The sequence below is a fragment of the Pseudoteredinibacter isoporae genome (assembly GCF_011602085.1).
In the GTDB taxonomy this organism is placed as follows: domain Bacteria; phylum Pseudomonadota; class Gammaproteobacteria; order Pseudomonadales; family Cellvibrionaceae; genus Pseudoteredinibacter; species Pseudoteredinibacter isoporae.
In genome coordinates this window covers 1,266,251-1,381,593 of sequence record NZ_JAAONY010000002.1, presented here as the reverse complement: position 1 = coordinate 1,381,593, position 115,343 = coordinate 1,266,251, and the positions used below count along the sequence as shown (strand labels likewise).

General features: G+C 50.0%; 93 protein-coding genes (2 of these 93 running past the window's edge). 53 read left to right on the top strand and 40 right to left on the bottom strand.

What is annotated here, in order from left to right:
* The 11 genes from G8768_RS14530 to G8768_RS14480 all read left to right on the top strand — a co-directional run.
* A protein-coding gene (locus G8768_RS14530; RefSeq protein ID WP_166845482.1) for a DUF6662 family protein crosses the window boundary here: on the top strand, positions 1 to 418 show its 3' portion. Its footprint begins 551 nt before the window's first position; 418 of the gene's 969 nt are visible here — the last part of the coding sequence; the start codon falls outside the window, past its left edge; its stop codon occupies positions 416 to 418.
* 143 nt (positions 419 to 561) lie between these two features.
* On the top strand, positions 562 to 1,101 hold the full coding sequence (locus G8768_RS14525) for an FMN-binding protein (protein ID WP_208020183.1): 540 nt from the start codon (positions 562 to 564) through the stop codon (positions 1,099 to 1,101).
* A 31-nt stretch (positions 1,102 to 1,132) separates the two neighbouring features.
* A complete protein-coding gene (locus tag G8768_RS14520; RefSeq protein WP_166845484.1) occupies positions 1,133 to 1,993 on the top strand; it encodes an FAD:protein FMN transferase in 861 nt (286 codons plus the stop codon).
* Positions 1,994 to 2,039: 46 nt separating this feature from the next.
* Entirely contained in the window at positions 2,040 to 2,543 is a 504-nt protein-coding gene (locus G8768_RS14515) for a hypothetical protein (protein WP_166845486.1), read from the top strand.
* Between the two features lie 74 nt (positions 2,544 to 2,617).
* Complete coding sequence (gene queA, locus G8768_RS14510; RefSeq protein WP_166845488.1) at positions 2,618 to 3,685, top strand: tRNA preQ1(34) S-adenosylmethionine ribosyltransferase-isomerase QueA; 1,068 nt, start codon at positions 2,618 to 2,620, stop codon at positions 3,683 to 3,685.
* Positions 3,686 to 3,747: 62 nt separating this feature from the next.
* Positions 3,748 to 4,863, top strand: a complete 1,116-nt coding sequence (gene tgt / locus G8768_RS14505; RefSeq protein ID WP_166847445.1) for a tRNA guanosine(34) transglycosylase Tgt — start codon at positions 3,748 to 3,750, stop codon at positions 4,861 to 4,863.
* A gap of 426 nt (positions 4,864 to 5,289) precedes the next feature.
* Entirely contained in the window at positions 5,290 to 7,164 is a 1,875-nt protein-coding gene (gene secD / locus G8768_RS14500) for a protein translocase subunit SecD (protein ID WP_184679383.1), read from the top strand.
* A gap of 9 nt (positions 7,165 to 7,173) precedes the next feature.
* The gene (secF, locus tag G8768_RS14495; RefSeq protein ID WP_166845490.1) at positions 7,174 to 8,103 is read left to right on the top strand and encodes a protein translocase subunit SecF; all 930 of its coding nucleotides are present in this window, start codon (positions 7,174 to 7,176) and stop codon (positions 8,101 to 8,103) included.
* Positions 8,104 to 8,272: 169 nt separating this feature from the next.
* Positions 8,273 to 9,493 (top strand): AAA family ATPase, encoded by a 1,221-nt coding sequence (locus G8768_RS14490; protein WP_208020182.1) that lies wholly within the window; start codon positions 8,273 to 8,275, stop codon positions 9,491 to 9,493.
* 356 nt (positions 9,494 to 9,849) lie between these two features.
* Positions 9,850 to 10,401, top strand: coding sequence for a hypothetical protein (locus G8768_RS14485; RefSeq protein WP_184679382.1), 552 nt, complete (start codon positions 9,850 to 9,852; stop codon positions 10,399 to 10,401).
* A 1-nt stretch (position 10,402) separates the two neighbouring features.
* Positions 10,403 to 10,903 carry an MOSC domain-containing protein gene (locus G8768_RS14480; protein ID WP_166845492.1) on the top strand — a complete coding sequence of 167 codons (501 nt, stop codon included), beginning with the start codon at positions 10,403 to 10,405 and terminating at the stop codon, positions 10,901 to 10,903.
* Between the two features lie 26 nt (positions 10,904 to 10,929).
* Here G8768_RS14480 and G8768_RS14475 read toward each other — a convergent pair whose 3' ends face one another.
* The 7 genes from G8768_RS14475 to G8768_RS14445 all read right to left on the bottom strand — a co-directional run bounded on the left by G8768_RS14475 (position 10,930) and on the right by G8768_RS14445 (position 20,533).
* Complete coding sequence (locus tag G8768_RS14475; RefSeq protein WP_166845494.1) at positions 10,930 to 11,343, bottom strand: ACT domain-containing protein; 414 nt, start codon at positions 11,341 to 11,343, stop codon at positions 10,930 to 10,932.
* 28 nt (positions 11,344 to 11,371) lie between these two features.
* Positions 11,372 to 13,264: an acyl-CoA synthetase gene (locus G8768_RS14470; protein ID WP_166845496.1), complete on the bottom strand. Its 1,893-nt coding sequence runs from the start codon at positions 13,262 to 13,264 to the stop codon at positions 11,372 to 11,374.
* A 46-nt stretch (positions 13,265 to 13,310) separates the two neighbouring features.
* Positions 13,311 to 14,081 (bottom strand): SDR family NAD(P)-dependent oxidoreductase, encoded by a 771-nt coding sequence (locus tag G8768_RS14465; RefSeq protein WP_166845498.1) that lies wholly within the window; start codon positions 14,079 to 14,081, stop codon positions 13,311 to 13,313.
* Between the two features lie 167 nt (positions 14,082 to 14,248).
* Positions 14,249 to 15,436 carry an acetyl-CoA C-acyltransferase gene (locus G8768_RS14460; protein WP_166845500.1) on the bottom strand — a complete coding sequence of 396 codons (1,188 nt, stop codon included), beginning with the start codon at positions 15,434 to 15,436 and terminating at the stop codon, positions 14,249 to 14,251.
* A 146-nt stretch (positions 15,437 to 15,582) separates the two neighbouring features.
* The gene (locus G8768_RS14455; RefSeq protein ID WP_166845503.1) at positions 15,583 to 17,709 is read right to left on the bottom strand and encodes a 3-hydroxyacyl-CoA dehydrogenase NAD-binding domain-containing protein; all 2,127 of its coding nucleotides are present in this window, start codon (positions 17,707 to 17,709) and stop codon (positions 15,583 to 15,585) included.
* A 95-nt stretch (positions 17,710 to 17,804) separates the two neighbouring features.
* Positions 17,805 to 19,613, bottom strand: coding sequence for an acyl-CoA dehydrogenase (locus G8768_RS14450; RefSeq protein WP_166845505.1), 1,809 nt, complete (start codon positions 19,611 to 19,613; stop codon positions 17,805 to 17,807).
* 137 nt (positions 19,614 to 19,750) lie between these two features.
* Positions 19,751 to 20,533, bottom strand: coding sequence for an SDR family oxidoreductase (locus tag G8768_RS14445; RefSeq protein ID WP_166845508.1), 783 nt, complete (start codon positions 20,531 to 20,533; stop codon positions 19,751 to 19,753).
* Between the two features lie 220 nt (positions 20,534 to 20,753).
* Between G8768_RS14445 and G8768_RS14440 the strand changes: the two genes are divergently transcribed.
* From G8768_RS14440 to G8768_RS14410, 7 genes are all read left to right on the top strand, one after another.
* A complete protein-coding gene (locus G8768_RS14440) occupies positions 20,754 to 22,313 on the top strand; it encodes a PAS domain-containing sensor histidine kinase (protein ID WP_166845510.1) in 1,560 nt (519 codons plus the stop codon).
* Entirely contained in the window at positions 22,310 to 22,903 is a 594-nt protein-coding gene (locus G8768_RS14435) for a response regulator transcription factor (protein ID WP_166845512.1), read from the top strand. Before G8768_RS14440 ends, G8768_RS14435 begins: the two co-directional genes overlap by 4 nt.
* Positions 22,904 to 23,043: 140 nt before the next feature.
* Positions 23,044 to 23,574, top strand: coding sequence for an EF-hand domain-containing protein (locus G8768_RS14430; RefSeq protein WP_166845514.1), 531 nt, complete (start codon positions 23,044 to 23,046; stop codon positions 23,572 to 23,574).
* 47 nt (positions 23,575 to 23,621) lie between these two features.
* On the top strand, positions 23,622 to 25,115 hold the full coding sequence (locus tag G8768_RS14425; RefSeq protein WP_166845516.1) for an ATP-binding protein: 1,494 nt from the start codon (positions 23,622 to 23,624) through the stop codon (positions 25,113 to 25,115).
* A 57-nt stretch (positions 25,116 to 25,172) separates the two neighbouring features.
* Entirely contained in the window at positions 25,173 to 25,847 is a 675-nt protein-coding gene (locus G8768_RS14420; protein ID WP_166847454.1) for a response regulator, read from the top strand.
* A gap of 152 nt (positions 25,848 to 25,999) precedes the next feature.
* Positions 26,000 to 26,452 (top strand): DUF2141 domain-containing protein, encoded by a 453-nt coding sequence (locus G8768_RS14415; RefSeq protein WP_166845518.1) that lies wholly within the window; start codon positions 26,000 to 26,002, stop codon positions 26,450 to 26,452.
* A gap of 141 nt (positions 26,453 to 26,593) precedes the next feature.
* A complete protein-coding gene (locus G8768_RS14410) occupies positions 26,594 to 27,436 on the top strand; it encodes a sterol desaturase family protein (protein ID WP_167202777.1) in 843 nt (280 codons plus the stop codon).
* A gap of 63 nt (positions 27,437 to 27,499) precedes the next feature.
* Here G8768_RS14410 and G8768_RS14405 read toward each other — a convergent pair whose 3' ends face one another.
* Entirely contained in the window at positions 27,500 to 29,971 is a 2,472-nt protein-coding gene (locus G8768_RS14405; protein ID WP_166845522.1) for a zinc-dependent metalloprotease, read from the bottom strand.
* A gap of 237 nt (positions 29,972 to 30,208) precedes the next feature.
* On the opposite strand from G8768_RS14405, the gene G8768_RS14400 reads away from it, so the two are divergent.
* Positions 30,209 to 31,507 (top strand): valine--pyruvate transaminase, encoded by a 1,299-nt coding sequence (locus G8768_RS14400; RefSeq protein WP_166845524.1) that lies wholly within the window; start codon positions 30,209 to 30,211, stop codon positions 31,505 to 31,507.
* A gap of 192 nt (positions 31,508 to 31,699) precedes the next feature.
* Positions 31,700 to 32,629 (top strand): DHH family phosphoesterase, encoded by a 930-nt coding sequence (locus G8768_RS14395; protein WP_166845526.1) that lies wholly within the window; start codon positions 31,700 to 31,702, stop codon positions 32,627 to 32,629.
* A gap of 23 nt (positions 32,630 to 32,652) precedes the next feature.
* Here the strand turns inward: G8768_RS14395 and G8768_RS14390 are convergent, their stop codons facing one another.
* Together G8768_RS14390 and G8768_RS14385 are read right to left on the bottom strand one after the other, a co-directional pair.
* The gene (locus G8768_RS14390) at positions 32,653 to 33,186 is read right to left on the bottom strand and encodes a lytic transglycosylase domain-containing protein (protein WP_166847457.1); all 534 of its coding nucleotides are present in this window, start codon (positions 33,184 to 33,186) and stop codon (positions 32,653 to 32,655) included.
* 149 nt (positions 33,187 to 33,335) lie between these two features.
* Positions 33,336 to 35,072 (bottom strand): proline--tRNA ligase, encoded by a 1,737-nt coding sequence (locus tag G8768_RS14385; RefSeq protein ID WP_166845528.1) that lies wholly within the window; start codon positions 35,070 to 35,072, stop codon positions 33,336 to 33,338.
* Positions 35,073 to 35,311: 239 nt separating this feature from the next.
* Between G8768_RS14385 and G8768_RS14380 the strand changes: the two genes are divergently transcribed.
* Complete coding sequence (locus G8768_RS14380; RefSeq protein ID WP_243749502.1) at positions 35,312 to 35,764, top strand: HIT domain-containing protein; 453 nt, start codon at positions 35,312 to 35,314, stop codon at positions 35,762 to 35,764.
* A 74-nt stretch (positions 35,765 to 35,838) separates the two neighbouring features.
* Here the strand turns inward: G8768_RS14380 and G8768_RS14375 are convergent, their stop codons facing one another.
* On the bottom strand, positions 35,839 to 38,448 hold the full coding sequence (locus G8768_RS14375; protein WP_166845530.1) for a TonB-dependent receptor: 2,610 nt from the start codon (positions 38,446 to 38,448) through the stop codon (positions 35,839 to 35,841).
* Positions 38,449 to 38,789: 341 nt separating this feature from the next.
* Between G8768_RS14375 and G8768_RS14370 the strand changes: the two genes are divergently transcribed.
* From G8768_RS14370 to G8768_RS14355, 4 genes are all read left to right on the top strand, one after another.
* Positions 38,790 to 39,833: an AraC family transcriptional regulator gene (locus tag G8768_RS14370; protein WP_166845532.1), complete on the top strand. Its 1,044-nt coding sequence runs from the start codon at positions 38,790 to 38,792 to the stop codon at positions 39,831 to 39,833.
* A 173-nt stretch (positions 39,834 to 40,006) separates the two neighbouring features.
* Positions 40,007 to 40,645 carry a bifunctional 4-hydroxy-2-oxoglutarate aldolase/2-dehydro-3-deoxy-phosphogluconate aldolase gene (locus G8768_RS14365; protein WP_166845534.1) on the top strand — a complete coding sequence of 213 codons (639 nt, stop codon included), beginning with the start codon at positions 40,007 to 40,009 and terminating at the stop codon, positions 40,643 to 40,645.
* 225 nt (positions 40,646 to 40,870) lie between these two features.
* Positions 40,871 to 43,168, top strand: coding sequence for a TonB-dependent receptor (locus G8768_RS14360; protein WP_166845536.1), 2,298 nt, complete (start codon positions 40,871 to 40,873; stop codon positions 43,166 to 43,168).
* Positions 43,169 to 43,280: 112 nt separating this feature from the next.
* The gene (locus G8768_RS14355) at positions 43,281 to 44,063 is read left to right on the top strand and encodes an SDR family NAD(P)-dependent oxidoreductase (protein WP_166845538.1); all 783 of its coding nucleotides are present in this window, start codon (positions 43,281 to 43,283) and stop codon (positions 44,061 to 44,063) included.
* Positions 44,064 to 44,082: 19 nt separating this feature from the next.
* Here G8768_RS14355 and G8768_RS14350 read toward each other — a convergent pair whose 3' ends face one another.
* Positions 44,083 to 44,814, bottom strand: coding sequence for a FadR/GntR family transcriptional regulator (locus tag G8768_RS14350; RefSeq protein WP_166845541.1), 732 nt, complete (start codon positions 44,812 to 44,814; stop codon positions 44,083 to 44,085).
* Between the two features lie 342 nt (positions 44,815 to 45,156).
* Between G8768_RS14350 and G8768_RS14345 the strand changes: the two genes are divergently transcribed.
* From G8768_RS14345 to G8768_RS14295, 11 genes are all read left to right on the top strand, one after another.
* The gene (locus G8768_RS14345; RefSeq protein WP_166845543.1) at positions 45,157 to 46,740 is read left to right on the top strand and encodes a phytoene desaturase family protein; all 1,584 of its coding nucleotides are present in this window, start codon (positions 45,157 to 45,159) and stop codon (positions 46,738 to 46,740) included.
* Positions 46,741 to 46,754: 14 nt separating this feature from the next.
* Positions 46,755 to 47,909 (top strand): nitrilase-related carbon-nitrogen hydrolase, encoded by a 1,155-nt coding sequence (locus G8768_RS14340; RefSeq protein WP_166845545.1) that lies wholly within the window; start codon positions 46,755 to 46,757, stop codon positions 47,907 to 47,909.
* Positions 47,910 to 47,918: 9 nt separating this feature from the next.
* Positions 47,919 to 48,188 carry a hypothetical protein gene (locus G8768_RS14335; RefSeq protein ID WP_166845546.1) on the top strand — a complete coding sequence of 90 codons (270 nt, stop codon included), beginning with the start codon at positions 47,919 to 47,921 and terminating at the stop codon, positions 48,186 to 48,188.
* A gap of 31 nt (positions 48,189 to 48,219) precedes the next feature.
* Positions 48,220 to 49,857, top strand: coding sequence for a thiamine pyrophosphate-dependent enzyme (locus G8768_RS14330; RefSeq protein WP_166845548.1), 1,638 nt, complete (start codon positions 48,220 to 48,222; stop codon positions 49,855 to 49,857).
* Positions 49,858 to 49,875: 18 nt separating this feature from the next.
* A complete protein-coding gene (gene hisC / locus G8768_RS14325) occupies positions 49,876 to 50,961 on the top strand; it encodes a histidinol-phosphate transaminase (protein WP_166845550.1) in 1,086 nt (361 codons plus the stop codon).
* A complete protein-coding gene (locus G8768_RS14320) occupies positions 50,962 to 52,446 on the top strand; it encodes an aldehyde dehydrogenase family protein (RefSeq protein ID WP_166845552.1) in 1,485 nt (494 codons plus the stop codon). It begins immediately after the preceding gene.
* A gap of 24 nt (positions 52,447 to 52,470) precedes the next feature.
* Complete coding sequence (uxuA, locus tag G8768_RS14315; RefSeq protein ID WP_166845554.1) at positions 52,471 to 53,655, top strand: mannonate dehydratase; 1,185 nt, start codon at positions 52,471 to 52,473, stop codon at positions 53,653 to 53,655.
* Between the two features lie 10 nt (positions 53,656 to 53,665).
* Entirely contained in the window at positions 53,666 to 54,658 is a 993-nt protein-coding gene (locus tag G8768_RS14310) for a sugar kinase (protein WP_166845556.1), read from the top strand.
* Positions 54,642 to 54,974, top strand: a complete 333-nt coding sequence (locus G8768_RS14305; protein WP_166845558.1) for a hypothetical protein — start codon at positions 54,642 to 54,644, stop codon at positions 54,972 to 54,974. The genes G8768_RS14310 and G8768_RS14305 overlap by 17 nt, the downstream gene beginning before the upstream one ends.
* Positions 54,971 to 56,101 (top strand): DUF819 family protein, encoded by a 1,131-nt coding sequence (locus tag G8768_RS14300; RefSeq protein ID WP_166845560.1) that lies wholly within the window; start codon positions 54,971 to 54,973, stop codon positions 56,099 to 56,101. The genes G8768_RS14305 and G8768_RS14300 overlap by 4 nt, the downstream gene beginning before the upstream one ends.
* A 91-nt stretch (positions 56,102 to 56,192) precedes the next feature.
* A complete protein-coding gene (locus G8768_RS14295) occupies positions 56,193 to 57,626 on the top strand; it encodes a sulfatase family protein (protein ID WP_166845562.1) in 1,434 nt (477 codons plus the stop codon).
* Between the two features lie 75 nt (positions 57,627 to 57,701).
* Here G8768_RS14295 and G8768_RS14290 read toward each other — a convergent pair whose 3' ends face one another.
* The 4 genes from G8768_RS14290 to G8768_RS14275 form a co-directional block, all read right to left on the bottom strand.
* The gene (locus tag G8768_RS14290; RefSeq protein ID WP_166845564.1) at positions 57,702 to 58,151 is read right to left on the bottom strand and encodes a tellurite resistance TerB family protein; all 450 of its coding nucleotides are present in this window, start codon (positions 58,149 to 58,151) and stop codon (positions 57,702 to 57,704) included.
* Between the two features lie 22 nt (positions 58,152 to 58,173).
* On the bottom strand, positions 58,174 to 59,106 hold the full coding sequence (gene tal / locus G8768_RS14285) for a transaldolase (RefSeq protein ID WP_166845566.1): 933 nt from the start codon (positions 59,104 to 59,106) through the stop codon (positions 58,174 to 58,176).
* 101 nt (positions 59,107 to 59,207) lie between these two features.
* Positions 59,208 to 61,058 (bottom strand): DUF3604 domain-containing protein, encoded by a 1,851-nt coding sequence (locus tag G8768_RS14280; protein WP_243749501.1) that lies wholly within the window; start codon positions 61,056 to 61,058, stop codon positions 59,208 to 59,210.
* 212 nt (positions 61,059 to 61,270) lie between these two features.
* On the bottom strand, positions 61,271 to 62,104 hold the full coding sequence (locus G8768_RS14275) for a metal-dependent hydrolase (protein ID WP_166845570.1): 834 nt from the start codon (positions 62,102 to 62,104) through the stop codon (positions 61,271 to 61,273).
* A gap of 208 nt (positions 62,105 to 62,312) precedes the next feature.
* On the opposite strand from G8768_RS14275, the gene G8768_RS14270 reads away from it, so the two are divergent.
* The gene (locus G8768_RS14270; protein WP_166845573.1) at positions 62,313 to 63,308 is read left to right on the top strand and encodes an AraC family transcriptional regulator; all 996 of its coding nucleotides are present in this window, start codon (positions 62,313 to 62,315) and stop codon (positions 63,306 to 63,308) included.
* Between the two features lie 30 nt (positions 63,309 to 63,338).
* Here the strand turns inward: G8768_RS14270 and G8768_RS14265 are convergent, their stop codons facing one another.
* Both G8768_RS14265 and G8768_RS14260 read right to left on the bottom strand, forming a co-directional pair.
* Positions 63,339 to 64,442 carry a DUF2817 domain-containing protein gene (locus G8768_RS14265; RefSeq protein WP_166845575.1) on the bottom strand — a complete coding sequence of 368 codons (1,104 nt, stop codon included), beginning with the start codon at positions 64,440 to 64,442 and terminating at the stop codon, positions 63,339 to 63,341.
* A gap of 56 nt (positions 64,443 to 64,498) precedes the next feature.
* Positions 64,499 to 64,966: a MarR family winged helix-turn-helix transcriptional regulator gene (locus tag G8768_RS14260; RefSeq protein WP_166845577.1), complete on the bottom strand. Its 468-nt coding sequence runs from the start codon at positions 64,964 to 64,966 to the stop codon at positions 64,499 to 64,501.
* Between the two features lie 195 nt (positions 64,967 to 65,161).
* On the opposite strand from G8768_RS14260, the gene G8768_RS14255 reads away from it, so the two are divergent.
* Both G8768_RS14255 and G8768_RS14250 read left to right on the top strand, forming a co-directional pair.
* Positions 65,162 to 67,360: a TonB-dependent receptor gene (locus tag G8768_RS14255; protein WP_166845579.1), complete on the top strand. Its 2,199-nt coding sequence runs from the start codon at positions 65,162 to 65,164 to the stop codon at positions 67,358 to 67,360.
* Positions 67,361 to 67,447: 87 nt separating this feature from the next.
* Entirely contained in the window at positions 67,448 to 68,290 is an 843-nt protein-coding gene (locus G8768_RS14250) for an alpha/beta fold hydrolase (protein WP_166845581.1), read from the top strand.
* Between the two features lie 44 nt (positions 68,291 to 68,334).
* On the opposite strand, the gene dusA is transcribed toward G8768_RS14250, so the two are convergent.
* Complete coding sequence (gene dusA / locus G8768_RS14245) at positions 68,335 to 69,318, bottom strand: tRNA dihydrouridine(20/20a) synthase DusA (RefSeq protein ID WP_341801023.1); 984 nt, start codon at positions 69,316 to 69,318, stop codon at positions 68,335 to 68,337.
* A gap of 668 nt (positions 69,319 to 69,986) precedes the next feature.
* Complete coding sequence (gene iolB, locus G8768_RS14240; protein ID WP_166845585.1) at positions 69,987 to 70,784, bottom strand: 5-deoxy-glucuronate isomerase; 798 nt, start codon at positions 70,782 to 70,784, stop codon at positions 69,987 to 69,989.
* Between the two features lie 299 nt (positions 70,785 to 71,083).
* Between iolB and G8768_RS14235 the strand changes: the two genes are divergently transcribed.
* The 6 genes from G8768_RS14235 (at position 71,084) to pyk (ending at position 80,048) form a co-directional block, all read left to right on the top strand.
* Positions 71,084 to 72,997 (top strand): bifunctional 5-dehydro-2-deoxygluconokinase/5-dehydro-2-deoxyphosphogluconate aldolase, encoded by a 1,914-nt coding sequence (locus G8768_RS14235; protein WP_166845587.1) that lies wholly within the window; start codon positions 71,084 to 71,086, stop codon positions 72,995 to 72,997.
* A 24-nt stretch (positions 72,998 to 73,021) separates the two neighbouring features.
* On the top strand, positions 73,022 to 74,881 hold the full coding sequence (gene iolD / locus G8768_RS14230) for a 3D-(3,5/4)-trihydroxycyclohexane-1,2-dione acylhydrolase (decyclizing) (protein ID WP_166845589.1): 1,860 nt from the start codon (positions 73,022 to 73,024) through the stop codon (positions 74,879 to 74,881).
* Between the two features lie 15 nt (positions 74,882 to 74,896).
* A complete protein-coding gene (gene iolE / locus G8768_RS14225; RefSeq protein WP_166845591.1) occupies positions 74,897 to 75,796 on the top strand; it encodes a myo-inosose-2 dehydratase in 900 nt (299 codons plus the stop codon).
* Between the two features lie 69 nt (positions 75,797 to 75,865).
* Positions 75,866 to 77,368 carry a CoA-acylating methylmalonate-semialdehyde dehydrogenase gene (locus G8768_RS14220; protein WP_166845593.1) on the top strand — a complete coding sequence of 501 codons (1,503 nt, stop codon included), beginning with the start codon at positions 75,866 to 75,868 and terminating at the stop codon, positions 77,366 to 77,368.
* 209 nt (positions 77,369 to 77,577) lie between these two features.
* The gene (gap, locus tag G8768_RS14215; protein ID WP_166845595.1) at positions 77,578 to 78,585 is read left to right on the top strand and encodes a type I glyceraldehyde-3-phosphate dehydrogenase; all 1,008 of its coding nucleotides are present in this window, start codon (positions 77,578 to 77,580) and stop codon (positions 78,583 to 78,585) included.
* A gap of 14 nt (positions 78,586 to 78,599) precedes the next feature.
* Positions 78,600 to 80,048 carry a pyruvate kinase gene (pyk, locus tag G8768_RS14210; RefSeq protein ID WP_166845597.1) on the top strand — a complete coding sequence of 483 codons (1,449 nt, stop codon included), beginning with the start codon at positions 78,600 to 78,602 and terminating at the stop codon, positions 80,046 to 80,048.
* A 140-nt stretch (positions 80,049 to 80,188) separates the two neighbouring features.
* Here the strand turns inward: pyk and G8768_RS14205 are convergent, their stop codons facing one another.
* Genes G8768_RS14205 through G8768_RS14165 form a run of 9 tightly spaced genes read right to left on the bottom strand, consistent with a single transcriptional unit; the run spans position 80,189 to position 89,263 of the window.
* Entirely contained in the window at positions 80,189 to 80,929 is a 741-nt protein-coding gene (locus G8768_RS14205; protein WP_166845599.1) for an SDR family oxidoreductase, read from the bottom strand.
* A gap of 1 nt (position 80,930) precedes the next feature.
* Positions 80,931 to 81,788, bottom strand: coding sequence for a fumarylacetoacetate hydrolase family protein (locus G8768_RS14200; protein ID WP_166845601.1), 858 nt, complete (start codon positions 81,786 to 81,788; stop codon positions 80,931 to 80,933).
* 16 nt (positions 81,789 to 81,804) lie between these two features.
* Positions 81,805 to 83,004 (bottom strand): UxaA family hydrolase, encoded by a 1,200-nt coding sequence (locus G8768_RS14195; protein ID WP_166845603.1) that lies wholly within the window; start codon positions 83,002 to 83,004, stop codon positions 81,805 to 81,807.
* Positions 83,005 to 83,343: a UxaA family hydrolase gene (locus G8768_RS14190; protein WP_166845605.1), complete on the bottom strand. Its 339-nt coding sequence runs from the start codon at positions 83,341 to 83,343 to the stop codon at positions 83,005 to 83,007. It lies immediately after the preceding gene.
* A gap of 3 nt (positions 83,344 to 83,346) precedes the next feature.
* A complete protein-coding gene (locus G8768_RS14185) occupies positions 83,347 to 84,180 on the bottom strand; it encodes an amidohydrolase family protein (protein WP_166845608.1) in 834 nt (277 codons plus the stop codon).
* A gap of 28 nt (positions 84,181 to 84,208) precedes the next feature.
* The gene (locus G8768_RS14180; protein WP_166845610.1) at positions 84,209 to 85,234 is read right to left on the bottom strand and encodes an aldo/keto reductase; all 1,026 of its coding nucleotides are present in this window, start codon (positions 85,232 to 85,234) and stop codon (positions 84,209 to 84,211) included.
* A 13-nt stretch (positions 85,235 to 85,247) separates the two neighbouring features.
* On the bottom strand, positions 85,248 to 86,507 hold the full coding sequence (locus G8768_RS14175; protein ID WP_208020181.1) for a fumarylacetoacetate hydrolase family protein: 1,260 nt from the start codon (positions 86,505 to 86,507) through the stop codon (positions 85,248 to 85,250).
* Positions 86,508 to 86,519: 12 nt separating this feature from the next.
* Positions 86,520 to 88,103, bottom strand: coding sequence for an aldehyde dehydrogenase (NADP(+)) (locus tag G8768_RS14170; RefSeq protein WP_166845612.1), 1,584 nt, complete (start codon positions 88,101 to 88,103; stop codon positions 86,520 to 86,522).
* Between the two features lie 8 nt (positions 88,104 to 88,111).
* Positions 88,112 to 89,263, bottom strand: a complete 1,152-nt coding sequence (locus G8768_RS14165) for an alpha-hydroxy acid oxidase (protein ID WP_166845614.1) — start codon at positions 89,261 to 89,263, stop codon at positions 88,112 to 88,114.
* A gap of 228 nt (positions 89,264 to 89,491) precedes the next feature.
* Here G8768_RS14165 and G8768_RS14160 point away from each other — a divergent pair, with 228 nt between their 5' ends.
* Complete coding sequence (locus G8768_RS14160; protein WP_166845616.1) at positions 89,492 to 90,280, top strand: IclR family transcriptional regulator; 789 nt, start codon at positions 89,492 to 89,494, stop codon at positions 90,278 to 90,280.
* 127 nt (positions 90,281 to 90,407) lie between these two features.
* On the opposite strand, the gene G8768_RS14155 is transcribed toward G8768_RS14160, so the two are convergent.
* Genes G8768_RS14155 through G8768_RS14135 form a run of 5 tightly spaced genes read right to left on the bottom strand, consistent with a single transcriptional unit; the run spans position 90,408 to position 96,201 of the window.
* A complete protein-coding gene (locus G8768_RS14155) occupies positions 90,408 to 91,304 on the bottom strand; it encodes an SMP-30/gluconolactonase/LRE family protein (protein ID WP_166845618.1) in 897 nt (298 codons plus the stop codon).
* A gap of 2 nt (positions 91,305 to 91,306) precedes the next feature.
* The gene (locus G8768_RS14150; protein ID WP_166845620.1) at positions 91,307 to 92,869 is read right to left on the bottom strand and encodes a sodium/sugar symporter; all 1,563 of its coding nucleotides are present in this window, start codon (positions 92,867 to 92,869) and stop codon (positions 91,307 to 91,309) included.
* Between the two features lie 18 nt (positions 92,870 to 92,887).
* Positions 92,888 to 93,499, bottom strand: a complete 612-nt coding sequence (locus G8768_RS14145) for a 2-dehydro-3-deoxy-6-phosphogalactonate aldolase (RefSeq protein WP_166845622.1) — start codon at positions 93,497 to 93,499, stop codon at positions 92,888 to 92,890.
* A gap of 6 nt (positions 93,500 to 93,505) precedes the next feature.
* Positions 93,506 to 94,447 carry a 2-dehydro-3-deoxygalactonokinase gene (locus G8768_RS14140; protein WP_166845624.1) on the bottom strand — a complete coding sequence of 314 codons (942 nt, stop codon included), beginning with the start codon at positions 94,445 to 94,447 and terminating at the stop codon, positions 93,506 to 93,508.
* A complete protein-coding gene (locus G8768_RS14135; RefSeq protein ID WP_243749500.1) occupies positions 94,447 to 96,201 on the bottom strand; it encodes an IlvD/Edd family dehydratase in 1,755 nt (584 codons plus the stop codon). Before G8768_RS14135 ends, G8768_RS14140 begins: the two co-directional genes overlap by 1 nt.
* 360 nt (positions 96,202 to 96,561) lie before the next feature.
* Between G8768_RS14135 and G8768_RS14130 the strand changes: the two genes are divergently transcribed.
* The 7 genes from G8768_RS14130 to G8768_RS14100 all read left to right on the top strand — a co-directional run bounded on the left by G8768_RS14130 (position 96,562) and on the right by G8768_RS14100 (position 105,331).
* Positions 96,562 to 97,254, top strand: a complete 693-nt coding sequence (locus G8768_RS14130) for a FadR/GntR family transcriptional regulator (RefSeq protein WP_166845626.1) — start codon at positions 96,562 to 96,564, stop codon at positions 97,252 to 97,254.
* 157 nt (positions 97,255 to 97,411) lie between these two features.
* On the top strand, positions 97,412 to 98,236 hold the full coding sequence (locus tag G8768_RS14125; RefSeq protein ID WP_166845628.1) for an SDR family NAD(P)-dependent oxidoreductase: 825 nt from the start codon (positions 97,412 to 97,414) through the stop codon (positions 98,234 to 98,236).
* Between the two features lie 141 nt (positions 98,237 to 98,377).
* Positions 98,378 to 99,445 carry an aldose epimerase family protein gene (locus G8768_RS14120; protein ID WP_208020180.1) on the top strand — a complete coding sequence of 356 codons (1,068 nt, stop codon included), beginning with the start codon at positions 98,378 to 98,380 and terminating at the stop codon, positions 99,443 to 99,445.
* Positions 99,446 to 99,493: 48 nt separating this feature from the next.
* Complete coding sequence (locus G8768_RS14115) at positions 99,494 to 100,495, top strand: glycoside hydrolase family 43 protein (RefSeq protein ID WP_166845632.1); 1,002 nt, start codon at positions 99,494 to 99,496, stop codon at positions 100,493 to 100,495.
* A 249-nt stretch (positions 100,496 to 100,744) separates the two neighbouring features.
* Complete coding sequence (locus G8768_RS14110) at positions 100,745 to 101,323, top strand: RNA polymerase sigma factor (protein ID WP_166845634.1); 579 nt, start codon at positions 100,745 to 100,747, stop codon at positions 101,321 to 101,323.
* Positions 101,320 to 102,357, top strand: coding sequence for a FecR family protein (locus G8768_RS14105; protein ID WP_166845636.1), 1,038 nt, complete (start codon positions 101,320 to 101,322; stop codon positions 102,355 to 102,357). Before G8768_RS14110 ends, G8768_RS14105 begins: the two co-directional genes overlap by 4 nt.
* A gap of 199 nt (positions 102,358 to 102,556) precedes the next feature.
* Positions 102,557 to 105,331: a TonB-dependent receptor gene (locus G8768_RS14100; protein ID WP_166845638.1), complete on the top strand. Its 2,775-nt coding sequence runs from the start codon at positions 102,557 to 102,559 to the stop codon at positions 105,329 to 105,331.
* Positions 105,332 to 105,630: 299 nt separating this feature from the next.
* Here the strand turns inward: G8768_RS14100 and G8768_RS14095 are convergent, their stop codons facing one another.
* The 6 genes from G8768_RS14095 to G8768_RS14070 form a co-directional block, all read right to left on the bottom strand.
* Positions 105,631 to 107,322, bottom strand: coding sequence for a CehA/McbA family metallohydrolase domain-containing protein (locus tag G8768_RS14095; RefSeq protein WP_166845640.1), 1,692 nt, complete (start codon positions 107,320 to 107,322; stop codon positions 105,631 to 105,633).
* A 138-nt stretch (positions 107,323 to 107,460) separates the two neighbouring features.
* Positions 107,461 to 109,887 (bottom strand): TonB-dependent receptor, encoded by a 2,427-nt coding sequence (locus G8768_RS14090; RefSeq protein ID WP_166845642.1) that lies wholly within the window; start codon positions 109,885 to 109,887, stop codon positions 107,461 to 107,463.
* A 492-nt stretch (positions 109,888 to 110,379) separates the two neighbouring features.
* Entirely contained in the window at positions 110,380 to 111,972 is a 1,593-nt protein-coding gene (locus G8768_RS14085; protein WP_166845644.1) for a sodium:solute symporter family transporter, read from the bottom strand.
* A gap of 103 nt (positions 111,973 to 112,075) precedes the next feature.
* On the bottom strand, positions 112,076 to 113,395 hold the full coding sequence (gene fucP / locus G8768_RS14080; RefSeq protein WP_166845646.1) for an L-fucose:H+ symporter permease: 1,320 nt from the start codon (positions 113,393 to 113,395) through the stop codon (positions 112,076 to 112,078).
* A 124-nt stretch (positions 113,396 to 113,519) separates the two neighbouring features.
* Positions 113,520 to 114,857: a PTS sugar transporter subunit IIC gene (locus G8768_RS14075; RefSeq protein WP_166845650.1), complete on the bottom strand. Its 1,338-nt coding sequence runs from the start codon at positions 114,855 to 114,857 to the stop codon at positions 113,520 to 113,522.
* Between the two features lie 163 nt (positions 114,858 to 115,020).
* Positions 115,021 to 115,343, bottom strand: the 3' portion of a protein-coding gene (locus G8768_RS14070) for an alpha-amylase family protein (RefSeq protein WP_166845653.1). Its footprint extends 1,669 nt past the window's final position; the window shows 323 of its 1,992 coding nt (coding positions 1,670-1,992); its start codon lies off the right edge, out of view; its stop codon occupies positions 115,021 to 115,023.

Below are 115,343 nucleotides of genomic sequence, written 5' to 3'. Positions count from 1 at the left end.
TTTTGCCTTGAATACCAAAGCGGAATTCGAGCGTCGTAAATCACCGGGTGTGTTGGAAGAAGAAATTGCGTTTGATGTGTCTGCGGGTGTTTCCTACCGCGTTGCGCCTAACTGGTTTGTTGGTTTGGAATTCCGTCATCAATCTGATTACCTGAATCCTGAAGAAGACGGTGAGTTTGATCCAACGTTGAAGCGTTCCAGTTTCGACCTGAGCGATTTCCGCCTTGGTACCCAACACCAGAACGGTAACTATCTGGGCCCAACCATTCACTACGCCCAAAAGCGCTGGTGGGTAACGGCGGGTGCCCTGTGGCAGATTGCCGGTGGTGGTTCCTGGCACTCCTTCAGCAACAATAATCGTAACTGGGATGAGCACGAACGCGTGCACATCGGCTTTATTTACGGTTACGAATTCTAAGCGACTGTCTGAGTTAAAGGCACAAGCTGTGAATCACGCTCACTGTTAACGGTGAGCGAATCCCCGGGGCCTGTTGGCCCCACTGCTGTTTTAGTGCGGAGTTTAAAAAGCTCGCGCTAAGCTAACGTTCGAAAGAGGTCCCTATGGATAGACGTTCATTTACCAAAATGGTGTCTTTGCTGGCGGCGGGCGCGTATTTACCTGCGGTTCAAGTCCATGCCAAAACTTATCTGACGATTGATCAAGCTCGCAAATTGTTGTGGGGCAATGAGCCCATGGAACAAGTGCCAGTGACATTGAGTAAAGATCAGGTTAAGGCAATTAAAAAGGCATCCAAAGTCCGTGTTCGCAACGACAAATTGCAAGTGTGGAAAACCGAAAGTGGTGGTTGGTTTATCGTTGATCAGGTTATCGGTAAACATGAGAATATCGACCTGGCATTTGCCTACGATAAAGAAGGCAAGGTTATGGGATTTGAAATTCTGACCTACCGTGAAACCTACGGCTATGAAGTTGCCAACCCGAAGTGGAAAGCCCAATTTAATGGCCGTGATCATTCCGAGCACCTAAAGCTGGATAAGCAAATTAAAAATATTTCGGGTGCCACTCTCTCTTGCCGCCATATTACCGATGGCATTAACCGCCTGAGTCATACTTGGGAACAGGTTCTGCGTCACCTATAATGCACGGCTGATGTGGTAGCCGAGTGATAAAATGAGAAGAAACCGAATTAATCGGTGCAAGCCTTTATTGGGTACGTACGTTGATGTATCCATTGAGGCCGATCTTGATGATGAACAATTATTGGATATCAGCATTGACGCATTCGAGGCGATTTCTCGTGTGCACGATAAGCTGGGCTTTCATAGCCCTGAAAGTGAATTGTCCGAGGTGAATCGCTGGTCTCAGTCTGGTACGAAAGAGCCCATTCCAATCTCCGAAGATTTGCGTACGGTTATGGAGTTGGCGTTGCAATTGAGTGCGGCCAGTGAGGGGCTGTTTGATGTGACCATTGCCCCTCGTCTGGTTCAGCAGGGTTCTTTGCCCCATCTGCACCATGACGCCATTTTATCTGGAACGGGCAATTGGCAGGATGTGCACCTCACGGAAGACGGTTTGGCGTTTAGCGCGCCAGTATTGATTGACCTGGGCGGCATCGCCAAGGGCTACGCTGTCGATCAGGCCATTGAGCGGATTGCCGCCAACAAAATGCATGTTGATATTAAATTGAACGTGAATGCCGGTGGCGATTTGTATCTCAGTAACTGGCAGGAAGAAAGCGTGGGGGTGCGTTACCCTGACGAGCCCAACAAACACTATGAGATGCCCATGTTGGCTCCGGCCCTGGCAACCAGTGCCTGCTATTTTTCCGAGCAAGACAGTGTGATGATTCACCCGGGCAGCGGTGAAGCATTAGTGAGAGGTTACAGTGTTTCCGTATTTGCCGAGCAGTGTATGTTGGCGGATGCCTTAACCAAATTGGCGTTTTTGAATCCGCGCGACAGTCGCGTGATTCGTCAGTTCAAAGGCCGTGCTTTTTTATTGGACAGCCAGAATGGTTTGCTTGAGTTGTAAAAAGAAAAACGTTTGAGGGCGCTGTAAGGCGTTCAGGTAATATTTGATGGCTTATATTGATGTAAGAATTCCACAAACTTATCGTCGCTTGATGTATGCGGCATTGGCTGTGAGCTGGGTGACGGGCGTTGTATTCTTTATTCTTAGCCGCTTTATCACTGTGGAAGGGGAGTTTGGTCCGGAAAAACACCCCTGGCAGTTTCCGACTTTGATGATACACGGTGCCGCCGCTTTTTTGGTGATGATGGCTTACGGTGCTGTGCTGATGAACCATGTTTCAGTCACCTGGCGATTAAAACGATTGCGGGGCTTTGGCATCACTCTGGTAGCGGTGCTGCTGTTCCAGATTATCAGTGCCTATCTTCTTTATTATCTCTCCAGTGATGAGATTCGAGGCCTGTTCGCTAATTTGCATGCCTTGGTTGGCTTGAGTTTTCCTTTGATTCTGAGCATTCATATTATTACAGGGCGCCGGGAGCGGGCCGAGATGCAGGCCCAGCTGGAGGCCAGGCGGGTCGCCCGTAAGCAAGAGCAGGCCCAGGCGGCCTGATCGACCGCTATTCGTAGCCAAGCGCACGCTTTTGCTATAATCTGCGCTGCTTTTTGAGATTGCAGCGGTACCCCATGCGTCGCCAAGACTTTTATTACGATTTACCTGAAGAGCTGATTGCCAAACAGCCTGCGGCTGAGCGCCGTGGCAGCCGTTTGTTGTGCCTGGATGGCCCCAGCGGGAACATCGACCACCGACAGTTTCCGGATTTGCTGGAACAGCTAAATCCCGGTGACCTTATGGTGTTCAATAACACTCGGGTGATCCCGGCGCGTGTCTTTGGTCATAAGGCAACTGGTGGCAAGGTTGAGATCCTGATCGAAAGAATTCTCTCCCCCCATCAGGTCTTGGCCCATACACGGGCGAACAAAAGCCCGAAGCCCGGTGGCGTTATTGTGCTGCAAGACGGCACGGAAATTACCGTAACAGGCCGCCAGGGGACATTATTTGAATTGGATTTTGGCGAGCAGGAAGTGCTGCCTGTGCTGGAATCGATCGGGCATATGCCCTTACCCCCTTATATCGATCGAGATGATGCCGACAGTGATCGCGAGCGTTATCAGACCGTTTACAGCGACGAGGAAAAGGCGGGCGCAGTGGCCGCGCCAACGGCCGGATTGCATTTTGACGATGACTTGCTGGACGCCATAAAAACCAAAGGCGTTGAGCTGGCTTTTGTGACGCTGCACGTTGGTGCTGGAACTTTTCAGCCAGTAAAAGTCGACGATGTTTATGAGCACCAGATGCACAGTGAAGTGATGGAAGTCAGTTCCGAAGTGTGTGAAAAAGTGTTGGATACCAAGGCTCGGGGTGGTCGTGTGATCGCTGTGGGGACCACCTCGGTGCGCTGCCTGGAAACCGCCGCCCAGGCCAGCAGTACAGAGCTTATTGAACCCTTGCAGGGGGAAACCGATATCTTTATCTACCCTGGATTTCAGTACAAGGTCGTGGACGCTCTGGTGACCAACTTTCATTTGCCGGAATCCACATTAATGATGCTGGTCTCGGCTTTTGCCGGTTATGGCCATACTATGGCGGCCTATGCCGAGGCGGTGAAAGCTCAGTATCGCTTCTTCAGTTATGGTGATGCCATGTTTATCCGTCATAACCCCGCTGCGGTAACGGAAGTCCCAGGCCGCTGATTTATATTGATGATCAACCAAAACATATTAAGAAAGGTGTACCCGTGAGTCGCGAATGTATGATGAGCTTTGAATTGGATAATAGCGACGGTAAAGCTCGCCGTGGCCGCCTGAAATTCCCCCGTGGTGTGGTGGAAACTCCGGCCTTTATGCCGGTGGGTACCTATGGCACGGTGAAAGGCATGCTGCCCCGTGATATCGAAGCCATCGGTGCGCAGATTATCCTGGGCAACACTTTTCACTTGATGTTGCGTCCGGGAACTGAGGTGGTGAAGGCCCACGGTGATCTGCACGACTTTATTCAGTGGCAGGGGCCGATTCTAACGGATTCCGGTGGTTTTCAGGTATTCAGCCTGGGTGATATGCGCAAGATCACCGAAGAAGGTGTGGTGTTCAAATCCCCTATTGATGGCTCGAAGGTTGAGCTGAATCCTGAGATCGCCATGCAGGTGCAGCGCGACCTGGGTTCTGACATTGTCATGATCTTCGATGAGTGCACCCCATACCCAGCCACAGAAAAAGAAGCCCGGGATTCCATGGAGCTGTCATTGCGCTGGGCCAAGCGCAGTAAAGAGGCTCATGGTGATAATCCTTCGGCCCTGTTCGGCATTGTGCAGGGTGGTATGTATGAAGGACTGCGTACCGAGTCTCTCGAGGGTCTGGAAGAGATTGGTTTCGATGGCTATGCCATCGGTGGCTTGTCGGTCGGTGAACCGAAAGAGGATATGGTGCGCGTACTGGATCATCTGGCCCATACCATGCCTGAGAATAAACCCCGTTACCTGATGGGGGTGGGTAAGCCTGAGGATATTGTGGAAGCCGTGCGTCGTGGTGTGGACATGTTCGATTGCGTTATGCCGACACGTAATGCCCGCAACGGTCATTTGTTCACCACTGAAGGCGTGGTGAAGATTCGCAATGCCAAGCATCGACACGACACCAGCCCGCTGGATGCCGAGTGCGATTGTTACACCTGTCAAAATTTCAGTCGCGCTTATCTGCATCATCTGGACAAGTGTGGTGAAATTTTAGGCGCTGAACTTAATACCATTCACAACCTGCGACACTATCAACGCATTATGGCCGAGTTACGTGAAGCTATTGCGGAGCAGCGACTGGAAGAGTATGTCAGTCTTTTCTATGAGCGACAGGGTAAGGAAGTACCGCCTTTAGCGTGATATAACCTGGTAGAAGTAGTGAAATAACCACTTCTAGTGATGGGCCTGCATCGCGAAATGCAGATAATGAACGAGCCCACAGCGCGCGGCATAAGGACATGTGCGATGGGCTTGGATTTCTTTCGGGCGCTGTGGGCTTCTTCCGTTGGTGTTTCCTTTACACTCGTACATTCTACCTGCGCCTTCTTGTTGCCTGCGGTTCTTCGGCATTTTTCAGCCAATGGTCTATCCGTCTGGACGTTAAATTGGGCCCTTTGGCCTGAGTCGCGCTTGTATTTTGTGTGGGAGCCCCCACTTCTTGTCACAAGCCCTAATCACAATAGCTTGGCATCAACCAAAGCGATATAATTCGGGCCTTTTGCAACGGGCACTCGCCCATATTTGCCAATCGATAGGTTGGCATCACAGTCGTACACGGAAAACACTATGTTGAACCGCTATCCGTTCTGGAAGTACCTAATAATTCTTGGGGTTACCACCCTGGGCCTGATCTATGCGGCCCCCAATCTCTATACGCCCGATCCGGCTATTCAAATCTCGGGTCAGTCGGCAGCGATGGAAATCAATGATCAGCTGTTGAATCAGGCTAATAAAGCGCTGAAAGAAAACGGTATTGAGTATTTTGGTGAGCAGGCCAATGGCAAAAACGCCTTGATTCGTCTGCGCAGCGCTGATGATCAGCTCACCGCCAAGCAGGTACTGACGGAAACTCTTGGTTATAACTATGTTGTTGCCTTGAGTCAGGCGCCAACTACGCCCGAATGGTTGCGAGCCTGGGGCGCCGAGCCTATGAAGAAAGGTCTGGACCTGGCCGGTGGTGTGCACTTCCTGTTGGAGGTTGATACGCCCAAGGCGATTGCCAAGCGTATGGAAACCAATGTTGCTGAAATCAAAAGTCAGCTGCGTAAAGCCAAGATCCGTTATCAGTCTGTGAAGCTGGGTCGTGACAATGTCATTATTGCCCGTTTCCGAACTGAAGAAGCTCGCAACGACGCAACAGCAGTGGTGCGCAATAACTTCCAGAACATGCAGCGTTTTGTTGATCAGGATGAAAGTGGCACCTGGGTGCTGCGCGTCGAAATGACCGAAGCGGGTATCAAAGAAATCGAAGATTATGCGGTCAACCAGAACTTAACGACCCTGCGTAATCGTGTTAACGAATTGGGTGTGTCCGAGCCTATCGTTCAAAAGCAGGGCCGTTCCCGTATTGTGGTTGAATTGCCGGGTGTTCAAGACACCGCGGAAGCCAAGCGTATTATTGGTAAGACGGCCAACCTGGAATTCCGTTTGGAAGCGCGCCCAGAAGCTTCGGTAGCAACAAAGGAATCCTTTGGTTATCGCAGCGAGCGCGATCAACAAATCTGGGGCAACGCGTTCCTGGAGAAAAAAATCGTAATCACGGGTGATCATGTTTCTGGCGCGCAAGCCAGTTTCGATACCCAGACCAGCCAGCCCCAGGTAAATATCAACCTGGACAGCAAAGGCGGTCAAAAGATGCACCGCAATACTCGCAATAATGTGGGTCGTCGTTTGGGCGTTCTGTTTATCGAACAGAAAACCCAGGTGAAATACGTAACCAATGAGCAGGGCGAGAAAGAGCCGGAATACACTCAGGTTGAAGAAAGAAAAATCATCAGCCTGGCGACCATCCAATCAGGTCTGGGTGTGCAATTCCGGATCACCGGCCTTGATAGCCCGGCGGAAGCTTCTGAATTGGCTTTGCTGTTGCGTTCAGGTGCGTTGGCGGCACCAATGTACTTCGCAGAAGAGCGTACCATCGGCCCATCTCTGGGTGCTGAAAACATTAAACTGGGTGTGACGTCGGTACAAATTGGTCTGGCTCTGGTCGTGATCTTTATGCTGGTCTACTACCGCGCCTTTGGTATTTTTGCCAACATCGCCTTGTCACTGAACCTCGTGTTGCTGGTGGCGGCCATGTCGATTCTCGGTGCCACACTGACGTTGCCGGGTATCGCCGGTATCGTATTGACCGTTGGTATGGCGGTGGATGCCAACGTACTGGTCTTCTCGCGGATTAAGGAGGAACTGGCCAATGGTCTGCCTCCGCAAACGGCCATCAATGCCGGTTATGACCGAGCCTTTACTACCATTCTGGATGCCAACATCACTACCTTGATTGTGGCAGTGATCCTTTATGCGATTGGTTCCGGGCCGGTACAAGGCTTCGCAGTGACCCTATCCATCGGTATTGTAACTTCCATGTTTACCGCCATCATGGGCACGCGTGCCCTGGTTAACCTGGCCATTGGTGGCCGCAAAATCCAGAAGCTGTGGATCTAGGAGCAGGTCATGAGTAAAGCAAAGAAAGAATTAAAAGTGATTCGCTTTATGTCCCAACGCAAGTTGGCGGCAGTCTTTTCCGTTCTTCTATTGATCGGTTCTATTTTCAGTTTGGCAACGAACGGTTTGAAGTTCGGTCTGGATTTCACCGGCGGTTCACAAATTGAAGTGGGCTATACCCAGCCCGCGAATGTTAATGAGATTCGCCAGCAGCTGGAAGGCGCTGGTTTCCCGGATCCGATTGTTGTGCACTTTGGTGCGGAAACGGATGTTCTGATTCGTATGCAGGAAGATTCCGATGCTGAACTCGGCGACAAGGTGATCAGCACTTTGCGCGCCGATGGTTCGGAAGTGGAGCTACGCCGTGTGGAATATGTAGGCCCGCAAGTGGGTGAAGAGCTGCGTGACGATGGTGGTATCGGCATGCTGTTCGCCCTGGCTGTGGTAATGATCTACGTTGCCATGCGCTTCCAGTTTAAATTCTCGGTGGGTGCGGTTGCGGCATTGGCCCACGATGTGATTATTGTGTTGGGTGTGTTCTCGGTACTGCAAATCGATTTCGATTTGACCGTACTGGCGGCGGTGCTGGCTGTTATCGGCTACTCCCTGAACGATACCATCGTAGTCTCGGATCGAATTCGTGAAAACTTCCGCAAGATTCGCAAAGCCGACTCTGTCGAGGTGATTGATATTTCCCTTACTCAAACACTGGGACGTACCTTGGTGACCTCTTTAACCACCTTGCTGGTATTGATGGCTCTGTTTTACTTTGGCGGTGAATTGATCCACGGCTTCTCCATCGCCTTATTGGTGGGTGTGGCTATCGGTACCTACTCTTCCATCTACGTTGCAGCGAACGTATTGCTGATGATGAACATCTCCAAAGAAGATCTGATGCAGATCGAAAAGGAAGGTGAAGAGCTGGATGAAATGCCTTAAGCCTTTACCCGGTTTACAGCAAAACAAAAAAAGCCCTTCGGGGCTTTTTTTGTTTGTGTATTTGAAATAACCAGGTTACGGAGATGGCCTTACCTGAGATGTGTGTCGCTTGATGGGAATTGTTTAAATGGTGCTGGCCGGTTAAAGTTTATGAATGGCATGTCGCCGTTTGTTTTCAAACTTCTATTTTAAAGTCTCCATGGATACCGGAGTTGTTTCGATGATCAACACTATAGCCATCGCAAACTATCGTTCGCTACTTCGTTTGGTGATTCCACTTGGAAGACTGAACGTTATTCGGGGGGCAAATGCCAGCGGCAAATCGAATTTATACAAGTCGCTCCGTTTGCTGGCGGAAACGGCCCAGGGTGGTGTCGTCAATGCCTTGGCAAAAGAAGGTGGTTTGGACACGACCTTCTGGGCTGGTCCGGAACAAATATCCCGTGGTATGAAGGCCGGTGATATACCGGTGCAAGGTGGACCTCGCCAACAGAGTGCTCGTCTGAGATTAGGATTTGCAGGTAATGATTTTGCTTATGCCATTTCTCTGGGGCTGCCGATTCCCTCTGAATCGGCTTTCTCGCTGGACCCTGAGATCAAGCGAGAAACTATATGGGCAGGAAATACCTATCGCCCAGCCAGTACATTGGTTGATAGAGATGGCGCTGTTATAAAAATGCGCTCCGGACGTAGCTGGGAGATTCTTTCTCAACACGCCAATAATTATGAGAGTCTTTTTAATCAAATTGCTGATCCGGTGAGAACACCCGAGGTCGTTTCTTTAAGGGACGATATCCGTAACTGGCGTTTCTATGATCATTTCAGAACGGATGCTGAGGCTCCTGCCAGACAACCTCAGTTAGGAACCCGAACGCCGGTTTTGCATCATGATGGCAGAGACCTGGCGGCAGCACTTCAGACTATTTCAGAAGTTGGCGATCCAGAGGCTCTACAGGAAGCCATCAGCGATGCATTTCCGGGTTCAGAGTTGAGGGTATCGATAAACGACAGTGGTCGATTTTCGATTAAATTTAGTCAATACGGTCTGCTCAGGCCCTTATCAGGTTTTGAATTATCAGATGGAACCCTCCGGTATTTACTTTGGGTGGCTGCGTTACTCACACCCAGGCCGCCACCCTTAATGGTGCTCAACGAACCTGAAACCAGTCTGCATCCTGATTTGCTACCTGCTTTGGCTCGCCTTATTGTAAAGGCTTCTGAGTCTACTCAGGTTTGGGTGGTGTCACACTCAAGTCGATTGATAGCAGCGCTTGAAGCCGCCGAAGAATGCAATTCCATCGCATTGGAAAAGGAGCTTGGACAAACCTTGGTGGTCGACCAGGGGATGTTGGATGAACCCAGTTGGTTGTGGCCTGATGGGGGTAGGTGAAACCTGAACAGCGGGACGATTAAATGGGGAAAATTTCCGCCATATTAATTGCCAGGTTTCAACAACGTTTAAGCACATGGCTGGCTAACTTGCTCAATGACTAGGGATGGGCTTTAAAGCGAAATTCAGTACGCACCATTAAGTTGTCTTCGGCCGCTTCCATATATAGGACCAGAGCCAGTGATGTTGCCGATGCATCAGGCTCAACAGGGTAACTAGCGCTTTCACTTACTACCTCCCTGTGTTTTCATAGTGTGCTTGCTCGGTTTATTCTTACCGTTACCTTATCAGTAAGTTCAGATCGTGATAAAGAATCACCACTGAGGTGCCTGATGATAATAAAAGGAGATGCGACAATGATCACTCGACTACTGACTACATATTCTCTGTTACTCATGTTGTTTCTGGGGTTTTCTGCGCAGGCCAGTGCTGGAGATACACTGGATGAAAAGCTGGAGCCTTTTCGTGGATTCGTGGGTACCTGGCAAGCCTCCATGACTATGGGGAAAGACAAGCCGCCGGTATTGGATGTGTCCCACTGGCAAATTGCTTTGAATGGCAAGGCATTAAAAATTGTTCACTCGGTCAATGATGGCGACTACGGCGGTGAAAGCTTTATCTTTTGGGATAAGAAAAGCAGCAGTTACAAGTCATTTTATTTCACCACGGCGGATTTTTATACCGAGGCGACCATTACTCTGGAAGCGGATAACAAATTCTCGGTTATTGAAAAGGTCGCCAGTTCTGGAGAAGGTTTATCCAGCGGTATCACTAAAGTGAAGTCTACCAGTGAAATGAAAGATGGAAGGATTCTTGTGTCGACTTCTTATTATAAAAACGGTGAGTGGACCAAGCCCGAAAGCCGGGTATACATCAAAAGTCAGCTGACGCCAAAATTTAAGCACTGATATGAACACCCAAGGGCGTTTGCTGGGACGCTATTTGTCGACGGTGTCTCCGGGCGAGTTACGCTGGATTGGTCTTCGTCCCGCCCGAAAAAAAGCCATGATCAGCGTGGAGCGAGTGATGGCGCTTGCCGAATTGGGATTGGAGGGCGATCACCGCAGCACTAAAACTCCGGGTTCTGCGAGGCAGGTGACTTTAATCAGTGAAGAACATATTGCTTGTATCAAAAGTCTCTGTCAGCTGGATGAGTTACCACCTGAATTCCTGCGTCGAAATCTGCTAATCAGCGGCATTAACCTAAATGCCTTGAGGCATCAGCGTTTTAAAATCGGTGATGCACTCTTTGAAGCAACGGCGCAATGCCACCCTTGTTCACGAATGGTTGAGCCATTGGGGCCTTCTGGCCCTGCCAATATGCTGGGCTATGGCGGCCTATGTGCAAAGATTCTGGAAGGTGGCGAGATTACTGTGGGTGATCAGATTATTCCGGTATTGGAATCGTAGCGACATCGTTAAAGACGTTAATTCTTCTATGCTTTGCTCAGGTTATTCAAGCAGGCCAGTGCGTCATCGGCTTTATTGATGGGCACGTAGATATGATCATGAAAATACGCAGCGACCACATTGGCACTGATGCCGTCTTTGGCAAGAGCGGTGCTGATGGCTGCCGTGAGCCCCACGGCTTCCAGGCTGGAATGGATACTGAGGCTTATGGCGGCAAAGGCTTCGCTGCATTCTATATTTAGACTATTGGCCTGTTCTTCACTCAGAATCAAACTGCAACCCTCGGCCTCGCGATATAAACCCTGAATGTCACTGGCTGGAATTTTTTCCAAAACACCAGCCAGCTCTTCTTGGGCAATGGTGGCGAAAACCCAGCGTCCGGATTGGAGTTTGGGTTCCATGCTGGATAGCAGTACTGAAAGTTGGGTCTCGCCGCTCATGTTTTAACTCATGGTTTTGGAAAATGGATCAGGCTTTTTGCACGTCAGTGGCAAAAGTATATTCGCCAATCTGTTCTCGTACCAGCTCTTCCAATGCACCAACATCCGAGCAATAAAAGTGCACAAGCTGGCCGTGTTTCTTTGAGGTTTCCACATTGAAGCTGGCTTTTAAGGTCTTGAGCTGATCGGCAAGGTGGTGATTGACGACCTTGGCCACAATGTCATTGCGCAGATCCGGTTTGAAAATTTTACCTACGGCCGTGACCGGCATTTGATCCACAAAATAAATTTCTTTGGGCACCGCAGCGCGTTCAGCAATATTGGCCATGGCAAATTCCAAAAACTCACCTTCGTTTTCTTCCAGCCCAGGCTTTAATTGCAGATAGACGACGGGCACTTCGCCAACGCGTTTGTCGGGTTTGCCGATGGCCACTGCCTCGGCAACTTCCGGGTGCTTATAGAACACCTCTTCGATCATTTGAGGATCGATATTATGGCCACCTCGAATGATCAGGTCTTTACTGCGGCCTGTAAGCCAAAGATACCCTTGCTCGTCCAGGCGACCAAGATCACCAGTGTTAAACCAGCCATCTTCAACCCATTGGCCTTCGTTTTGCGCAGCTTGCTTATAGCCGTTAAAAACATTGGGACCTTTAATGGCGATGCAGCCAGCTTCATTGGTGTCACAATCTCGAACCCAGTGGCCATCTTCATCCACTTCCACAATGCGCAGTTCCATATAGGGCAGGCGCAGGCCAACGGCACCGACTTTACGCTCACCATGGCGAGGGTTGGCGGTAGAGGCGCAGGTGCCCTCGGTTTGTCCGTAGCCTTCTAGGATTGACAGGCCGGTTTTGCTTTCAAAATTACGGATTAATTCGGTGGCCAGTGGTGCGGCACCACAGAGGCAAAAGTCCAGGCTGGACACATCGGCATTGTCCATCGGTACTTCAATGAGCGCACTCAGAATCGTCGGGACACAGCTGAAGTAACTGACTTTATAGCGCTCTACAATGCGCCAGAAATCCTTGATCACCGTTGGATTGCGGTAGCCTTGGGGACTGGCTAACACGGCTTCGGCACCCTGACTCCAGGTGGCAAGCCCGGTTACAAAAACCGCATTCACATGGAACAGCGGCAGGCCCGTGAGGGATACGGCACCCGGGCCAATATCCAGACCGGCACTCATTTGCCATACCGTGGTCAGCTCATTGAAATGCGTATGTGGGGCCAGCTTCGGCGTACCGGTGGTACCACCGGTGTGGAAATAGGAGGCAATGTCCTCGCGAGTGATTTCACGTCCGCTGTCCAGACGTTCTGAATTATGCCCGGCAATGGTATCGTCAAAATCCAGAACCGCTTCGCTTAAGTATTCCTGGCGTTCGGCGGTCATTGCGCTGGCCAATTCAGCGGGCAAAAACTTGGCCATGTCCACGGCCAGAATGTGGGTCAGGCTGGGTACTTGCTCTTTCACGGCAATGGCTTTATCCCACAACTCAGTACCGGGGAAGGGCGCAAGGGTGACAAGAACCTTGCTCTGGGCTTCATTTAAAATCGCCGCAATGTGATCAATTTCCAAAAGCGGATTGATTGGATTAAAGATGCCCGCAGCCTCACTGCCCCAGATCGTAAAATGGGTATGCGGTAAGTTGGGCAACAACATGGAAACGGTATCATCGGGGCCAACGCCCAGGTGATGAAGCGCGTTGGCGGTTTGGGTAATTTTGCCAAAAAGATCTTTATAGCTGTAGCGGATTGGCTCTTCGTCCGCGCTGCCTTGCAGCAAAAAACTCAGGGCTGTTCTGTCCGCATATTGTGATGCCTTATCGCGCAGCAGATCATAGGTGCTGCTGTGTTCAATGCGTTCTTCAAAAGGAACCTTTTCCAGGGTTTGCAGATCTTCAAGGGTGGATATTGTCATCGTGCTGTTCGCTTCCAGATGTTGTTATTGTGATGTTTTCCGATGTTTATATGCCGGCGCAGTGGATAGCTCCGTCGACAGGTAAAACGGTTCCGGTAATAAATGAGCCTGCATCGCTGGCCAAGAGTATCACCGGGCCAACCAGTTCTTCCAGTTTTCCTAAACGGCGAGCGGGCATACGGGTGACATATTCCTGCCCGGCCGGGCTGTCAAAGTAACTGGCATTGATTTCGGTTTTAAACCATCCCGGGGCAATCGCATTCACGCGAATATTGTTTCCCATCAAATCCAGTGCCATGGAGCGGCTGAGTTGAACCACAGCGCCCTTGGACGCGCAGTACGCACTTTGGCCATACTTGGCTGTGATACCCAGCACCGAGGCGATATTAATAATGCTGCCAGGCTTACTGGCGGTGACCATGCGGCGCGCACCTTCCTGAGCAACATGCCAGACACCTTTAAAGTTGGTGTCCATAATAAAATCGAGAGACTCGTCTTCGATTTTCAGAAAGTTTTTCGCATCGGCTACACCGGCGTTATTGACAATAACATCGACGGTGCCAAAACGCTCTTCTGCCGAATCGTAGGCGCGTTCAATGCTGCCTTTATCGGTAACGTCCATAGCGACGGCCAGAGCCTGACCGCCTTCGTTGGCAATGTCTTCAACCAGCTGTTGCAAGCGATCTTCACGTCTGGCAGCAACAATAATATTGGCCCCGGCTTTTGCCAGCCCCAAGGCAATGCAGCGGCCGATACCGGAGGATGCGCCGGTGACTAAGGCAGTGCGTCCAGCTAGGGAAAATTGATCTAGGCTCATGGTGGTCTCCAGAAACTATGTCGAATTATCAGTAATCACAAGCGAGCTGGCATTAACAAAAGTTACGATGGAAGCGAAAAGTTTGTGTCGTGCGTCGCTTGCGTGGGGAGTGATACAGAATGGAATCAAGTGGGCAGCCCGGCCATGGGCCGCCCGAATGGAAAGGCTTAAACGATTTCAAATAAACCGGCAGCGCCCATGCCGCCGCCAACACACATGGACACAACTGCCCACTTCGCGCCACGACGCTTACCTTCCAGCAGAATGTGGCCGGTTGTGCGTGCGCCAGTCATGCCGTAAGGGTGACCAATGGAAATAGAACCACCGTTCACATTGTATTTGGCAGGATCGATGCCCAAGTGATCACGACAGTACAGGCACTGCACGGCGAAGGCTTCGTTCAGTTCCCACAGGTCAATATCGTCTACACTCAGGCCGTGTTGCTTCAGTAGTTTGGGGATGGCGTAGATAGGACCAATGCCCATTTCTTCCGGCTCGTTACCAACTGTCATCATGCCACGGTAAATGCCCAGTGGTTCGATGTTGCGTTGCTCGGCCAATTTGCCATCCATTACGACACAGGCCGAAGCACCATCGGACAGTTGACTGGCATTACCCGCCGTAATGCAACCGCCTTCGATGACAGGATTTAAACTTTGCAGATTGTCCAGAGTGGTGGAAGGGCGGTTGCCTTCGTCCTTGCTCAGGGTCACTTCTTCATAAGAGACTTCTTTGGTTTCTTTGTCGACAATTGCTTTGGTTGCTGTGATGGGCACAATTTCATTATCGAACAGGCCGGCTTCCTGAGCGGCTGCGGTACGCTGTTGAGATTCCAGAGAGTACTGGTCTTGAGCGTCACGACTCACGCCATATTTCTTTGCAACAAACTCTGCAGTTTGCAGCATTGGCATATAGGCGTGTTCCTGCATTTTGATGACGTTTTCATCAAACGTTTCGGCCGCCCATTTGTGGTAAGGCATTTGAACCGCGGAAATATTATCTTGACCACCGGCGACGATGCAGCTGTAGCCATCCACCATAATTTGCTTTGCGGCTGTCGCAATGGCCATCAGGCCGGAAGAGCACTGACGATCGATAACTTGTGCGCCTGCGGTCACAGGAACGCCCGCTGCAATGGAGGCGGTACGTGCGATATTGTTCGAAGCGGTACCGGCGTTCAGTACAGAGCCGATAATCACATCTTCGATTTCAGCGCCTTCAATGCCGGCACGTTCAACCGCGTGCTTAATGGCATGACCGGTCATGGTGGGGGATTTGATGTTATTCAGGGCGCCACGAAAGGCTTTGCCAATCGGCGTACGGGCTGTTGATACAATTACCGCTTCTTTAGTCATGGTGTTGATCCTCGTTAAAAATTCTGTTGCTTATCTTTTTAGCTAAGCTGATTTCTATTTCTTTAAATTGGTTTTTTATGGCTTGGCGCCAGTCTAGCGTTTGGCCAAGGGGCACACAGTGCCGCCAGGGCCGAATTTACGGTGAATTACGACGCTTGCTCCGCATCGTATTGCTTAAAGCTCTTGCCTTCCGAAGCCAATCGCTTCAGCAGGGGGGAGACCTGGAACCAGGTTTTGCCGTACTCGCCAAGGCTATTCTGGTAGGTCTCCAGGGCTTGTACTACGGTATCCAGACCGATTTCATCAGCATACTGCATTGGGCCACCGCGATAAACGGGGAAGCCGTAGCCATTGCAATAGATGACGTCAATATCACTGGCACGGTAGGCAATACCTTCATCCAGGATTTGAGCCCCTTCGTTGATCAAGGGGAACAGGCAGCGCTCCAGAATTTCCTGATCACTGATCTCTCGTTGGCTAACTTTGTGTTCCGCGGCGAGTGCCTGGGCGATGCTCGCCACCTCGGGATTGCTTTGTTTGTTACGGCCCTCGTAGATGTAAAAGCCGGTACCGGTTTTCTGCCCGTAGTGGCCCTGTTCGTAGAGCTTGTCACAGACGGCGGTGTAGCTTGGGTCACGACCGTAAAACATATCGCGATTGCCCTGGCGGGTCAGGTAACCGACATCAATACCGGCGAGGTCAATCATGGAAGGCAGGCCCATGGCTAACCCCCAATCGTATAGGACCTTGTCAATTTGCTCCGGGCTGGCACCTTCGAGCACCAGGCGCGAGGCCTCACGGCCATAAGGCTCCAGGCCTCGGTTACCGATAAAGCCCCAGCAAACGCCGGCGACCACGGGCATTTTGCGAATGCTCTGGGCCATTTTAATTGTGGTCATCAGAACATCGTTGGCCGTTTTGGCACCGCGTACGATTTCCAACAGGCGCATCACATTTGCCGGGCTGAAGAAGTGCAGGCCAATCACATCGTTCGGGCGAGACGTGGCGGCGGCAATCTCATCCACATCAAGGGTTGATGTGTTAGTCGCCAGAATGGCACCGGGCTTACAGGTTTTATCCAGTTGCGAAAACACCTGCTTTTTGATGTCCATGTTTTCGAAGACCGCTTCAATCACAATATCGACGTCTGCGAGGTCGGCATAGTCAAGGCTGCCTTGAATCAAGCCCATACGTTCATCAACTTGTGCTTCAGTCAAACGACCCTTGCGGGCGCTAATCTCATAGTTGTTTCGGATCACACCCAGACCGCGTTCGAGTGCATCTTCTTTCACTTCCAGTAGCGTTACCGGAATGCCCACGTTGGCAAAGTTCATGGCAATACCACCACCCATGGTGCCCGCGCCAATGATGCCGACGTTTTTTATCGGGCGTAAGGGTGTTTTCGGATCGACACCGGGGATTTTTGTGGCAGCGCGTTCCGCAAAAAAGATATGTTGCTGGGCGCGAGCGTGGGGCGTTTGCATACATTCCTGAAACAGTTCGGTTTCTTTTTCCAAGCCTTCCGCCAGAGGCAATTCACAGGCGGCTTCAATACACTGGATGTTTTTTTCCGGCGCAAAAAAGCCACGGGTTTTGCGGGCGATGGATTTACGGAACTCGGCAAAAAATTCTGCACCCGGGTTCTCAACATTGAGGTCGGCGCAGGTTTTACAGGGGGCATTTTGAGCAATAAGTTCTTTGGCGTAATCAATGGCCGCGTTCACAAAGTCTTCGGAGGCACCATCAAACACGCGATCAATCGCGCCAGCTTCTAACAGTTTTGTCGCGGCAACCGGCGCACCACTGGTGACCATTTGGGTGGCCATCTCGGCGCCGATTAAACGCGGTAAGCGTTGAGTGCCACCAGCGCCGGGCAGTATGCCGATATTTACTTCGGGCAGGCCGCATTTGGCGCCCGGCAACGCGATACGATAATCACAGGCCAGGGCTAATTCAAAACCGCCACCCAGCGCCATACCATTGACGGCAGCGACAATGGGCTTGGGGCTGTTTTCCAATTCGGTAAGTAAACCCGGCAACATGGGCTCGCTGTGAAATCCGCCTGCAGCGAATTCGGCAATATCGGCACCCCCGCAAAATAATTTTCCGGAAGAGGCGATCACAATCGCTTCAACCTCTGCATTACTTTTTGCGGTTTCAAATGCCGCTTTGATGGCACTGCGTAATGCTTGCCCCAATCCATTTACGGGCGGCGAGTTTAAGGTGATGACCGCAATATTGTCTTCTTGGCTATAGAGTGCTGGAGAGCTCATGGTGCGTCCTTTAACGTATTTGTTTTTGTGTTTTCGTTCTGTGACATACATAAAGGGCAGCTGATGCAGCTGCCCTTTTGTGGTTTGTTGGGGGATCAGAACCAGGCGTCTTGCATGGCCAGGCAGGTATCGTCGAGGCTTTGCAGGAGCTTGGCCTGAGCGTCGATTTCAGGTAATTCCCACTGAATGTAGTACTGTGCGGCCTGTAGCTTGCCACGGTAAAAATTCTCTTCGTCCTGATGCAGATCTCCGGCCAGAGCCCTGGCGGCGACAATGGCTTGTTTCAACCAAATCCAGCTGACCAGTACGCGACCAAACATATCGAGATATACGGTCGCATTGGCCATGCCCAGATCGATCTCGCCTTTACCCAGTGTGCCGAGCAAACTCATGGTGGTTTGATCCAGGCTCGCAACACCCGCTTCCAGCGCCAAGGCCCAGTCTGCGGTTTCACCGTGAGTTTTTGCGCTTTCAGCCGTGGCCATCATTTCGTTTTTCAGCGCCTGATAGCCCGCCATGCCTCCCAGAGGCACCTTGCGGCCCAGCAGGTCCAAACCATGAATACCTTCGGCGCCTTCGTGAATCGGATTGAGTCGGTTATCGCGATAATACTGTTCAACCGGGTATTCACGAATGTAGCCTGAGCCCCCCAGAATCTGGATGGCATGTTCATTGGCGCGAAGGCCGTATTTGGACGGGAAGGACTTCACCATGGGGGTAATTAAATCCAGCAAGGTAAACGCCTGCTGGCGTTCTTCTTCTGTTGTGGCGGTATGGGAATCTTCGAACAGATGACTGGCATAGAAGCACAGTGCCATGGAGCCTTCCACGTACGCTTTCTGGGCCAGCAACATGCGGCGCACATCGGCGTGCTCGACAATATTCACTTGTTTGGACGTTGGATCTTTCTGGGAGGGCAAGCGGCCTTGGGGGCGATTGCGCGCATAGTCCAGAGAGTAGTTATAGCCCTGATAACCCAAAACGGCGGCACCGAGGCCGACACCGATGCGAGCTTCATTCATCATTTGGAACATATAGGAGAGGCCCTTGTGAGGCTCGCCCACCAGATAGCCGATGGCGCCATCTTTTTCGCCGAAGCTCAGCACCGTTGATGTGGTGTTGCGGTAGCCCATCTTGTGCAGCAGGCCCGCCAGCGCAACGTCGTTACGCTCGCCCACACTGCCATCGTCATTGACCAGAAACTTCGGGCAGATAAACAGGGAGATGCCTTTGGTGCCCGCGGGTGCGCCTTCAATTTTTGCCAGCACCATGTGCACGATGTTATCGGTTAGGGAATGATCGCCTGCGGAGATAAACATCTTCTGGCCGAAAATTCGATAGCTGCCATCCTCATGGGGTTTGGCGGTGGTTTTAATGTCGGCTAATGCGGAACCTTGTCCCGGTTCAGTGAGGGCCATCGTACCGGAGAAGCGGCCGTCCATCATCGGTGGCAGGTACTTGGCTTTTTGGGCTTCGTCACCAAAGCTGCGAATCAGGTTGGCCGAACCCAGCGTCAGGAAAGGGTAGCCCGTGGAAGAAATATTCGCAGCGGACACATAGGACATAGCCGCACGCAGAATGATCTCCGGCATCTGCATGCCACCTTCTTCAAAATCATAGTGAGCCGCAAGGAAACCTGCCTCGGCAAAGGCGTTCCAGGCGTCCTGGGTTTCGGGAATCAGATGAACTTTTTCTCCATCGAAAGTCGGCTCATTGGCATCGCCCTTGGCATTGTGATTGGCAAAGTATTTTTCGGCGATGGTCTTGGCGGTCGCCATGGTGGCATCAAACACCTCTCTGGAATGCTCCTGGTAGCGCGGTCGCTCCAGTAGCGCCTCACTGTTCAGGAATTCATAGAGCAGGAACTCAATATCGCGGTCGTTCAGCAGGGGTGTTTGTGACATGGTGGCTTTCTCAAATACGTGATCAATTTTTATAGGGGTATACCCTTATTTTTCCTCAAATTTCCAAGTCAATCAAGCGATAGGTCTAATTTGAGTCAAACCGGGCCAGAAAGGGTTCTCTGGCCTGGGTGCGTGGTCTAGGCGATCAGGGTGGTGCCGCCGTCAACCGGGATGATTTGACCGGTAATAAATCCGCCGGCCTTGCTCGCCAGCATAATCGCCACACCCGCGATATCACTGGCTTCACCCCAGCGATGCATGGGGATACTGGCACATTCGGCCTCAAAGGCTTCCTGATTGCTGCTCAGGAATTCAGTCAGCTTGGAATAGAAGCGGCCAGGTGCAATGGCGTTCACGCGAATATGGCTTTCGGCCAGTTCCTTGCCAAGCACACGGGTGAGTTGATGGACGGCGGATTTACTCACGGCGTAGCTGAAGTTATCCAGGCCATTGCCCACGATGCCCGCAATCGAACCAATGTTGATTACACTGGCGTAATCGTCGGCCTTCGCATTGGCTTTAAGCAGTGGCAGCAGCGCCTGGGTCAAAAAGAAAGGGCTCTTGGCATTGATGTCCATGACCTTGTCCCAGCCTTTTTCCGGGAACTGGCCGAATTCACCGGCCCAGCCGGTGCCAGCGTTGTTCACCAACACATCGATATGGGATTCGCGCTCATTGAGTGTCTGGGTCAAAGACAGGATGCCTTCATTACTGGCGGCATCGCCGGGCAGGGCGATACACTCGCCATACTGGCTGAGTTCGGCGGCAGCGGCCTCGCAAGCTTCGGCTTTGCGAGCGGTGATATAGACGCGTGCGGCGCCGGCCTCCAGAAACCCCTGGGCAATGTAATAACCCAATCCGCGTGAACCGCCGGTAATCACACACACCTTACCCTGCATTCCAAATAATTCATTCAGCATGATCGCTCTCCTCTTTGACATTGGTCTCAAGTCCGAATAAGCAGAGACTAACAAAGCCGAACTGGTGGGGCTTATTTATTCTTGTGATGGCGAAACATTCACAATCGCTTTTCAAGAGCGGTCCTTATTGAGCTGGGAGAAGGGCCAGAATGCTTTTTACACTAGGGGGAATCACCTATACTGCGTATTCAAGGCAGTAAATGAAGAAGGGCATTGACTGATGGATAGCCTGGAACCGGCATCCAATCTGCTCGAATACAATGAAGCGCGCTACCGTATTTTAGCCGAGCAGTCTGGAGTGATGATTACCCTGCACCGTCCTGGTGACTGGGCGTATACGGCTGTGAATCCGGCGGTCGAGCAGCTGACCGGCTACCGCGCCGATGAGCTGTTGGGGTTACCTGCCTATGAGTTGTTTCACCCCGAAGATGCCTGGGCCATGCAACACAAGCTCATTCCCGCCATTAAAAAACACGGTACCCGTACCTTTCGTTATCGTTCCCGCAATCGGCAAGGCCTGTACCGCTGGGTAGAGAGTACCCATCGCTCCATTCGTGATGAGCAATCCGGTGAGTTGAAGGAGATCATTGCGGTTACTCGTGAAGTGCAGCAAGAAGTGGAAGCTGAGCAGGCCTTGCAAAGACTGGCGGCCGTCGTGGAAGCCAGTGCCGATTTGGTGTTGCTGTGCGACGAGCAGTTGCAGGTGCTGGATTTAAACCGAGCCGCGCGACAAGCGCTGGAGCGACCTGAAACCGATTCCGAATCCGGCGAACGGTTTTCCCTGAGAGATTATTTGTCGACAGAAAGCGTTCAGAAAATTCGCACCATCGCCTTGCAGGTGGCGCGTCAAAAAGGACGTTGGCAAGGTGCGATCCGTTTAAACCTGCCCGAGGGCAAAGACGGTGTCTGGCAGTTGGAACAGTTGATTGCCACCAATACCGAACCGGTTTACGGGCTTTATTCCCTGATCATACGAGACCGTAGTGAAGAACATGCGGTACAACAGGCCTTGCAAGATAAACAGCAGCAGTTAGCCCACAGTGAGCGCTTGATGAGCTTGGGCGAAATGGCCAGTGGTCTGGCCCATGAAATCAACCAGCCCCTTGCCAGCTTATTAAATTATGCCCGCGGTGGTCTGCGAAAGTTAAAGCAGAAAGAAGACCTGGCACCACAGCAGCTGAGCCAGTTGCTAACGGCAATGGAAAAGCAAGCGGAACGCGCGGCCGCAATTGTTCAGCAACTGCGTTCCATGGTGAAGAAAACGCCACACCGGCCCGAGATCATCGAACTTGGCCAGTCCTTGCGTGAAGCGGTGAATTTCGTTGAGCAGGAACTGGAACAGCAGATGGTCGATATTCGCTGGCAGGAACCCAACGGCAAAGCGCTGGTCATGGCGGACAAGGTTCAACTGCAACAGGTTTGGGTCAATTTACTGATTAATGCATTGGAAGCGATGGCCCAGGCGAGCGAGCGCCGTGGGAGTGCGAAATCCGGGCGGGAAATTAAAATTTCAATTCGCGAATCACTCATACCCGAAACACAATCCAGCGACTGGCAGGTTGAAATCTGTGATCAGGGGGCGGGCATTTCGGTTGATCGAATGACGCAAATCTTTGAACCGTACTACAGTTCAAAATCCTCTGGTCTGGGGCTGGGCTTATCGATTTCCCGCTCGATCATCGAGAGCCTGGGCGGAGGTATTGATGTTGACAGCGATGGTAAAAGTTACAGTTGTGTTAAGGTTCGCCTGGCGGCCTGTAGGGAGGTTCAAGAGCGATGAATCCAATATTGATTGTTGATGATGATGCCGATTTTCGTGAATCCCTGTCCTGGTTACTGGAAAGTGCGGGTTACGACAGTCGAGGTTTCGACAGTGCTGAAGCCTTTTTAAGGGAATACCAGGGTGAACCGGCTTGCTTGTTATTGGATGTTCGAATGACGGGTATGAGTGGCCTGGAGCTGCAACGGCAGCTGCTCGACAAGGCCTACCAGATTCCGGTTATTCTGATTACGGGTCATGGCGATGTTCCAATGGCTGTGGCTGCCATGAAAAACCAGGCCTTTGATTTTATCAGCAAGCCCTTTGATGACGAGAGCCTGTTAACGATTATCGCCAAGGCGGTGGCGGATATTCCCCGACGTTTTGAATTGCAGGAGCAGTTGTCGGAAGCTCGGAGCTACTGGCAGGAACTCAGCCGCCGTGAACAGGAAGTGGCGCATTTGGTGGCTGGGGGTGCCAGCAACAAAGGCTTGGCAGAAACCCTTGGCATCAGCGTGAAAACCGTTGAAATCCATCGATCAAGGGTGATGAAAAAGATGCAGGCAGACAACCTTGCCGCACTGATCCAGAAGATCAATTTACTTGGCTAATGCAAACCGGGGCAAGTCTTAACAGTACGCAAACGCATTATCCACAATTCCTCCATATTTGCTGCATGCTCGATATCTAATATGAGCAACAAGTCACAGCGATGTGGCCTTAACCATTAAAGAGAATCGAGGAATTGGATATGAAGAAGATTGTAACGATGATGATTGCCCTGGCGGCAACTTCCCAGGCTTATGCCTTCCCAGGTGCTGATGAGCGCAAAGAAAAATTGGATTTGGACGGTGACGGTATTATTACCCGCACAGAAATCCAGGCTGCCAAATCCGCACGCTTTGCCGATATGGATACTGACAAGAACGGCCAGCTTAGCCAGGCCGAACTCAGTGCGTACGGTGAAGCTAAAAAAGCTGAGATGCAGGCCAAGATGTTTGCTCGTCTGGATGGCGACAGTAATGGTACCGTGAGCCTGGAAGAATTTATTGATCGTCGCCCCGGTGAGCGTGAGCAGGTGGCCAGAAATGTTTTCGTCCTGGCCGATGTGAACCAGGATGGACAGTTAACCCAGGAGGAGCTGGTGAACGCCAAATCTGATCGTGCGGCTATGCGCTTTGCTCGTATGGATCTGGATGGAAATGGTGAAATCAGCGAAGAAGAATTCTCTGAAAGCCGTAAGCATTCCAAGAAAAAGATGCGCAAGATGTTTCGTCGTTAAAGGCATTTGAACAAAGGCTGAGATAACAAATTGAGTTGAAGAGTGTTATGAAAATCAAGCTGCAAGGCAAATTGTTTCTCGCCTTTTCCCTCGCCACAGCCAGTGTCATACTGTTTGTGGCGTGGTTTGCATACTGGAACTTTGATCGTGGTTTTCGTGAGTATCTTAATCAAGCCGCTATTGAACGCACTGAACCCATTCGCAATGCTCTTGTTGAGCACTATCGCGAAAAGGGAAGTTGGCAGGATTTAAAAGACAATCCCCGTTTGATGCGTCGAATCATTTATCAAACTTTCAATGTTGAACGCCAAAGGCGTTTTCAGGAAAAGACGGGACGGCCTTTGCCTCCCGGCTTGAATAAAAGCGAAGATAAGCATCGCCGCAAGATTTTTGAACGTCATTTTCGTGAAGCACGCTTTCTGCGAATATATGATGAGCAGGGCGAGTTGCTGATATCGTCGCCCAAATGGCCAGTTGTCAGTGATGACCCAAAGAAAGCTAGCCAAAATCGCGATGGATTGCACGATGAACTAAGAGTGTCCCTTAAGCTGGATGGTGAGACAATTGGCAGTTTTGCAATTCGCAAAGCCAAGTTGCAAAAAAATCGTCCAGACTATGAGTTTCGCCGCAAACAGCTGCATAAAATTTGGGTTGCCGTTGGCTTTGCCCTGATAGTGTCCGGGTTGTTAGCCTGGTTGCTGGCGCGCCATCTGATTTCCCCCATCAGGGATTTGGCTGAAGGTTCCAAATCTCTGGGGGAGGGTGACTACAGTCGCCGGGTGGAGGTTCGTGGTAATGATGAGTTGGCCAGCCTTGGTCGGGACTTTAACCAGCTCGCGCTGACGCTGGAAAAAAATGAACAATCCCGCCAGCAATGGATTGCTGATATCTCCCATGAGTTGCGCACGCCCCTGGCAGTATTACGAGGTGAAATCGAGGCGGTGCTGGACGGTGTGAGAAAGTTTAATGCCGATAACGTTCAATCTCTGCATGCCGAAGTTCTGGCGTTGAGTCGCCTGGTCGACGATTTGTATCAGTTGGCGTTGTCTGACGCGGGTGCATTGGACTATCGCTTTGCTCGGGAAAATGCGCGAGAGCTTTTGGAACTTTCGCTGGATGCCTTCGAATTGCGCTTCAAAAAGGCCAATCTGAATCTGCACGCCGATGGTCTGGAAAATCTGAACAGTTATATTCGCGCCGATCGCAAACGCTTTGCCCAGCTGATGCATAATCTTTTGGAAAACAGTTTGCGTTATACCGATGCGGGTGGTGAGGCGATGTTGACTGCAGAGGCCGTGGCAAACGAATTGAAAATTACCCTGCAAGATTCGTCACCGTCGGTTTCGGCTGCGGACATGCCCAAGATCTTTGAACGCCTGTATCGTGTGGATCAATCCCGCAGCAGGGAGCATGGCGGCTCGGGTTTAGGATTATCCTTATGCCAGAATATTGTCGAGGCCCATGGTGGTCGTATTGATGCAGCGCCTTCGGATTTAGGTGGCCTGAAAATCACTTTGTATATGCCAAACTATGAAAACTGAATGTTTACTTTTATGGCATAAGCTTGCAGTGAAAAATACAGTGCTGAGATGGATATGATGAAAGAGAAAATACTCATTGTTGAAGATGAGCCAAAGTTGGCCCAATTACTGAATGACTATCTGGAACAGGAACTCTATGAGTGCCACACCATTGCAGATGGACTGGACGTTGTAGACTGGGTAAAAGCCGAGCAACCCAATTTGATTTTGCTCGACCTCATGTTACCGGGAAAAGACGGCATGAGTATTTGCCGTGAGATACGCCAGTTCTCCAGCCTGCCCATTATTATGACTACCGCCAAAGTGGAGGAAATCGATCGTTTGTTGGGACTGGAATTGGGTGCCGACGATTATATCTGTAAGCCCTACAGCCCAAGAGAGGTGGTGGCACGTGTCAAAGCGGTGATGCGGCGTTATAAGTCTTCACCGGAAGATGAAGCGCAGCAAGGCGATGTTCTGATCGACGAAAGCAGTTATCAGGTGAGTGTCTTCGGACAGACCCTTGAACTTACCCCGGTGGAGTTTCGGTTGTTTCATTATCTGTATCGTCATGCAGGGCAAGTGTTTTCCCGCGATCAGTTGATGGACAAACTCTACAACGATGGTCGTGTGGTGACAGACCGTACCGTCGATAGCCACATTAAAAATCTGCGACGCAAACTGGCGGCTGTAACGGAACAAGAGTTGATTCACTCGGTGTATGGCGTGGGTTATCGTTTCGAGAATATCTAGGGCCTGTTTCTTCCCCAATACCGTTCCCCCCCCCAAAAAAAAACAACAACTGTGAGCCGCCGCTAAACGGAAAATAGCGGACTATTAATGCCGTCTTAATATCGCAGTTGTATGATTTCTGCCAATGTGATTCTTCCATGATAAGGACTGTTATGAGGCAGAAATTAAAGAGTTTGTTGTGCACGGCAATTCCATTACTGTTTTCTACGTTAAGTTTCAGTGCAGATCTTGATATTGAAATATCCGGTGTAAAGAGTAATGCCGGTGCTATCCTGCTTGTGTTGATAGATAATCAGAAATCTTACCAAAATTTGCTAAATGGGGAGATGAATGAGGAGGTGTATGCCTACTACCTGTTATCCCCCTATGGGGACCGTATAGAGCTAAGCATAAAAAACTATCCAGAAGGTGAATATGTGATGGTTGTCATGCATGATGAAAATTCTAATGGTGAACTTGATACCTCAAAGTTCGGAATTCCAACCGAAGGGTTTGGCATTTCCAATTATGCTGGGGGAGACTTGCCTGGCTATGAAGAGGCGAAAGTTCGTGTGGATGGCAAAGCCAAGGGGTCAACAAAGATGCTGATTCATTATCCGAGATGAAATCGATCTTTATCTAACGCGATCTAGGGAAAAATTCATCTGTGTTAAGCAAAGGATATAAATCAAGATCGCTTTAAGGCCGTTGGAATACCTTGTGTTGGTGTTTTTCATAAATCTGTCAGACTGAGGTAACTCAAGACTATGGATTATCTTATACTCATTCTGGTGGTTGTTACGACGTTCACCGGTTTGGAATATTTATTTGGTCCGAGGCGTCAACCCCTGTTGTTCTCCAGGCCTGATGCTAAGGTCGATTTAGCCTTTTTAGTCTTCAATGAGCTGATAACCAAGTGGTTCGAATACCTGATTCTGTTTGGGTTTGTCGCCGTCTTGGTTTATTTCTTTGGGGATGATTCCGAAAAGGCCTTGTCTGTTACCCGGCAGGATTTTAATCGAGGTCAACTTTCTATTGCTCCAAGTTACTTCATGGAGGCCATATCTGCTTGGCCCTTTTATTGGAAATTGTTATTAGGTCTATTGGTGGCCGATTTTTTCGGATACTGGACTCATCGGATTTTCCACTGGGGTAAGCTTTGGAAGTATCACGCTGTGCATCACAGCCCGGAACAGCTGGATTGGTTCTCTACGGGGCGAGTTCACCCCGTGGATGCCCTCTGTTTGGGGGTTGTTCAGTCAATGCCTATCCTGTTGTTGGGTTTTGATGCGTCTGTATTTATTGCCGCAGCTCCAACGATTACTGTGCTTACGATCTTGTCTCATGCCAATGTAAATTGGGATTTTGGGCCACTGCGTTACTTTATTATCTCCCCGAAATTTCACAGGTGGCATCATACCAGTGAAAAAGAGGGTATCGACAAGAACTTTGCAGGCCTGTTTCCATTTTACGATATCATTTTTGGCACCTGGTACATGCCAGCGTCAATGCCGGAAAAGTTTGGGGCGGGGAATACCAAGGTTCCCAAAGGGTTCTGGGGGCAGCTGAAGTTTCCGTTTGCTCGATCTTTAAAATCGGAGAACGAATAAAATCTTAGTGTGAGTTCGCAAAGGACGGGGCGGCGTTTTACCGCCCCAATTTTTAAAAGGTGTTTAGATGGGATCGCCCGGTGGCAGATCAATGCTCTTTAAGTGGCTCTCTTGTTTCTTCAGCCAACTTTCAATATTTCTGGCGACTTGCTGTTCGTGAGCATCGGCTTTGCGCTTGCTCTTTAGGCGTTTGGCCAGACCGGCGAGTTTATGGTTCAGTTCGGCGCGTACACTGTGGCTGCTGTTCTTGTTTGCTGCCGCATCGGCCATTTTCTGCACCACGACTTGTTGAACCACTTTCTGAATCTGGCGATCCTGTGGGTCTTTCGCCGGCTTGATGTCCCAGCTCGCTTTGAGCAGACGATTCAAGACCTGATCAACACTCGGATAATCTCCACGAACCGAAAAGTTTTCCAGACGCTGCAAACGCTCGGGTCGGAGAATTTGCTCGACGCTTAATGCTGCTGATGCTTCGATGGCGGCGTCGGTATCGAAGATCAAGTTAGCGCGTCCGGCCAATGTCTCGCCTTGGTTAAAGCGTCCCTCCGCCGGGGTGATCAGTTCCAGTGCAGCTGTCGGCAGGCGCAGGAATTCCGGGCTCAGGCTTTGCAGAATCAAATCCAGAGCACGCAGTTGTTCTTTGGCGGGAACAATGTGAATGGTTTGTTGACCATCACCACGGCTGGCGTAGCGATAGTCTGCGCCCCCCAAGGTCTGTGCAGCAGCATTGAGCTGGAAGCGATGGTGCATATAGCTCGGCAGAAGAATGTAACGCAGGTTGCTGTAGGGCTCATCCGGGCGCAGCAGATGCTCTCCGAAATTGTCCAGAATGATGCGACGAACCTTGTATTCGTGCTCAAGCTGATCAACCAGATTGCTGCCATTGTCCCAAACCGACGTTTTAGGGTGGGCCGCGCGGGTGAATTTGTTGTTGATGTGGTTAACGTAAATCAGATCACGATCAATGCTCTCTTTGATAATCGCAGCCAGCTCGGCTTGCTCTTTGTCTTTATCAAATTCTCCGTACAACCAACGCACACTCAATTTATCGTATTCACCGATGCGTTGCAGATAAGCGTTGCTCACATCGAGTTTGCCATCTTTGATGTCGATCAGTGGTGCAGGGTAGTCCATCACACTTTCGCGGCCATAGCTGGAGGCCATAAAGTTGTGGGGCAGGCCGATGGTGTGGCCGACCTCGTGAGCTGACAACTGACGTACACGAGCCAGTGCCATTTCAACGGCGGCTTTATCACTGCCACTGGCCATCTTGGCGAGATAATCAAAGCTGGGTGAATCTGCCAGCTGGCACATGCTGTGCTCATCCATCGAGTACCCTTCCAGAGCCTTGCGGGCATGAAGATAATCCTGACGCAGGCGGAGGCTGCCAAGGTTGACGTTACCTTTGATGATCTCACCGGTACGTGGGTCCATGATAAAGCTGCCGTAGGAATAGCCGCGGGTACGACGGTGTGTCCAGTGGATCATGTTGTAGCGGGAATCCTGAGGGTCAGCATCTTCCGGGAGCACTTCCACTTTAAAGGCATTGATAAAACCGGCCGCTTCAAAGGCATCCTCCCACCACATGGCACCTTCAATCAATGCGCTGCGGATCGGTTCTGGCGTACCGCCGTCCACGTAGTAAACAATTGGTTCTTTTACTTCTGAACGCTCACGTTCGGGGAATTTTTTCTCCAGACGATGGCGGCCAGCAAGGCGAACAAACAAATCCTGTTCAATGGCGCTGCCATAATCCTGATAGGTCAAACCCAGGCTGCCAATACGCGGGTCGGCATAGCGCGGCGTGTAACCTTCGGGGGCTGCAATGAAGGTATGGTGTTGGCGCAGGCTTACGGAATTTGCATTGGCGGCGACATGGCGAACCAGTTTGCCGGGCTTCTTACTGGCGTAAGTCAGATTCACTTCCACTTCGGTATTGTTCGGGAACGCTTTGGTGCGCTCCAGGTGAAAGCTGCTGCGTTTTTTGTCGAGGGTAAACTTACCCTGCTTGGCGTTAGCCAGACGAGCGATTACCTGATGGGTATCGCGCAGGAAATAATCATTGGCTTTCAACAGATACTTGTCGCCACTTCTGGCAACAATCGGGAAGGCCCACTGTACAGATTGTGCAAAGGCTTCCTGCACGGCTTTGCGTTCGGCCGGGTTATCTGTGTCGGCGCGGAAGCGGTAGTTCTTTTCCCAGAAATAGATTTTCGGGCCCACCTTGCGGGCTTCTAGTACAAAGGTGTGTCCGAGCTGACCGCGATCGAGGCCGACGGGGTTGCTGCCCAGTCCTGAGGCGAGAGAAACCTGATAGATAAATTCTTTATCCAGTTCGGCGATGGCCATATAAAGATCGCCTTTTTCTTCATCCCAATAGAGATCCACAAAGCCGGGCATGGCGTGCATGCCTTTGGTCTTACTGGCGATGGAAGGCAATGCCGCCAGACTGCTGTTGGCGCTAAGCCATAAAATACAAAAACTCAGCAACAGTTGGAGAGGGCGCCTGGCCCATAAATGCAGCGTGGGAAACATGTTTATTATCCTGGTTGATTGATGATTAGGCTCTCTTGATCAAGCGCAGCTCTATCGGGTGCAGACGGAAGCCTTGTCTGCTCCGATTACAAGACGAATAAATCGCCAGGGAACGCATTGAATCGTCTTATGGTCGGTGAGGTGCCCTGGCAATGGTCGATTTTGGCCGGTAAACAGGGTAGTCTGGCCCTATTGGGCCGACGCACAGTCGGCAATTGAAGTTGATGGTGTGGAACGATGGCTAAGGATTCAAAAACACCGCCAAATGCCAACAATGGGCTCTCACGGCTCGGGCAAAAAATGGCCGGTGATTCGGGTATTGTTAATCTGATGGACGACCTGGGGCAGGCCCTGGCGCTCAGACCCGATATGATTTTTATGGGTGGTGGCAACCCCAGCCGCATTACCGAGTTGGAAGATATTTTTGCGGAAAAACTACAAGCGGTTTTGGCCGACGAGCGCGAGCGCCACAAACTGTTCGGTATTTATCAATCGCCCCAGGGCGAGTTGGAGTTTCTGGAAGCGGTAGCAAAGCTGCTTAATGAGGAATTGTCCTGGCCGGTGTCGGCAAAGAATATTGCCGTCAGCAACGGTTCGCAGTCCGCATTTTTTAACCTGTTCAATATGTTTGCCGGTCGGCAGAACGATGGCAGCTATAAAAAGATTCAGTTGCCCTTGGCGCCTGAGTATCTTGGCTACGCGGATGTTGGCGTTGAAGACGATTTATTTGTTGCGGCCAAACCGAGAATTGAAGAGCTGGACGATCACCTGTTCAAGTATCGAGTGGATTTCGAAGAGTTGAATATCGGTGAAGATATCGGGGCCATTTGCGTTTCCCGTCCAACGAACCCAACCGGCAATGTGCTGACCGATGGCGAAATTGCCAAGCTGGATCAGCTGGCGCGCAGCAAGGGCATTCCCCTGATCATTGATGGCGCCTATGGCATTCCCTTCCCGAATATGATTTTCAGCGAAGCCCGGCCCCATTGGAATGACAACACGATTGTGGTGTTCAGCTTTTCCAAGCTGGGCTTGCCAGGGGCTCGCACCGGCATTGTGGTGGCCAGCGAGGAGGTTATTCAGGCTTTCACCAATACCAACACCATTGTCAGCCTGGCCTCGGGTACGCTCGGTCCCAGTATTGGCAAGCAATTGTTTGCCGATGGCAGTATTTTGCGCATCAGTAATGACATTATTCGTCCCTACTATCAGCAGGCTGCTGAGTCTGCCTGTGAAGCGGTGAAGCAGTCCTTTGGTGAGTTGCCTTATCGGCTGCATAAGCCCGAGGGTGCCATGTTCTTCTGGCTGTGGTTTAAGGGGCTGCCTATCAGCAGTGAAGAGCTGTACCAACGCCTGAAGCAGCGCGGTGTGCTGGTGGTGGCAGGGCATCACTTCTTTGTTGGCCTTGACGAGGATTGGGCCCATAAGGACGAGTGTCTGCGGGTCACGTACAGCCAAAGCCCCGAGGTGGTGGCAAAGGGTATCGACATCATTGCCCAGGAAGTGCGTAAAGCCTATCAGGAGGCCGGGCAATAGCCCTGGCCGCCGCTTCCGCCATCCGACAAGATTTCCTATCGTTATCAAGGGATTAGCGGCCATTGGTCGCCTAATCCGCCGATTTTCCTTTCTCCCTTAAGCAAATCCACAGCAGGCCGCTATAGCTTGGACTATGGTTAAGAAAAGGCCTCGAAACGGGCCTTGTTCGGCTGTTTTGCAAAAGGTGAGAGAATGACAACAAAGCAATATCGATTGGTAACCCGCAGTGATTTTGACGGGTTGGTGTGTGCAGTTCTGTTAAAGCATTTGGATATCGTATCGGACATCAAGTTTGTGCATCCCAAAGATATGCAGGATGGCAAGGTTGATATTGACGACAACGATATCACCACCAATCTGCCTTATGTACCCGCCGTTCACCTGGCCTTTGATCATCACCATTCTGAAGCGGTGCGCAATGACGCCGCTCCGAATTATATTATCGATCCGGAAGCGCCTTCAGCGGCGAGAGTGGTTTTTGATCATTACGGTGGATTTGACGTGTTCCCGCGTCTCTGGGAAGAGATGATGGAAGCGGTAGACAAAGCCGACTCCGCGCAATATGAGCGTGAAGATATTGTGAACCCGAAAAACTGGGAACTGCTGAACTTTATTATGGATGCCCGTACCGGTTTGGGTCGCTTTCGGGAATTCAGAATTTCCAACTATGAGCTTATGATGCAGCTCATTGATTACTGTGCCAATCACAACATCGATGAAATTCTTGAATTGCCCGATGTTAAAGAGCGGGTGGATATGTATCGTGAGCATCACCTGTTGTTTATGGATCAGATCAAGCAGAACAGCACCGTGCACGGCAATCTGGTGGTGTTGGATTTACAGGCTCAAGACCCAATCTGGGCGGGCAATCGCTTTATGATTTATGCCTTGTATCCTGAAGTAAATATATCTATCCATCGCATGTGGGGACTGAAACAACAGAACACCGTGTTTGCGGTGGGCAAATCCATTCTGGATCGAAGTTCCCAAACCAATGTCGGTGAATTGATGCTGAAATATGGTGGCGGTGGTCACCTGGCGGCGGGCACCTGCCAGATTGAAAACGATAAAGCCGATGAAGTGCTGGAAGAATTAATTGCCAGTATTAATGCTGACGGCTAAGCGCTGACCTGAACGATTTGATTTTAGCGCCACTGATCCCAGGCGTTTAAGACTTTTCTGCTGTAGCGGTAGCTGCCATAGCTGCCGTTGTAGCGCGCCAGGGCTTCTGGCCAACGCCCTTTTTCCCGATCCAAATAGTGTCGCAAAATCGTGCAGCCATAGCGCAGATTGGTATCCATTTTGGTGAGGTTATCTTGGGGGCGACCAATTTCTTTTTTCCAAAACGGCATCACTTGCATCATGCCCTGGGCACCCACTTTTGAAATCGCAAAGCGATCAAAATGGCTTTCGATCTGAATCACAGCAAGAACCATTTCTGGCGGCAGCTTTTGTCGACTGGCTTCACGATGAACTGCTTTTAAGATGCGCAAACGCTTTTCAGGATCTTTCACATAGCGCTTTAGCACTTGGGATTTGGCGACCAACCATACCTCAGCGTCGAAGCGATCGACAAAGCTATCTGCCGTTGCAATGCTGGATTTCAGTCTCTTGCGTAGCTCGGGGTCAACTTCCTGGGCTTGTGCAAAGGTAAGAGAAGGGAGCCAGCACAGCAGCATCAAGAGCCCAATATGGGCGAGAGGTGTTCTTGGCTTGTGCTGGTATCTGGACATAAGGTTTTGAATAACTTCCGGGCCGATGGCCACGAAAGCGCCTCAGAATGGCGTTTTCGTGGTAAGTCTCAGTCGGCTGTTCCTCAAGGTGTTGCTCAGGAAATAGCAGCACCCAGTTTTTCGCTCAGGAAACTGGCCAGGTCATCACGGGCAACATCCTGGCTTTGCTCATCACGACGGCCTTTGTATTCGATGCTGTCTTTGGCCAGACCTTTGTCACCGATTACGAGGCGATGTGGAATGCCCATCAGATCCGTATTGGCCAGCATAACCCCCAGGCGTGCCTTAGCTTCGTCCATCAGAATAACATCAACGCCGGCGGCGCTCAGTTTTTCGTACAGGACTTCGCACTCTGCGGCTACGGCTTCGGACTTGTGCATATTGATGGGCACGATGGCCAACTGGAACGGTGCAATCGCGTCGGGCCAGATAATGCCATTGTCGTCGTGATTCTGCTCGATAGAGGAGGCGACCACACGAGTCACACCGATACCATAGCAACCCATGCTCATCACAACATCTTTGCCGTTTTCATCCAGCACAGAAGCGTTCATGGCCTGGGAATATTTTGTGCCCAGCTGGAAGATGTGACCCACTTCGATACCGCGTTTGATTTCCAGTTTACCTTCACCACAAGGGCTTGGGTCACCGGCAACCACATTGCGAATATCTTCAACCCGGGCCAAAGCGGCATCACGCTCCCAGTTCACACCGGTGTAGTGATAGTCGTCCTCATTGGCGCCACAAATAAAATCAGCCAGATGGGCAGCACTGCGATCAACAATGGTGGCAATGTCCAAACCCGCCGGACCGATAGAGCCTACGCCAACACCCAGCTCTGCTTTGATGCGCTCTTCCGGCGCAAAGCATAATGGATTGGCAATGCCGTCGAGTTTTTCCGCTTTGATGTCATTCAGCTCGTGATCGCCACGCAAAACCAGAGCGACCAATGGGGCCGTTTCCCCTTCTTCCGCTTCGCCCAGAACGATCAATGTTTTCACACTGTGCTTTGGATCAGCGTTTAAAAATTCGCTGACAGCCGCAATGGTTTTCTGATCCGGGGTGTGAACTTTGTTCATTTCTGCGCTGGCCGCCGGGCGTTCGCCGGCAGGGGCCAAAGCTTCGGCTTTTTCAACATTGGCGGCGTAATCGCTGCTGTCGCTGAAGACGATATCATCTTCACCGCTTTGTGCGAGTACGTGAAACTCGTGTGAGTGTGCACCACCGATGGAGCCGGTATCGGCCAGCACGGGGCGATAATCCAAACCGATGCGGTTAAAGATGCTGCAGTAGGTGCTGTGCATCACATCGTAGGTTTCCTGCAACGACTCGGCATTGCTGTGGAACGAGTAGGCGTCTTTCATCACAAATTCGCGCGAGCGCATTACGCCGAAACGTGGGCGAATCTCGTCACGGAATTTGGTTTGAATCTGATAGAAGTTCGCAGGCAGCTGTTTGTAGGAGCTGATCTCGTTGCGAATCATGTCGGTAATCACTTCCTCATGGGTTGGCCCCAGGCAGAAGTCACGTTGATGGCGGTCCTGCAGACGAGCAAGTTCGGGGCCATATTCCTGCCAGCGTCCTGATTCCTGCCACAGTTCGGAAGGCTGAACGACCGGCATCATCACTTCCTGTGCGCCGGATTTGTTCATCTCTTCACGCACAATGGTTTCCACTTTGCGCAGTACGCGTAAGCCCATCGGTAACCAGGTATACAGGCCAGAAGCCAGCTTGCGGATCATACCGGCTCTCAGCATCAGCTGGTGGCTGATAACCTCGGCGTCGGCAGGGGTTTCTTTTAAAGTAGCGATCAAAAATCGACTGGCACGCATAGTGGTCTGTATCTCATATCAAGCGGTTTGCGGTTGTGCCCGGTCTTGCTATGCTGGAAGTACGCGGCATGGGTGATCCGGGCCCGCTGCCCACATTTCGATCAGGCAGCAAATGAACCCGCTATTCTAAGGCGCCAGACTCTGGTGGTCTACGCTGTTTTGTTCGTCTTAGCCCGGTAAAGCCATTTCCGAGCCCGTTTCGGGGTCGGAGTGGTTAAATTTTGACCGAGGATTTTTCTATGGATGAAACCATGGATACCCAGCCCTTTGAGCTGGACCCACAATTAGCCGAATCTACCGTAGTAGTTGGGCATTTCCCGCTGTCATTGGTGCTCTTGAGTAAAGACGCCAACTTTCCCTGGTGCTTATTGGTGCCGAAGCGGGCGAACCACACTGAAATGCATCATCTCAGTGAAACCGATCGCCAACAGTTTGCCCATGAATCGGGTTACTTATCTGAAGCCATGGTGGCTTTGTTCGCGCCCGATAAAATGAACATGGCCGCTCTCGGCAATCATGTTTCGCAGTTGCACATCCATCATGTGGCGCGCTTCAAAGATGATCCAGCCTGGCCCAACCCAATTTGGGGGGCGGTGCCGGCCAAAGCTTATGATGAGGACGAACTGGCTTCCCGCTTGTCACGTTTGCGAAGTGCGCTGGCCTGTGATTTTTTCATTCCTGACGAAGGATGATGACGTCGTTGTTTTTCCAAAGCGAATAAAAAAGCCCGGCAAATGCCGGGCTTTTTTGTTGCATTACATTGATTTTATAAATGCCAGCGACCACGAATGGTAAACGAGCGCGGTTGTTCCAGGGCAGCCTGGTGAGTGCCATTAAACAACGGTGTGTCGTTGACATAACTCAGGGTATCTTCGTCCGTCAGATTGTTGCCAATCAAGCTGACATCCCAGCGGCCATCAGCCGATGCCAGGGTAATGTTGGCATCCACTTTCCAATAGCTTTCCTGCAGAGATACCGGGTCCAGGTCGGCCTGGCGGAAGACATCATCCGTCCAGCTGACATTGAGGTTACTGAGCAATTCAAAATTGTCGCCCAGACTCTGTGTGTGACTCAAACCCATGCTGAATTGCAGCTCGGGAGTGTTTTCCGACGTTTTACCCTGCAAATCGTTCAAGCCGGCGGCTGCGCAGCTGCCGTTGGTGTAGGTGAGCGCTGCTGCTGCCGCACCCAGTGTGCTGCCGGCATTCAGTGCAGCCTCATACGCCGCTTGGCGAGCACTGCTGAATTGCGCTGCGGTACAGGCCTGATTGGGAAAATTCTCATATTCAAAGTCGATATAGGCAAAGGCGGCTTGCATATTGAGCTGGTCTGTCAGCGCCCAGCGTCCGTCAATTTCCAGGCCCTGGGTGACCGCTTTTGCGGCGTTCTGCACAACAAAGGTGGTGCCGCCGGTAAAAATCGACGCCTGCAAATCATCAAACTCGGTGCGGAACAGGGCGAGGTTTAATTCGGCTGCGCCGTCGAGCAAGGTCATTTTACTGCCGACTTCAAAGCTGATGACTTCTTCCTCTTCAAACGAGGCATCCTGAGAATTATCCGGTTGTCCTAATGCCATATAAAACGAGTTAAAACCGCCGGCTTTAAAACCCGTAGAGGCACTGGCGTAAACCATGGTGTCGTTGTTTACATCCCACTGAAAATTGGCGGACCAGGTCAGGCTTTCTTCGTCGCGGCTCATGCCAGGGTCGCTGGGCGTAAAGCTGTGGGTGGAGAATTCACCGACGGTCTCAATCGCGCCTATAAGAAGTGGATTCGTAAGCGCTGTCGTTCCGCCTTCTTCAAAGGCCGCTGCACGGACGCTTTGGGATGCAGATTTTTCTTCTTCGGTGTAACGCAGTCCTAAAGTTAAACGAGTGCTGTCACTGATTTCATAAGTGCCCTGGAAAAAAACCGCCCAACTTTCAGTGCTTTGATCCAGAAGGGCGTAACGGTTGCCACCATTAATGCCAGCGTTGACGAGGGGTTCGAAGGCAGCGGCCTGGCCACAGGCGCTGGCAAGTGCCGCGCCGGCACCACCAGCTGCACCGACGGCACCGGCAACATTGCTGGCGGTTGTGAGGGCATCACCGGACACAAACAAGGCTGGGTAGGCCGCGCCGACTGCACCGGCACAGCCACCGTTTAATAAAGGCTGCAGGGTTCCGAAATTAAAATAACTCAGGCCATCCACGGTGAGGTCTTGTTCCTGATAGAACATACCCGTGATGTAATTAAATTGACCGTCGGTATCCGAAGCGAAACGCAACTCGAAACTTTTCTGATCGAAGTCTTCACTATCGTCAAAACGAACGGAAGGCGTTGGACCAAAATCCGCATCCAGCAAACGCTGAAATTCGTATGCTGAGTGGCCGAGAATTGCGGTAATGGTTCCCTGGTCGGTAACATGTTCCAGGGTGATGGCCGTTTCATTACTGTCGCCATCCAAATGTCCGGCGGCTCCAAAGTCCAGGACGCCGTTTGGATCATTCTGGAATTCACCGTTTGCTCCGAAATGCGTAAACGGGGCGCGGGGAAGATTACCCATACTGATTCGGTAATCTGCTGCACTGCTGATGCCGAATGCTGATAGGCCGCCGGCAACTAAAATATCCCAGGGTTGACCGACTGTGGTGAAGTCCGCTGCTTCGGTTTTCAGTCGTAAGGTTGTGTTCTCACCCAAATCAATTTCCAGGCTTAAACGTCCGGCTTTTTCATCGCTTACGGGAACGTCGGCATTGTAAAAACTGTTGTGAACCCAGCCTTTGTCCATTTCCCGATTCATTAAAAAGAGTCGGCCCCGTACGGAATCACTAAGCGGCCCTGAAATAAAACCCTGCAAATCCGTAGTTTCAAATTCTATGTTGTAGCTCGCACTTAATTGGCCGGCGAGTTCATCGGTAGGTTTGGCGGAGCGAATGTTCAGCGCGCCAGCAATGGTATTTTTTCCAAACAGGGTGCCTTGCGGGCCTCGCAAAATCTCAACGGCTTCCACATCGAGAAACGAGTATCGGGATTGGGTTCCGCGTCCGCGATAGATGCCATCTACAAAAGTACCGACGGATTGTTCAAAACCGGCCTGATTACCTGACTGAATGCCACGAATATTAATTTTATCCCCGATCGGATCTTTGGTGACCGAAAAGCTGGGTACATAGTGATTCATGTCGGTAAAGCTCTGGATGCCCGCATCGGACATCTTTTCTCCACTCATGGCTGAAACCGAAATGGGCACGTCTTGCAGTGATTCTGCGCGCTTCTGTGCGGTGACGATGACTTCTTCCAATGTTTGGGCGTGCCCGCCTGCGGTAAAACACAGGCTGCTAATTGCTATTGTCAGAAGGCGTGTTTTGGGGATTGAAGAGTGTAGTTGTGGCATAGATGTATCCCTGTTTTTTATTATTACGTTTATTGTGATGTGCGTTTATTTTTATGGGCATAGGCATAAAAAGCATAAGCTCGGCCCGTGTTCGAGACTATGCACAGGGCGACATTTGGTTGTCTCGTGAAACCATGTCACTGATTTTGATGTTTTTTGTTTCTATTTTTGTCGTTCAATTTTTTGTGCGTCAGTGCTTGTCTCTGAGTGTTATCTATTAGATGTAAGTGATTGCTGTAGCAAGAAAGTGGGGAGAATGAAGCGAGTGTGGACACATTGGAATAGATAGGCTTCTGTTTATTCTGTTTTTTGATTTTTAAATCACGTATGCTGCGGTTGTGATGTCGTATACTGCGGCCATTAATCCTGACAATATAAAAACAATGGAAAGCTATACCTCCTTAAGTAGTTGGATAACCGCTTTGGAAGCGATTCTTCGGGAGCGAGGTGTATCCTATTCTGATGTCTTGGCCGATGCCGATATCGATGCTGAGTTATTGCGTAATCCCTACGGTCGAGTCGATGTGAGAGTGATTGATCGGGCGTGGAAGATTGCCATAGAGCGTGTAGGTGATGACAATCTGGGAATTCTTTCGGCCCATCTTTGCCAGCCTGTGCACTGGCATGCTCTCGGCCTTGCCATGCTGTGCAGCGCCTCTGTGGCAGAAGCACTGGGAAGGGTTGTTCAATATCAGGAAATTCTGACCAATGTTGTGACCCAGAAAATTGTGCACGACGATCGTCATTTCTGCCTGTATCTGAAAACTAAAATCCCGATTGAACTGGTTGGCCTGGAGGTTGTTGATTTTGGCTTTGCTGGACTGCTGGCTGTGTGCCGCTCGATTTTCCCGGGTGAAATCAAACCCAGCCGAGTGTGTTTACAAAGGCCCGAGCCGACGTCTACAGAGGCTTTTGAGCAGTTTTACGGTTGCACTGTGCAGTTTGGCTGCGAACAACATGAACTGGAATTTCCAGCATCGGTGGCTGACCGAGTATTGGATTATTCGGATCCCCAACTGGCGGCGAGGCAGGACGACCTCGCCCAGGATTATATCCAGCGAATTGTGCAGAACAGTTTCACCCTGAAAACCCAGGATGCGATCAAAGAGCTTCTGCCCAAGGGTGAACCGTCACAGCAGTCCATTGCTGAACGTTTGTGCCTGAGCCCCCGACAATTGCAGCGCCAGTTGCAAAAGGAGGGCAGCAGCTTTACCGCATTGTTGCGCGATGTGCGCATGGAGTTGGCCCAGCAATATTTGCAGCAGCAGTACCGACCCATTACCGAAATAGCCTTATTGCTGGGATTTGCTGATCACAGCAACTTCACACGAGCTTTCAAAAGCTGGTTTGATTGCACGCCTACCGAGTTTCGTGAGCGCTTGTAAAGCCTGCCCACTTGCTGTTTTCCGTCTTATGTCAGTCAGTGCTTAAAGATCTGAATTCTGGGTTGTGCTTGAGTCATGACGCTGGAAAAGCGCTGTACAGCGCAGGAATCTGGACAATATCATGGGATTAATTTAAATTAATCCCATGATTAACTTGTTCGGACGTGTAAGCAGTGTCAAATACCAAAGATATCCTATCCCTTTCCCCTATCGTACCTGTCATCGTGATAAACCGGGTTGAAGACGCCGTTCCACTGGCAAATGCCATGGTGGATGCGGGCTTTAAAACCCTTGAAATCACCTTGCGTACTCCAGAAGCTTTGGGGGCTATTAGTAGGATTAAAGAAAATGTGGAAAATGTGGTGGTCGGGGCAGGCACCGTATTGAATGTGCGAGATGTTGCTAATGCTGTGAGCGCAGGTGCCGAATTCCTGGTAAGCCCGGGTTGTACCACCTCATTGTTGTCCGCCGCACTTTCGACACGTTTGCCATTTTTACCTGGCGTGAGTACCGCCTCCGAGGTAATGACTGTTCTGGAACGAGGCCTTAACTGTATGAAGTTATTTCCAGCTGAAGCCAGCGGTGGCACAGCGTTGCTGAAAGCCCTGCAGGGGCCGTTTCCACAGGTGAGTTTTTGTCCTACAGGTGGCGTCTCGCCAGCCAATCTGGATGCCTATCTGGCGTTGAATAATGTGATTTGCGTGGGCGGTAGCTGGATGATCGACAAGTCGGCCATGGAAAGAGGGGACTGGGATGAGGTGGGTCGACAGGCTCAGTTTGCTATGGAAGCATGCCGGAAAACGAATTATTAGTAGGATGATTGAATATCTATTTTGTAAAAATTTTAATATAAAGCCTTGTTTTTTGAGGTTTTGTTTATAAATTAAGCAAAAAATATCCATTTAATGGGTTTAAATGTGTTGACCGATGCTAATTAATGGGATTATATTACTCGTAAAGCAATGTGGTGAATGTTGATGCTTCACCGGTGGTCATTGCGAATGTGCATACATAATAAAGAAGAGGCGATAGATACGATGTTTAGCAAGCACACTGTAAATAGTTTGACCGCAGCTATTCTGGCGGCTGGTTCTGGCGTGAGTGTTGCGCAGGAAGGTGGTGATTCCCAGGCTCTGACGTTGGAGGAGGTAGTGGTTACTGCCCAGCGTCGTTCTGAGTCTTTACAGGATGTGCCTATCAGCGTGTCAGCGTTTACGGCGGAGTCCCTTGAAAAGTCCAATATTACCGAGGCGGCCGACTACCTTGCGATGACGCCCAACGTTGGTTTCTCCGAAGATGGCGAGGGCGGTAGCCGCAGTATTAACATCAGTATCCGTGGTGTAAGTAATGTGACGCTGGATGGTGTGTCAACGGCGAACTCTATTGGTTACTACATTGATGAGCTGTCGGTAGGCAGTGTTGCCCAGGGTACGATTAATCCACAGCTGCAAGATGTCGAACGCATTGAAGTGTTGCGTGGCCCCCAGGGCACTTACTTTGGTCGAAACGCCGTCGGTGGGGCGCTGAACATCACAACCAAAAAGCCCGACGAGAATTTTTACTTCGAAGGTTCTGTCAGTGCCGGTAACTTCGGTACTCGTGGTGCGGAAGCGATCATCAATCTGCCAATCAATGATCGACTGATGGCTCGTGCGGTCATGGCCTATGATGAATCCGATACCCCGATTACCAATGTTAATCCCCTGGGTAACGACCCTTTCTATGAGTATGGCACGGGCAGATTGTCGATCCGAGCGTTGCCGAGTGACGACGTGACTCTCGATTTAAGTATCACCCACACCAAAGAAGATGAGGGTGGGGATATCAGTATTCCAACCGGCGTTGTCGATTTGGATACACAGTCCATCTTCGGCATTGGTGCTCATGATGCGATTGATTCCGGTCAGGGTTTCTACCCAAACAACAAACGTCGCATCGATCGTGATTCCCGAGAGCTGAACGAAAAGTCTTTCACTATTGTGAACGGTCGCGTGAACTGGGATCTGGATGGCATGGTGTTCACTTCGGTAAGCGGTTGGTTAGACAGCTCCTTCGATCGTGTTGCTGATCTGGATGGTATTCCATTTACTTTTGGTCCGCTGCCTCTTCGTCGTGTAAACGATTACACTGGTGAGTCAATCAGTCAGGAATTCCGTTTGCGTTCCGATGGTGACAATGAAATCGATTGGACGGTGGGTGTCTTTTACGTTGAGGACGAGCTGCGTCGTGCCAATCAGATTCAAATTATGCCGGATTCCGATCCAAACGCCGCCAATCCATTAGGCTTTATTAACAACAACCAGCAGTACGCCAAATATGAAAGTTCGGCATTGTTTGGTGAGATGGTTTGGCATATTGACGAAACTTTGGATCTGACCCTGGGGGGGCGTTATTCCCGTGACAAGGTCACCGTTTCTGAAATTGATTTTAATCGAGGTCCAGACCCGATTCGCGATAATGTCAGCTTTAACGATTTCTCTCCACGCGTGGTTCTGCGCTATATGCCTAATGAGGACTGGACCTGGTACGGCAGTGTTGCCCAGGGTTATAAAGCGGGTGGCTCTGATGTGTCTGGCGGTTCGCGTACTGCGGGTGCGCGTTTCAAGCCGGAAGAGCTGATCAGTTATGAATTGGGTTTCAAAAGCAGTTTGATGGATGGTCGAGTGAACTTGTCTGGTGCAATCTTTGCCCTGGATTGGCAAGACTTCCAGGTGCAAACCAACCGTTTGGAAGATCCAACTGATATCAGCTCCGCCATTTCAACCACGCAGAATGCGGAAGAAGCCAGTGCCAAAGGTGTTGAGCTGGAGTTGACGGCGCTACTGACCGAAGGGTTAATTTGGTCGGCGGGCCTAGGTTATACCGATGCGAAATTTGATGACTACAAAGATGCTGTGTTGAAAGGCGAAACCAACGGCCAGCCAAACGTGATTGATGTGTCCGGTCAGCCTTTGCCAAGAACGCCCGAGTGGAGTGTAAATACAGCATTGGAATATCGCTTTTCAGTTAGCAGTTGGGATTCCTATGTTCGCGCCGAGTGGGCGTTCACGGATGACACCGTAAGTGATATCGAAGCGGTAGGTTCTTTGGTTGGCCGCACAGTGAATGGCGATGTGTTCTCGCTGCCAACTTATCCATACCAGATTGACAGCTATCAGGTGGTTAACCTGAGTGCAGGCATGGAAAGTGAAAACATTCGTGTATCTGCTTTCGTTAAGAACGCTTTGGATGAAGATTACTACACCGGCACTTCAGATAATTTTGGTGCGGCAGGTATTCGTATTCGACCTCACTATCGTGAGTTTGGCGTGAAGTTTACGTATATGATCCAGTAACGGTTGGCATACTCTCCTCGGGGCTAGTGAGTGCAAATGGCCCTTAAGTAAGGCATGTGTCCTGTTGGCGGGTGGCTGTGATGGTCGCCCGCTTTTTTTATGGAGGCCGTCAATGACAAAATTAATAGTGGTGAGTGGCGCGGCCGGAGCCTTGGGAAGTGAATTGCTCAAGCGGGCTCTTGAACAAAACTATTCCGTGTTGGCTCTGTTTCGAAATCACGAAAGTGAAGAAAAACTGCTGAAGCGCATTGCTCACCCTCAGTTGCATTATGCCGCTGTTGATTTTGCCCTGCCGGATTGTGCCGAAAAGTTGTGCGCTGCAATCAATAAGACATGCACGCATATTTTGAAGGGATCGCAAAGCTGCACGGTGTCCATGATTTTTAATGCGGCTTGCTATCCTTCATCCGGCGTTGCCGGTGCGCCCGCGCGCGAGCTGCAAGCCTGGCGGCATGTCATGATGGTGAATGCCCTGTCTGTTCAGCTGTGTCTGGCGCAGTTGACGCCTTTGGCAAAGCGGGGAGTGTTGGTGTCGGTGCTGGCAGTCAGTTCTTTGTCGGCTTATGTTGGATTGCCTGGCGATGCCTGTTACGCCGCAAGTAAGTCTGCACTTGAGCGGATAGTGGAATCCTATGCTTTAGAGTGGCGTGACTACTCGGTTTCTATGGGGTTATTGATCCCGTCTTCTTTTGCTTCGAATCTGCAAAAAGAAGCATCTTCAGGTGCGCAAGCGGCTGTCGGAGCTGGGCGGGTTGCCATTAGGGCGATGGATGCTTTGGCTGACGGTCTGCGGGATTTTCGTTATCCGGCAGACCCTGTTGCTGAAAAAGTTCTGGAGGAGCTGTCATCCGCTAAAAGAGAAAAGTTTTTGAGCCTGTTGAAAAGCTATTGTTGATGACGTTGGGCTCAAAAGCTCAGGCCTCTGTGGCCGGTTCGTCTTCAAAGTGGCTGCGGTTCTGGTTGAGCATTTCCACTGTCAGGCTGTGCGCGGTTTTTGCTTTGCCAGATGCGATGGACCAGGCGATTTGATGGTGTCGCTCCAAATCTTCCTTGGTGGTTTTCTCATCCTGGATTTTGCCCTGGGGAATGTGCGCTCTCAGGTAGGTAGAAATGGCGTGTTTAAAATGTGAGAGCACGGTGTTGTGGGATGCTTTCAGAATAGCGGTATGGAACGCGATGTCGGTTTCCATTTTTTTCTGCTGGTCCGAGCCGGCTGCAGCCATTTCTTCGTAAGCGGCAAGAATGGTAGCAATGTCTTCTTTGGTCGCGCGTTTGGCGGCGAGTTCGGCTGCTTTCGGTTCGATAATTCGGCGCAGTTCGATCAAGTCGAGCATGAATTCGCGGGTCGCGGTTTCCGGATCGGCATGCCAGGCCAGCACGTCCGGGTCGAGCATGTTCCATTCATCACGGGGGCGAACCTTGGTGCCGCTGCGGGGAGCCGTAGAGATCAGCCCTTTACCGGAAAGTACCTTTACCGCCTCTCGCAATGCATTGCGACCAACGCCGAGATTGGCTGCCAGCTCCTGTTCGATAGCCAGGGTGCTGCCTTGGGGGTAGGTGCCATTGGCTATGCGCCGTCCCAGTGTGTCGACCGCGGCATTAACCTGACCGCGGCTGTTTTTGCGAGGTGTTTCTGCTTTGCTCATTACGGATCCCTGGATGATTCTGTTCCGGCAGGTGCGACGCCACATGCCTGATGGCCGCCGTTTATTCTATCTAAATTAATTTATTGGATCTATTTAATTCTTATAAGATGGGATTATATATCTCTGGTTTTCTGTATCTCTGCTAAGCGACTTGCTTGTTTTGCTGATATTTTGGCGTCATTTCCAGTGTTTAATGCTGTTTTGTCGAAATTGGCAATTTCTCAATCATGGGATTATTGACAATTAATGGGATTATTATTAAATTGCTCTTATTGAGTCGGCCTGGGCTTGGGCCGCCTGTTTTTGAATTGAATGGCCTGTGTGCCGTGCTTGGGAGGTTTTATGGCGGATTGCGATGTAATCATTGTGGGAGGTGGGCATAACGGACTGATTTGTGCCGCCAAGCTGGTGAAAAGCGGCTTGAAGGTTATGGTGCTGGAGCGCAATGAGTGGGTTGGCGGTGGCGCTTTGACGCGCGAACTGACTCTGCCGGGTTTTAAGCATGATCCCTTTGGTTCTTCCCATGTGTGGATTCATTTGAATCCGGATTTCCAAGAACTCAAACCTGAGCTGGAAAAACACGGTCTCAAATATATCTGGTCTGATGATCAGATTACCGGCCACCCCAACAAATACGAAGGCGATGGCATTGTTGTTTACAAAGATGTCGATAAAACCTGTGACACCATCGCGGCCTATTCCAAAAAAGATGCTCAGCGTTATCGCGAAATCTATGAAGAGTTTGGTGAGATTCAGGAAGGTGTGGTTAAGGGCATGTTCTCGCCACCGGCACCGCCGAGTTATATGTATCAGGGCCTGGAAAATAACCCGGAAGGTCTAAAGCGCCTGCGGGACTATCAGTTGAGTTCGCGTCAGTTCACGCTGGAAAATTTTGAAAACGATCATGTTCGTGCCTTTATTCTGGGTTGGGCGATGGCGCCACAGACTTTACCAGACCAGTTGGGTACGGCTGCCGGTTTTTACGTGATGATCCCGAGTATTCACTACTACGGTCAGTCGATTCCCGAAGGTGGCAGTGGCATGTTGTCGGAATCCATGCGCCGTTACATTGAAGCTAATGGCAGTACGGTATTAACCGGCGCCAGCCTGGATAAATTTATTATCGAAGGTGATGAGTGTCGCGGTGTGCGTTTGGAAGATGGCCGTGAAGTGTTTGCTCGCAGCGGTGTCGTCAGTTCTCTGGATCCATTCCAGACCTACCTGAAAGGTTTTGAAGAAGATCAGCTTCCCGCTGGCTTTACCAATATGGTGAAGAACTTCAGCTTTGGCGATATCACGATTGCGCGTGTGCATTACGCGATGCATGAGGCACCGGAGTTCCATGGCGGTGCAGATATGAATGCGACGGCCTTCCAACGTATGTTCGGTACGGTTGCTGATATCGACAAGCAGTATCAGGAAATAGCGTCTGGAAAAATGCCTTCCGATCCATTCCTGTGGACGGCGGCCTGGACTCAGATGGATCCTACTCGTGCACCAGATGGCAAGCACACTTTGATCATGGATACCTTTGTTCCTGTGGATCTGGCCAGCGGTGAGAACTGGGAAAATCTGGGCGCAAAATACTGTCGTGACACCTTATTGAATCAGCTGCGTAATTACACCACCAATATGTCGGATGACAACATCATGGCGGAATATGTGGAAACTGGCCCCAGCCTGGCGCGCGCAAATTTGTGCTTCCATCGCGGTGTGACCACGGGTGGTGAACGAACCCTGGCGCAAATGGGGGCGTTCCGTCCATTCCCGAACTACGCCAACTATCGCGGGCCTGTGAAGAAATTTTATATGACCGGACCTTCTTGCCACCCCGGTGGTGGTATTTGTGGAATGGGCACCATTGCGGCAAACGAGATTCTTACGGATCTTGGTTTGAAGCAAGAAGACGATGACTTTGATTTTTAAGAAAGGGTAGAGACGTGGCTCAGAAAAGAATTGATCCGTATACCGCATTAATCATTCAACCTGAAGTGAATGTGGTAGATGACAGAGAAGGTATTCAGCTGAATTTGGAACGTGTGAAAAACATGATCCACTTCGGTGTGGGTTATCACTGGGAAGTGCCTGTAAAGCTGGTGGTGTTGCCAGAGTATTTTCTTCAGGGTGTGGGTACGCCCGGTAAAGGCGAAAGCAAAATTGAAGATCAACTGAAAAAAGCCGTGACCATTCCCGGTCCGGAAATTGATCAGTTGGGTGAAATTGCCAAAGAGTATGGTTTGTACATCTGCGGTGGTGGTGTAGTGGAATCTGTGCCGGAATTTCCCGATCGCTGGTTTAACACCAACTTTATTGTTGGGCCAAGCGGTGACGTCGTGTTGAAGTATCACAAATGGCACATCAATGCCTCACTGGGTTTGGGGACCAGTCCCCACGATATCTTTGATGAATATTGCGAACATTTCGGCGGCGGCATCAAGGACTTGTTCCCGGTGATCGATACCGAAATTGGTAAGCTCGGCACAATGACCTGTCATGATGGTTGTACTCCTGAAGTGTCGCGTGCTTTGGGTTACAACGGTGCTGAAGTGATTTGCCACCCGGGTGCAATTCAGGAGTTTGAAGGCGTTTCCGAACCATGGGATTTCTGGCGATTCACTCGCCGAACCCGTGCCCACGACAATATGTGTTATGTGTTGGGCGCCAACTGGGGCAGCGTAAACTATGACTTCTATCCGAAGGCGTTTTGCCCAGGACATTCTTTTGCCATTGATTACACCGGCATGATGCTGCGCGAAGCGCCGTACCCGAATGAGCAGGTGCTGGCGGTAACAGTAGATATCGAAGCGCTTCGTCAATATCGCACCAAGACCAACCACAATTGCTGGATTGATGTGCGTACGGAAGGCTTCCGTGAAATGTACACCAATCCAATTTATCCGCCGAATCGTTTCCCTTCCGGCAAACCACCAAAGGCATTGGTGGAAAAAATTACCATCTGTAAGGAAGTATTCGACGATTTGTATGAGCGTGGTCAATTTACTCCGCCGGCGGGAATGGGCCCCAAAGATGTGAGTGAACAGCTGCAAAAACGAATTGATTATGCCCAGCAGACAGGGCGTTTGAAAAAGTCCTAGGGTGCGGATATGAAAGTTAAAAGCAAACTGGCGGATATTGATTTTGAGTTTGGTCATTTTGAGTACAAAAAAGACCATCTGATTATTCACAGTCATCCCGATCAGAGTATGCAGAGCAAGGTCTATGTCAGCCCTGATGATGTGGTTTCCGCCTTGGGTAAAGCGCTCAAGGTTCCCATGGTGTGGTTATACATTCTGGCCTTTCCGGTTTTTTTGATTCGTTATCGCCGACGCAAGAATCAAAAATTGAAAGCCGGACAAAAACAGCAGCCAAAATAGCAATAGTGCAAAGATTTCAAGAGGTTTTATCATGAGTAAAATGACGGGCGGAGAAGCGATCATTAAATCGCTGCGTAAAAATGGTGTGGATACGGTATTTGCATTGCCGGGTGGTCAGTTGGATTTCCTGTTCGATGCCATGTACAAGGAAGGCGAGGGCATTCGCCTGATTCACACCCGCCATGAACAGGCGACAGCGTATATGGCCTATGGTTACGCGAAGTCTACTGGCAAGGTGGGTACCTGTGCAGTTGTGCCGGGTCCTGGTTTGTTGAATGCGGCTGGTGCCTTGTGCACGGCCTGGTCAAACTACGCGCCTGTATTGTGCATTTCCGGCCAGATTCCATCGACAGCCATTGGTAAAGGCTACGGCGATCTGCACGAAATTAATGATCAGCTGGGTATGATCAGCCATATCACCAAATGGTCTTCTTCCATCGATCATCCAGCAGAAGCTCCAGTCAAAGTGGCTGAAGCCTTTAAGCAGATGGCAACAGGTTATCCGCGTCCGGTTGAAATCGAAATGCCAATGGACATTATGGCATTGGAAGCCGAAGTGACGTTGCTGGAAGGTAATAACAATCATCCGAAGTTGCCTGTCGATGCCGATCAAATCAATGAAGCGTTGGGAATGCTGCAAAAGGCGAAAAAGCCAATGATTGTTGTAGGTTCGGGCGCTCTGGATGCGTATCAGCAAGTTCGCCAATTCGCCGAAGCGCTACAGATTCCAGTGATGGCCTGTCGCAGTGGCAAGGGCATTATGCCAAGCGACAACTACCTGAGTGCAAACTTCCCAATGGGCCACCGTCTGTGGGGTGATTGCGATGTGGTTCTGGCTATTGGTACACGACTCAACTGGCCGCTGACCATGTGGGGCAAAGACGATGACTTGAAAGTGATTCGTGTTGACGTCGACCCGACTCAGCTCAGCCGAATCTGCGAGCCCGAGTTGGGCATTGTTGCTGATGCGGGCGATGTGTTGGATGCCCTGTTGGCCGCGAACGGTTCATACCAGGCCGAGAGCCGCGAAGCCGAGCTGAGCGAATTGAAACAAGCCGTTGACGCTGACGTTCGTGAAAAAGTGGGCCCGCAAATGCAATATCTCGATGTCATTCGCGAAGAGCTGCCACGAGACGGTATTTTTGTCGATGAGGTAACTCAGGTCGGTTTTGTATCCTGGTACGGTTTCCCGGTTTATGAGCCTCGTCAGCACATCAGTGCGGGTTACCAAGGTACGTTGGGTTACGGTTATGCCACGGCGCTCGGTGTGATGGCCGGTAATATGGACAAGAAAGTTATTCAGGTCAGTGGCGACGGTGGCTTTATGTTTACCATGCAGGAATTGTCCACAGCCGTTCAGTATCAGTTGCCTCTGGTGACCGTTATTTTCAACGACCGTCGCTTTACCAATGTACAGCGTCAGCAGAAAGAGTGGTTTGATGGTCGAGTAATCTGTTCGGATTTACACAATCCGGATTTCGTCAAAATGGCCGAGAGCTTCGGTGCCAACGGGTTTAAGGCGTCTTGCCCCGAAACCATGCGCGAAGCGATTCGCAAGGCCTTTGATACCGCTGGTCCTTCGATTATCGAGGTGGAGATTAATGAATTCTTCCCGGCTCCGTGGCCGTTCCTGATGATGCCTCAAAATCGTCAGTCAGTGTGTTCTTAAAGTTGCCGAGAGTAAATTATGAGTAAGCTAAGTCCAGCACCTGGTGTGGCAAAGTTGGCGCCTTATAAGCAGGGCCAGAGTCAAATTGATGGCGTGGAAAACCCGATCAAGTTGTCTTCAAATGAGTCTTCCCATGGGCCATCTCCAGCGGCCTTGAAAGCTTATGAAGAAGTTGCACAAACCTTGAATCGCTACCCGGATGGCAGCCAGTACGAGTTGCGTAAAGCCATTGGAGACACTTATGGATTGGACCCGAACCGTATCGTTTGTGGCAACGGCTCGGATGAACTGATCCAATTAATGGTGCGTGCGTATGTTCGTCCTGGCGATGAAGCCCTGCTCAGTGAAAATGGTTTTATCATGAGCAATATCCACTGTGTCGCCCAAGGTGCTGAATTAGTGATTGCACCTGAAAAAGACTATAAAGTGGATGTGGATGCTCTGTTGGCTCGCGTTACGGACAAGACCCGCTTCTGTACCATCGCCAACCCGAACAACCCGACCGGTACCTTTATCGATTCTTCTGAACTGCGACGTTTGCATGCGGGCCTGCCCAAGGATTGTCTATTGTTGATCGATGATGCTTATGCTGAATATGTTTGGGGCGAAAGTTATGAAGACGGTTCGGCGCTGGTCGATGAGTTCGACAATGTCGTTATGACCCGAACCTTCTCAAAGATTTATGGATTGCCCGCATTGAGAATTGGCTGGGCTTACTGCCCGGAATCCATTGTCGATGCCAGTGGACGTATTCGTACGCCATTTAACACTAATGCTTCGGCGCTTGCAGCGGCTGCAGCCGCAGTACGTGATACAGAGTTTGTGGCCAAGGTAAAGGCTCACAATAAACAATCTCTTGAGCGCATTCAGTCAGTGGTACGTGACCTGGGCATTGAAGTTATTCCCAGTCAAACCAACTTCTATTTGCTGAAATTCCCGGAAGGGAACGGCAAAAGCGGTGCAGCAGCAGCGCAACATTTGATGTCTCGAGGCATTATTCCCCGCCCGGCTGGAGGGGATGATCAATACCTGAGGATCAGTGTTGGCCTCGACAGTGAAAATGATGCTGTACTGGCTGCACTGACAGAATACATGGAGCAATAAATGTCTACAGCGCTACACACTTTGTCGGAGCAAACAGAAGAGCGTTTAACGCAACCGCAGTCTTCCTGGATTGCCGGGCGTTTTATCGGTGGTTCCGACGTTCACGCGATTGTGAATCCGAGTACGGCTGAGGCAATCGCTGAATACTGCGCTGCTCAGCAAGCGGATGTGGAAGCGGCGGTCAGCGCTGCGCGAGAGTCTTTCGATCAGGAACGTTGGACAGGCCTGAGTCCAAGTGACCGCGGCAGGGCGTTATGGCGATTGGCTGATCTTATGGAAGAGCAGGCCGAGTTGTTGGCCGAAATGGAAATGCTGAATGCTGGCAAATCCTTAGCGGCTGCTCGCAATGGTGAAATTCCATTTGCCGCTGATTGTTTTCGTTACTTTGCCGGCTGGTGCTCCAAGCTCGATGGCGCGAGTAAAAAACTGGCGGGCATGCCCAGCGGCGAATTTATGGCGTACACCCATCGCGAGCCCGTCGGGGTCGCGGCGCTGATTGTTCCCTGGAACGGTCCATTGGTGCAGGCTTGTTGGAAGTTGGCACCTGCTTTGGCTGCCGGTTGCAGCTGTGTACTGAAACCGGCTGAAGAAACTCCCCTGACCGTTCTGTTGCTGGCCGAATTGGCCAAGCGAGCGGGCATCCCTGATGGGGTATTGAATGTTGTTCTGGGCGGTGCGGACATCGGTGCGCAATTGGTCGAGCATCCCCAGGTTGATAAGGTGTCGTTTACCGGATCAACCACTGTGGGTAAACGCATCGTGTCGGCCGCACAGGGCAACCTCAAAAAAGTGAGCCTGGAACTCGGTGGCAAATCCCCAATGATTGTTTTCCCTGATGCCGATGTGGATGCGGCGGCAGCGGGTGTGATCGATGGTATTTTTTCCAACGCCGGTCAGGTCTGTGTGGCCTCATCTCGTCTCTATGTTCACAGAGACATTTACTCGACGCTGCTGGAAAAATTAAAAGCTCTGGCTATAGCCATTGAGCCGGGGGACGCCCGAGATCCGAATGCGGGGATGGGACCGTTGATTTCCCAGCGTCACCGAGAAAGCGTGATGACGCATATTGAGCGAGCCCAGAGCCAGGGGGCTTCGCTGCTCTGTGGCGGTAAGCGCCTGAACCGGGAAGGCTATTTTATCGAGCCAACAATTTTTACCGATCTCAATAACGATATGGATTTGATCAAAGACGAGGTGTTCGGTCCGGTACTGGCCGTTCAGGTCTTTGATGATGAAGATGATATCGTCGCAATGGCCAATGACAGTGACTACGGTCTGGCGGCGAGTATTTGGACACAAGACATTTCACGCGCCCACAAAACCGCTGCAAAAATCAAAGCCGGTTTGCTCTGGATAAACTGCCATGGCTTACCGGATATGGCCGTGCCCTTTGGTGGTTATAAACAATCCGGTTGGGGGCGTGAGAATGGTGAAGAAGCAATTGCGCAGTACACTGAGACGAAATCCGTCATTGTTCGTTTGTAGTGTCGCAATAAGTTAGAGGTAGATATGCAGGAATCATGGCGTTGGTTCGGGCCTGATGACCCGGTCAGTTTGGAGAACATTGTTCAGGCAGGTGCCAGTCATGTGGTCAGTGCCTTGCACCACATTGCTGTTGGTGACGTTTGGCCGCTTGAAGATATTCAGGAGCGCAAACAACTTATTGAATCGGCGGGCTTGAAATGGAATGTGGTTGAAAGTGTCCCGCTTCATGATGACATCAAATTAGCGCGCCCTGGCGCAAAAGCTTATATGGAAGCCTATTGTCAGACTTTGGATAACCTCTCGCGTTGCGGCATCCATACGGTTTGCTATAACTTCATGCCCGTCGTGGATTGGACGCGAACCAGTCTGCGTTACAAGCTGGACAATGAAAGCTACGCTTTGCATTTTTCCATGGATGCTTTTGTTGCTTATGATGTGTATGTACTTTGTCGAAAAAATGCCAAAGACAGCTACTCGGATGCGCAACTCGTGTCGGCTAAACAGTACTTGGACCAGATGTCCCAGGAAGAAATAGATCAGCTCGAAAGCAATATCATTGCCGGATTGCCCGGCGGCTCGGATGCCTATGATCGCCAGAGTATTTCGGCATTGATCGAAGAATTTCTGGAAGTGGATGAAAAGCAGTATCAACAGAATCTGTTTGATTTTCTGAAAATGGTTGTCCCGGAAGCAGAACGTCTTGGGGTTAATTTGTGTATTCACCCGGATGATCCGCCGTTCTCTTTATTCGGTTTGCCACGAGTGGTGTCAACGGCAGACGATGTGCGTGCACTGTTCGAAGCTTCCCCCAGTGAAACCAATGGCCTGACCTTATGCGCAGGTTCGTTCGGTTCTCGTGCTGACAATGATTTACCCGCAATGGCGAAAGAATTTGGCTCTCGTATTCACTTTGTTCATCTGCGCAATGTGCAGCGCGATGAAGATGGTTCTTTCTATGAGTCGGAACACCTCAAGGGCGACAACGATATGTATGCCCTGACGAAGGTTTTGTTGGAAGAAGAGCAAAGCCGTCGTGCAGCCGGTAGACAAGATTGTGAAATCGCCATGCGACCGGATCATGGCCATTTACTGGGTGATGATGTTCACAAGAAAACCAATCCGGGGTATTCCATGTTAGGGCGCATGAAAGGCCTGGCGGAATTGCGCGGTTTGATTTACGGCTTGAAACGCAGCATGGGCGAGCAGTAAGGGCATCACTATGGCAACGGATTCCCTCTGGCAAGAAGCTCTCAATCCCCAGGCTCGCGTCGCGGTAATTGGCGAGTGCATGCTGGAATTGTCGATGAACGATTCCCTGTCACAGCCGCATTCCCTGTCAGCCAATATTTCCTATGGGGGCGATACATTAAACTCGGCCATCTATATGTCCCGCCTTGGGCTCAATGTGGATTATGTCACTGCCTTGGGCGATGATTCCTACAGTGATTGGATGATTCGCCAGTGGCAGGCTGAGGGCATCGGTTGTGGGCTGGTGTATCGCTATCGGTCCAGTTTGCCAGGTCTGTATGCCATTGAGAATGACGATTCCGGCGAACGTTATTTTCACTACTGGCGTAGCCAGGCGCCCGTAAAGCAATTGCTGGCGACGGAAGAACGTCGCGAAACCCTGTTCGCCGAATTGCAGGCTTATGATTTCATTTACTTCAGCGGCATAACTTTGTCTCTGTTTCGTGACAATGAGCTGGAATCGTTGTTTGATTTTCTCCAGACGTTTTGTGAGCAGGGCGGTGTGATTGCCTTTGACAGCAACTTTCGCCCCAAGCAATGGCCGGAGTATGAACGAGCCCGATATTGGTTCTCCAAGGCGTATCAGCTATCACGTATCGCTTTACCGACGCTGGACGATGAATTGGCGCTGTACCCCAAACAGGTGGATCAAGAGGCTATTGAACGCTTGAAGCGGGGTGAGCGCAAAGAACTGATTGTGAAAAAAGGTGCGGAGGGTTGCCTGGCTTTCTGGTTGGATCAGCAGCGAGACTGTCGAATAGAAGAGAAGGTATCCCTGGTTGATACCACAGCAGCGGGTGATTCCTTTAATGCCGCTTATATTGCTGCGCGCTGTCAGGGTGCTGACCCGGTTCAGGCCTGTCGAGATGCCCAACGTCTGGCGGCACAAGTGGTTCAGCACCGAGGGGCGATTTTGCCCCTGGAAAAAATGCCTTCGGGGGCCGCTTATGAAAGAGAGTTTTGAGTTTGTTCGCAAGCTGAACCAACAGGCGGTATTGGAACGGGGTGGAAATGAAATAGCCCCAAAAGAGCGTTCAACGGCGGTGAGTTTATTCTGTCGGGATCATCAGCTGGCCCGGATTATGGCGATGAGTGAACTGCTGAATTGGTCGCCCGCAGAACTGACAGAACATTTGCTGGATTGTATGTTGGCCGATGCGCACAACGGTTTTCTGGCTTCCTATGACAATAGCGATGTCCAGGAAAAAGATGATGAACTCCTGAAGTCCAGGGTGCGCTACTGGCGCGAAACATTGAATAATAACAAGAGGCAATCATGAGTCTTATCCCTGCTGATAATGTCATGGCGTTATACGCCGTATTACTTGGGTTGGCCTGTCTGGGGTTCTGGATCGATACACTGGAAATTGGTCGAAAGATTTCCGGTGTGGTTTGGGTGCTCCTGGCCGCCATGCTGCTGTCGAATTTCCACATTATTCCTTTTCAATCGTCGAGCTACGATTTTGTTGGCTCAAGCCTGGTGCCTCTGGCGATTCCTTTGTTGTTGTTTAAAAGCAATCTGCGGCGCATATTTAAAGACAGTGGCCGGGTTATGCTGGCGTTCCTTGTGGCGGCAGGTGCAACCACATTGGCAGCTATAGTAGGTTTTATGCTCTTTAATCTTGGCGATATCGGTGCCAAGGTTGCCGGGGTATACAGCGGCGGTTTTATTGGAGGAGCGGTAAACTTCCTGGCGGTCTCGAAAGTGGTCGGCATGAGCGAATCGGAATTCAGTACCGCCATCAGTGCCAGCAGCATTGTCAGTATGCTCGCTTTGATGCTCTTGTTGGCTATCCCTTCGGTTAAATGGATACTGCGATTTTTTAAAGGTAAATCGGCCGAGGAAAATCAAAACGAGGCTGAGTTTTCCAGCGATGGCAAGGTTGCTGCCCTTAAATTGTCCCATTTGTCCGGGGCACTCGCCCTGAGTTTTGCTATCTGTGCACTGTCGAATTTTCTAGCTCAGTTATATTCGGCCGAGCAATACAGTTTCTTAATTATCACCGTATTCAGTCTGGCCATTGCCAATATTTTTCCCAAAACCATGGCGGCGTTGGAAGGAGAGTTCGAGGCTGGTTTGCTATTGATGTATTTGTTCTTTGCAGTCGCAGGTGCCGGTACTGATATGTCTTCCTTCCTGGGTGTGGCTATCACCTTGTTCTTCTACGGCATGTTTATCATTCTGGGGCACTTGCTGATCACCCTGATTGTGTGTCGTCTCTTGGGCTTTAATCTCCAGGAAACTCTGGTCGCTTCTGCCGCCGCTCTGGTGGGGCCAGCTGTGACCGCGGCTATCGCTATTTCCAAAGGCTGGCGTGATCTGATAACGCCCGGGATTATGTGTGGCATATTTGGATACGCCATCGCGACCTTCATCGGTGTGGCGATCAGTAACTTTCTGGCGTAGTCATCGCCATTCAGATTTTTTGTCGTATCGCAGAAGTATAGGTAGAAAATGCGAATAGCCATTAACGTTTTTTTGCTCATTCGGTAACACCATGTCTTTATGCTTTCTCCAATATGGGCGCATGCGTTTTGTCGCGAGTCTGTTGTTAGTACTGGGCCTACAGGGCTGGGGTTTGCAGAGCCTTGCGCAGGGGGATGCTGACAAGCCCAATATAGTGTTGATTCTGGTGGACGATCTGGGGTTTGGCGATATTTCAGTAAATGGTGCTGAGAAAATACAAACACCGAACATCGATAGCATCGCAGCCGACGGCGCTAATTTCAGTCAGTTCTATGCCAGCGCCAATATCTGTACGCCTTCCCGGGCTGGTTTGTTGACGGGAATGTATCCCGTACGCACTGGCTTGGCCCATGGCGTGGTAACCGCTAATGATAAACGGGGTTTGCCAAAATCACTGGATACTCTGGCGACGATGCTGAAGCGCGCAGATTATCGTAGCAAAATGGTGGGTAAATGGCATTTGGGTAACTTTCCTGAATACAATCCGCTGGACTATGGATTCGATCAGTTTTTTGGTGCGCCGTTCAGCAACGACATGAAAGGCTTTGCTTTATACGATGGTCGAGAAAAAGTTCAAGGCCCGCTTGATCAAAGTTTGCTGACGTCCAATTACAGCAAAGAAGCCATCGATTTTATTCAGGATATGGCACAAGAGAAAGCTAAAAGCGATGTGGGGGCGGGCAGCGATGCAGGTAAAGACGAAAACCAACCTTTCTTTCTTTTCGTTTCTCACAATATGCCCCATATTCCTTTGTACGCATCGAAAGCATTTCAAGGGCGTTCCAAAGCCGGTGTGTACGGGGATGTGGTTGAAGAGCTGGATTGGAGCGTGGGTGAGATTATCAAAACCCTGAAAGCTCATGGTTTTTATGACAATACCATTATTGCTTTTACCAGTGACAACGGCCCGTTTTTTGAGGGCAGTGTCGCCGGCTTAAAAGGCGGAAAGGGTTCCACTTACGAAGGGGCCTATCGGGTTCCTCTGGTTTTGAGTTGGCCCGCTCGCTTGAAAGGTGGCAAAGAAATCGATGCCATTAGTATGAATATTGATTTGTTTCCCACCTTCGCTGAAGCTGCCGGGCTGACTATCCCGGAAGGTGATGTTGATGGCAAAAGCCTGTTAGCCGTTGTTGAGAGCAATCAGGCTCAGCATCAATTTCTGTATTTGTTTAATAATGAAAATGTGGTTTCCGTTCGCAGCCAAAACTGGAAATACCTGACGCGAAGTTATTACCGTCGCTCAATCGGGGATTTCTCAAACTTTGATGTATTGCCAGGCTTTAACCGGGCTTACGATCTGCTGTTCAAAATGAATGATGCGGATGGCGAGCAATACAGCCTGGCGGAGCGCCACCCGGAGGTGTTGCGGAAACACAAAGCGGAGTTGCAACGGGCGAGGAAGATATTTAATGCCTATCGGACTCGCCCAGAGGAAAAGGTTTTTCCGGAGCGCCCGGCTGAATAAACATTGGGTCAGGTACCGTTAAGTACCTGGCCCACCGCCATAGTGCTCTTTTGAGCGTTTTGACATGGGTCAGAGCTACAGTTCTTGCTTGGCTCTGGTTTTGGCCAGAATAAAATCGCTGTGGCTCAAATGAACCAGGTCGGCGATTTTTCGAACCATATACTCTTCGTATTTATCCAGATTGCCATCGGCATAGGCTATTTGCCACATATATTGAACCAGATCGCGTTTCTGTACCGGGCTGTAATGCTGGTTCAACAGAGTGGTGAACTGGTGAATCGACGTAGCGTCACCTTGCTCGGCTTTGGCCTGTTCGATAATGCTGTCCAGCTTGGGTTGGGATATGCCCATCTTACCGTTCAGAATTTTTTCCAGCGCTTTTAACTCGTCTTCACAAAAATGCTCGTCGGAAACGGCAATTTCGATGAGCAGCGCGGCGGCCGCCAAGTGCAAATTATCTTCTGCATTGACTTCCTCCGCACCTTCGCAGGAACCTTCAAACAGTTCTTTAAAAAAATCAAACATAGTAGCTGCTTTCTATAAGGGGTTATTTTTGTGCTAGCAGAGCCTCCAGCTTCTCCTGATCAAGGATAAAGTTGCGAATGCCCTCGGCGAGTTTCTCGGTCGCCATGGCATCCTGATTACTCTCAAAGCGGAATTGGGCTTCGCTGAGAGCCGACTCTTTGTCCAGCTTCTTGTTTCCGTCATTGCTTAGACGGCGTTCCAGCGCAGAATGATCCTGACTGAGCGATTCCAGCAGCGCCGGGCTGATGGTTAATCGGTCACAGCCGGCGAGTTCTTCAATTTCCTGGGTGTTGCGGAAACTCGCGCCCATCACAATCGTACCGTAGCCATGCTGTTTGTAGTAATTGTAAATGCGGCTAACGGACTGAACGCCGGGGTCATTGGCGCCAGTAAGGTCCTGATCAGGATTCTGCTGCTTGTACCAATCCAAGATGCGGCCAACAAAGGGAGAAATCAAGGTCACGCCGGCATCGGCACAGGCGCGGGCCTGGGCAAAGCTGAACAGCAGTGTGAGGTTACACTGAATCCCTTCGGCTTCCAGTTGTTTGGCGGCTTGAATGCCTTCCCAGGTTGAGGCGATTTTGATCAGAACCCGGTCGGGGTCAACATCGAATTTGGCGTACTGTTCAATCAGCTGCCTGGCTTTGGCCACAGTCGCGTCGCGGTCAAAAGACAGGCGGGCGTCGACCTCGGTGGAAATACGACCGGGGATGATTTTCAAAATTTCTTTACCCAGGCTCACCGCGAGGTAGTCCGCGGCGGCTTGGGGAGAGTTACCGGCAGCAACGGCTTCTTTGATCAGTTCCTGATACTGCGCCAGCTGTGCGGCTTTATAGACCAGCGAAGGATTGGTTGTGGCGTCCAGTGGCTGGTATTTGGCGATGGCTTCAATGTCCCCGGTGTCTGCCACCACATCGGTCATGCTTTTCAGTTGTTCGAGTTTGCTTGTGCTCATGGAATACAGGTTCCTTGCTATGGTGTTGCTGTATCGGGCAATTGAATAACAATTGCCCGATTCTCTCCTGATACTACCATAGCTTTTAGGGCAGAAACCTGTCAGTTGTTTTGCGCGGGCCCCGGGTTATACCAAACGGCAGAGCTGTAGGCGCGTTCCTGTATCAGTTCCGGGAAGCCCTTGGCCTCTGTTTGAAGGGATTGGGCATCCATCGCAGAGTGGCGCATGCTGGGTGTTTGGAAAACGCGTAGATAGTAAAAGGCCTTTTGATTGGCGTTGAAGTCCGGGTCCTGCCAGTAGGCCAGCAGCTCTCTGGCGCCTTCAACATTACTTTCAATATCCCCGTTTTTCAGCAGGCTTGCTTCGGCGGCAGCGAGCTGTCCGCGTTCGGGAAGTTCGCGATTATCGGAAGCGGCCACGGTATAGATGCGCTCATGATTATTGCCGTCGGTGTCGAGCCAGCCTTTAATCACTTCGATTCGTTCCAGAGGTTTTGATTTCGGGTCCATGGCTGCGCGAATAATAAAGCGCGGCGCTTTACCGGGTTCAGCCTGATATAAGTCGCCTCCCATGGGAACACCGCCTTGATAACCCCGTTCCGGGAAGTTCTCAGCGTGAACATCGGCTTCATTAAAACCCCAGCCGGCAAAAAAGCGTACGCTCATGCGAGGGCCGGTGCTGGCATAAACCTCTTTGCGACGCATGGCCTGGAAAATACTTTGACGATCATTGCCATCTGCCCAAACGGCGGCTAAACCCTGAGCGGCCATGTCCCAGCCTTTAGGGCCACCGTCGCTGGAAAACGCGCCGCCGGCTTTGTTGCCGGGAATGGAATCGTAGGCCATCTTGCCCCAAAAATTTTCTTCCTCTGCGGACGCTAATCCCGTGTGGGCATCGGTTGAGCCGATGACACCAAATTTATAAGGGTTCACACCGGTTTTGTTTTCCAGCGCCAGGCCCCGGCCTAATGCCGTGCGCACATAATCGCCGGGGCGTGCCTTGTAGGCTTCCTCGCCGGTTTGCAGGTAGTAATCGAAGGGTTCGAAACCGGCGAATTGGTCATCCGGAGATAAGCTGGGGTGTGCTTCGGAGTCGCCTTTTATTTGGGTGATTTCAACAATGGGTTCCCACTCCATACGGGTGCGTGCGTAGTCCGCTGTAATGTCTTCCCGCCGCAGAGTTTTTTCGTCGAACATATAGCCCTTGGAGATATTGGAATTGTGCGGAATCGCAATAAATTCGCTGCCGGTTTCTTTTTGAGTTTTGTCCAACCAGGCCCAGAGATCTTCCGGGTAGGGGCTGTCAATAAAGCTGAAAGGTTTGTATTGCTTTGCCTGTTCGCCACTGCTGGGGCTCAATACAATTCGGTGAATATTGGCACCAGCAGGAATGGAGCTCCATTCCCAACCCATAAACGTGGTGAACTTTCCGGGTTGATTATGACGTTCTGCGGAATCCACAATCGCGTGCCAGGTTTGCACTTCAACCTCACGAGTATCGCCCAGAATATCGTTTGGTACCGGGTTGCCCGGGTCCAGAACCGGGTCTTTTCCCGGGTAGTGTAATTTCTTGGGCAGGGCATCCAGGAACACCTCGGCTCCGGTGCCGTCTTCAATAGCACTGCGAATGACTTTGATGGAGAGCCAGCGTTTTAAATTGCCCCACCAGCCCATATCGCCCAAACCACCTTCGTTTTCATTGATATGTTTCAGTACCCCCATCACTTCCGCATGATCGGAAACCACCAGAAAATCCAGAGGCGTGTTAATGCGTATGCGCGCTTTTGTGTATGGGTGAGTGACCCATTGGCCTTTGGCCCAGCGATAAGCTGTATCAGGATCGGCGGATTTATTTTGATTCAAATACGCATCAAAGGAATAGGAAGTGTGCAGATGAGTATCGCCCCAGAGAAGCTCTCGCTCCGCATTGGCGTGAGAAGGGGCGGCCGTCATTAGGCTGCTCGCTAATACTGCAAATGAAAGAAAGTTATAGCAGTTTGCAGGTGAAGTTATAACCTGTGAAAGCGTCTTCATGGTGGCACCATTTATTTTTGTTATGTCAGACTGCCAATATGCCCGTATTGCAACAACATGTTAAGGGCTGAATTGACAGCTCGCGCCTTGAACGGCGCGATGCCATGAAAACGAAAAAGACAGAGAGAAAATTAAGAGCTGGCTTGCGCCGCTTCCCAGCGATGCAATTGTTCCTGGGTATCGCGATCCCAGGGATGGAAACCGTCCTGGTAGTACTCTTTCCACATCGGGTAAATCAAACGCAGGATACCTTGTTTGCCGAACAAAAAGCCCATGCCCTGCCACCAGATTTTCAGATTCCACAACTGGCCATTGCGTTTCAGCATGTGCACCAAATGCACAAAAATATCCAGAAGCAGGAAGAAGGTGGAGCGCTTCAGTGCTTTCTTACGCATTTTTTCGTCACCGCCCACCGCTCGGAAAACATCGAAGGCAACCGCCTTATGCTCCATTTCTTCAACGGCGTGCCAGTCCCAAAGCTCGCGCATAAGCGGATCGGCTTCCTGGGCCATGCTACTTTCCGGGTCCAGCGCCCACTCCGCCATAATGGCCGTGATGTGTTCCAGTGCCGCTGTCATGGAAAGACGTTCCAGTGGTGTGTACATTTTGTCGGTCAGGGCGAGTTTTTTCTTCAGGCGATTTTCCATATATTCCAGGTCGTAACCGCGCTGACTACAAAGGCTCTCGTTGTAGCGCTCATGTTCCCGGCGATGCACATTTTCCTGACCACAGAAGCCGCGGATTTCCTGCTTCAACTTGGGATCGTCAATGTTATTGGCAAAGTGGCGAACACTATCAATAAAAAATTTCTCGCCCAGTGGAAAAGTGATCGACATGGCGTTGAACCAGGCCGTCTTGAAAGGGTGGTCTCCGTACCAATCACGGCTTAAGCGGTCTGCAATTTCATGTTCGCGATTGCGAGGTTGAATGTCCACATGCTCGGGGGTGTGTGATTGTTGGCTCATAGGAATCTCGGCTGTTTTCGGTTTTGGCGCTCGCTTATCGCCGTTCGTGCTTAATTCTAAAAAGCCTGGGGCGACGTTTAGAACAAAGTATAGACAGCTACTTGGCAATGAGTGGGGTTCTATTCGATCATGTGTGGGGTTCTTTTCGGTCAACTTGAGCCAAGAGTTAGGGTATAGTGGCGTTTCAGTCTCATGAATTAGGCTCGTTATGTTTGATGATGTGCAGGAAACCTTTGCGGTAGTCATGGCGGAATTCGGCATCAATATCCCGGCTCTGGCCCGTGAGCGGGGTCTGGTGCTTGGGCCAATTATCGACAATGAGCTGCGTGAACAGCTGATGGGGATTGCGATTGAAGCCGCACCAATGCCCAGTCTGGGTCTGGAGGTGGGACACCGAATTGGCCTGGATCGCCTGGGGGTGTTCGGTTATGCGCTGATGAACAGCCCTACCGCCGAGGCCGCGCTGAATTTACTTTTGCAGTATCAGCGCGCCTTGCTGCCCCATGTATCCATATCCCTGCTGCCCAGCGGCGATAACTTCGCGTTGGTTTGTCATGCCAAGCATCTGAGCAGTCGCCACGAGCGATTTACGGTGGAGTCATTGTTTGTGACGGTGCGCAATTGTACCGAAAGCCTCTTTCCCGGTGCAGCCAGCGCTCAATCCTATTGCTTTGATTACCCAGCGCCGAGCTATGAAGCCCGCTATCGAGAATTATTAGGCGACCATGTCGAATTTTCGGCTTCGAACAATGCCATCATCATCAGCCCGGAATTGTTATCTCGCGAGATTGAACAGGCCGACCCGGTCAACGAAGCCTTGTATCGCCAACAATGTGATGAGCTTTCCAGTCAGCTGGGCGATAAATCCTTAACCTCCGCCCGGGTTCAACAGATATTGCTGCGTAACCGGGGCGAGTATCTAAGTGCGCCTGAAGTGGCCGTGCAATTGAATATGAGTGAAAGCAGCCTGCGTCGAAAACTGCGCGCTGAAGGCAGCAGCTTTCAACAGTTATTGGACAATCTTCGTTTACATCTGGCCCAGCAATACTTAAGCAAAACCCGTTTAAGCGTGGCAGAAGTTGGGCGCTTGATAGGCTTCGATGACGTGGCCAACTTCCGAAAGGCCTTTATTCGCTGGAGCGGGCAGGCGCCTTCGGTTTGGCGCGAAAAAGCCATGAGTCTGGGGGAATCTTTGAATTCTTAAGCTCCTGTCGTTTTGATTTATGATCGCCAATCACCGATTTTTGTTCAGGCTGTGAAGTGCATCCATAAAATAGGTTTCACTCATATCCCAAACCTGATCCAGCCAATTCGCTTCGGGAATAAAAAACGCCTTCAGTGTGTTGTGTTGAATACGCAAGCGTTCTTCTGCGCAGCAATTCGGATTGTTGTGCAGCCAATTTGCTTCAATCAATGTTCCGAGCATATCCTCAATAGGGATGGTGCCGAATTCCAATGCGACACAAAGCGCATCAGGATTGACACTTAGCAGACCACAACACAGTGGTCCGCTGATACTGGGTGTAGAACTGCCTTCCGCCCCGGGTGCGATCAAACGACCGCTGACAAAAGTATTTTTAGCTCGCTGAAAATGGGTCGGGCTGCCCGTGTAGATTAACTCGCAGGCGCCGCGTGGCCCAAGTCCGGTGTGGAAATCCAGATGAACCAGATTCACCTCTGGAGCGCAGTGTTTACGGCAAATATCCGCCCACACTTGATTGGACCAACTCTCTGCTAGCCCTCCAAAATAAGGGTCCTGGGGCCAGACATATTGCCCTTGGGTCATCAGTGTTTGAAATTTTTCAGGGCCGTGCGCCGAAATGTAATGTCCAATGTGCTTTAGCACCTGTTTCAAATCCGAGCCAGACCAATCGCTTGGGTAGGTTTCTTCTCTGAATTGGCTCAGCTCAGGAGCTGCTGTTGCTACCCCTGAAAAATCAACAAAGTTTCGATTTAAATCGATGTTGTTTTCATTATTGCGAGTGTAGTGTGAGCAACCATAGGGGTTCAGAATGTGCACGAAAATAATCTGTAAATCCTCAAAGTCGATACGAGGTATCAAATTTTGCATGATGAGGATTTGCATTGCAGAGCCGCAATAGGCTTCAACGCCGTGTACGCCGGAAGACAGCAGTATTTTTCGGCTGGCTGAATCCGGGCCCAGTCGGGCGACATCGCAAAACAGAGCTTCCCCATTGATGCCAGAGACAGCTTCGTTTTGATAGTGATCGATATCACAAGCAATGCTTTGTGCGGTTTTCAAAAAGAGTGCGCGTGCTTCCATATAGTTTGATCTGCAAGCTTGGCCGAGTGGGCCGGGAATCTGACTGAAAGTCATTCGGTTTCCTTTCTTGTAAAGCGCTTGCACTCTTTTTTGTTGTTCAGCGTGCGGCGCTAGGGTTCAAATTGTTCGTTTGCGTTTAAGAGCTTGTCGATAATTTCAAACAGCTTTTCCTTTTCACCTTTGTCGAGTGCCTTATCCAGGTGCTGCCCATAGTGTTCCAATACCGAAAACTCCACCTGGGCATATTGACGGCCCTTTTCGGTCAGGACGGCAATCTTGCTGCGTTGGTTGCTTTCCTGACGCTCATTCGTCAGCAGACCTTTTTTAGCCAGGCTGGATAGGGCGCGAGTCACCATGGCCCGATCAAAACCGTAAGCTTCCGCCACCGCTGAGGGCTGCATTGGGCCTTTCGAGGCGAGTAAAACCAGAATGCGGAACTCTGTCTGGGAGAGCTCGGCAATTGCGCGTGCACCTTCGGCACTTTCCGGGCGCAAGGATGCGTGCATCTTGGTTTGCGCCACGACCAATCTAAATGGAATGTATTCGTGGATATCGAATGCTTTATCAGGGTTACTCATTGTATTCAGGGTCTCTTGATGACTGTTGCTGGGCTGGCCCATGGCCATTTGCCATAGCAGCTGCTTCTTGCGGCCTGAACAAATTGTCCACGTTAGATTGACAAAGTCAATTATTTGATTAATGATTGACTTTGTCAACTGTTGTAAGGGCAGTTCAACTACAATCACTGAGAACGAGAAGAGGCGTTGACAAAAATGCTAATAAATAAAAATGCTTTGCAACCATATGCTTTATCAATGGCGATTGCCGGTTTGAGCTGGCCAATATCGGCCTCGGCGCAAACTGAGTCGGATTCCCAGGCCAGTACCGATCTGGAAGAGGTGGTGGTCACTGCCCGTAAGCGTCAGGAATCTTTGCAAGATGTCCCGCTGTCTATTCAAGCGTATAGCGGTGACGATCTGGCCTTGGGTGGTGTCGATAACGTGGAAAACCTCGTCGGTAAAACGCCGAACTTGTCTCTCAGTTCAAATTTGTTGTCGCCCGGCAATGATTTCCTGAATATCGTGATTCGCGGTGTGGGTTCTCAAAGTGCCGGTGCGCCAGCGGTGGGAACCTTTGTGGACGGTGCATTTGTGCCTTCCTTGGCTTTTGATATTGGCTTTCTCGATGTGGAGCGAGTCGAAGTATTACGAGGGCCACAGGGCACGCTTTTTGGCCGAAACACCCAAGGGGGCGCGTTGAATATCGTGGTGCGCCGCCCCGATGAGGAATTCAGAGGCAAGGTCGCCTTGACCTACGACGAGTTTGATACTGTACGTGCTCAAACGGCTTTTTCGGGGCAGTTGGCGGAAAACTTTTTTGCCAGCATTGCAGCCGACGTTTCCCGTACCGATGGTTTTCTGGAGAATCCGGTCGTCGCTCAGGCAGCCGGTGGTAATCAGCGTGGTCGCAGCGTTCCTGCCGACGATGAAAGTAAATATTCCTGGCGCGCTGCGTTTCGCTACACGCCGAGTGATGAATTGGAAGTAAACCTGAGTATCGATAAATCCTATCGTCGTGGTCTTGATGGCTTACCGGGAGTACCGCGAGGAACCCAAGACTACATCGTTCGAAGTGATTTCCAGATTGATGCGGAATACGATAACTACGGTGCGGCTTTGAATATCGACTATCTGATGGGCGAGATAGAACTGACCTCCATTACCGCCTATCGCAAAGTGGATTCTTCTTTGCCCTTTGATTTTGATGGCTCTCCGGAACGCGGACCGAATTTCCAGGACATTCGAAGTGCTCAGGAACTTTTATCCCAAGAACTGCGTTTTGCGGGGGATTGGGGCGATAACATTAACTGGCTGGCGGGTGTGTATGCCTTTAGGGAGGAGCAGTTATCCGATCGTTATATTCAGTTTGGTGATCTTGATCTTTTAGGTGGCAGTCAGCTATTGGTGGACGCTCAAATTCAAAATCTGGATCGCAGCGGTTATGCAGTGTTTGCCGATGTGATCTGGAATCCAAACGATTGGCTGGAGCTGGGCTTTGGTGCGCGCTTTGCCAAAGAGACGGTGAAATCCCAGGCGGAACTGGATTTTGTGCTGCGTCAAAACGGTGTTGATCTGGCTACCGTGGTCAGTTCGCCTTCCGGAAAACTCGATGATGACAATATATCGCCAACCGTTTCCGCCCGAATTAAATTGAATGAAGATATCAGTATTTACAGTCGCTATGCACGAGGTTTTCGTGCGGGTGGTTTCCCTTTGGCGCCCGCCAGCCCGATTTCAAATTCCGGTTTTAACTCTGAAATTTCGGACAACTATGAATTGGGTATTAAGGGTAATTTGTTTGACGGTCAGCTGGATTTTGATCTGGCTCTGTTCCGAATCGATGTCAGCGATCAGCAATTGACGACGATTGTCTTTTTTAATGGCGATCCTAATTTGCCGGTGGCGGCTGTAGGCAACGCTGGTGAAAGTCGCTCGGAAGGTGCGGAGTTAAACATTAACTGGCAACTCAGCGATTCTTTTGAGCTGACAGCCAGTGCCGGCTATACCGATGCGGCTTACACCAACTATATCGATACCATCGGTGAAGATCGCTCTGGTGAGCGTTTTCCTTATGTGCCGAAGGTGAATGCCCTAATCGGTGCAAACTGGTCCTTTGATATTGCCAATGAGGCCGAACTGGAACTCAGCGCTCAGTATCGCTATGTCGGGGATATTCTCTCAGGCAGTGGTGTTGATATCGATCTGCAATTCCCGGTCGATTCCTACAATGTTCTCGACTTGCGCGCATCCTTGTATAAAGATGATTGGCGGGTGGATTTCTTTGTCGACAACGCGGCTGACAAGTTTGTTGAAACTCGCGTATTTAACAGCTTCTTCTTTAACGAACCGCGTCCGTTTTCCATTGTATTGCCACCACGCAGAGCCGGTGTACGATTTACCTATAATTTCTAGATCGGCCTGCTAAGTGTTCACCGATTTATGGCGGCGAAACCTCAGTATCGCCGCCGATATTCATTGTTTGTTTCAGAGTGTTTTTTTATGGCTCTTACGCTAATCGATCAATTCAGTCTGGCCTCGTCCGAACTGTTACTGCCAGAAGGGACATTGCGATACTACAGGTCTTTTCATGCGGGTTTGCATGAGCCATATTTAATGTTGATTCCAGGCTGGGCTGGCCCAGCAGAAATGTGGCAACGTCAGTTAAATACCTTATGCGGTCGCTTCAATATTATCATCATGGATTACCCCGGTTTCGGCCGTTCCCAGTTTTCCACGACGAAAGAAAAGCATGTTCTGAAAAACTGTCGCATTGAAGATCAGGCCGATATGGTGAACGCTATTCTTGCTCAAGAAGGCGTCAGGAATTGCATTGCTGTTGGCCATTCTATTGGTGGGGCACTGGCGCTGACGGCGGCCAATCAAGCGGATTCCTGTATTCAAGCGGTTGTCGGCGCCGATTCTTTTACGTACATGAACCTCTATCCAAAAGCTGAGGCTGCAGCCGCGAAAGCGATTAAGCACAATGTGCTCAATCATTTTGATGCAACTCTGGAAGGTTTAATGGATGAGTACTTCCCGAGAGGAAGTGATCCAGAATTACGCGCATGGGTAACGGCGGCGATGGCGAAAGCTGACCCTTTGGTCGGGGCAAGCATTCTGGAAAACTTTATGCTTTGGAGCCTCAGCGATCATCTCGATAAATTTCAGGGAGAAGTTGTCGCAATCGCGGCAAAAGACACCTTTGTAGAAAGCGCCTTTATGCCCGTCTATGGAAACCGAATTCAGGTACATTGCATTGAAAAAGCCGGGCATTTCCTGATGCTGGATCAGGCTGAGTCTTTCAATCACAAATTATTGCAGCTATTAAACCGCTTTCACTGAACCGTTCCGGGAATGGAAAAAGAGTGAACTAGAAACACAGCGAATTAGCGAATAAACCCGGCAGCGTCTTCCAGCACGTTCATTCCTGCGCCCGTTTTGTGAATATTCTCGCTGATATGTCGACGAAATTGACGCGCACCGGGCTGCCCTTGAAACAGGCCAAGAACGTGGCGGCTCATAAAATGCAGCTTTTGTCCCTGACTGTGTTGTGCCCGGCAGTATTCCAAATAGTGTTGGTAAACGGACATGCGATCGGGGATTGCATGGTCGTCACCGTAGATACGTTGATCAACCTCGGCCAATAAATATGGATTACTGTAAGCTTCCCGGCCAACCATAACGCCGTCCACCTCTTGCAGTTGCTGCTCGCAATCATCCAGGTTTTTTAAACCACCGTTAATGATGATTTCCAGTTCCGGGTATTCCTGCTTAAGTTGGTGAACCAATGGATAACGCAAGGGCGGAACCTCGCGGTTTTCCTTGGGGCTTAAGCCTTGCAGCCAGGCTTTGCGAGCGTGAACGATAAAGGTCTTGCAGCCGGTCGCCGCAACCGCTTCCACAAAGCGACACATATCCGCATAGTCTTCCATATCGTCGATACCGATGCGGTGCTTGATCGTGACATCAATCGAACAGGCATCCTGCATGGCCTTAATGCAATCCGCCACCAAAGCCGGCTCGGCCATTAGTATCGCGCCAATCTTGCCTTCCTGCACCCGATCACTCGGGCAACCACAATTCAGATTGACCTCATCATAGTCCCAATCCTCAGCAAGCTTTGCACAGTGAGCCAAATCCTCCGGCGACGAACCGCCCAGCTGCAAGGCGATAGGGTGCTCAACGTCGTTATAGCCCAAATGCCGCTCATGCTGGCTACCGTGCAGTAACGCCGCTGTCGTCACCATCTCGCTGTAGACCACAGAGTGTTTGGTGATCAAACGCCAGAGATAACGGCAATGGCGGTCGGACCAGTCCATCATAGGTGCTAAAGTAAACCTTCGATTCACTGGAGCCCTTGCTACATCTATGTTTCCGGTTGATTTGTAAGGATTTTTCAACAACTGATTTTGACCTGTTTTTTCAATATTTAATGCTACCAAAACCCTGGTAACACTGTAGCGGTAAACTATGGCGGCAATTACCGAGCGTAAATGCTAAAGAATGCAGTACTCTGCTTAAGTTCCTATAAAGCGCAATGGTAAAGCAGTTCATGTGGAAACCAAAACATTCGATAAGAAATCTTTGGCGAAAAATGGGACGCTCATTGAAAATTGAAGTGGGAGCGTCAGGCGCTTAGAGTTGAGTACCGTATGAAAATATAACGGCAAGCCAGGTGCTCGTGTAGCATCGCGATAGTTTTGATGGTGAATTCAAATTTGGCAGGTCGAAACATGAGTCATATTGAGCTTATGATTAAGCGTCATACGCTATCAAAGCTGGATGCTATTAAGTGCTTCGGGAGTCTAGTGATTCATTAAAAGATGAAGCAGTCAAAACAGTACAGCTTTTCACAATGCAGTTGTATTAGCAGTAACCAACAAACTTTACTCTCACACATGCAAACAAATCGTTTGGAAAAAGCTGAATGACTTCCTGCTGTCCGTTGCTGCAGAGATATCCACTATCAGGACCGAATTTCATCAGGAAGTGATTGTAAAGGTATCGTAAGCACTGCTTTTTGTTAGGAGGGAGCTCTTTACTGTTCTAATATCCATTCATGATCAGGGTCGTTGTGGAATATCCATTCCCGCTTTGGGCCGGCCATAACATTCAGGTAGTAGGATTCGTAGCCGTGGGGAACGCCTACTGGGTGGTAACCTTCCGGCACCATCACTACACACTTGTCTTCAACACTCATCGTCTCATCGATGCTGCGGTCATCGGTATAGACTCGCTGAAACACGAAACCCTGGCTTGGGTTGAGGCGATGGTAATAGGTTTCCTCAAGATGGGTTTCGCTGGGAATATTGTCGGTATCGTGTTTATGAGGCGGGTAGCTGGACCAGTTACCACTGGGGGTAATCACTTCTACGACGAGCAAGCTTTCGGCGGGTAGGTTGCCGAATAGAATATTGCAAACATAGCGGGTGTTGGTGCCACTGCCGCGTTTTTCAAATTGGCAGTCGTCCGGCGTGATCAGGCGAGCAGGGTATTGGCCTGTTCCCGGGGCGATACAAACGGCCAGTTCAAGGTCCGTTTGAGCGACAATGGAGGCTTTGTCCGCCGGTGGCAGATATACCGCGTACGGTGCTTTTTGCTCAAATGGCGACATTCTTTCTCCGATGTTCAGCCATTCTTCCTGCTGGCTGCGGATATCAGCTTTGCCTGCGACCAGCACCAGGCACATTTCCTTGTCCTGGCTGCTCAGCTCAAGATTTTCGCCTGCTTTCAGTTCATAGGATTGGAAGCCGACGTATTCCCAGTTGGCACTTGCCGGGCTTATGTCCTGGGTACAGGCCTGATGGTGTTGCGGCCGGGATAATAGATGGCTCATGAAAACCCTTATCTGCTACTTGGTTTCTGGTACTTATTCCTCTCCGGGAAAATCTGTACGCTATTCGGAGAGTGGTTTATTCGAGCAATATAGCATAAATATTCCATTTTAATAATTTTATATTTTTGTTTTCCAATAATTTCGAATCTTAAAGTTCCAAAAGTTGTTAAAATAGAAAAAATATTCTATTATGTATTCACTGAATAATTAGGAATATTGACCATGCTGAAGACATGGCGGTCAATCGTCCTAATGAAAGTCTTATTAGCACGTAAGCTGCTTTGGGAGCACAAGCATATATGAGTACAGAAAAAGTACTGGATGTTATTTGTCTGGGACGTGCGGCGGTCGATCTCTATGGCCAACAAATTGGCAGTCGGCTCGAAGACATGAGTAGCCTGGCCAAATACCTGGGGGGGTCTTCTTGCAACATCGCTTGTGGTACCTCTCGCCTGGGTTTGAAGTCGGCGATGTTGACTCGGGTAGGTGATGAGCATATGGGACGTTTTGTGAGAGAGGAATTGTCTCGCAATGGCGTAGATGTCAGTCACGTTCATACCGACACTGAGCGTTTAACCGGTTTGGTTATTCTGGGGATTAAGGACAGTGAAACATTTCCGTTAATCTTTTATCGCAATGACTGTGCGGATATGGCGCTCAGCACTGAGGATTTCAATCGGGATTTTATCGCGTCGGCGAAAAGTGTTTTGGTTACAGGAACACACTTGTCGACGGAAGGAACCTATGCCGCTAGCAAGCAAGCCATGGAATACGCTCGCGCGGCCAAGAGTAAGGTAATTCTGGATATCGATTATCGGCCGGTATTGTGGGGGTTAACCGGCTTGGGCGAAGGTGAAAACCGATTTGTTTCCAATGAGAGTGTTACCGGGCATTTACAATCCATACTGCCATTGTGTGATCTGATTGTTGGCACGGAAGAAGAAGTCCATATTGCCGGCGGCAGTACAGATACCATTACAGCTTTGAAAAATATTCGAGCAATCAGTGATGCCACCATTACATTGAAGCTCGGTCCATTGGGTTGCACTGTCTTGGATGGTGCCATTCCTGACAGCGAAGAAAGTTTTGATGTCTTTACTGGAGTGCGAGTTGACGTTCTCAACGTTCTCGGCGCTGGTGATGCCTTTATGTCGGGCTTTTTGCGTGGTTGGTTGCGTGGTGAGTCTTATCAGAACTGTTGTGCCTACGCCAATGCCTGTGGTGCGTTAGTGGTCTCTCGCCATGGTTGTGCGCCTGCCATTCCAAGCGAGGAAGAACTCTTCGACTATCTGAGCCGCGCGGCGGAAGTGCCTCGCCCTGATCTTGATACGCGCTTGAATTATTTGCATCGTGTTACCAACCGTTCGCTGCGCGAGCGAAATGAATTGTGCATTCTGGCTTTTGATCATCGTAAGCAATTTTACGATATGGCGGTTAATGCGGGTGCGGACCCCAAACGAATCGACGAATTAAAAACTCTGTTAGTCGAGGCAACTGCCAAGGGTGCTGAGATTGCACAGTTGGAAGAAAATGTCGGTGTATTGATTGATGATACCTACGGCCAGGATGCACTGAATTCGGTGACCGGACGTGATTGGTGGATTGGGCGCCCCGTAGAACTGCCATCTTCCCGTCCCCTAGAGCTGGAAGGCGGACGTGATGTGAGCGCACGATTGGCAACCTGGCCCATTGAGCACATCGTGAAGTGTCTGGTGTTTTATCACCCGGAAGATTCGGTTGATATGCGCCTGCAACAAGAGCGGCAGGTGAAAGAACTTTATAACGCCTGTATGCGTACTGGCCATGAGTTACTGTTGGAAGTCATTCCTCCCGCCGATTCTGAAAAAGCGGATGACACCATCGTTTCCGTAATGACCCGAATGTACAACCTGGGTATTTTCCCGGACTGGTGGAAGTTACCTTCTCCCAGTCGAAATGCCTGGCAGTCGATTGATGCTTTGATTAAGCAGCGAGCACCTCATTGCCGTGGTGTTTTGTTATTGGGGCTGGATGCGCCAATGGATGAGTTGCAAGAGGGCTTGAATAACAGTGCGGGTTTTGAGGTGTGCAAAGGTTTTGCCGTAGGGCGAACCATCACTGGCGCCCCTTCGCGTTTATGGTTCGCTGAAGAAATTGATAACGATGAACTGGTACGTCAAGTGGTTCAAAACTATCTGCAGTTAATTGAAGCCTGGCGTTCTCGCTCTGCTTAATGTTACCGAAAGGTATTAAATACTATGAAAAAAATTCGTTTAACCATGGCGCAGGCTATTGTCAGATTCCTGGCGGCTCAGAAAGTGGAAGTCGACGGTAAGGTCGAGCCTATTTTCGGTGGTGTTTTTGCCATATTTGGCCATGGTAATGTGGCTGGTATGGGGGAAGCTCTGTATCAGGCTCAGGATCAACTGCCTACTTTCAGGGCGCATAATGAGCAGACGATGGCACATGCAGCGATCGCCTATGCGAAGCAGCACGATCGCCAGCGAATGATGGCTTGCACCTCGTCTATTGGCCCTGGTGCGGCCAATATGGTGACCGCTGCGGCATTGGCCCATGTGAACCGTTTGCCGGTGTTGTTGTTACCAGGAGATGTCTTTGCCAGCCGGATTCCTGATCCGGTTTTACAGCAGGTGGAAAATTACAGCGATGCTACGACCAGCAGCAGTGATTGTTTTCGCCCGGTGAGCCGTTTCTTCGATCGTATTACTCGCCCCGAACAAATTCTGGTGAGTTTGCCGATGGCGATGAAAACCCTGACGGACCCGGAAGACTGTGGCCCGGTGACACTTTCTCTTTGCCAGGATGTTCAAGCAGAAGCCTATGACTACCCAGAGTATTTCTTTGCAGAAAAAATTCATCGCATGCGTCGACAGCACGCCGATATTCATGAATTGGATCAGGCACTCAAATTACTGAAGAGCGCTAAAAGGCCATTACTGATTGCGGGTGGGGGTGTGCATTACTCCAAGGCCTGTGATCAATTGCAAGCGTTTGCACAAAAACACGGTGTGCCCGTTGCAGAAACTCAGGCCGGAAAAGGCGCCTTGGCCTGGGATCACCCTAATTATGTGGGCGCTGTTGGGGTAACCGGTACAGAAATTGCCAATAAGTTGGCGATGGAAGCCGATGTGGTACTGGCTGTTGGAAGTCGATTGCAGGATTTTACGACGGGTTCCCGAACGCTGATCGATTCAGAAAAAACCGCGCTGATCCAGCTGAATGTTTCTGGTTTTGATGCGATTAAACACAATGCCTTCAGTCTGGTGAGCGATGCGAGTTTGGGCTTATCGGATCTGAGTGCTGGTCTGGGGGAATGGCAGGCCGATGCTGCTTGGCAAGCCATGGCAGCTGACGGCATTCAACATTGGAACGCTTACTACGATGAAGTAACGGGCCCTTGTGAACAACCACAAACCAAAACTGGTTTGCCGAGCGATGCTCAGGTTTTGGGCGCGATCAAACGTGCGAGTGATGCCAGTGATGTCGTGATTTGTGCCGCAGGAGGTTTACCCAGTGAACTGCACAAATTCTGGCGCACCGATATGCCAAAGAGTTACCACATGGAATACGGTTACTCCTGTATGGGTTACGAGATCGCAGCCGGTCTTGGCGTAAAACTGGCGCACCCGGAACGGGAAGCCATTGTGGTTGTGGGTGATGGGTCTTACATGATGGCCAATTCTGAATTGGCCACTTCAGTCATGCTTGGCAAAAAAATGATTGTGGTCGTGCTGGACAATAGAGGCTTCGGTTGTATCAATCGTTTGCAGGAAGCAACAGGTGGGGCGCCTTTTAACAATTTATTGGAAAATTGCCGAACCATTGAAGCTGGCGCGCCTAAATTGGATTTCGCTGCTCACGCTGCTGCAATGGGGGCATTGTCTGAAAAAGTTGCAAACCTTGCGGAATTGGAAGAAGCCATGGACAGGGCCAAGTCTGCTGAGCAATCTTATGTGATTACCCTGGATACCGATCCTTTTGCTACCTCTGATGGTGGTTGTTGGTGGGATGTTGCGGTACCGGAAGTGTCTGAGCGTGATCAAGTTAAAGAGAGTCGTGCTGACTATCTCAATGAAAAGAAAAACCAGCCCTACTAAGGATTAATAAAACAGATGACAGTAAGAATTGGTATTAATCCACTCACATGGACGAACGATGATCTTCCCGCTCTAGGCGCTGAAACACCGCTGGAGGTGTGTTTGGCTGAGGGGAAACAGGCTGGGTTTTCAGGTTTTGAACTGGGAAATAAATTTCCACGGGAACCTGGAGCGCTGGCAAAAGTATTGGACGCCCATCAATTGAGTTTGGTTTCAGGATGGTTCAGTGGCCAGTTATTGAGCCGGAGCCTGGAAGAGGAAATTGAGGCAATTACACCACACTTGAACTTGCTGAAAAGCCAGGGCGCCAATGTCATGGTGTATTGCGAGGTTTACAACTGCATTCATGGCCAACAACAAACGCCCCTGAATCGCCGGCCAACATTGGCAGATGATCAATGGGAAAGTTGGGGTGAACAGTTGAGTTTGCTGGCGAAACATTGCCTGAGAGAGGGTGTGCGGTTGGCTTACCATCACCATATGGGGACGGTTGTTGAAACCGAGCAGGACATTGATCGACTGATGACCTGCACCACTGCTGACTTGGGCTTGTTGCTGGATACTGGCCACCTGACGTATGCAGGTGGTGATGTGATGGCTGTACAACAACGTTACCAGAGTCGCATTTGTCATGTGCACTGCAAAGACGTGCGCGCGGATGTTCTTGCGGATGCCAGAAATCGTAATTTGAGCTTTTTGGATGCGGTCCTGAATGGTGTGTTTACCGTTCCCGGTGATGGCTCTGTGGATTACCCGCGTTTGTTTGACGCCTTAAAAGCCAGTGATTACCAAGGTTGGCTGGTGGTGGAAGCCGAGCAAGATCCCGCCATTGCACACCCGCTGACCTACGCCACGCTCGGCGCTGATAATTTAAAAGCGCTATGCCAACAAAGTGGCCTGGTGATACAAGCGTAAACCACCACGGCCAGGCACCACTTAGGTGCCAACTGTATTTCCCCAATGACTTTAACAAAGGTAAGCACTATGCGTACTTTGCAGAATTATATTGGCGGCCGTTTGGTTGCCAGCAAAAGTGGCCGAAGCGGCCCGGTATTCAATCCAGCCACAGGTGAACAGAGTTTGTCGGTTGGTTTGTCCAGCGCCGATGAGACACGCGAGGCGATACAGGCAGCTGAACAGGCCTTTGCATCCTGGAAGGCGGTGACACCTTTGAATCGCAGTCGCATTTTATTCAAGTTTAAAGATTTACTGGAGCAGCATCGCGATGAGTTGGCTGCGTTGATCACTCATGAGCACGGCAAGGTGTTTTCCGATGCTCAGGGTGAATTAACCCGTGGCCTGGAGGTTGTTGAGTTTGCTTGTGGTATTCCTCATTTGCAAAAAGGCGAGCATTCCTCCAATGTTGGGCGCGGCGTGGACAGCTTTTCCTTGATGCAGCCACTGGGTGTTTGCGCAGGTATCAGCCCGTTTAATTTCCCGGCTATGGTGCCCATGTGGATGTTCCCAATTGCACTTGCTTGCGGAAACACCTTTGTAATGAAGCCTTCTGAAAAAGTACCTTCAGCTACCTTACGCTTGGCGGAATTGTTGAGTGAAGCCGGATTGCCAGATGGGGTGTTTAATATCGTCAATGGCGATAAGGAATCAGTCGATGTTTTACTAACGGATGAGCGAGTACAAGCCGTCAGTTTTGTCGGTTCCACGCCGATTGCGGAATACATTTATGCAACCGCCAGCGCCAATGGCAAACGAGTACAGGCCTTGGGTGGTGCAAAAAATCATATGGTTGTCATGCCTGATGCGGATCCCAATCAAGTAGTCAATTCTTTGATGGGTGCCGCCTACGGTTCCGCGGGTGAGCGCTGCATGGCAATCTCGGTTGCGGTTTGTGTCGGTGATGATGTCGCTGACACCCTGATCGAAAAGCTCGCGGCTGAAATTGATGGTATGCGCGTTGGTCCTGGCGTCGGCTTGGAAGAGGAAGCTCACATGGGGCCTTTGGTCAGCAAGGAGCATGCCGCAAAGGTGAAAGCTTATATTGATTCCGGGGTTGAGCAAGGTGCAACTCTATTGGTTGATGGCCGTAAATTTATCTGCCCTGATCATGAGAACGGTTATTTTGTTGGTCCGACCTTGTTTGACAATGTGAAGCCTGGGATGCGCATTTATGACGAAGAAATTTTTGGCCCGGTGCTCAGTGTCGTGCGGGTTAATAGCTATGCCGAGGCCGTAGAGTTAATCAATAGACATGAGTACGGCAACGGTACGAGCATCTTTACCCGCGATGGTGATAGCGCACGCCAGTTTTACGAAGAAATTCAAGTGGGCATGGTGGGCGTCAATGTCCCCATTCCTGTGCCAATGGCGTTCCATTCTTTTGGTGGCTGGAAGCGCTCTCTTTTTGGCCCCTTACACATGCATGGCCCGGACGGTGTGCGCTTCAATACACGAATGAAAACGGTAACCACGCGTTGGCCGACTGGTCTAACGGCGGGCACTGAGTTTTCAATGCCAACCATGAAGTAAGAAAGTTTCTATTTTTCATCGGCAGTTAGTCCTGCTTTCTTGGGGGAAGCTTTTGCTTCCCTTTTTTTATGTCCTTTGATTCATCCGTTGCGCTATCCAGCGATGTTCTTCTCAACATAAAAACCTCTGTTTGGATATTATTATTTCATATTTGTAAATTTATGGAATATAATTTCTAAATAGTATTAATCATTTAAATTGGAGCGAAGATGAAAGAAATTCGAGTAGCGATTAATGGTTTTGGTCGTATCGGTAGGAATGTGCTCCGAGCCTATTTTGAATCCGAGCATCAAGCCGTGATCAAAATTGTTGCGATCAACGATCTGGGGGATGCCGCGATGAACGCCCACCTGATTCGCTACGATACTGTTCATGGCCGCTTTCACCTGCCGGTTGAAGCTCGTGAAAATGCGATTGAGATCAATGGGGACACGGTTCAGATTTACTCGGAGCGAGATCCTCGGAATCTCCCCTGGGGTGATCTAAACGTCGATGTAGTGCTCGAATGCACCGGTTTCTTTACTGATCGTGATGCGGCTTCTGCCCACATTGAGGCGGGGGCAAAAAAAGTCATCATCTCGGCGCCTGCGACCGATGTCGATGCGACTGTTGTGTATGGGGTTAATCAGCAGAACCTGAACGCTGATTGCCAGATTATTTCTAATGCCTCCTGCACAACAAATTGTCTGGCCCCGATTGCCAAAGTGTTAAACGATGCGATTGGAATTGAGCAGGGCTCCATGACCACTATTCATGCGTACACCAATGATCAAAAGTTGAGTGATGTCTATCACAGTGATCCTTACCGCGCGCGATCGGCCACCCAGTCGATGATTCCAACCAAAACGGGAGCGGCCAAAGCGGTTAGCCTTGTCTTGCCTGAATTGGAGGGCAAATTGTTTGGGATGGCGGTTCGCGTGCCGACCATTAATGTCTCGCTGGTAGATTTCAATTTTTTGGCTAGTCGGAAAACCAGTGTGCAGGAAGTCAACAACCTCTTAAAAGAGGCCAGTCTTGGAAAGATGGCTGGCATTTTGGCCTTCAACGAGGAACCTCTGGTCTCGGTTGATTTCAATCACAGTCAATATTCTTCGTGCTTTGATGCCACTCAAACACTGGTGCAAGACAATTGGGTAAAAGTGATGGCGTGGTACGATAATGAATGGGGTTTTTCGAACCGAATGCTGGATAACACTGTCGCTCTCATGAATGCTTAAGGTCGGTCAGAACTATGCAGCGAAGAACGAAAATAGTTTGCACACTTGGCCCGGCCACTGATTCGGATGACGTTCTCGAACGCTTGATTGTTGCCGGAGCGAATGTCGTGCGTTTGAACTTTTCCCATGGCAACAGCTTTGATCATATTCGTCGAGCCTATCAAGTACGGTCTATCGCTCAACGCTTGGGTAAGTACGTTGCGATACTCGCTGATTTACAAGGCCCTAAAATCCGCATCTCCAGATTTTCACAAGGCCAGATCACTCTGAGAGCGGGTGATTCTTTCGTGCTGGACGCAGAACACGACAGTCAATCGGGGACCAAGGATCGCGTTGGTATTGACTACAAAGAGCTTCCCGAGGACGTTGAGGCAGGTGATACGCTTCTGCTGGATGATGGTCGAATTGTCTTCAAGGTAGAGGCGGTTGAAGGCTCAGAAATTCGTTGCACTACGGTTGTAGGCGGAGTGTTATCAAACAATAAGGGCTTGAATCGACAGGGCGGTGGACTTTCCGCCCCCGCATTAACAGATAAGGATCTTGAGGATATCAAGGTGGCTGCCGAAATGGCGGTAGATTACCTGGCCGTGTCTTTCCCTCGTTCCGCAGAAGATATGCATCAGGCACGACAAGCACTGGCCGAGGCCGGCACTGAGGCCGATCTGGTAGCCAAGATTGAACGCGCAGAAGCGGTTGCGGACGATGAGGTTCTGGAAGGCATTATTCTGGCATCGGATGCGGTTATGGTTGCCCGCGGGGATTTGGGTGTGGAAATCGGTGATGCGCAGCTTATTGGAACCCAGAAAAAAATTATCAGCAAAGCGCGGAGTCTGGATCGCGGTGTGATTGTCGCCACTCAAATGATGGAATCCATGATCAGCAGCTGTTTGCCAACTCGTGCTGAAGTATTCGATGTGGCTAACGCAGTACTTGATGGAACTGATGCGGTGATGTTGTCAGCCGAGACGGCTACGGGTGAATTTCCCGTAGAAACGGTTGAAGCAATGGGGCGAGTGATTGTCGGGGCCGAACTGCATCCGCAATCTCAGCTTTCCAATCATCGTCTGAACCAGGACTTTCAACATATTGATGAGTCTATTGCGATGGGCACCATGTATTGCGCCAATCATCTGGCCGGAGTGAAAGCCATAGTGTGCATGACTGAGAGTGGTCGCACGCCCAAAATTATGTCGCGCATCAATTCGCATCTGCCCATTTATGCCTTTTCTTCAAACGAAAAAAGCTTGACGCGTTTGGCCTTGTATCGAGGTATTCAGGCCGTGGCTTTTTCTCCCGAAAATACCTTTGGAGATGAAGCCAATCAACTGGCCATAGATCTGTTAGGTGAACGAAACGATATTCGAGAAGGGGACTTGGTTATTCTTACCAAAGGCAATTCGATAGGCGATTATGGTGGAACCAATACGATGAAAATCGTGGAGGTAGATCGCGCGACAAAGTAAACGATTTTTTACGGTGAAGTCCTGCTTAGCCCTCGATAGAGGGCATTTTTTTGGCTGAATTTTGAGAGCTGTCTGGATATCTTAATTTCTGTATTAATCAGGAATTAAGATATCAAGATATTAGAGTGGGCGAGGTGCAATTAGATATTGCTCCAGCCGCCATCGATCACGTGAGCAACGCCCGTAGTGTAAGAGGATTCATCCGAAGCGAGGTACAGTGCCAGTGATGCAATTTCTCCAGGTTTGGCGAGACGACCAATAGGCTGGCGGTTTTCGAAATCCTTGCGCGCCTGCTGAGGATTCTCGAAGGCGTTCAAGCGATCCTGCAGCGACGGAGTGTCGACAGTGCCTGGGCAGATGGCATTGCAGCGAATTCCCTGGGTAACATAATCGGCGGCAATAGATTTTGTCAGGCCCACTACCGCTGCTTTACTGGCGCTGTAGATCAAACGATTGGCCACCGCAGTGCTGACGCCAGCCACAGAGGCCATATTAATAATATTGCCAGAACCACGTTCAATCATTCCTGGAAGCAAGGCTTTGCAAAGGCGATACATGGATTTAACGTTCAGCTCGAATGAAAAATCCCAGTCTTTTTCGCAACTGTTGAGCAGGTCGCCGTTGGCGACAAAACCGGCGCAATTAAACAGCACATCAATATTTCCGGTATTGGCAACAAAGTCGTTAATGGCGTTTTGATCGGTCACATCCAGGCGTACGGTTTTTACCCTCGGAAAATCGGCTTTTAACTGATCCAGATTTTGCTGGTTGATGTCGGCCGCCCAAACTTCCGCGCCTTCTGCCAGAAAGAGTGCAACGGTCGAACGGCCAATACCGGCAGCAGCGGCGGTGATTAAGGCGGTTTTATTCTGCAAACGCATATCAGGCCTCCGCTTCCGAATACTCAACGACGGTTTGTTGCTGACGGCCAAGGCCTTGAATGCTTAACTCGATTTGATCACCCGCGTTAAGGTAAACCGGTGGTGTTTGTCCAAGACCTACGCCGGGGGGAGTGCCAGTCGTGATAATATCTCCAGCTTCCAAGCTCATAAACTGGCTGAGATAGCTGACAATATAGTTTGGGCTGAAGATCATGGTTTCGCTATTGCCATCTTGATAACGTTTACCGTTCACCTCCAAATACATAGACAAATTCAAAACATTGTCTATTTCATCGCGAGTTACCAACCACGGGCCAATCGGGCCAAAGGTGTCGCAGCCTTTGCCTTTATCCCATTGGCAACCCCGTTCCAGCTGAAAATTGCGCTCAGATACATCGTTAACAACGCAGTAGCCGGCGATATGAGTTTCAGCCTCGCTCTCGTCAATGTAGCGGCCTGACTTACCGATTACGATACCAAGTTCAACTTCCCAATCCAGCTTACTGCTGTTTTTGGGCTTAATAATATTGTCATTCGGGCCGCAAATCGCGCTGGTCCACTTATTAAAAACTTCCGGCTCCGAAGGAATTTCAGCTCCAGTTTCGGCCGCATGATCAGCATAATTCAAACCCACACAGACAAATTTCCCTACATTGGCTACGCAGGCACCAATGCGAAGGCTTTTGTCAAGCTGGGGGAACTCGCTGAGATTCAGCTGGCGCAGCTTTTCCAGATTTTCGGGGCTAATAGCATCTGCATTGATGTCGTCAACGACGGTGCTTAAATCACGAATGATTCCTTGCTCATCAAGCAGGGCTGGTTTTTCCTGGCCCTTTGGGCCAACGCGTAAAAGTTTCATGCTAGTGCTTCCAAATCTATCGATGGGTTGCCGTGGGCAGGCAAGCAGGGCCTACAGGCTCAAAGTATTTATAGGTGAGAATAAATTCCTGATGACCAAGTTCTTCTGACTTGGATAGCTTGCCAGCGGCGACGTCCATAATTAGCTGGTAAATCTCGTCGCCAATATCCTGTGGAGTGGCACTGCCTTCCAGAACTTTACCGGCATTAACGTCCATATCTTCGCTGAGGTTTTTATACGTTTCAGGGTTGGCGCAGATTTTAATAACCGGCGATATAGCTGAACCAACAACCGAGCCTCGGCCGGTGGTGAACAAGGTAATGTGGCAACCACAGGCAATCAGTTCAACAATTTCGGCATTGTCTGAAATATTGGGAAAACCAAAACGGACTTCGCCGTCGGGCACCACATCCAGTAAATAAAGACCACCGGTGGGTGGAATATCACCGGGCTTGAGCAGGCCCACAATTTGAGAGTCCCCGGATTTGCAGTAGGCTCCCATGGATTTTTCTTCCTGGGTAGTCAGCCCGCCCTCAGCATTGCCAGGGGCAAAACTCCCATAGCCCAGTACCTCGTAATAGTGTGCAGCCTTTAACAGGCAGTCATCAATTTCACGGGCAAGTTCAGGCGTGGCCGCCCGCTCGATCATGACTTGTTCGCAACCGATCAGCTCACCGGTTTCCTCAAAGATACAGGCGGCGTTCTCTTCTACGAGACGATCGAAGCAGTAGCCAACACCGGGATTGCCTGAGATACCGCTGGTGCCATCCGAGCCACCACAAATGGTTCCGATGATAAGTTCGTCGATAGCCATATCAACTTTTTCGGCATGGCTGATTTTCGTTTTAATATCAGCCACCGCTTGCAGACCTTTTTCAATGGTGGAGCGGGTTCCGCCGTTTTGTTGGATAACCAGAGTTTCGACCGGACGGCCGCTGTCAGCAATGGTTTCGCTGAGCTGCTCACGGTTAAAGCCTTCACAACCCAAAGACAGTAACACCGCTCCGCCTACATTGGGGTGGGTGCATATCGCCTTCATAATTTTAAGCGCGTAATCATTGGGGTAGCACCCCGGAAAGCCAATTAATTGCACATCGGGACTGTCGGCTTTATTTACGATGGTTTTTGCCACATGGTGCGCGCATTCAACCAGATAGCCCACGACCACCACATTGCGAATACCTTTGCGGCCATCTTTTCTCAACCAGGCTTTCATTTATTTCTCCTCGGCCTTTGTCTGCACCAAATTGTCATCAACCACACCACTGCGCTGGTAGCTGGGCATGTAATCACTTTTAATATTGTGCAGATGAACGTGCTCAGCACGCTGAATGGAAGCTTTGGCGGAGCCTATTGAGGCACCGTACTTAATGATTTTTTCTTTCAGGGCAATGTCACACCGAGCGAGCTTGTGACCCACATGGATATCACTGTGTATGACCAGGCTTTCCCCTTCCAAAACAACGGATTCACCGGCAGAAATGGTTTGACAGCACACAAAAATATTATCGTTAGGATGTAGCAGCACCAGCCGCTTATCAGTATCGGTCTTCATGAATTAATCATCTTGCAATTGGTAAAATTGTGCGGCGTTTTCGCCCATAATTTGTCGTTGTTGCTGTTCGCTTAACGGCGCGATAAAGTTTTCCACCATATCGAGCCACGCAATATAATCAGAGGCCAAATTCAAAACCGGCCAATCACTCCCCCACAGCAGCCGTTCTGCACCAAAACTCTTCAGCAGTTGTTGCATATACGGCGCAAGTTGCTCTGTGCTAGTGCTTTCGCCAGCTTCGGTAAGCAGTCCGGATAATTTGCAGAAGACTTGGGGATGCTGTGCCAGTGCGTCTATGTCTCTGGCCCACTGCGTAATTTCACCTTTGTGGATTTCGGGCTTAGCACCATGATCAATCACCACGGGGAGTGTTGGGTGACGTTCGATAAATTCCTTTAGTGGAGATAAATGTTGCGGTAGTACCAGAGCGTCAAAGCACAGTTTGTGTTCGAGCAGAGCCTCTACCGCTGGCGTCAAGCAGTCTTTGAGTATCCACTGTGGATCGTCAATATCCTGAATCATCGGTCGTATGGATTTCAGGTAAGGGTTCTGTGCCAGTTCGGCAATTGTTTCAGCGGCATTGGGGGCCGCCATATCAACCCAGCCGACAACCGCTGCGATGAAGTCATACTTCTGGGCCAGTTCTAAAAGAAAACGGGTTTCTTCCAGGGTGGGCGCTGCCTGGACCAATACCGTTTTATCGATATTGGCTGTTTGTAGATACGAGGCTAGATCGCGTGGTAAAAAATCTCGATAAATGACATCGAGCTCCGGGGTCAGCCAGCCATAATCACCACGGCTCAGTTGCCAAAAGTGTTGGTGGGCATCAATACGCATATGAAATCCTTTAAAACTCTTTTGGCCGTTAGCTGTCGCAGGGCAGCGGCGTGGCTTCTTCCACTAATTGTCGTTGTCGCAGGGTTTGCCAAAATTCATTTGGAATGTCATGGCTGAACAAATCCAGGGTCTGCTGAATTCGACGTTCATTGCTCATACCCGGGATAACTGAAACCACCGCAGGGTGTGCCAGAGGAAATTGCAGTGCCGCGGCTGCGAGTGGAAGCTCGAATTCTTCACAGAGTTGTTCGAGTTTGCGTACTTTTTCAATGACCGTTTCTGGAGCAGGGCCATAGTCGTAATACAAGGTGCCTTTGGTTTTTGTACCCGTCGCCAAAATGCCAGAGTTATAGGCACCACCAACGATAATGGAACAATTACGCTGTTCGCATTTCGGTAGAAAACTGTGCAGAGATTCTTGTTCCAGCAAGGTGTAACGACCGGCCAGCAAAAAGCAGTCCCAATCTCCGTGTTCCAGAGCCGCTTCACAGACCTGGTATTCGTTAACGCCCAGACCGATTGCAGAAACCAAGCCCTGGCTTCGCAGCTCGTCCATGGCTTTGTATCCACCGGACATGGCTTCTTTAAAATACGCTTCGTTAGCGTCGCCATGCGTTACTTCCCCAATATCGTGCATATAGAGAATATCAATACGGTCCAGCCCTAAACGCTGAATGCTGTCCTCGAACGAACGCATAATGCCGTCGTAACTGTAGTCGTAATGAATATCGAATGGCATTGGTGAGTGATAGCAGTGCCGCTCTTTTGCGTATCCGGCGGGTTTGAGCAGGCGTCCCACTTTGGTCGATAGGAGGTAGTCTTGCCCCAAATGAGGACGCAGTACATCACCAAGGCGTCGCTCACTTAAACCCTGCCCATAGTGAGGGGCGGTATCAAAATAGCGAAAGCCCGCGTTCCAGGCCTGGCTTAATACGGCTTCCGCATCCCGATTTTCGACCTGCTGATACAGATTACCCAGGGGTGCACAGCCAAAGCCGAGGCTGTCCATTTGGATATGGGTGTTACCCAGAGAACGTTGTTGAAACTGGCTCATAATTTTCCGTCTCTTATCTTGATTGGGCTTGTTGTGAATTCTGTGCCATTAAAAATTGCAGAAAATCACTGATGCCATAGTTCCATTCCGGAATTTCGTGGCAGTAGTTGACCCAGTTAACGAGCTTGCCCAGTTGAGGCGAGGATATTTCCACTCGGTCGCCGACCTTATGAGTAAAGCCCATTCCGGCTTCGCCTCGATCTTCGGTGGGCGCGAACATGGTGCCTAACATAATGGCAATGCCGTCAGGGTACTGGTGAGAGCGGTTACAGACCTGTTTGATTATGCTGTCTACACTGCGGCTGATCTCAGACATGATATTAGCACCTGAACTGTGAAAGCCGTCTTCTCCGGTGATGCTGAGCTTCACCTTGGTACGCGCGGCATCTTCCAGCTGGTAGCTGTCATCAAACAAGCGAAACATGGGGCCGATGGGGCAGGTGCCGTTTTGATCTTTCGCCTTGCCGAGCAGCAGTGAACTGCGACCCTCGTAATCGCGAAGGTTCACATCGTTCGCGAGTGCAGCACCCAAAAAGTCACCCTGGGGAGAAACCAAAAACGCAACTTCAGGCTCAGGGTTGTTCCAATGGCTGGTTGCCAGCACGCCCAGCTGGGCTCCGCAGGGAATGGCCGACATGGCTTGAGACTTGGTGAACACTTCAACATCCGGCCCGATGCCAACTTCCAGGTAGGGCGACCAGATATCTTGCTCAATCAGTTTTTCTTTCAGTCGTTGGGATTTTTCACTGCCGGGTTCAATATCTTTCAGGCTGTCGCCAATCACATCGTGAACCGCTGCGCGAATGGCTTCCGCCTTTGCAGGATCGCCCAGTGCTTTTTCTTCGATAACCCGCTCCATTAAACTGGCCGCGAAGGTGACGCCGCAAGCTTTAATGGCTTGAATATCGTTGGGTGCCAACAAACAAGGGTATTGTGCATTGCGGATATCAGCAGGCACTTTATAAAACACACTGTTATCCAATAATTCATGCAAGCTGCAAATGATTTTGCCCTTGGCCTGTTGCACGGCCTCGGCGGGTTTGGGATGCTTTGCAACATCCGCCATGCTGAGAAAATGCTGTGATAACTCAACAATTTCAGCATCGCGCACAGTAATGATGTGTGGTCCGGCAATGCCACTGGGCGAAAAACTTTCCGGTAGCCAGGCTCTGCCTATCCAGGTGCCTTCACGGCATTCATTCGGTAGGCAATCACGTAGCGAATACCCGGTGACGGTTGAGTAGTCTGCCAGAGGATAATGTAATGCGTTCATATCATGCTCCGTTTATTGTGTGATTGCGGCTTGGCTTGGCTGGCCGTTTAGCTGACGCCAGATATTGAGAGGGTTGGCGTTCTGCAAAGCAGCTGGTAACAACGAGTCGGGGCAATTCTGAAAGGCATGACGACTGGTGAATCGAAAAATAGCCGCTGCACCAACACTGGTGGTGGCAGGTGCCGAAGATGCCGGGTAGGGGCCACCGTGCTGCATGGAAGGGCATACCTCCACACCTGTGGGGTAGCCATTAAACAACACTCTGCCGGCGACTTTGCTGAGCTGTTCCAGTAAGGGCTTTAGTTCGGGCTGATCATAGGCCTGGGTGTGAATGGTCGCGGTGAGATTGCCTTCCATTGCTTCGGCGACGTCTTGCATTTCCTTGATGTTCTGACATTCAACAAGCAGCGATACCGGCCCAAAAATCTCTTCCAGAAGTTCAGGCTTGGCAATAAAATTTTTGGCAGATACTTTCATCAGGGAGTTCTCGGGTTGCAGAGGGTTTTCTGCACCAGCACCGCCTGTTAACAATTCAATGTCCTGGTCTTCACAGCGCGTAGCAACGGATTGTTTAAACGCATTGGCAATGCCGGGGTTGAGCATATGCCCTCGCGCTTGTTGAGCGAGATGCTTTGAGGTTTGTTCAGCGAAGTCACCCGCCAAGGTTACAATCAGGCCGGGTGAGGTACAAAACTGACCTGCGCCCATTGCAATAGAGGCTGCGAGGCCCGCCGCTACCGAATCACTATTGTTCTGTAAAACATCGGGCATAATAAATACCGGATTGATGCTGCCCATCTCGGCATACACTGGAATCGGTTCGGGGCGTTTGGCAGCGATGTCCATCAGGGCTCGCCCTCCGGCGACTGAGCCGGTGAAACCTACGGCCTTAACGCTCGGGTGAGCAACAAGATCGCCACCCAACTGGTGGCCATCCCCTTGAAGTAAAGCAAACGTTCCGCTCGGGAAATCGCAGCTGCGAATCGCTTTATCCATGGCTTGCGCAAACAGTGTTGAGGTCGCGGGGTGACTCGGGTGGCCTTTCACAATGATGGGGTTGCCCGCTGCCAAAGCAGCGGCGCTGTCGCCACCGAGGCTGCCAAACGCAAACGGAAAGTTTGAGGCCCCAAACACGGCGACAGGACCAAGCGCCGTCAGTTGACTGCGAATGTCGGGTTTGGGCAGTGGTTGACGATCTGCAATGGCGGTATCAATACTTGCCTGAACCCAGGAGCCATCCTGAACCAGTTCGGCAAAGGCTCTGATCTGCCCGCACGTGCGTCCGCGTTCACCTTGCAAACGGGCTTCAGGTAATCCGCTTTCGGCCATGCCCGTGGCGATCAGTTGTTCGCCCAGATTTTCAATTTCTGTGGCGAGTGTCTGTAAAAATTCAGCGATCTGCTGGCCACTTTTTTTCGCCAGTACGGGGGCGGCTGATTGGGCGGCATGGGCGGCTTTTTGCAGTTCTTCTGTGCCGCAACTACCGCAACTAGCCAGTGCTAGATTATTTACCGGGTCCCAGGCATGAAATGAATTGCCGGCGCCTGCCAAAAAGTTGCCAGCAATGTAAGAAGACGTGTCGGAGGATATTGTCATAATGATCTCTATTCGTTAACCAAATGCTTGGGTAATTCCGATGGCTTGGGGCAACCGAGCTGTTTAAGAACCTGCTCCAGTTGAAGCTCCAGGCTATTAATTGTGTGATAGGCACCTTTCGGCCCTAGGGCCCCAACGCCGTATACAAAAGGACGACCGAGGAACGTAAAATCCGCACCACAAGCCAGGGCGGAAGCAATATTGCTGCCTGAACGCAGCCCGCTGTCCATCAGTATTTTTATCTTGTGGCCGTATTGGCGGGCGGCATCTTGCAGGGGTTTAACCGGCGATTCTCCCGGGTCGAGCTGGCGTGCGCCGTGATTGGACATCACAACGCCATCTGCGCCGAGTTCGACAGCGGCAGCGACATCATCCAGATTGATGAGGCCCTTGATCACCAAGGGGCCTTGCCAGGAATCGCGAATGGGCTTTAAACCCTCCAGATCAACACGTCCCATCACTGTTTTGTTCATAAATGCCGCCAGTTCGTCACTGGGCATATCAGCGGGCATGTAAGGTTTAAGGGTTTGCATCTGTGGTTGGCCTGCCAAAGCGGTATGGAATAACCAATTGGGGCGCGAGAGCATTTGTGCGATGTTACGCAAGGTCATTTTAGGCGGCATAGCCAAACCGTTACGGATATCTCGAGGGCGATAACCGAAGGTGGGGACATCAACTGTCACGACCAGCACCGGATACTGAGCCGCCTTAATTCGTTGCAGCAAATCCTGGCGAATTTCCGCATCGGTAGGGTTGTATAGCTGAAACCAGGCTCGACCTTCGGAAATCTCGGCTATGCGCTCAAGGCTTGCGGAAGATACTGTGCTGAGAACATAAGGAATGTTTTTATCGGCAGCGGCCTTAGCGAGGATCTCAGGGGCCTGGGGCCACATCAATCCCTGTAGACCAATCGGGGCGATACCGAAAGGAGCGCTGTAGCGCTGGCCAAACAACTCAGTTTGAAGTTCTGAACCGGCAAAGGGTTTCAGCAGTTGGCTACGCAGCTGCACGGCCTGAATATCGCTGCGATTACGGCGCAGGCCTATCTCTTCATTGCAGCCACCTTCCAAATAATCGAAGGCGAAAGCCGGAATTCGTTTTCTGGCTTTGGCTTTTAGGCTGGCGGTATCCGGGTAGCGGTGGTCGTAAAAATCTAGCATCTCAAATCAGGGCTTGGAAATATCATTATGGGTCAAGCTTATTGGACTATGAGTCATAAATCAAATATAAAAATAAAATTCAAATATGAAATATGAGGGTGAATGTCCCGTTTATATAGGAAAAATCAGGGTATAATGAGTGCCCGGAGTAAAATGATTGCTAAAGTCGACACCCTTGGATAAGGTTTGGGGTGATATGACTCAACACGGAGTGAGAGAGGGAAAAGATTGGCTGAGACAAAAACTAACCGTAAAACGCAGTATTCGGCACCGGCTCTTGAAAAGGGTTTGGATATTCTCGAACTGTTGTCACTTGAGTCTGATGGCTTGAATGTGAGTGAAATTGCCCAGCGCTTGCAGCGTTCTGTTGGCGAATTGTTCCGTATGTTGGTGGTGCTTGAGCAGCGCGGCTATGTCAGCAATTTACCCAGTTCAGACAAGTACATTCTGAGCTTGAAAATGTTCAATCTCTCGCATCGTTTCCCTCCGGTGAAGCGCCTGACTTCAGCGGCTTCGGCTGTGATGAAACGGCTGTCGATGAAAATTGAGCAGTCCTGTCATCTGGTGATCTACTACGAGGGCAAAGGGCATGTGGTGGTGCAACAGGATTCGCCGTCCGAGCGGATGTTCAGTGTGAGACTGGGTGCGGAAGCGCCGCTGATCAATACCTGTTCCGGTCATTTGCTGTTGGCTTACGCCGATCTTGATGAGCGCAATGCCATGCTGGAAAAAATTCCCAGCCATCATAAAAAATCCACCAAGAAAGCCTTAAAGGAAATGATCGCGACCGTATTGGACCAAGGCTATGAGAGTATTTCCAGTGGCCAGGCTCAAGGTGTTCAGGATATTGGATACCCGGTGTTTGATTACACTGGCCGTATCGCAGCCGCGTTGGTGATGCCTTACTTAACTCATATCGATGGCTCCAACAATACCAGTTTTGAACAGGCACAAAAATCGGTAGCTGCAGCAGCAGAAGATATCTCTGTCGCTCTGGGATACGAGATTGCTGGCTAAGCAAAGTGGGTACTATTGAATGCGCAATTTCTTTGAAGGGTGCATTTTCTTGTAAGAAAAAAAGCCATACACATCAGAGTATGGCGAAGAGAGTCTCACAGGGGACCGTAATGAGACTCATAGCGAGTCATTGAGAGCGTAGGGCTTTCAGTCTGAAGCGGTGGCTGAGCTGGCCTTGGCTGCTGCTTTTAAATACAAACAGATCTCCGGCTCCCTGTTCCTGATTTAACTGCTGATTGTTGAGCCCATCGTGTGCCGATGTGGCAAAAATAAGATCCATATTTGGCCCACCAAAACACAAGCAAGTCATCTGGCTGACCGGGCACTGGCGTTCCAGTAATATTTTTCCGTCCCGGTTGTAGGCCAGCAGCTTGCCAGTCCCCCATTGAGCGTTCCAGAGAATGCCGTCCTTATCGGTAACGGAACCGTCCGGGCTGGCGCCTTCTTCGGTGCTGACAATCTGCCGGGGATTTGTCAGTTGCCCCTTATCCAGATCAAAACGATGAATACTGCGTTTTACGGAGTCGGCGAAATAGAACTCTGTGTTATCCGGGCTCGTGCAGATGCCGTTAGAAATATCAATTCTTGAAAAATGCTGAATTAATTCGCCGTTGCTTTCCAGGCTGTACAAACTGGCGCCTTCAGTGAAGTTTTTATGATTAGCTTCAATCATTGCACCACACCAGAAGCGGCCATCGCCATCCATTCGGCCATCGTTGAGGCGGATACCACTGCCTTTGTCGAATAAGCGATGCAACCAGTCCACTTCTCCGGTTTGCCAGTTGTACGATGCAAAACCGGTTTCAAATGCCGCGATAAAAACGGCCTCTTCCTCGGTGAATGCAAAGGCACATAGACGCTCGGGAGTTTCAAAACACTGCAATTTTTTGCCTGGCCAGCTAAGCCGATACAGTGTACTTTCCTGAATATCAGTCCACCACAAGCATTGCTGTTGTTCGCACCAGAGCACACATTCACCGAGTGTGTTGGCAACAACGATTTGGTCGATTGCGGAAATATTCATACTTACCACCATGTGGAATACAAGGCCGCCAGAACGAGTATCACGGCGATGGCGGCAATATTAAAGCTGCGTTCTGTACGGAAGTTAATATCGCTCAGCACGACAGCTTTTGCTGATGCTGCCTGGGATGACATCAGGGAGATAACAACGGCAATTCCTGTGCACGCAATGAAGACCAGACCAACACGATCCATAAAGGGCAGTTCCGGCCAGAACAGGCGAGCTGCCAATGAGAGCACAAAAGAAGCAATCGCCGCTGCGAGTGCTGCTTTGGCAGTGGTTTTGCGCCAGAACATACCCAATAAAAACAATACCACAATGCCGGGTGTGAAAAAGCCGGTGAATTCCTGGATAAACTGAAAGGCCTGGCCGAAGTTTCCGAGCAGGGGTTTGGCAATAATCATCGCGATTGTAATGGAACTCAGGGCAACCATTCGACCAATGTTCACCAGCTTGGTGTTTGAAGTTTGTGGCCGAAAATGGCGATAGATATCCATTGTGAAAATCGTGGATATGGAATTCATCATTGAACCCAGAGACGAAAGGATAGCCGCAATCAGAGCGGCGAACACCAAGCCTTTGAGGCCAGCAGGAACCAGTTTGATCATCTCTGGATAGGCCTGATCAGGTGAGGACAGACCTGGGCTGAGAACCACCGCAGCGATACCGGGTACCACTACAATCAAGGGCATAAGAAGTTTCAAAAATGCTGCGAGAATAATGCCTTTTTGCGCTTCTTGTGTATTCTCCGCAGCCAATGCTCGTTGAATGATGTACTGATTAAAACCCCAATAAGAGAGGTTCATAATCCACATGCCTCCAATGAGTACGGAGATTCCAGGCAGGTCTTTGTAAAAGGGATTCTCCGGGGAGAGAATCATGTCAAACTTCTCAGGCAGTTGCTGGCTGAGGTTTACAAAACCTGCCCAGGCACCGGCGCCATCGGCAACTTTATCCAAGGCCAGATAACTGATCATCAAGCCACCGAACACCAATAGAACAACCTGTACGATATCGGTAAGCGCGATCGCTTTTAAGCCTCCGTAAAGAGAGTAAAGGGTTGCAAGAATGCCCAAAATTAACAAGCCATACACCAAATCCAGACCGGTCACCGTGTTAATGGCGAGAGAGCCCAGCCAGAGAATGGCGGTCAGATTTACGACGACGTACAGGGCCAGCCAAAATACCGCCATGACCATTCTCACCGAGTGATCGTAACGTTGTTCCAGAAACTGCGGCATGGTGTATATGCCACGCTCCAGAAAAATAGGTAGGAAGTATTTGCCAACAATGATCAGTGTCAGGGCAGACATCCATTCGTAAGATGCAATGGCCAGGCCCAGGGCATAACCAGAGCCCGACATTCCAATAATTTGCTCGGCGGAAATGTTCGCTGCAATGAGTGATGCGCCGACAGCCCACCAGGGTAAGGATTTGCTGGCGAGAAAATAATCGTCAGCGTTTTTTTCATGGCCGTCCTTTTCTCGCGAGACCCATTGAGCGAGACCGACGATGAACAGGGCGTATAGGCCGATTATGGCAAGATCAATAGCGGCTAGGTTCATGCTAAAACATTCCTGTTGTTATTTTTTAAGTTGTTGGAATCGTTTCGCCTTGGCGATGAGTTTATCAAGTGCGATGCCGGGTTTGTAGAGATCACTGCCAATACCCAATCCATCCGCACCCGCACTAAACCAATCTCCAGCATTGTCGGGAGTGGCACCCCCTACGGCTAACAGTTTTGCGTCATTAGGCAAAATAGAACGTAGAGCTTTTACGTGGCCCAGTCCGTAGCTGGCTGCGGGAAACAGTTTCAGGTAGCGGGCGCCGGCGTAGTAAGCCTCATAGGCTTCACTGGCTGTGGCGAAACCCGGCATGGACACCATATTCAATTCCAATGATTTTTTAATCACCTCTGTGTTGACATTCGGAGACACAATTAAACGACCACCGACGGCATAAACTTCCTCTACTTGTTCAACATGAGTGACAGTTCCTGCACCACATAAACATTTATCCCCGAGCGCATCACACAGTCGACGAATACTTTCGATCGGCTCGGGGGAATTCAGAGGTACTTCGATAATTCGAAAGCCCTGCTCATATAGGGCGCTTGCCAACTCGACAATTTCGTCGGGGGTCACGCCGCGTAAAATGGCAACTTGTGGAAGTGGATCTTGATGAATGCTGTACATTTGAAATTACGACTCCGGAAGTAGTGAATACATAAGCTGTAACCCAGATAGCACTGCGGCTTCTCCGGAGTGGTGTTGGCAATCCAACTGATAGATCTCGACGGCTTTTTTGTAGCGCAGACTGAGATGATCGTCACCAATAATATGAAGGGTTTTTGGTGTGTGCTGATGGCCCAGAGCGCCTTGAACATCGGCTCCAATGATCAAACCCGACAGATAACTGCTGGCATCGTCGGGGCTAAATTCACCACTGAGCTGGCGGCTGCGAGTTTCAAATAACTGCTGTAATAAACCGTGTTGGTGATGCTTTTTCGCTTGCATTAACCCTTGTTCAAAGGCTCTCGCATCGTGCCCTTGCTCATGCTTGCTCTCGCGACAGAGGATGCTGTGATTGCTCAATACATCATAAAGCTCACCCGCCAGGGCGGTATTGAAGTGATGAACTTTTCCATGTCTGATGGTTGCCCATTTATTATGGGTGCCGGGTAGACAAAACAGTTGCTCTGATTGACTGAGTCGAGAGTGTAATGCCAGCAGGCCAAATATTTGGATCTCCTCTCCGCGCATCACATCCGGGGCATTCTGCGCGTTAATACAACTTAGGCCTGGAAGGATATGAATACGATGTTGATTCCACTCAAAGATCTTGCACAAATTCAACAGATCGTCCGGGCCGACAGGGCACACGACATAGGGTACTTCATGCCAGCCAATGCTGGAGCCAATCATGCCCGCGAGAATAATTGGAATGGGCCCATACTGTTCCCGCCAGCTGGCGGTCAATTGGCTCAAACATTGTTCGGCTTCACCCGGTTTAAGCTCGGCAATGCCTGGGCCGTTTCTTTTATCGAGATAAGCTTGTTCAGCGTCGTCGTTTTGCAAATCGACCAGAAACAGGCGCAGATTGCTGGTCCCCCAGTCGCCGGCAATGAAATAACGGGCAGACATTAATGGGACTCCCGCTCAACAATGGAACCGCTGCTGCCAACCAGAAAATCCAGATCGGCTCCTTGATCGGCTTGCTGCACGTGGTCGATGTATAATTTGTAGTAGCCGCGAGTGTATTTGCCGGCTTCCTGAGGTGCGAAAGATTCCGCGCGTTTGGCCAGTTCCTCGTCGCTGACCATCAAATTAAGGCTGCGTTGATCGCCTTTGAACTCGATGATGTCTCCGTTTTTAACCAGCGCAAGAGGACCGCCCGCTTCAGATTCCGGAGACACATGCAAAATCACCGTGCCAAAAGCGGTTCCGCTCATACGAGCATCTGAGATGCGCACCATATCCTCTACGCCCTGTTCCAGCAGTTTTGCCGGTAAGGGCATATTGCCGACTTCAGGCATGCCTGGATAACCTTTGGGGCCGCAACCTTTTAACACCAGGATGGAGTTTTTATCGACATCCAAATCAGGATCGTCAATGCGTGCTTTAAAATCTTCGATGTTTTCAAATACAACTGCTTTGCCCGTGTGATTGAGCAGTTCAGGGCTGGCCGCATTAGGTTTGATAACGGCGCCACCCGGACAGAGATTGCCACTGAGTTTCCAGGTTCCGGAAACGGGTTTTACAGGATTATCACGCGTGCGAATTACTTCGCGGTTAAAGCACTCGTTTTTTTCCAGATCGGTACCTAAGGGTTCGCCAGTTATGGTGTTGGCATCCAGGTGCAATATATCTTGCAGGTCATTGATCAGGGCGGGCACACCGCCGGCATAATTAAAGTCTTCCATCAGGTATTGGCCTGAGGGTTGAATATCCACAAGCAGAGGAACGTCGCGACTCAGTTCGTCGAAGTCTTGAAGATTCAGCTCAACCCCCAAACGTCCAGCCAATGCTTGCAGGTGGATCACGGAGTTTGTTGAGCCGCCAATCGCGGCGTGAATACGAATCGCGTTTTCAAAACTTTTGCGATCCAAAATTGTGGATAGGCGGCGATCTTTTTTGACCATATCAACAATGACGCGGCCGGAATGGTGAGACATGGATCTCCTGGCAGCAGCAACACCGGGAAAAGTGGCGTTGCCAGGCAAGGACATGCCCATAGCCTCCATTAAGCAAGCAAATGTAGAGGCGCTGCCCATGGTCATGCAGGTTCCCGGGCTACGCGACATGCCATTCTCGGCAGCAATAAATTGATCCATGCTCATGCGGCCTGCGCGTACCGCCTCGCTGAATTTCCAGACATCGGTTCCCGAACCGATATCTTCACCACGAAATTTTCCGTTGAGCATTGGCCCGGAAGAAATGACCAGAGTTGGTAGATCAACACTGGCTGCGCCCATGAGTTGACCGGGGGTTGTTTTGTCGCAACCACCCAGTAAGACAACACCGTCGATAGGGTTCCCGCGAATGGATTCTTCGACTTCCATCGCCAGCAAGTTGCGAAACAACATTGCGGTTGGTCGCATTTGGGTTTCACCGAGACTCATGGCCGGGAATTCCAACGGCAATCCACCGGCCTCCCAAACACCGCGTTTTACATATTCTGCAATGTCGCGGAGGTGTGAATTGCAGGGCGTGATTTCCGACCAGGTATTACAAATCCCAATGACCGGGCGGCCGTCGAAGGCGTCATCCGGATAGCCCTGTGATTTCATCCAGCTGCGGTGAATAAATCCATCTTTATCGAGTTTTCCATAGCTGTGGTGGCTACGTAGTGCTTTGTCTTTATGATCGCCCATTGCTTTGCGAGTTACCTTATACATAGAGGAGTCGATAATTATGAATAATATTATAAATCATTCAATAAATAATTTGTATGATAAATGAGATATTGACTTTTGAGCTGAACGTAACGGCGGCTTAAATGATGATTTGGGGGCTTAGGTGGGCATTTGGGAAGAGAGTAATTCAGTGGCCCGCAAGAGCTTCGACAGAATTCATGCCGGGAAATGCGTGGTAAAAACAGGTGGAGGTGTCTCGCCAGAGGCACGATAGGCTCATATTCCACAACGGGGTTGGCTTATAGTGCCGGTGCAGCTCCGAAGGGCGCTTGTATCGATACTTCAAGCAATTATAATATAAATCTTTAATGTCAAAGATCGATATTGGGACGCCGCTGTAATATGGACAAGAACCGCAATTTAACCCAGCAAATGGTTTACGATTTAGGGAAGTCTATTGTCAGTGGTCAATACGGTGTTGGTGATGGTTTGCCTTCCGAAGCGGAGCTGTGTGAAAACTTTGGCGTGAGTCGCAGCGCCACGCGTGAGGCGGTTAAAATGCTGACTGCGAAAGGGCTGTTATCCTCCCGACCTCGGCAGGGCATTCGGGTTATGCCGGAAGCTCAGTGGAATATGTTCGATCGTGATGTACTTGATTGGATTCTCAGCAGCAAGCCCTCATTGCAACTATTGCGCGAGTTTACCCAGATGCGCTTGGCCATCGAACCTGAGGCGGCAGCGCTGGTCGCGGATCTCGGGCAGGAAGCGCCCCTGATTTCAGCTGCTCTGGAGCGTATGGAAGATGCAGAAGCCGGTTTGGATGACGCTCTGGAATCGGATATCGATTTTCACATCAGTGTATTGCTGTCGAGCCGAAATCGCTTTTTAATGCAGTTTAAGCCTTTTGTTGAAACCGCATTGCGGGTGAGCATACGTTATACCAATCAAATCAAGGGGGTTAGCATTGCTGATATCTCCGCCCACCGAAAAATCTATCAGGCCATCAAATCCGGCGATGCTAATCTGGCCCGACGCCGCACGCGCGCCATTATCAATGAAGTGCTCGAGCTTATTGATAACAATTTGGACGAATAACTGATTCCTTAGGCAGTTCAGGCCTCTATTTTTCACGTTTAAGGCCAATCGCCCCCAAGATTGTTGAGCCCACGGCTTGAAAGTCCAATTTTTCAATTATATTATAAATAATCTAAAAGCAAGTGGGCTGCTCAAGCAGCTTGATTATGGAGAAAGAATGAGCCAGGCCACAGAACTTGATTTTGACAGCGCAGAGCTATTACAGGCGGATTCCCATTACCGTTGGCCCAGTTATGCTGATCTAAAAGGCAAAAAGGTTTTTATCACCGGGGGTGGTTCGGGCATTGGTGCTTATTTCGTGACGGCGTTTATCGCGCAAGGCGCTGACGTCGGTTTTGTTTCCCTGAGTCAAGATCCAGCCAATAAACTTTGTGACGGTGTTGAGCAGAAATACGGCCGCAGACCTTTTTATCAGGCTTGTGATATTCGCGATGTAGATGCCTTAAAAGCTGCAATGGCTGCTTTTATCGAACATCATGGGGCGATTGATATCCTGATCAATAATGCCGCTCGTGATACCCGCCACGACGTTGAGAGCCTTCAAGCGGATCAGTGGGATGACGCGATGAATACCAATCTCCGGCCTCATTACTTCAGTGCGCAAGCAGCGGTGCCCGGAATGAGAGCGCGTGGTGCTGGCAGTGTTATCAATGTGGGTTCCAATTCCTTCAATTTGGGTTTGGGCGGATATCCAGCTTATGTTGCCAGCAAAGGCGGCATTGTTGGGCTTAGCCGAGCTCTGGCAACCGAGTTGGGGCCTGACAATATTCGAGTGAATGCACTCATCCCTGGTTGGGTGATGACCAAGCGACAAAAAGAACTCTGGGTAACACCAGAGGCTTTGGAAGAATGCCTGGCTCAGCAATCGATTAAGGATACCATTTCCGGTGAAGATATTGCTGAGGCCGCTTTGTTCCTGGCGTCTTCAGCATCACGGATGATCACCGGCCAAGAAATCATCGTCGATGGCGGCCGAGCCTAGTGCCTGAAAAACATTTCACATTATGGGTTCGCAGAGCGCTTAAAGTCAGCAAGCGAAGAGAAGATGCCGGAATTAAAACTCATGAAAAAAACACTGTGCGTATTGATAATCTTACTGAGCCATTCAGTGGAGGCGAAAACCATGCCGACCATTAAGCAAAGTGTATTTGGGCATTTGGACGGTGGCCGCGAAGTCCAGTTATATACCTTGGACAATGGCCGGGGAATGTCTGTGGAGATCATGAACCTCGGCGCAGTGATTGTGAGTTTAAAGGTTCCGGATAGCGCCGGAAAAATTGACGATATCGTATTGGGTTTCGATACTCCTCAGCAATATCTCACGGACTCGCCGTATTTTGGTGCAATTGTTGGACGCTATGCGAATCGAATCGCGAAAGGAAGCTTCACCCTTAATGGTAAACAATACCGTTTGTATACAAACAACGGCGAAAACCACTTGCACGGGGGCAAAATCGGCTTTGACAAACGTTTATGGCAAGCCGAAAGCGTTAGCGACAAGAAAGGTGTGGGACTCAAGCTAAGCTTGTTCAGCAAAGATGGGGACGAAGGGTATCCGGGAAATTTAAAGCTAAGTGTGCTTTATCGTTTGGATCAGGATAATCGTCTCAGCGTTGAATATTGGGCCAGCTCTGATGCCGACACTGTGCTCAATGTCAGCCAGCACAGTTATTTTAATCTTGAGGGGCATGACGCGGGTAATATCGGAAGTCATCGCTTAATGCTCAATGCCGATCACTATACCCCCGTGAACGATCAGTTGATTCCCAGTGGTGAGATCGCAGCGGTTGACGATACACCGATGGACTTCCGTATTCTGAAGCCCATCGCTAATGGCATTAACAGTCAGTTCCAGCAGATTCTCTATGGCAAAGGCTATGACCACAATTGGGTGCTGAATAGACGCGCCGAGTCTGGTGAACTCGAATTGGCCGCTCATGTGATTGCCGCCGAATCAGGGCGGCAGTTGAAAGTTTACACGGATCAACCCGGTGTGCAGTTTTACGCGGGCAACTTTCTGGACGGCAGCATCAAAGGTAAAGGGGATGTGAGCTATCAATATCGGGGCGGCTTTTGCCTGGAGACTCAGCATTTCCCCGATAGCCCGAATCAAGCCAATTTCCCTTCAACGGTATTGAAGGCCGGAGAAGACTTCTACAGTCAAACCGTGTTCGAGTTTTCATCTCAATAATGTTTACGTATTCAGGCGCTTAAGCCTCGACCTGAAAGGGTGTGGAATGTGAAGGTAGATAAATTATTTTTATCACTATGGGTTTTGGCAACGGCGAGTGTCATGGTGTGTGAGAGCGGACAGGCGGCGCTGTCGGAGGTGAAAGCTCAGCAAACGCATTTGTTTTTCTTCTTTCGAGACAATGGCCAGGATGGCGTGTATCTGGCCGCCAGTCGCGACGGGCTTAAATATTGCCCACTGAACAAGGATGAGCCGATCTTTAAGGCGCCGGCCTCCATGGGCGATGGATTAACCCGAGATCCTTCTGTGGTGTTAGGACCAGACAATCAATTTCATATGGTTTGGACAACAGGTTGGTGGGAAAAGGATAATTTCGGAATAGCTCATTCAGAAAACCTACTGGATTGGCAAGGAGTGAGTTCGGTGCCGGTTATGGCACAAGAAACCAGCACGCTGAATGCCTGGGCGCCGGAAATTTTTTATGATGATCTTAATCAAGATTATCAAGTGGTATTTGCCTCGACAGTACGAGATAAATTTCCTGACGGCAGCAGTGAAAATGCCCCGGATAAAAAAGGCCTTGATCATCGACAGTACATGGTGAGCACTAAAGATTTTAAGCAGTGGTCCGAGAGTCATCTGTTTTTTGATAAGGGGCACAGCGTTATTGATGCCATGATTGCGAAGGTCGTTGATGGTCGATACGCCATGGTCATTAAAGATGAAACCTTTAAGCCGGTGGCCCGAAAATACCTGCAACTGTATTTTTCAGATTCTCCCAAAGGGCCCTGGAGCGAGCCAACAGAAGACATTTCCCCGAAAGGCCTATGGGTGGAAGGGGCCTCTCTCAACAAAATTGGCGAGGAATGGCTTTTGTATTTTGATGCTTACGACAACAAAAGCTACGGTGCTTTGAAGTCGACAGATCTGCGCAATTGGCAAGACATTTCTCAACAAACCTCCTTTCCGAGCGGGATTCGGCACGGTACGGTGCTAACCGTTCCGTCTGAACGTATCACTCATTTATTAGAGGGCTTTGATTGCCAATAGACCTCTATAGGCATAAGGCTTACGGGTAGCCAAACAGGCGAATCATTCTCATTCGCCTGTTTCCATTTCTGGCTTGGATGTTCACGGCATCTTCTATACTTCTGCGACATACTTTGTGGCCTGGTTCAGAATAGAAGCCCTCTATTGACCCGCTTAGGGACAAAAAACGCCTATTGTTGAAATTTAACTGGGGGAAATTTCGACAAGATTCGTCGTATCAGGTTGACGGAAAGATTTAAGGCAATATTCATGTCACTAAACGATCGATATACAGAAATATACCTGTCCATTCGTGAGCAACTATTGCGGGTCGTGTCCCGCATTGCTCCACCTAAGGATATTGAAGATATTGTGCAGGAAACCTATGTGCGCTTGTGCCAGGTTAAGTGTAAGGATGATATCCAGGCTCCTCAGTCGTTTATGTTCAAGACTGCTAAAAATCTGGCCCTGGACCACATCAAGCGGGCCGAGTCGAGATTGGCGTTAAGCATGGAAGAAGAGGAGGTCTTCCAGCAATTGCAGAACAGCCAGCACAGCCAAACAGACCGCACTTATGAACAAGCGGCGTCGGAAGAAGAATTTGCTTTGTTTTGTGAAGCGACCCGGCGTCTGCCGGTCCAATGCCGCAAGGCGTTTATATTGAAAAAAGTATACGGCCACTCACAAAAAGAAATAGCGAAAGAGCTGGGTTTGAGTGAAAGCACGGTGGAAAAACACATTGCACTGGGCATACAGCGTTGTGCCCAATTTATGGACATTAAAACGGGGCAGCAAAGGCGGGTGGATAGGAAGTCTACCCAGATACAAGGCAAAGGGGGTCAGCTATGAGCAAGGTACGACAGATCAATACGCTGGACGCATGCTATGCCGAGGCCAGTCTGTGGTTGAGTCGCATCGACCGAGGTTTGACCGCCAGGGAGCATGAAGAGCTACAGTTGTGGTTGGACCAAGGGCCAGAAAACCTCCCAACGTTTCTCAAACTGGCTAGATTATGGGATAAGGTTGATGTGCTCAGTCGCCTTTCCGATCTGTTCCCCGAAGATCAACCTAAGGCCAGGGCCTCTTGGTATGGCCCAGCGTTGGCCGCGACGGTAATGATGCTTGCGTTGTTGGGGGTGTGGCAATTTACTCTGCTGAGTTCGCCGATAGAAAATGCTCCGGCCGTGGCGAGTGCCGAGGCCAAAAATGTATATGAAACCGCTGTGGGGGAGCATTCCAAGGTTCGGCTCAGCGACGGTTCTGAATTAGTGCTCAATACCAACAGCCGCATTCAGGTGATGTTTTCCAAAAAGCGTCGCCTTTTGAAACTTGAGCGGGGGGAAGTTCACATTCAGGTGGCACATGATACGGCCAGACCGCTCATGGTGATGGCGGGAGATCAATTGGTGCAAGCTGTTGGGACTGCTTTCAATATCGAACTAAACAGCGAGCAAAAAGTAGAGCTGATGGTTACTGAGGGCAAGGTTCTGGTCGGTGTACACACTCCGCAGACATTAAAACCTGGGTTGGAGCCTGAAGTGTTACAGGCGAATGAAGCAGTCGCTGTTTCTCAGGGGGAATTGCTGTTATCAGATAACCGGGAAACGGTTAAAAAAATTAAGACCGATGAAATCAATGTAAAACTGTCCTGGCAGAAAGGTAACCTGATTTTCCGTGGTGAGTCCTTATCCGATGCGGTTGCGGAGGTGAGTCGTTATACTCCAGTTGAGTTTGTCTTCCTGGACGAGGATCTTAAAAAGATTCGAGTCGCGGGTCTGTTTAAAGCGGGTGATGTAGAGGGTTTACTGGCCACGCTGCAAAAGAACTTTAACATCAGTTATCAGATGCAGGATCAACAGGTGCTACTCGGAGGAAAGCTATAGCAGGGAAGTGCGCACAGCCTGGCAGGATTTATGTGTTATCAATATTAGAATAAGAAATGAAATATAAATGCTAAAATTTTTATGGCGGAAAATAAATGCCGAGTCGTCAACTTCTTGTGCGAGCGATAAACGTTCGTGCGAGGGGCGAGGTAAGGCATATTTTATTACTGTCATAGCAATACTGCTGTTGAAATTACCCATGGCAGCAAACGCCAAAAATACCGTCTTCTTCGATATCCCTCAGCAAGCAGCTGATCTCGCGTTGATCCAGTTTGCCGAGCAGGCCAATTTAACCTTGTTTGTACCCTTCGATAAATTGCAGGGGCTGCGCAGTAATAAATTGGTTGGTGATTATCCGGTCGAAGAAGCAATATCAATTCTTCTCTCCAATACGGGTTTGTCGGGCAAGGTGGATAAGGGGGGTCAGCTATCCATAACAAGCACAACCCCACCCATTGGGAGAGAATCAATGTATAAGAAAAATAAACTTTCGGCGGCTATTTTTGCGTTAATTGGCGCCGCCTTCAGCGGTGGTAATGCCCTGGCGCAAGACGCGTCTACCGATCCGTCAGATGACAGCTTACTGGAAGAAATTGTTGTTACCGGTAACAACAATTCCGACGGTATGCGAAAGCAAGATGTTAGCTATTCCATCACAACTTTAAACCCGGATGCCATTGCCGAGCGCGCGCCACGAACCTTACCTGATCTGTTAAAAGCAGTCCCTGGCTTATCGGTCGAAAGCGGCGGTGGCCATGGCAGTTCGGATGTCCGTGCTCGCGGTATTCCTCTCGATGGCTTCGAATCGCTCAACCTTTATGAAGATGGCTTACCGGTTTTGCATGATCCTGCGATTGGTTGGCTCAATGGCGATCAGTTCTTGCGCCACGATGTCACTATTGCTGGGGTCGAAGCCGTGCGCGGTGGCCCGAGCGCAATTTACGCCACCAATTCCCCGGCGGGTTATATCAACTTTTTGACTCAAACCGGAACAGAAACATCGGAAGGCTTGATAAAAACCACCGTGAGTGATTATGGAACTCGCCGATTGGATTTTTCTTATACTGGTCCTCTGAGTGACGATTGGTTTATCGCCGTTGGCGGTCACTACAATGTTGACGATGGTATTCGTGATACGCAATTTAAAGCAAACAAGGGTGGCCAGATCCGATTGAAATTGTCCAAGGAATTCGAGCAGGGTCGTTTTGATATCGGCTTACGCCGTTTGGACGACAATACCCATTTCCAATCGGGGATTCCCCTGGCTCAAAACGGCAACAGCATTGGTGATGTCGTAGGTTTTGATTCCAATTACGATACGCAAAGTGGATTGGATTTTGCCCAGGTCAATTTGAAAGGCAAAGATGGTGAGGTAACCGAGTATCGTCATGATCGCGGCACGACGATGGAGATCACTCAACTGACGTTTAACTTTGAGTATGAGTTTGAAAACGGCATTTATTTGACCAACAAAAGCCGCTATACCGATGCCTTTGTTCGTCGTGAAAACAGCTTCCTCTGGGGTAACCCGGAACTGGGCAGCGATTACATGAATAATAACCGCGACAGATTGCTGGCCGCATTCCCAACGGCAGTGGATGTTGAGCTTCGCTACTCAAGTGACGGCAGCTTGTTCACCCCAACAAGCAACGGCAATGGTTTGGTAACGCCCATGGGTATCCCTTCGGTGACTATGCCCCATGAAGAGTTTGTGAACGACTTCCGCTTGAGTAAAGAATTTGAGATTGGGGGCAGTACTCACAACGTAGGTCTGGGTTTTTACAGCATGTACACCCAGTCTAATCGTTTGACTCGCCCGGGCTTTTTGTTGTTGGATGTGCAAAATAATTCTCGCCGTCTGGATCTGCATGCGGTTGATGCAGAAGGTAATGTCGTAGGTTCGCTCACCGACAATGGTGTTATCGGGCACGGTGCTTGGTACACCAACTACAGCACGGATTTGGACGCGTACGCAATCTACGCCTCGGATGAGTGGCAGGTAACGGATAGTTTGCGTATCGATTTCGGTTTGCGCCATGAGGAAATCTCAGCAAGTGGTAGCAAAGAGCAATCGGAAACCTTCGATCTGGGTGACCCGACGACGCTGGCCGACGATGCTGTGGCATTAGGTAATGGTAAGTTCGATACTATTGATCACACAGTTTCCGGAACCAGCTGGTCGATTGGTGCCAATTATGACATCAATGAAAATAACGGTGTGTTTGCTCGACTGACCAAAAACTTCACTTTGCCGAGTAATATTGACAATACCTCGCCGGTATCCCAACCTCGAAATGATATTGATCAAGCCGAGTTTGGTTACAAATATTCAGGTGAAACGCTCGGCGTATTTGCCACCTTGTTTTACAACAACTTCCAGGATCTGGGCCTGGGTGACCGAAGCTTTGATGACAATGGAAACCTGGTAGAGCTGTTGGCATTCACCGATGCAGAAACAACCGGATTGGAGCTGGAGGCCAAATGGCAACCTGTGGATTTGTTTGATGTAGCGGTAACAGCAACCTTGCAAAATGCAGAGTATGCCAATGCTCGTTTGTTCGACAAATCGACTGGCCAACAAAGTCCTTTGAGCCCGGCTACGGTTGGATTCACCATTGAGGGTAATCAGCCTCGTCGTTTGGCCAACACCATCGTCAGTATTCGTCCAGGTATGAACTTGTTTGACGATAAGGTTCGAATTCACGCCGAATATGAATACACTGGTAAACGCTATGCGGATGACGCCAATACCGCAGAGCTGCCGGATTTCTTCCAGTTGAGCCTCGGTGCGATCTGGTACGTGAATGAGAGTCTTACCGCAAATATTAATATTCAGAACCTGACAAATGAAAGTGGTCTGGTTCAAGGTGCGCCGATTGTTGGCTTGTTACAAGCTCAGGAAAGTCAGGGTTACTTTACTGGCCGTCCTATTTTCGGCCGAAACATTGTTGCCTCTTTCTCCTTGGCTTTCTAAAGTGGTTTAACCTGGGTCATCACTCTCCGGGTGGTTCAGGTTGAATTTCTGTGTGTCTGTAGCCACTCTTCGGAGTGGTTTTTTTGTGCCCGCCTATGAGTGCATGACAAAGTTGCTGTTAACCGTTTGGCGCAGGAAGAATTTTAGAAAATGGGCTTGAGGGAAAGGAGTTGAGAAAAAGTGGATTTGTAAGAGGAGGTCTTGCAAGGCAGATTTTTGATAGAAGGGAGTTGGCTCCCCAAAGAATAAAGCTTGGAAAAACTCGGGCCCACCAGAATGGCAAGCCCGATAGAAGATGATCACTTTAAATAGGTTGGATTGGTATAGGCATGAGCGTAATTGTTATTGCCTTCCACATAAACAATAAGCCACTTCTTACCTGACAGATCCAGGTTCAGGGTTTCTTCATACTCAAGAACGTCTGCAATGGACTTTTCATGAATCAACTCGCCGTCTGCAATAATCATTAACTTATGAAGTGGTTTATGTGAAACCGCATGAATATGAACCTTGTCTTCGCCAGTTGTCTTGGCGGTTTCACCCGGAATGGCGCCTGCAACTTTTGTGAACAGCAATGGACCGCTGCTGATAAAACTGTGGTCAATGTTCTCTGTCAGCGCTTTGGTGCTGAGTTCTCCTCCCGTATAGATATAGGTTCTTGGCGAACCGGGCAGAAGAGCAATTTCCTCCAGCGCATACTCGATATAGTCGATATGAGGATACATTAATCCAGCTTCAACACTGCCTGTTAAGGTGTAAACAAGCTTTGCTGGCATATAGGGGAGAAAGCCTCCGAATAAGCCTTTGATGCCTTCAACAAGTTCGGTAAATCTGGCACGATCACCTGCGGCGCTGGCGTCATGGGTGTCACTGGACCCAAGGGAAGGAAATTGAACCCCGGTGTTCAACAGACGATACCATTCATGAAACGTGCGCTCATAAGCTTCAAACGGTTGAATTTCTTCGGAACCGAAATAGTACATGGTGCGTAAAAAGCCGGAGCCGCCGTTCCAGGTCTCCGTTGCATCAAAGGCCAGAATTCTGTCCTGGTTTTTAACCCAGTCAAAATCCACATCCATGAACGAATCGCCACGTTTTTCACCAAAGGCTTCGTACGCACGAGTGCCGCCGCCTGGGTGATTAATTTGAGAAAACTGAGCATACTGATCCAGATCACTGATGATTCTGTCGAGAGCCTGTTTTTTCAAATCCATGTGTTCATGAGCATGAGGAGATGAGTGATCAATATGAATATGATCGCCGTGCTCATCCTTCGGTTCCCAGGCAATCATATGACCGATGGTTGTAGAAATTTCATCGCCACCAACGGAAAGATACTGATGTTCTTCACTGGACTGCAATTTTATCGATTGTAGAAACTCCTTTGCCACTTTGTTTTGACCGACCTCATTGTGATCGGTTTGTACCGAATAATGCAGCCCGACGGCAGCGTTGCTGATAAGCAGGTCGGGTATTGGATCAGCACCATCGACATAGGCAGAATGTTGATGAGGATCACCGGCAAACCAACCTAACTCAGACATATTCAGTAATTCGTACAACGATACATCCAGAGCCAACGATTGCTCTGCGCTCACAGATAGAGGTTGCAAGAAGTATTCATATTCAGGCCCCTTGTATATCAGAATCTGGTAATCACCGGGAGGGGGATTCAGTTCGAAGCGACCGTCAATATCAGTGTAGCTTTGGGCCACAATATCCAGTTTTCGTGGGGTTCTTTGCGCGTTGTAAAGGCGTATCAAGGCTGGAACAGCGCGGCCCTTATTGGTTTTTACCTGACCAACAATAGAGGCTTCCTGAGCTTTACTTTTGGGGACAGATTTAACTTCAAGGGTGCTCTTGAAGTTCTGAGAATAGACAGGCGTGATCTCTTCAAATGTGAGTTTGGGGATCACAATGAAAAACACGAGAAACAACACGCCCAGCACGGCGGCAAAAGTTGTTAACGAGCAAAGAATTTTATTCTTCATAGCTGAAAGTATACCTGTGTTTGGGCTCGATATTATCCATTCTTGATAGAGTTCAAACCACGTAAGTGAAAGTCAAGGTACCGAAATAAAAATGGGGCTGTCGCCAGCCCCTAATGCCTGCTTAACAGGAGGACGAAATTAGAAGTTGTAGCTGATATCCAGGCCGAAGGTTCTGGGCTGTTCGATATTGGCAACTGGCGTATTGATCGTGTTAATACCCAGGCCGCCGATATTGCTTACAAATTGGCTATCGGTCAGGTTTCTACCCCATAGCGCCAGTTCGTACTTTTGTTCGCTGTCGGTCCAGGAAATTCGAGCATTCAAACGCTTACGATCTGCGCCATAACCGGGAACGGCAGCGAAGCTGTCAAGAAAATCCGGAGTGCCGCGCAAACGGTCTGCGGTAAAGATATAATCGAGATGAACATTGAGTTCGCCCTTGCTTAACTGTGGAGACCAGTCCAGTGTTGCCGTGTAGTTATCCTGAAAATCAAAACGTTGCTTCACTAACTCATTGGCAACCAGTTCGCCACTGGTGTTGTGGTAGGGCTCAAATTGGCTTTCGTTTTTGGCGTATAAGGTCGACAAGCCCAGCTTGACAGTATCGGTAACCAACCAATCCAGGACCATTTCAATACCGCTATTGTCGGTTTCACCATTGATCACATAGTAAATCGCGCCGGCATCTTGAGGACGCTGACCAAAGATGGTTCGCTGGCTGCCATCAACGCGAATGTCATAGTAGCTGACTTGCGCACGCAAGCGCTTATTAAATAAGTCGCCTTTAAAGCCCAGTTCAACGTTTTTCACTTCTTCCGGATCGATGGGGAGATCAGCCGTCGCAACTTCCAGCGAATCAAAACCGCCGGATTTGTAGCCCGTGGAGTAACTGGCAAATACCAGGCTGTCTTCTGTCAGGCGGTAGTTCGCAACGACTCGCCCGGTTGTTTTGGACCAGCGTTTCGAGGCGCTGGTCGGGTCGACCTGGCGAATGAATAAATTGTGCAATCCAAGTTGCGGGTTGGCCTGAGCGTATTCACTTAGGGGGGCATGCCAGCTGAATTGCTTCTTATCGATACTGTGGCGCAGGCCGAGAGCCAAAGAAAACTTTTCGCTCAGCTCAAAATCTGCATCGATATAAATACCGTAGTTTTCAAAGTCACCCCGGTTGAACATGGTTTCATTGTACAAATCACCACTGGTGGAAGGTGCGAAAAAGTGTGGCGGTATATTAGGGTCGACCGCTGCACGGAGAATTTGATTAACCAGGGTATAACTGGCTTGTGATTGGTCCAGTGGAACGCCGCCGGTAAACTGGGAGGAGAAGGCTGCCCAGACATTCGGGTCCCATAGGCTGGCACCGCCGAGGTTTAATACCGCCGGACCTGCCTGAAAACTCATCAGGGAATCGGTACTTAACGTGGTTGGAATGGCCTGGTAGATGTCTTCCTGGCTGTAGTTCAAACCGGACACAACAGTGACAAAATCATTGCTGAAATTCAGTTGCAGCTCGCTGTAAAAAATATCGGAATCTTCAATATTATCGGTATCGATGTAGCGGCTGATATCGGCTGTGCCATCACCGTCAGTACGGTTTCTGGTTTCAAATTCACGGTAGCTGGCCAAAGCTTTCATTGACCACTGTCCATTGATCTCGTGATTAAACTTAACGCCAAAGGCCTGCATATCCCGAGCTTCGCCGCCATTAACCACATCATTGGCTACCGTCGAACTAAAGGGGTTTGTATTCAGGGCAAAAGGTCCAATACCAATACTGTGCGGTGCAGCTTGGTCGATCTTGTCCCAGTCGTAGCTCAACAGGAGTTCACTGTCATCTGATAATTGCCAACGCAATGCGGCCCTTAGAGCGGAGTTATCCTGCGCGCCCGGGTCACCACCAGTGCCGGTATTGTTGATAAAACCGTCGCGTTCGTTACTCAGAGCATTCACTCGCAAAAAGACATTGTCGCTCAATGTCAGGTTTGCCATACCTTCTACGCGTCTCAAGCTCTGATTGCCCACCTTCAGTTTTACGAAACCATAATCACCTTCTCCCGGTGCATTTGGCACAATATTGATAACGCCGGCCGCGGCATTACGGCCAAACAGTGTTCCCTGGGGGCCTTTTAAGACTTCAATTCGTTGAATATCTGAAAAGCTCACCGTCGTTGCAGCGCGAGGAATATAGGAACCGTCGAAAAAAGTGGCAACGGATGGGTCTCCACCGGTGCTGATATTGGCGCTGGAAATGCCGCGAATTGATATGCCTGCCTGGGTCAGTTGGCCCTCACCAACATCCAGACCAGGGATATAGCGATGAATATCAATGATGGATAGCGCGCCGGTTGCCTGAATATCCTGAGGGCTGAACGTATCGATGGTAATGGGTACATCCATGCTGTTTTGTTCGCGCTTTTGGGCCGTCACAATGACTTCCTCAAGGGTCAAACTGTGACTTTCAGTTTGATTCTGGGCCACGGCAGCGGGGCTGGCGGCGATTAACAGGGCGGAAACAAGCAGTTTGGGCTGGCTGACGATCGCGGCTATGTTTTTATTTAATGCCATGATTACACTCTCCTATATGACCTTATTTGTGATCTCAATGGTGATCTTTGCTACTGACTAAATTTAAAAATGAGTTTTAAATATGCAATAAAGTTAGTTTAAACTAGCTTATAGCCAAAATATGAACAAAACAAGACAAGTTTGGAATTTTGAAAGAAATGTTCTAAAAACGAGGGCCGAGATATCGATTGGCATTGCGTATTTTAGAAACCATCAGGAATATGGCGCGGAGGGGCCTTCGCGGAGTAAGAAGGTTTGCTGCTTTGTTCGCTCAGGCCAGGCGATAGCGTGACAGGCTGGAATTAAGCTCAGGGTAATGCGGATATTAAACCTTGTTTTTTGTAAGGTTTTGAGCGGAAATACCTCTCTGAGCCAATAACCTCGATGGCCATGATAAGGTGAGCCATCTCTTCACACTGGCGTTATTTCAATATTTCTTGGCAACAGTCGAATGCCAAGACCTTCCTGGCCGTTCTCTGGAGGGGGGCTGATTTACCAAAATACAGAGTAGGTAACAAACAAACTTAGCAACAAACCGAGGCTGCCAATATTGAAGCCCGATGTGCTGCGATATTCCTGATCGCGAGGGCGAATGATAATCGCAGGACTGCCACTCTCCTGCCTGAAACCTGCACAGATGAGCATATTGCCGACACAGGCCAGGAATACCAGTGCTGTGCGATTTAAGTGAGGAAGTTCGGGCCAAAGCAGTTTTATGATCAGACTTAGCCCTACCGATAAAAACAGGGCAGTGCTCGCACCAAGTGCATTCGCCCGCTGCCAGGCGATACCAAATACGAAGATGCACAACATTCCTGGCATTATGAAGCCGATAAATTCCTGAATAAACTGATAAGCCTGATCGAAGCCTTCTAACAAGGCTTGGGCCAAGGTGACAACGATAAGCGATGCTGCAAACATGAAGAGCTTGGCAACTTTCATACAAAGCTGTTCGTCGGCATTAGGTTTTATCCTGCATTGGTAAATGTCGATAACAAACAGGGTGGCGGCCGAATTTAACAGGGCTGAAAGCGTTGAAATAATTGCGGCGGCTAAAGCGGCCAAGACGACGCCCTTAAAGCCAATCGGGATAAAGGTATTGATCAGCCAGGGGTAAGCCTGGTCGGGAGGATTCAGCGGGGCGTTGTCATGGGTGAGAATAAACGCGGCAATACCAGGTGCCACCAGGATTACCGGCATAAATAGTTTGAGAGCCGCCGCGAAAAGCAGCCCTTTTTGAGCCTCTCGAACACTTTTTGCGGCCAGGGCGTTTTGTACAATAAATTGATTGAAGCACCAACCAAACAGGCAGATTATCCACATTCCGCCAAACAGGCCGGGTGCGCCGGGAATGTATTGATAATTGGGATTATCTTCGGCCAGTACCAGATGAAAATGCTCAGGAATGGCACGCATCATGGAATGCAAAATATCAGGTAGACCCGTGGCCTCTAATTTATCGCCAACGGCCTGCAGTGACAGTGTCACGGTAATGATGCCGGCAATCACAAGAACGGCGACTTGTATAAAGTTGGTCCAGGCAATCGAGGCAAAACCTCCTATATAGGAATACAGCAAGGCGACAGACATCATGCCCAGTATTCCGTAAAACATTGGAATACCCATAATGGATTGCAGTGACAATGCACCCATATAGGCAACGGCAGTTAAATTAATAAAAACGTAAACAAGAACCCAAAATACCGCGAATAAAACACGAATGCCTTGGCCGTATCGCCTTTGCAGGTATTCGGGCATGGTGTTGATGTTGTGTTTGATAAAATAGGGGACTGTCCATTTGGCTGCAATTAAAATTGCAGGAATAGCAACCCATTCCCAGCTGGCGATTGCAATTCCCATGGCATAACTTGAACCGGTTGTTCCAATAAGTTGCTCAGCTGAGATATTTGCCGCGATTAAACCACTGCCAACAGCCCACCAAGGCAAACTGTTGTTTGCTAAAAAGTAGCTTTTCGTGTTTTTACTGCCACCTTTTCGCTTGCCCAGATAAACACCTAAAATTACGATAAATACGATGTAAATCGAAAATATAGCGATGTCCAGGGTGCTGAGGTTATGGATCATTGAACGTGTCCCCGATAAACAAATGAGGACGAGTAAACTCTTAAAATCCGCTATAAGGTAAACAACACTTTGTGGAGATTGATCCGCTAATGTTTATACCGCCTTATGAAGACGGTAGAGTTTGGGGTTCCGCTTGCTGTTTATCGAGTCTGGGTTTCCAGCCGCTGAGTGAATAATGCAAAACCACAAAGAAACAAGCCGTTGGTAAAATCAAGGCGAGTTGCATATTGTCATTGAGATCAGCGATATAACCCATCAGTGGTGGAAAAATAGCGCCACCGGCAATCGCCATGATCATAAACGAAGACGCCATTTTGGTTTGCTCTCCGAGGTCTCTCAATCCCAGGGCAAAAACCGTTGGCCACATGATCGACATGAACAAGGTGGTGAGCCAAAGTGCGGTGATGGCCATTGTGCCTGTGGTCAAAATTGCGGCGAGCATCATAAGAATCGTCATTACGCAGTAACAGGCCAGGAGTTTATGTGCCGGAAATTTTTGCATCAGCAGGCCACCACTAAAACGCCCGAGCATCAGTGTTAAAAAACCAAAAGACAGTAATTTTCCAGCGCCTTTTTCCGACATGTCTGGATCAAGTTCGATCGCAAAGTCGATAAAATAAGACCAAATACAAACCTGTGCCCCGACGTAGAAAAACTGGCTGACTACCGCTAAGCGAAAATGCCGATATTGAAATAATCCAGCCAAGCCGGCTTTGATACCGGTTTTGCCAGAATCCGGGTTTTGCTCTGTTTCCTCGTTCAGTTTAGGGAGTTTTGAAAATCCTATGAGTACTGCGAGAAAGGCTATAAAACCGGCCAAGGCGAGGTAGGGCATTTGTACCGCCTTGGCTTCCGAGGTTCGCCACTGTTCCAATTGCTCTGGGGACAGTTGAGCCAGCTCGGCGCTGCTGTATTCTACGCCGGAAAAAATAAACACGCTGCCTAAAAACGGGCCAACAAATGCACCAATACCATAGAAGCTCTGGGCGATATTAAGCCTGGCAGGTCCGGTGCTGGGGTGGCCCATAACGGCGATATAAGGGTTAGCTGCCGTTTCCAAAAAAGACAAACCAAAGGCGATGATGTACAAAGCGACCAGAAACAATGAAAAGACACGCAAGTCGGCGGCGGGATAAAACAGCAAAGCGCCCGCGCAGTATAGACCCAGACCGATAAGGATGCCGTTTTTATAGCCTAATCGACGCATAAGCAAACCGGCAGGAATGGCACCAAAGAAATAGCCAAAATAAAAAGCGGTTTGTATAAATCCGGCTTGCCCTCGGTTCAATTCCAGTGCTTTTTGAAATTGTCGAATGAGAATGTCGTTCAGCTGTGCGGCCATTGCCCAGGAAAAGAATAGGCTGGCGACCAGAATAAAGGCGAGTGTGTATTTTTTTTCGAGTATAGCCGCTTTGTCAGGCATAAGATGATCTCTCGTTCTTATTGTTTTCTATTGTTCTTTTCAAGGCGAGCGAACCCCACATTTGGGTACTCGTTTCAATAAACTGCTGCTGCGGAAAATTCGGGGCCGAAGCCCCGATGCGGGTTTAACTCAGGGCGGAGTTTTCTGCCTGCAATTCTTCCTGTTCTGCGCGATCATGCCGTTCTTGTTCTTTCTTCAGACACTGCTTTTCATACATTTTAAAGAAGGGGTAATAGATCAAAACATTCATGGCGATGATCGATACACTTAGAATGATGGCGCGATAATCTCCGCCGGTCGTCAGGAAGGCGCCTATGGGCGCTGGCGTGGTCCAAGGGGCCATAAGGAACATCTTGCCAACCCAGCCAGCATCCACAACCGCGTAAGCCACGACAGCATTCAGCACCGGAGCCAGAATCAAAGGGATAAAGAAGGTTGGGTTTAACAGCATGGGCAGTCCGTAGTAAACCGGATCACTGATTGAGAAAATAGCAGGAACAAAACCAACTCGCCCAATCGATCTCATATGAATGGATCGGCTCCAGATGAGCAAAAACGTTAAGGCGAGCAGCCCGCCAGTGGCCCCATGTACAATGTAAAAATCCCAAAAGGAGTTTGTCACAATAAAGGGCAGTTCTTCACCCGCTTGCATTGCGGAAAGATTGGCGCTCATATTGTTGATCAAAAAAGGTGTCCACAACTGCATTAAAATCAGCGAGCCTGGAATACCACAAAACAGCAGGATGTGCGTCACAAAGGTAAAAAGAACAATCGCCAACATTGAATCGCTGGCTTTTACCAGAGGAGCCAGCCAATTCATCATCAGCTGGGGGATGGGTTCGCCAAAGTGACCTTCCACAAATACCACCAGTGGAAAGACGATCACGATCACTGCCAGCATTGGAATGATCATATTGAGTGAATCGGCTACCGCTTGGGGAATTTCCTTGGGAAGACGAATCGCAAAACCGATCTTATCCAGAAAGCGTGTAAGCTCCACGGAAAAAAAGGCGAAGAACATTGCCGGAATTAAGCCGCTGCCCCCCAAATAGCTGATGGTCATCTCAGTGCCTTCATAGGGCGCAGCAACGAGCAGGAACGTCATGATCGACAAGAGTGCCGCGGGCATGGGTTCACGACCATAGGCCTTGGCCAGCTTGTAAGCGATAGTGCCAGAAACAAAAAGCGCAATGGCATTAAAAGTGAATTGGAAAAGGCGCCATAAATGAGGCCCAATGGATTCAGTCAGAGCCCACCAGGCTTGACCAAACCGGTAGCTGGTTTCTTTGTCGAATGGAGGAAACAAGACAATCAGCATAAAGCTGCCGACAATTAAGAAGGGCAATGCGAGCAAGAAACCTTCGCGCATCGCAATAATATAAGGGTGCCGCTCCATACGCTCGCCGACCGGCTGCACGTATTGCTCCATAAAACTGCTGATGTTATCCAGCCATTGCTTCATTTTTCACTCCAGGCCCGGGGCCTATTCACCAGCCTGGCGGCTGGTAAGTTTTTTGTATGGAAAAAATAGAGGCCTTTCGGCCTCCTAAACATGAGGGCATCCAAATCTTTTAGATACGCATCTGTTCATTGGAGAGCGGGCTCCCAGTCGAGCTCTCTCATCGCTAAACGTAGTTGAGTTCTACCATCTGATGGCCATCAACCTTGGGTAGAGTGAAATCAACACGACCATCCGAACGCTCAAACTCCAGTTCCTCTAGCTGTGGAACGGTTCGAACGGAAGCAATGGGTTTGTCGTCACGAATGGATACATTGACGTTGTGTACTGGAACCACATCTTCAACAATCAAAATATCTTTGCATTTTGCTTCTGGAACGTAATAGAGGAAATGCGCTACCGCGCGGTTTTCAGTTTCCTGTTCGTTGAGGGTCGCGATCATCGCCGCAGGACCATCGTGTTCCAGAGCCGATGGCCCCAGTAATAGGG

Coding starts and splice junctions, on each gene's coding strand:
- G8768_RS14525 (WP_208020183.1), top strand. CDS start 562: ATGGATAGACGTTCATTTACCAAAATGGTGTCTTTGCTGGCGGCGGGC.
- G8768_RS14520 (WP_166845484.1), top strand. CDS start 1,133: ATGAGAAGAAACCGAATTAATCGGTGCAAGCCTTTATTGGGTACGTAC.
- G8768_RS14515 (WP_166845486.1), top strand. CDS start 2,040: ATGGCTTATATTGATGTAAGAATTCCACAAACTTATCGTCGCTTGATG.
- queA (WP_166845488.1), top strand. CDS start 2,618: ATGCGTCGCCAAGACTTTTATTACGATTTACCTGAAGAGCTGATTGCC.
- tgt (WP_166847445.1), top strand. CDS start 3,748: ATGAGCTTTGAATTGGATAATAGCGACGGTAAAGCTCGCCGTGGCCGC.
- secD (WP_184679383.1), top strand. CDS start 5,290: ATGTTGAACCGCTATCCGTTCTGGAAGTACCTAATAATTCTTGGGGTT.
- secF (WP_166845490.1), top strand. CDS start 7,174: ATGAGTAAAGCAAAGAAAGAATTAAAAGTGATTCGCTTTATGTCCCAA.
- G8768_RS14485 (WP_184679382.1), top strand. CDS start 9,850: ATGATCACTCGACTACTGACTACATATTCTCTGTTACTCATGTTGTTT.
- G8768_RS14480 (WP_166845492.1), top strand. CDS start 10,403: ATGAACACCCAAGGGCGTTTGCTGGGACGCTATTTGTCGACGGTGTCT.
- G8768_RS14475 (WP_166845494.1), bottom strand. CDS start 11,343: ATGAGCGGCGAGACCCAACTTTCAGTACTGCTATCCAGCATGGAACCC.
- G8768_RS14470 (WP_166845496.1), bottom strand. CDS start 13,264: ATGACAATATCCACCCTTGAAGATCTGCAAACCCTGGAAAAGGTTCCT.
- G8768_RS14465 (WP_166845498.1), bottom strand. CDS start 14,081: ATGAGCCTAGATCAATTTTCCCTAGCTGGACGCACTGCCTTAGTCACC.
- G8768_RS14460 (WP_166845500.1), bottom strand. CDS start 15,436: ATGACTAAAGAAGCGGTAATTGTATCAACAGCCCGTACGCCGATTGGC.
- G8768_RS14455 (WP_166845503.1), bottom strand. CDS start 17,709: ATGAGCTCTCCAGCACTCTATAGCCAAGAAGACAATATTGCGGTCATC.
- G8768_RS14450 (WP_166845505.1), bottom strand. CDS start 19,613: ATGTCACAAACACCCCTGCTGAACGACCGCGATATTGAGTTCCTGCTC.
- G8768_RS14445 (WP_166845508.1), bottom strand. CDS start 20,533: ATGCTGAATGAATTATTTGGAATGCAGGGTAAGGTGTGTGTGATTACC.
- G8768_RS14440 (WP_166845510.1), top strand. CDS start 20,754: ATGGATAGCCTGGAACCGGCATCCAATCTGCTCGAATACAATGAAGCG.
- G8768_RS14435 (WP_166845512.1), top strand. CDS start 22,310: ATGAATCCAATATTGATTGTTGATGATGATGCCGATTTTCGTGAATCC.
- G8768_RS14430 (WP_166845514.1), top strand. CDS start 23,044: ATGAAGAAGATTGTAACGATGATGATTGCCCTGGCGGCAACTTCCCAG.
- G8768_RS14425 (WP_166845516.1), top strand. CDS start 23,622: ATGAAAATCAAGCTGCAAGGCAAATTGTTTCTCGCCTTTTCCCTCGCC.
- G8768_RS14420 (WP_166847454.1), top strand. CDS start 25,173: ATGAAAGAGAAAATACTCATTGTTGAAGATGAGCCAAAGTTGGCCCAA.
- G8768_RS14415 (WP_166845518.1), top strand. CDS start 26,000: ATGAGGCAGAAATTAAAGAGTTTGTTGTGCACGGCAATTCCATTACTG.
- G8768_RS14410 (WP_167202777.1), top strand. CDS start 26,594: ATGGATTATCTTATACTCATTCTGGTGGTTGTTACGACGTTCACCGGT.
- G8768_RS14405 (WP_166845522.1), bottom strand. CDS start 29,971: ATGTTTCCCACGCTGCATTTATGGGCCAGGCGCCCTCTCCAACTGTTG.
- G8768_RS14400 (WP_166845524.1), top strand. CDS start 30,209: ATGGCTAAGGATTCAAAAACACCGCCAAATGCCAACAATGGGCTCTCA.
- G8768_RS14395 (WP_166845526.1), top strand. CDS start 31,700: ATGACAACAAAGCAATATCGATTGGTAACCCGCAGTGATTTTGACGGG.
- G8768_RS14390 (WP_166847457.1), bottom strand. CDS start 33,186: ATGCTGCTGTGCTGGCTCCCTTCTCTTACCTTTGCACAAGCCCAGGAA.
- G8768_RS14385 (WP_166845528.1), bottom strand. CDS start 35,072: ATGCGTGCCAGTCGATTTTTGATCGCTACTTTAAAAGAAACCCCTGCC.
- G8768_RS14380 (WP_243749502.1), top strand. CDS start 35,312: ATGGATGAAACCATGGATACCCAGCCCTTTGAGCTGGACCCACAATTA.
- G8768_RS14375 (WP_166845530.1), bottom strand. CDS start 38,448: ATGCCACAACTACACTCTTCAATCCCCAAAACACGCCTTCTGACAATA.
- G8768_RS14370 (WP_166845532.1), top strand. CDS start 38,790: ATGTCGTATACTGCGGCCATTAATCCTGACAATATAAAAACAATGGAA.
- G8768_RS14360 (WP_166845536.1), top strand. CDS start 40,871: ATGTTTAGCAAGCACACTGTAAATAGTTTGACCGCAGCTATTCTGGCG.
- G8768_RS14355 (WP_166845538.1), top strand. CDS start 43,281: ATGACAAAATTAATAGTGGTGAGTGGCGCGGCCGGAGCCTTGGGAAGT.
- G8768_RS14350 (WP_166845541.1), bottom strand. CDS start 44,814: ATGAGCAAAGCAGAAACACCTCGCAAAAACAGCCGCGGTCAGGTTAAT.
- G8768_RS14345 (WP_166845543.1), top strand. CDS start 45,157: ATGGCGGATTGCGATGTAATCATTGTGGGAGGTGGGCATAACGGACTG.
- G8768_RS14335 (WP_166845546.1), top strand. CDS start 47,919: ATGAAAGTTAAAAGCAAACTGGCGGATATTGATTTTGAGTTTGGTCAT.
- G8768_RS14330 (WP_166845548.1), top strand. CDS start 48,220: ATGAGTAAAATGACGGGCGGAGAAGCGATCATTAAATCGCTGCGTAAA.
- hisC (WP_166845550.1), top strand. CDS start 49,876: ATGAGTAAGCTAAGTCCAGCACCTGGTGTGGCAAAGTTGGCGCCTTAT.
- G8768_RS14320 (WP_166845552.1), top strand. CDS start 50,962: ATGTCTACAGCGCTACACACTTTGTCGGAGCAAACAGAAGAGCGTTTA.
- uxuA (WP_166845554.1), top strand. CDS start 52,471: ATGCAGGAATCATGGCGTTGGTTCGGGCCTGATGACCCGGTCAGTTTG.
- G8768_RS14310 (WP_166845556.1), top strand. CDS start 53,666: ATGGCAACGGATTCCCTCTGGCAAGAAGCTCTCAATCCCCAGGCTCGC.
- G8768_RS14305 (WP_166845558.1), top strand. CDS start 54,642: ATGAAAGAGAGTTTTGAGTTTGTTCGCAAGCTGAACCAACAGGCGGTA.
- G8768_RS14300 (WP_166845560.1), top strand. CDS start 54,971: ATGAGTCTTATCCCTGCTGATAATGTCATGGCGTTATACGCCGTATTA.
- G8768_RS14295 (WP_166845562.1), top strand. CDS start 56,193: ATGTCTTTATGCTTTCTCCAATATGGGCGCATGCGTTTTGTCGCGAGT.
- G8768_RS14290 (WP_166845564.1), bottom strand. CDS start 58,151: ATGTTTGATTTTTTTAAAGAACTGTTTGAAGGTTCCTGCGAAGGTGCG.
- tal (WP_166845566.1), bottom strand. CDS start 59,106: ATGAGCACAAGCAAACTCGAACAACTGAAAAGCATGACCGATGTGGTG.
- G8768_RS14280 (WP_243749501.1), bottom strand. CDS start 61,058: ATGACGGCCGCCCCTTCTCACGCCAATGCGGAGCGAGAGCTTCTCTGG.
- G8768_RS14275 (WP_166845570.1), bottom strand. CDS start 62,104: ATGAGCCAACAATCACACACCCCCGAGCATGTGGACATTCAACCTCGC.
- G8768_RS14270 (WP_166845573.1), top strand. CDS start 62,313: ATGTTTGATGATGTGCAGGAAACCTTTGCGGTAGTCATGGCGGAATTC.
- G8768_RS14265 (WP_166845575.1), bottom strand. CDS start 64,442: ATGACTTTCAGTCAGATTCCCGGCCCACTCGGCCAAGCTTGCAGATCA.
- G8768_RS14260 (WP_166845577.1), bottom strand. CDS start 64,966: ATGAGTAACCCTGATAAAGCATTCGATATCCACGAATACATTCCATTT.
- G8768_RS14255 (WP_166845579.1), top strand. CDS start 65,162: ATGCTAATAAATAAAAATGCTTTGCAACCATATGCTTTATCAATGGCG.
- G8768_RS14250 (WP_166845581.1), top strand. CDS start 67,448: ATGGCTCTTACGCTAATCGATCAATTCAGTCTGGCCTCGTCCGAACTG.
- iolB (WP_166845585.1), bottom strand. CDS start 70,784: ATGAGCCATCTATTATCCCGGCCGCAACACCATCAGGCCTGTACCCAG.
- G8768_RS14235 (WP_166845587.1), top strand. CDS start 71,084: ATGAGTACAGAAAAAGTACTGGATGTTATTTGTCTGGGACGTGCGGCG.
- iolD (WP_166845589.1), top strand. CDS start 73,022: ATGAAAAAAATTCGTTTAACCATGGCGCAGGCTATTGTCAGATTCCTG.
- iolE (WP_166845591.1), top strand. CDS start 74,897: ATGACAGTAAGAATTGGTATTAATCCACTCACATGGACGAACGATGAT.
- G8768_RS14220 (WP_166845593.1), top strand. CDS start 75,866: ATGCGTACTTTGCAGAATTATATTGGCGGCCGTTTGGTTGCCAGCAAA.
- gap (WP_166845595.1), top strand. CDS start 77,578: ATGAAAGAAATTCGAGTAGCGATTAATGGTTTTGGTCGTATCGGTAGG.
- pyk (WP_166845597.1), top strand. CDS start 78,600: ATGCAGCGAAGAACGAAAATAGTTTGCACACTTGGCCCGGCCACTGAT.
- G8768_RS14205 (WP_166845599.1), bottom strand. CDS start 80,929: ATGCGTTTGCAGAATAAAACCGCCTTAATCACCGCCGCTGCTGCCGGT.
- G8768_RS14200 (WP_166845601.1), bottom strand. CDS start 81,788: ATGAAACTTTTACGCGTTGGCCCAAAGGGCCAGGAAAAACCAGCCCTG.
- G8768_RS14195 (WP_166845603.1), bottom strand. CDS start 83,004: ATGAAAGCCTGGTTGAGAAAAGATGGCCGCAAAGGTATTCGCAATGTG.
- G8768_RS14190 (WP_166845605.1), bottom strand. CDS start 83,343: ATGAAGACCGATACTGATAAGCGGCTGGTGCTGCTACATCCTAACGAT.
- G8768_RS14185 (WP_166845608.1), bottom strand. CDS start 84,180: ATGCGTATTGATGCCCACCAACACTTTTGGCAACTGAGCCGTGGTGAT.
- G8768_RS14180 (WP_166845610.1), bottom strand. CDS start 85,234: ATGAGCCAGTTTCAACAACGTTCTCTGGGTAACACCCATATCCAAATG.
- G8768_RS14175 (WP_208020181.1), bottom strand. CDS start 86,507: ATGAACGCATTACATTATCCTCTGGCAGACTACTCAACCGTCACCGGG.
- G8768_RS14170 (WP_166845612.1), bottom strand. CDS start 88,103: ATGACAATATCCTCCGACACGTCTTCTTACATTGCTGGCAACTTTTTG.
- G8768_RS14165 (WP_166845614.1), bottom strand. CDS start 89,263: ATGCTAGATTTTTACGACCACCGCTACCCGGATACCGCCAGCCTAAAA.
- G8768_RS14155 (WP_166845618.1), bottom strand. CDS start 91,304: ATGAATATTTCCGCAATCGACCAAATCGTTGTTGCCAACACACTCGGT.
- G8768_RS14150 (WP_166845620.1), bottom strand. CDS start 92,869: ATGAACCTAGCCGCTATTGATCTTGCCATAATCGGCCTATACGCCCTG.
- G8768_RS14145 (WP_166845622.1), bottom strand. CDS start 93,499: ATGTACAGCATTCATCAAGATCCACTTCCACAAGTTGCCATTTTACGC.
- G8768_RS14140 (WP_166845624.1), bottom strand. CDS start 94,447: ATGTCTGCCCGTTATTTCATTGCCGGCGACTGGGGGACCAGCAATCTG.
- G8768_RS14135 (WP_243749500.1), bottom strand. CDS start 96,201: ATGTATAAGGTAACTCGCAAAGCAATGGGCGATCATAAAGACAAAGCA.
- G8768_RS14130 (WP_166845626.1), top strand. CDS start 96,562: ATGGACAAGAACCGCAATTTAACCCAGCAAATGGTTTACGATTTAGGG.
- G8768_RS14125 (WP_166845628.1), top strand. CDS start 97,412: ATGAGCCAGGCCACAGAACTTGATTTTGACAGCGCAGAGCTATTACAG.
- G8768_RS14120 (WP_208020180.1), top strand. CDS start 98,378: ATGCCGACCATTAAGCAAAGTGTATTTGGGCATTTGGACGGTGGCCGC.
- G8768_RS14110 (WP_166845634.1), top strand. CDS start 100,745: ATGTCACTAAACGATCGATATACAGAAATATACCTGTCCATTCGTGAG.
- G8768_RS14105 (WP_166845636.1), top strand. CDS start 101,320: ATGAGCAAGGTACGACAGATCAATACGCTGGACGCATGCTATGCCGAG.
- G8768_RS14100 (WP_166845638.1), top strand. CDS start 102,557: ATGGCAGCAAACGCCAAAAATACCGTCTTCTTCGATATCCCTCAGCAA.
- G8768_RS14095 (WP_166845640.1), bottom strand. CDS start 107,322: ATGAAGAATAAAATTCTTTGCTCGTTAACAACTTTTGCCGCCGTGCTG.
- G8768_RS14090 (WP_166845642.1), bottom strand. CDS start 109,887: ATGGCATTAAATAAAAACATAGCCGCGATCGTCAGCCAGCCCAAACTG.
- G8768_RS14085 (WP_166845644.1), bottom strand. CDS start 111,972: ATGATCCATAACCTCAGCACCCTGGACATCGCTATATTTTCGATTTAC.
- fucP (WP_166845646.1), bottom strand. CDS start 113,395: ATGCCTGACAAAGCGGCTATACTCGAAAAAAAATACACACTCGCCTTT.
- G8768_RS14075 (WP_166845650.1), bottom strand. CDS start 114,857: ATGAAGCAATGGCTGGATAACATCAGCAGTTTTATGGAGCAATACGTG.